This is a genomic window from Mycolicibacterium brisbanense, from assembly GCF_001570425.1.
Taxonomy (GTDB): domain Bacteria; phylum Actinomycetota; class Actinomycetes; order Mycobacteriales; family Mycobacteriaceae; genus Mycobacterium; species Mycobacterium brisbanense.
In genome coordinates this window covers 56282-171624 of the sequence record NZ_BCSX01000021.1, presented here as the reverse complement: position 1 = coordinate 171624, position 115343 = coordinate 56282, and the positions used below count along the sequence as shown (strand labels likewise).

Below are 115343 nucleotides of genomic sequence, written 5' to 3'. Positions count from 1 at the left end.
CCGTACCCCGCGGTGATCACACTGATTGTGCGGGACGGCCACACTTTCGTCCCGTTGCCCGATACGCGTATCGAGGTCGGCGACGAGCTCCTCATCGTCACGACCAGCAAAGTGCGGCCCGCCACCGAAGCGCGGCTGCGAGCGGTCAGCCGCCGCGGCAAGCTGGCCCACTGGTTCGACGAATACGGTCTGCTGGAGTGAATCAGGTGCGCACGTTGATATGCCGTGCGGCCCACTGTGCACCGAGCTGAATCAGCCCGGACTGTTGGTAGCGGACGTGCGCGTCGAAGTCCCGGCCGAGCGAACAGATGGGGTCGTTGGTGTTGCACAGGTCGGCGGTTCGTGCGCCGAAGTCCGGGCTCATGCGGGTCAGGGGCTGCCCGAGCCGCGCCGACGGGTTGCCGAAGACGACGATCGACGCGATCCGCGGGATGACGGACGCCGGTAGCGGCGCGTTGTAGCCGAGTCCGGCGACCGGTGAGGTGGCGACGACGTCGACGACGGCCGCGCCCTGCGAGTAGCCTCCGAGCACCATCTTCGTCTTCGGACACTGGGACGCCGTGGCCTGCGCATGCTTGCTCATGTCGGTCGCCCCGGCCGCGGCCTTGAGAAAATCCCACGACGCGGGGTACTGGACGGCGTAGGTGCTGACGGTCGAGCCCTTGACCATGGGACGCAGCGTGTCAACGAAGGCCTGGCCGACCGCGCCGATACCCGATGGCTCATCGGTGCCGCGCGCGAAGATCACCTCGACGTCCGAGCACTTTGGCGCGGCAGACGCGACCGCCGGGGCGACCGCGCAGGCAGAAGTGACCATCATGGCGGCGACGGCCAGGTGGGTGCTCGGGCGACACCGGCGACGTCGAGATGTCGTGCCAAAAGGCATGATTCTCCTCGACGTGTACCGGATCGGCCCCGTGCAGATCCTTTCCCAATAACCACTTTTACCACTCTGTCAACAGGCCGAGGTCAGCGTGGCGTCTTCTCGCCGGCTTCCACCGCGACGGTGAGCCGGTTCTCGGCGGGCGCCACGGGGCAGGTCGCGAAGTCGGTGAACGAGCACGGCAGGTTGGCCGCCCGGTTGAAGTCGAGAGTCACAGTCCCGTCGGCATCGGGAGCGCCGACGGCAAGGGATCGGGCGGCAGGGTAGGTGGTCACGCCGCTGGTGGCGTCGGTGAACAGCACTTGCAAGCCGCCCTCGCGGCCTGCGAAGGCGACGAGTCGATGGGCGCTGCCTGCCAACTCGAAGTCGAGGACACCGACGGCCGAGTGGTGGTGTTCGAGGCCTTCCACGACGGCGCCGGTCGTGACGGTGACATGTTCCGGATACGGCGTGAACGTGGCGGCGACGCGCCAGCGCTCGTTCGGTGGGTAGGCGGGGATGCCGTGGTAGCTCAGCAGATGGGGTGACTTGGGGTCGTGTACCCGAAGCGCAACCGACCCGGTCCGCCGGATCACCTCGATGCGCCTGTCCCCGTCGGCGACGAGTAGCCCCGGCGCGCCTTCGATCGGTTCGAGCCGCTCGGTGCCGTCGATCCCCTCGACATAGACCGCGGCCTCGTCCGCCCGCCAACGGCCCGGAAGGTCGGCGACGGTTTCGAATTCGTCGGTGAGCCAGTACAGCGCGGTCAGGCTGACCCAGCCCAGTGGATCGCCGTAGTAGCGTTCGCGCTCGCGGTGCCATTCGGTCCACTCGGCTTCGAATGTGGTCGCGGACGTGCTGGTCATGACGTCACCTCTTTCTGAAGGGGTTGTGCGGCAAGGGGTCTGCTGGGGATCAGGGCGCGTAGTGTCGGCGCCACGTCGCTTTGGAACAACTCGAGGCTGCGCCGCTTCTGCTCGGCTGACACGCCGTCGGCGTCGGCGCTGAGGTGGATCACCTCGTGCCCGAGCTGTTCGTGGTAGCGGCCGATTTTGTCGACCACCTGCTGGGGGCTGCCGACGAGGGCCGAGCTGCGGGCGACGAAATCCTCGATGGTCTCGAAAACCACTGGCAGCCCGGTACGACGGGCAAATGCCAGGCGGGTTTCGAAGATCGGCCGGTACTCGGCGATCGCCTGCTGGGTCGTCGGCGCGACCTGGAATCCGGCCGTGCCCGCGCCAACGAGCGCATCCTCGGGGCGGTGCCCATAGAACTCCCAGCGCTGCCGGTAGTACCGCACCAATTCGGCGTACGGCTCGATCGGATGGGTCACGTTGGCGGAGAAGAGCGGATCCCCGTGACGGGCGGCGAGATCCACCGAATCGCGACTTGTCGCGCTGCCGTGCCAGATTCGGATGCGCTCCTGCAGAGGACGGGGCAGCGCTTTGGCGTGGGACAGCGGCGGGCGAAACCTGCCCGACCACGTCACGTCCTCGCTGCCCCACAACAAGCGGAACAGTTCGTAGCCTTCGCGGTTGCGGTCCCATTGGTCGGCGGCGGTCACGTGGAACAACTCGGCCTGGGCGGCGCCGTTGCCTTTGCCGATGATCAGTTCGAGCCTGCCGTCGGACAGGTTGTCCAGCGTCGAGTAGTCCTCAAAAGCACGCACCGGGTCGAGCAGGCTCAAGGTGGTCACCGCGGTGAACAACCCGATGCGCGACGTACGGGCGGCGATGTTGCTCAGCACCACCGGCGGTGACGACGAGATGAACGGATCCTCGTGACGTTCCCCGACCGCGAACCCGTCGAACCCCAGCTCCTCGGCAAGCACCGCGGTGTCCACGACCTCGCGCAGCCGCGCGGCAGGACTCTTCTTCTCGCCCGTGACCGGGTCGGGTTGATGCGTGATGAGCGTGAGCAACAAGAATTTCATCGGGACCGGGCCACGAAATGACGGGCCATACCTCGCCTCCTCCATCGTTCGCCGGCAACAGCATGGTTGCGGCGCCGGTTCGATGCCAAGGTTTTCGGTCGCGCTGAGTCAGTTGCGACGATCTATACGAACCGATGTGTTCGCGGTTTCATTCCAGCCGGGTGGCCAGCAGTTCGGCGAGGTGCAATCCGCGGGTATGGGCCAGATCGTTGAGTTGCGTGCGACACGAATATCCGTCGGCCAGCACCACCGTGCCGGGTGCCGCCTCACGTACGGCGGGCAGCAACTGCTGTTCGGCGATTGCCGCGGACACTTCGTAGTGGCCCTTCTCCACTCCGAAATTGCCTGCCAGGCCACAACATCCACCCAATTTGCGGACGGTCGCGCCGGCGCGGCCCAGCAGCGCGGCGTCGGCATCCCACGTCATCACCGCGTGATGGTGACAGTGCGGTTGCGCCACCACTGCGGTTCCGTCGAGTTGCGGTGGCCGCCAGTCTCTTTCGGTGAGCAGCTCGGCGAGTGTGCGGGTGGCGGTCGCGACGGGTAGGGCCTTCTCGCCGAGCAGTTCGGCGGCGTCCGACCGCAGTACGGCCGTGCAGGACGGCTCGAGGCCGACGATGGGGACACCGGCGGTCGCGGTGTCGGTCAGCTCATCGACCGTGCGCCCCAGGATGCGTCTGGCGGCGTCGAGCTGCCCGGTGCTGATCCACGTCAACGCACAGCACTGCTGGCGCCCCGTCAACCGCACCCGCAGGCCCGCGGCCTCCAGGACGGCCACGGCGGCTCGGCCCACCTCCGGCGTGAAGTAGTTGGTGAACGTGTCGACGAACAGCAGCACCGGATCACCACTCACCGGCTGGGTGTGCGCGCGGTCGAACCAGTCCCGGAAGGTGTGACGGGCAAACGGCGGTATGGCGCGACGGTGGTCGATCCCTGCGCCGCGCAGTGCCAGCGGCTGCACGCCGGGCAGTTGCGCCGCGGCGTTGACCAGACCGGGAGTTCTACTGGCCAACCGTGCCCAGCGCGGCAGCCAGCCGAGCGAGTAGTGCGCGGGAGGGCGCAGTCGTCGTCGATAACTCTGGTGCAGCACTTCGGATTTGAACATCGGCATGTCCACCCCGGTCGGGCAGTCCGAGGTGCACCCCTTGCAGGACAAGCACAGATCGAGGGCCTCGTGCACCTCCGGCGCCCGCCATCCGCCGGTGACCGCGGTGCCGTTGATCATCTCCTGCAGCGCCCGGGCGCGGCCCCTGGTCGAATCCTTCTCATCGCGCGTCGCGAGATACGACGGGCACATCACCCCGCCGGACGTCCGGTTGTCGGCGCGGCACTTGCCCACCCCGGTGCAGCGGTGTACGGCCTGGCTGAAGTCTCCGCCGTCGTGCCGATAGGCGAAGGCGAGGTTGCGCCGCAGCGCGGGCGCCGCAGGGACCCGCAGGTCCGCGTCGAGCGGCCGCGGGTCGACGATCACCCCGGGGTTCAGCACATTGTCGGGGTCGAAGACGTGTTTGACCGCCGCGAAGGCCGAGAGCGCAGCGGGTGAGTACATCATGGCCAGCAGTTCGCTGCGGGCGCGGCCGTCGCCGTGTTCCCCGGACAGTGAGCCGTGGTAGCTGACGACGAGATGGGTTGCGGCCATGATGAATTCGCGGAATCCCGCGACACCGCCGGGGCGGTCGAGCGGCCAGTCGATCCGGATGTGCATGCAGCCGTCGCCGAAATGTCCGTACGGCAGGCCGGTGACACCGAAATCGCTCATCAGCGAGTCGAATTCGCGCAGATAAGAGCCCAGCTGCTGCGGCGGCACCGCAGCGTCCTCCCAGCCCGCATGGGCCGGTCTACCGGCCGGGCTCCGTGACGACAACCCCGCACCGTCGGCGCGGATGCGCCACAGCGCAGCCTTCTCTGCGGCGTCGGTGACGACGCGGGCCGCCACGGCACCACACCTCGCGGATACCTGTTCGGCACGGCCGAGCACCTCGTCGAGGTCGTCACCGGCGATCTCGACGAACAGCCACGCATTGCCGCGCGGCAGCGGCGGGACGGCGCCCGGTCCGCGCCGCTCGGTCACCACGTTCACGATCCGGGAGTCGATGCCCTCGCAGGCCGTGGGGGAGAAGGCCAGCACACCAGGTGCCGCGTCCCCGGCCGTGGCGATGTCGTCGTAGCCGAGCACCACGAGGACCGCGTGGACCGGATCGATCACCAGACCGACCGTGGCCTCGGTCAGGACCGCGAGGGTGCCCTCGGAGCCGGCAATCATTCGGGTGACGTCGAAACCGCGTTCGGGAGCGAGATGTTCGAGCGCGTAGCCGGATACCTGACGCCCGAACGTCCCCAGCTCGGTGCGGATGGTGCCCAGGTGTGCGGCGGTGACATCGCGCAGCGCCGCCATCGTCGGGCCCTCGCCGGTGACAGCGGTGTCCAGCCGGGCGCCGGAGCCCGTATAACCGCGGACCCGCAGCAGGTTGTCGGAAGTTCTGCCGTAACCCAGTGCGCGAGATCCGCAGGCGTTGTTGCCGATCATGCCGCCGATCGTGGCGCGCGTGAACGACGACGGGTCAGGGCCGTACCGCAGCCCGAGTGCGGCGGCGCGGCGTTGGAGGTCCACCTGGATGACCCCGGGCTGCACCACTGCGCTGCGCGACTCGGCGTCGATGTCGAGCACCCGGTGCATGTGCCGGCTGAAGTCGAGCACCACTCCGGTGCCGATGGCGTTGCCCGCGATCGAGGTTCCGCCGCCCCGCGAGGTCAGCGCAACTCCCTCGCCACGGCAGACGGTCAACACCGCCTCAACTTCGGCTTCGTCGTGCGGTCGCACCACGACAAGGGGAAGCACCCGGTACAGCGACGCGTCCGAGGTGTACAGCGCTCGGGTGGTGTTGTCGGCGGCGACATCGCGCACGCCGGCGCGGCCCAGCAGGGAGGCCAGGCCCGCCGCGTCGATCATGGTTCGCACGCTACCGAACTGCTTTCGGTAGCCCGAGCGGGCCCAGCGTGCGCTTGTCAGAACGGGATCATCGGCACGATCACGGTGCGCAGAATGATCACCGCGACGAACACGGCGGTGAACGCCAGGTCGAGGGACACGGATCCCAGCCGCACGGGCCTGAGTACCTGTCGCACCGGGCGGATCACGGGTTCGGTGATGCCGTGGGTGATCCGGCGTGCGGACTCCACACCGCTGCTGCGCGCCCCGACAGGCGACAGCACGCCCACCCAGTCGACAACGACGCGGGCAATGAGCACGAATTCGAAGAGTAGGAGGACTATTCCGAGCAAACCTGCGATCACCGCACGCTCCTTCCGTTCCTGTCGAGTGTTCGGCCCGCGCCTGAGGCGGGGCTGTGGGTAGCTGAAGATTTCGCCCTTGTGTCGAGTGCCACTTCCGGCCGCCGAGCCAGTGCGAATCCGGCCAGGTCGATGAGCACTTCGAGATATTCGTTCGTGGCGCCGATGAATGGACTTGTGCCACAACATTTCCGGTTAGCTCGGTGGACGGGTTTTCGAGACACCCATGCTGAACAGGATCGGTGTGTTTTGATCAGCGGATGAAGCGCCGGGGGCGGATTTCACGGATGGCACTGGCGGGCGTGCTTCTCGCGACGGTCGTGATCGTCTCGGCGCACCCCGCAACCGCCGACCCGTGCGCCGACGTCGACGTCGTTTTCGCGCGGGGGACCGGCGAACCACCCGGCATCGGCCGGGTGGGGCAGGCGTTCGTCGACGCGCTGGCACCGCAACTGGGCGGACGCACGGTGAGTACCTATGGCGTCGACTATCCGGCCGGCATCAACTTCCTCACCACAGCAGACGGCGCCAACGACGCGGCCGCGCACATCGCATGGATGACGGAGCAGTGCCCGGGCACCCAGTTGGTGCTGGGCGGGTTCTCTCAGGGCGCGGCGGTCGTGTCGATGCTGGCGGGTGTGCCGCCGCTGGGCCGCACCATCGGTACGTTCGGATCGGCGCCGCCGCTGCCCCAGCCGAGCGCCGACGCGATCCGCGCGGTGGCGGTGTTCGGCAATCCCGGTCAGCGTTTCGGTACCCCACTGTCGAGCACCGGGCTGTTCGCAGGCCGGGCCATCGACCAGTGCAGCCCTGGGGACCCGATCTGTGTCCAGGGCGGCCGGGACCGTGCGGCACACAGCAATTACGAGCTGCCGCCGTACAACCTGCAAGCAGCGAATTTCGTCGCAGGCCGTCTCTGACGTTTCGGGGAGCTAACGATCGGGTCCTAACTCGGACTCGGCCCTCCCACATCACGGTCGCTCGTGGTGTGGTGGACGGTGATGGTCCGTTCATTGTTGTCAGTGCGCCGGTTGCCACAGCTGGCAGCCGCCGGTGCGGTGTGTTCGGCGCTGCTGGCGGTGGCGCCCGTGCCCGCGTCCGCGGGGCCGGCCACCGACGCCCAAGGGTTCGTCGACTCCACCGCGCGGTGCGGAACCGTCGACGCGACGGTGCTCTACGGCAGCACCGACGCCTCGCGCGTCGCGATCTGCAAGACCGGCAACACGTTCGAATACCGCGGTGTGCGGGTGCGGGACGGCGCCAAACTGGTCGCGCCTGCCACCCCGTCCGGTGACGGCTTCCGCGCCGAGTCCAGCGGTTTCACCTATACGGTGACAGCGAAGTCCTTGGTGGTCAGTCAGGGAGCCACGACCATCCGCGAGGAAACCATGGTCGATTTCCACCGGCCGGGTGCCTCGGCGCCGCAAGGGACGGCCCAGGGCACTGCGGCGCCACAGAACGCGCCGACAGCGCAGAACGTTCCGCAACCGCTCGCGTCGGCGACACCGTCGACACCGCTGCCCCCGCCGTTGCCCGCCGAGGTTGGCGCCAAGCGGTAGCGGGTGCCCGCGGTCGGTACCCGTCACGCGGGCATAATCCAGCGCATGCCCGCCGGAACGCTGACCGCCGATGAACAGCAGATGGTCGAACTGGTGTCGGAGTTCGTCGATCAGCGCGTCCGGCCGCGGGTCCGCGATTACGAGCAGGACGACATCTACCCCGAAGAATTCATCGAGGAGATGAAGCAGCTCGGCTTCTTCGGGTTGCTGGTACCCGCCGAGTACGGCGGCGTCGACGTCAGCACCGCGTGTTTCGCCCGCGTCACCGAGGAACTCGCGCGCGGCTGGATGAGCCTGGCCGGTGCCATCGGTGGCCACTCGGTGATCAGCTATCTGATCAAGGCCTTCGGCTCCGACGCGCAGAAGCAGAAGTACCTGTCGCGGATGGCCGACGGGTCGACCCGGGCGACCATGGCGCTCACCGAACCCGGCGGCGGCAGCGACCTGCAGGCAATGCGGACCACGGCGACCGCCGACGGTGACGAGTGGATCATCAACGGCTCCAAGACCTGGATCTCCAATGCCGCGCACTCCGGACTGTTCGGTCTGTTGTGCATCACCGACCGCGACGCCACGCCGGCCCACCGGGGGATGAGCGTCATCCTCACCGAACCTGGTGCTGGACTTGCGGTTTCGAAGAAACTGCCCAAACTGGGCTATCGCGGTGTCGAGGCGTGCGAGGTGGTCTTCGACGGCCGCCGGGTCGGCAACGACGCGATCCTGGGCGAGGTGCCGAACCAGGGCTGGGCGCATATGATGCGCGGCCTGGAAGTCGGCCGAATCCAGGTGGCTGCGCGCGCCCTGGGCGTCGGCCAGGCCGCGCTCGACGACGCCGTCCGGTATGCGCAGGAACGGGAGTCGTTCGGCAAGCCCATCTGGAAGCACCAGGCGGTCGGAAACCTGTTGGCCGACATGGCAACCAAGCAGCGCGCGGCCCGGCTGCTGACTCTCGATGCCGCCGAGAAGCTCGATGTGGGCGAACGCGCGGACATGGAGGCAGGGATGGCCAAGCTGTTCGCATCGGAGACCGCCATGCAGATCGCGCTCGACGCGATCCGGGTGCACGGCGGCTACGGCTACTCCAAGGAGTACGACGTCGAGCGCTACTTCCGCGACGCCCCGCTGATGATCGTCGGGGAGGGCACCAACGAGATCCAGCGCAATGTGATCGCCGCGCAGCTCATCGCCCGCAACCCGATCTGAGTCGGCTCAGCCGTCGGAGGCCGCGTAGAGCTGCAGGTAGGCGGTCAGTGCACGGGCGCCCTCGGCCAGTACAGCGCGATCGCCGTCCGGCCCCGCCCGGTGGGCGACTTCGAGCAGACGGTTACCCATTTCCACCGCCACCGCAGTGACCAGGGGATCGGAGCCCGGGCGCAGCAGCCGCCACGCCAGTAGCGAGGTATGCAGCGCGTTGGCGAACTCTGCGCGGCGCAGTTGTGGATCGGCCAGCAGGCCCCGGGCCAGGCTGTTGTAGTGCAGCGTCACCAGTTGCGGGTGGCTGCGCATGTGTTCGTAGTGAAAATCGAAGAGGGCGTGGACGACCTCACCCAGACTTGTCGGGGTCAGTGCCCCCAGGACGGCTGCGCCGTCGGCATCGCGCCGGTCGAGATACTCCAGCAGGATCTCCGAGAGGATGGCATCCCGGTTCGGGAAAAACTGGTACACCGTCGCGACGGGTACGTCAGCACGTTCGGCAATGGCGCGGGTGGTCACCGCGTCAGCCCCGTCCGCCTCGAGCAGATCCATGGCCGCGGCCATGATGCGCTCGACGCGCCGCTTGCTGCGCTCCTGCACCGGTTGTCGGCGCCGTAACCCGTTTTGGGTGACCACCTAGGCATGGTCCCACACCAATAACGTGAATGAGATTCATGTTAGGGTTGATCGGCGGTCGGCCGACCAACCGGTTTCGAGGGGTTACCAGCTGTTCGGCCGCTATCCCAGCGTCTTGTGTAGTTCCAGGGTCGCGGTCACCGCGTCGGCAGCCTCGGCGCCCTTCTTCACGAAATGCTCGGTGAAGTACCGGACATGCTCGTCGTGCTCGTGGAAGTGGTGCGGTGTCAGCACTACCGAGAACACCGGGACATCGGTGTCGAGCTGCACTCGCATCAGTCCGTCGATGACAGCCGTCGCGACGAATTCGTGCCGATAGATACCGCCGTCGACCACCAGCGCCGCGGCCACCACCGCCCGGTACCGGCCGCTGCTCGCGAGCCGCTTTGCCGTCAGGGGGATCTCGAACGCGCCGGGAACCTCGAAGAACTCCAGGTTGTCATCGCTGAAGCCCGCGGTACGGATCCGATCGGTGAAGCCCTCGCGCGCCCGGTCGACGATGTTGCGGTGCCATGTGGCCTGCACAAATGCGATCTGGGTGGCTGAGTCAGTCATTACGGCTCCTCGTGCAAGGGCTTGTCGGTCATGCCGAGACGCTACCTCAGCCGCTATGCGCCACCGAGGTACGCGTCGGCCCAGGCGCCGATGATGCGTCCCGCGCGTTTGGCCTGGCCCGGACCCGTGAGCAGATGCTCCGAGCCCTCCAACGACACGAAGCTGCGGGGGTGCCGCGCGGTGCGGAAGATGTCGCTGGCGTTCTTGATGCCGACGGTGTTGTCGGTGGGCGAGTGCAGGATCAGCAGTGGCAGCTTGAGGGCTTTGATCTTGTCGTGCAGATGGGCGGCGCGGACGTCTTCGACGAATGCCCGTTTGAGCGTCAGTGTCTTGCCGCCGACCATCCATTGCGCGCTGCCTTCGGCGAAGACGCACTCCAGCACGGCGTCGTACTGGTGCTCCACATGGACCGGATCGATCGGCGCGCCGACGGTCACCACCGCGCGGATTCCCGGTGCCTGCCGGGCAGCGGCCAGCACAGCAGCGCCGCCGAACGAATGGCCGATGAGGATCTCGGCCGGGGTGCCGCGCGCGGACATGAACTTGCACGCCTCGACGATGTCGTCCACCTTGTGCGTGAACGAGCCGTCACCCCAGTCGCCCTCGGACCCGCCGAGACCCAGGGCGTCGTAGCGCAGCATGCCGATGCCGTCGCTCGCGAGCTGCTTACAGATTCGCGATGCGGCCGGCGAATCTTTGCCGAGCGTGAATCCATGCGAGAACACGCCCCAGCCGCGGATGGGTCCGTCGGGCAGATCGATAACACCCGCCAGCATCGGGCCCGTCGAGCTGGGGAAGGTCACGCGTTCAGCCATGCAGGAGGTCTATCACGCCGGGGCACCGTGTGCCCCGTCACTTTCAGACGTGCCGCGGTGACCGGCCCGTCACCGCGGCAGCGCCGATACGTAGTCTGGAGGTCATCGGCCGCTGCTGGTCAGAGCTGCCCGGCATGCTGCGACTGAACGCAATGAGATGTGGAGCAAGTTCGTGCCCCTGAACACCATCGCGCTGGAACTCGTCCCGCCGAACCTTGAACGCGGCGTGCACTACCCCGTAGAGGAAGCGCGGAAAGTGCTCGCCCTGGCGGCCGAGACGGGTATCGACGGCCGGATCGGCCACGTGATGATCCCGGGCATGATCGATGAGGACGACGACCGTCCGATCGAGATGAAGCCCCGGATGGATGTCCTGGACTACTGGAACATCCTGCGGCCCGAACTGCCCGGGATGCGTGGTCTGTGCACCCAGGTGACGTCGTTCCTGGACGAGGCGGCGCTGGGCCGGCGGCTGACGGATCTGAGCGGGGCCGGATTCGACGGCATCGCGTTCGTCGGTGTACCCCGGACCATGAAGGACGGCGAGGGTGAGGGCGTCGCGCCCACCGATGCCCTGTCGATCTACGAGAAGCTCGTCCCCAACCGAGGCGCCATCCTGATCCCGACCCGTGACGGCGAGCAGGGCCGGTTCAACTTCAAATGCGAGCGGGGCGCGACGTACGGCATGACGCAGTTGCTGTACTCCGACACCATCGTCGGATTCCTCAAAGAGTTCGCCAAGACCACCGACCACCGGCCCGAGATCCTGTTGTCGTTCGGTTTCGTGCCGAAGATGGAGACCAAGGTCGGTCTGATCAACTGGCTGATCCAGGATCCCGGCAACCAGGCAGTGGCCGCCGAACAGGAATTCGTCAGCCAGCTGGCCGAGCGCGACCCGGAAGACAAGCGCAAGCTGATGCTGGACCTGTACAAGAGGGTGATCGACGGGGTGGCCGACCTCGGGTTCCCGCTGAGCATCCACTTCGAGGCGGCCTACGGCGTGTCCAAGCCCGCGTTCACCACGTTCGCCGAGATGCTCGCCTACTGGTCGCCGGACCGCGTCAACCAGTAGCTCACGCGGCCCTGTTGCCTCATGCCAACAGGGCGGCCGTACATGTCGGTGGTCGAATGTATGTTCGAATCATGCAGGCGGATGCGGTCCAAGCGGCGGCGGGGTTGCGAGCCGCGTTCGACGCGTTCGCTGAGTGTGAATTCGGTTCGCTGTCTCGCGCCGAACTGATGGAGGTGCTCGACGAGTACGAGGCATTGAGCTGTCAGCTGCCTTCGGTGTGGCATCGACTGTTGGCCCAGCTGCAGGCCGACACCACAGCGCGGGAGTTGGGCGCCAAATCCTGGAACGAGGTGCTGCGGATCCGGTGGCGGCTGTCGAGTGCCGAAGCCGGCCGCCGGCTGGGGGAAGCCGCTGAGTTGGGGCCACGCCGCGCCCTGACCGGGGAGCCGCTGCCGCCGGTGCTTCCGGTGATGGCCGCCGCCCAGAGCGCCGGACTGATCAATCCCGACCACGTCAAGGTGCTGCGCGACGCGATCAAAGCGCTCCCCACCTTCGTCGACCAGGCCACCCGAGAGCAGTTCGAAGCCGACCTGGTCCGCGTCGCGGTCGGGGTCGGCCCCAAAGAACTCAAAGAGACCGCCGAGTTGCGGTTGTTCCTGCTCGATCAGGACGGCCCCGAACCCGACGACACCGAACGCGCCCGCAAACGCGGAGTCACCATGTCCAAACAGGGCCGTGATGCGATGACCGCACTCACCGCCAATCTCACTCCTGAAGCCGCCGCCGTGATGGAAGTGCTGTTCGCCAAGTTCGCCGCGCCGGGCATGTGCAACCCGGATGACGACGAACCGTGCACGTGCGGAACTCCCACCCAGGAGCAGATCGACAATGATCACCGCAGCTTGGCTCAACGCCAACACGATGCGCTACTGGTCATCGGACGCATCGCGCTGATGACGGATCTTGGTCAGCTCAACGGGTTGCCGGTGTCGATCATCATCCGCACCACCTTGCAAGACCTCGAACGCCGCGCAGGAATCGGGGTGAGCGGCGGCGGCATCAAACTGCCCATCAGCGACGTGATTCGCTTGGGCGGGCACGCGAATCATCACTTGGCGATCTTCGATGAGGCCACCGGAGCCGCCTTGAACTACTTTCGGGCCCGCCGGGTTGCCAGCCCGGCCCAGCGGATCATGCTGATCGCCCGCGATGGCGGCTGCACTAAACCGTGCTGCACCGTCGGCGCCTACGGCACCCAGGTGCATCACGCGGTGGCGGATTGGGCTGATGGTGGTAACACCAACATCGACGAGATGGCTCTGGCGTGCGGCCCCGACAACCGTCTCGTGAACACCGACGGTGGCTACACCACCAGCATCAATCTTCGCGGTGAGGTGGAATGGCAGCCCCCACCCGGACTTGACCACGGCCAAAACCGGATCAACTACCACCACCGCCCCGAACTTCTGCTCACCCCACCAGAACAAGACGACCCCGACGGGACACCGGGTGCGGCGCACGGGCCCAGACCCGCCGAGGACCTCACATGGGAATGGGAACAGCGAGCACACCCCAAGGTCAGGCGGGATCCGGAGCCGCACAACGAGTTCAAACTGGACCCCGAGTCACAAAAAGATCCTGAACCCGAGCTCAAGCAGAACCTCCAAGCAGAACATCCACCCGAAGCGAAGTCAGGCCTCGAGTCGCAGCCAGGCTGCTGCGCGCCCGCGGAAATCCCGGAGCCGGCTGCCGCAGCTCAGAACTGGGACCGCGAACCGGAACCGGACGAGGCTCACGCGCCCGAGTGGACACCGGAATGGGACCTGGAGCCCGACCCCGAATGGGACCTGACAGCCGACCTCGCCCAGGTGCTGGCCTGGGAGCAAGGGCCCGACTGGGCCGAAGAGTGGGACAACACCTTCGACCCATCCAATGTCGAATGCCTCTGGGACACAGCGGCATTCACCCCAGAGTCGTCGGACCGGTACCACCCACCCAACAACCACACCCCCAGCGGCAAAGCGGTGCGCGGCCCATAGCCGTCACCCACGGTGGCGCCACGGGCGCCGTTGAGGCGTGCGGCCCACGGCACCATGGCGTCACCGGTCCAGGCCTGAGCAGAGTCGGACAAGACGGCTGATCTCGGCTTCCGCCGAACCCTAACGAGGCGCGGCGAGAAGTACTCGCGACAGGAATCCGCGCACCAACGCGCGCATGCGCGCAGCCGAGTCGTCAGCGAGTTCTTTTGTCCGCGAACGTAAGTCGTCGTGGGTCAGGCCGACCGCGGCGGCTGCCGCTGCGCCCTCGTCTTCATCCATCCACACTTCAAGCAGCTCGGGCTCCAGCTCGGGGTGGAACTGCAGACCCAGCGTGCGGCCCAGCACGAAGGCCTGTGGCGCATTGGCGTTTCGGGCGATTTCGACGGCGCCGGGCGGCGTGGTCCAGCGATCGAAATGCCACTGGAACCATGGGCCGGGCGGGACAAGTTCCGGATCGTCGGTGCTGATGTCGTACCAGCCGACCTCGGGTGCGGTGGTTTTGCCGACGGACCCGCCGAAGGTCTGCGCGAGCAGCTGACCGCCGAAGCACACCCCCAGCAGACCCACACCGGCGTCTGCAGCTTCCCGCAAAGCGGCCATCTGAGCGCCGACCCAGGTGCCGCGCAGGGCGTCGTCGTACACCCCCCAGCGCCCACCCATGGTGACCACCACGTCGTAGTGGGTCAGGTCGGGGAAGACCACCTCGATGGCCGGGTTCTCCAGGTGTTCCCGAGGAACCACGGCGAAGGTCTCGACGTCGAACCCGTTCTCGGCGAACGCCTCACCCAGCGTCGTCCCGGGTTCGGCCGGGTCGTTGCGGACGATCAGTGCTTTCGATGCCACGCCTCATGCTATTTCCCGCCCCCATCACGATCGGGAACTGGGGCGGTGCCCACCGGCGGGCCGACAGTGAACGTGAATTCCGCGACGCCGGAAACTCCGCCGGACACCACATCACCGGGCTGCATGGGGCCGACTCCGGCCGGTGTGCCGCTGAAGATCAGATCACCGGCCGCGAGCTCCACCGCCGTCGATATCGCGCTGATGACCTCCGGCACCGACCAGATCAACTCTGTGAGATCACCACGCTGTTTGAGATCCCCGTTGACCCGCAGCCAGATCTCGCCGGCGTCCGGATGGCCGACTTCGGCCACCGGATGGATCGGGGTGCACGGAGCCGACGCGTCGAAGCCCTTGGACCAGTCCCACGGCCGGCTGAGCCGCTTGGCCTCGTCCTGCAGATCACGGCGGGTCAGGTCGACGCCGACGCCGTAGCCCCACACGAGGTTCAACGCGTCGGCTGCGGCGACGTCACGCCCGCCCGATCCCAACGCCACCACCAACTCGACCTCGTGGTGCAGCGCCGACGTCAACGACGGGTACGCGATGGTGCCTGCGGCATCGATGACGGCGTCGGCCGGCTTCATGAAGAAGAACGGCGGCTCACGGTCCGGATCCTTGCCCATCTCGCGGGCATGGGCGGCGTAGTTGCGACCGACGCAGAACACCCGCCGAATCGGAAACCGTGCGGGCCCGGTGCTCACCGGAAGCGACGCCTGACGTGGCGGAGGGATCACGTAGTCGGCCATGGACCCATCTTCGCGCAGCGCGCTCAGAATGCCGCGTTGTCCAGCTCCATGACGTCGCCGTCGATCGAGTCGATGACCTCGCGGACCGCCGTAAGCAGCGGCAACATGTTGTGCGCGAAGAACTTTGCGGCCGCGATCTTGCCCTCATAGAACGGCCGGTCGCGTTCGCCGGCCGTCGTCAGCGCCGCCGCAGCGATCTGCGCGCTGTGCAGCAGCCGCCATCCGATCAGCAGATCGCCGACGGCGAGCAGGAACCGCACGGAACCCAGCCCGACCTTGTACAGCTGCTCGGGCTGCTCCTGCGCGGACATCAGATAGCCGGTCAGGGTGGCGGCCATGGCCTGAACGTCGGTGAGCGCGGTGGCGAGCCGGGCGATTTCGGGTTGCAGTTCGGTGGTTTCAGCCTTGATCGTGGCCGAGATCTGCGCGGCGACGTGGGCCAGGGCGCTGCCCTGATCGCGCACGATCTTGCGGAAGAAGAAGTCGAGTGCCTGGATGGCCGTGGTGCCCTCGTAGAGCGAGTCGATCTTCGCGTCGCGGATGTACTGCTCGATCGGATAGTCCTGCAGGAAGCCCGAACCGCCGAGAGTCTGCAGGGATTCGGTGAGCACCTCGTAGGCGCGTTCGGAGCCGACCCCCTTCACGATCGGCAGCAGCAGATCGTTGACGCGATGCGCCAGCTCCGCGTCGGCACCCGAAACATGCAGTGCCACATCGGAATTCTGATGCGCAGCGGTGTACAGGTACACGGCCCGCAGACCCTCGGCATAGGCCTTCTGGGTCAGTAGGCTGCGCCGCACGTCGGGGTGCTCGATGATGGCCACGCGGGGCGCGGTCTTGTCCGCCATCGCGAGCATGTCCGAACCCTGCAGGCGTTCCCGTGCGTAGGCCAGCGCGTTGAGATAACCCGTCGACAGCGTGCCCGCCGACTTCACCCCGACCGTCATGCGGGCGTTCTCGATGACGCGGAACATCTGCGCGATGCCGTTGTGGACATCGCCGACGAGGTACCCGACCGCAGGCACGTCGCCGGTGCCGAAGGTGAGTTCACATGTGGGAGAAGACTTGATGCCCATCTTGTGTTCGACGCCCGTGACGTACACGCCGTTGCGCGCGCCCAGTTCCAGGGTCTCCGGGTCGAACAGATACTTCGGCACATAGAACAGGCTCAAACCCTTGGTGCCCGGCCCCGCGCCCTCCGGGCGGGCCAGGACGAGATGGAAGACGTTCTCCGCGGTGTCGCCGACATCGCCTCCGGAGATGAACCGCTTCACGCCTTCGATGTGCCACGTGCCGTCGGGCTGGGCGATCGCCTTGGTCCGGCCCGCGCCCACGTCCGAGCCGGCGTCCGGTTCGGTGAGCACCATGGTGCCGGCCCAACCGCGGTCCATGCTCATGCGCGCCCAGCGTTGCTGTTCCTCGGTGCCGACCTCGGCCAGGGTGTGGGCCATCGCCGGTCCCAGGCCGTAGAAGAACATGGCAGAGGGGTTGGCGCACATGATCATTTCCTGCACGGCCCAAACCAGTGCCGCGGGTGCGGGGACACCGCCGGCGTTCTCGGCGAGGCCGATGCGCCACCATTCGGCATCCTTGACCGCCTGCACCGTCTTGGCGAGCGGTCCGGGCACCGAGATCTCGTGGGTGGACGGGTCGAATTCCGGCGGGTTGCGGTCGGCTTCGGCGAAGGATTCCGCGACCGCGCCTTCGGCCAGCCGCGCGACTTCGTCGAGCATGGTGCGCACGGTGTCGCTGTCGAGATCTCCGTAGGCGCCCGAATCGAAGATCTCCCCGAGCGAAAGCACCTCGAACAGGTTGAACTCGATGTCGCGGACGTTGGCGATGTAATGACCCACGATCGGCAAGCGTCGCCGACGCCGGTTCGGGTACGCAAGCGTAGGTTGCGGCAACCTACGGCTACGGAACCGGAGGTTGCCAGCTCAGCAGACGCTATGACCTATATCACACTTGGGTATACACCTATCCTTGGTCGAGTGTCCCAACCGTCAGTCGCCGAGCTGCGTTCCCGTCTCGACGACCTGACCATCCGTGACGCCGCGCGGCTCGGCCGCCGGTTGAAGAATCTCCGGGGCGGCGATGTTCCCGCGAACCTCGTCGAACAGTTCGCCGCCGCCGAGGCTCTCGTGCTCACCCGGCAGGCAGCTGTCCCGACCATCACCTACCCGGATTTGCCGGTCACCTCGCGGCGCGACGAGATCGCCAAGGCCATCAGTGAGAACCAGGTGGTGATCGTCGCCGGCGCCACGGGGTCGGGCAAGACCACGCAGCTGCCCAAGATCTGTCTGGAGTTGGGCCGCGGTATCCGCGGCACCATCGGTCACACCCAGCCGCGCCGCCTGGCGGCGCGGACGGTCGCCCAGCGCGTCGCCGACGAACTCGGTACGCCGCTGGGTGAGGCGGTCGGATACACCGTGCGGTTCACCGACCAGGCCAGTGATTCGACCTTGGTCAAATTGATGACCGACGGCATCCTGCTCGCCGAGATCCAACGCGACCGGCGCCTGCTGCGCTACGACACGCTCATCCTCGACGAGGCCCACGAGCGCAGCCTCAACATCGACTTCCTGCTCGGGTATCTGCGCGAGCAGCTGCCGCGGCGCCCCGATCTGAAGGTGATCGTCACGTCGGCGACGATCGAGCCGGAGCGATTTTCGCGGCACTTCGGCGGAGCCGAACATGGATGTAGCGGCGGAGCCGAACATGGATGTAGCGGCGGAGCCCCTATCGTCGAGGTGTCGGGGCGGACCTATCCCGTCGAGATCCGCTACCGGCCACTGGAAGTGCCGGTGGTGTCCGACGACGACGATGATCCGGACGATCCCGATCACGAGATCGTGCGCACGGAGATCAGAGACCCTACCGAGGCGATCGTCGACGCTGTCCGCGAGCTGGAATCCGAACCACCTGGCGACGTGCTGGTGTTCCTGTCCGGTGAGCGTGAAATCCGGGACACTGCCGAGGCTTTGAAGGATCTGCGCAATACCGAGGTGTTGCCGCTGTACGCGCGGTTGCCCACCGCCGATCAGCAGAAGGTCTTCCAGCCCAGCCACACCGGACGACGAATCGTGCTGGCCACCAACGTCGCCGAGACCTCGCTGACCGTTCCGGGTATCCGCTATGTCGTCGACCCCGGAACCGCGCGCATCTCCCGCTACAGTCGCCGCACCAAGGTGCAGCGCTTGCCGATCGAACCCATCTCACAGGCGTCGGCGGCGCAGCGGGCCGGCCGGTCGGGCCGTACCGCACCCGGTATCTGCATCCGGTTGTATTCCGAAGAGGACTTCGAATCCCGGCCCCGCTACACCGATCCGGAGATCCTGCGTACCAACCTCGGCGCGGTCATCCTGCAGATGGCGGCGCTGGGGCTCGGTGACATCGAGAAGTTTCCTTTCCTCGATGCGCCCGACCAGCGCAGCATCCGCGACGGTGTGCAGCTGCTGCAGGAACTCGGCGCGTTCGACTCGGTGGGCGCCCTGACGGACGTCGGACGCCGCCTGGCCCGGCTGCCCCTCGACCCTCGGGTGGGCCGGATGATTCTGCAGGCCGATACCGAAGGCTGTGTGCGCGAGGTGCTGGTGCTGGCTGCCGCACTGTCGATTCCCGACCCGCGCGAGCGCCCGGCCGACAAAGAAGAGGCCGCCCGGCAGAAGCATGCCCGATTCGCCGACGAACACTCGGATTTCATCTCCTACCTCAACCTGTGGAACTATCTGCGTGAGCAGCGAAACCAGCTCTCCGGCAATGCGTTCCGACGGATGTGCCGCGAGGAGTTCCTGCACTACCTGCGGGTCAGGGAATGGCAGGACCTGGTGGGGCAGCTGCGCAGCATCGCGCGCGACATCGGGATCCGCGAAAGCGACGAGCCCGCCGAGCCGGCCGCCATCCACGCCGCGCTGACCGCGGGTCTGCTGTCGCATATCGGGCTGCGCGAGGGGGAGCCGCAGGCCCGCACGCGAGGACCGAATTGGGCGCAGTACGCGGGCGCGCGCAACTCGAAGTTCGTCCTGGCTCCTGGCTCGGTGCTGACCAAGAAGCCGCCACGCTGGATCGTGGTGGCAGACCTGGTGGAGACCAGCCAGCTGTTCGGCCGGATCGCGGCGCGTGCCGAACCGGAGGCCATCGAGCGCGTCGCGGGACATCTCGTGCACCGCAGTTACAGCGAGCCGCACTGGGAGGCCAGGCGGGGCGAGGTGATGGCCTTCGAACGGGTCACGCTCTACGGGCTGCCGCTGGTACCGCGCCGCAAGGTCGGATACTCCTCGATCGAACCCGACCTGGCCCGAGAGCTGTTCATTCGGCACGCGCTGGTGGAAGGGGACTGGCAGACCCGACACCACTTCTTCCGCGACAATGCCCGGCTGCGTGCGGAACTGGAGGAGATCGAGGAACGCGCACGTCGGCGCGACCTGCTGGTCGGCGACGACGACATCTACGCGCTGTACGACGCGCGAATCCCGGCCGACATCGTGTCGGCCCGCCATTTCGATGCGTGGTGGAAGAAACAGCGGCACCGCACTCCGGATCTGCTGACCTTCACCCGCGACGATCTGTTGCGGTCCGAGGACGGTGCGGACAATCCCGACACCTGGCAGGCAGGCGATCTGCGGCTACCGCTGACCTACCGGTTCGAGCCTGGTGCCGCCGACGACGGTGTCACCGTGCATGTACCGGTGGGAGTGCTGGCGCGGCTCGGCGGCGACGGCTTCGCCTGGCAGGTGCCCGCTTTGCGAGAAGAGCTGGTCACCGCGCTGATCAAGTCACTACCCAAGGATCTGCGCCGCAACTTCGTGCCTGCCCCGGACACCGCACGGGCCATCCTCGGCGACATCGATGCATCCGCGGCGTCGTTGCTGGACGAGGTGCAACGTGAACTGCGCAGGCGCAGTGGCATTTTGGTGCCGATCGACGCGTTCGACCTGAGCAAGGTGCCCGACCACCTGCGGATGACGTTCGCCGTGGAAACCGCTGACGGCAAAGAGGTGGCGCGCGGCAAGGACATCGATGCGCTGCGCGAGCAATTGGCCGTTCCGGTCGCCCAGGCGGTGGCCGACGCGGTCGGAGGCAACCTGGAGCGTACGGGTTTGCGGGCCTGGCCCGAGGATCTCGACGAACTGCCCCGCACTGTCGAGACGGCCTCGGCGGGCCACACCGTTCGCGGCTACCCGGCGTTCGTGGATACCGGTAAGGCGGTGGACATCCGGGTTTATGCGACCCAGGCCGAGCAGGCCGCCGCGATGGGTCCGGGCCTGCGCAGACTCTTGCGACTCACGGTGCCGTCGCCCGTCAAAGCGATCGAACGCGGGTTGAATCCGCGTGTGCGCCTTGCCCTCAACGCCAATCCCGACGGGACGCTGGCCGCGCTGCTCGAGGACTGCGCCGATGCGGCGGCCGATGTTCTGCTCAAGCGGGCAGTGTGGACCAGGGCCGAGTTCACTGCCCTGGCGCAGCAAGCCGCCAAGGAGCTCGGACCGACCACCACCGCTGTGGTGAACCGGGTCCAATCCGTGCTGACTGCGGCTCACGAGGTGCAGGTGGCGCTGCCCGACAAGCCGACTCCGCAGCAAGCCGACGCGGTCGCCGATATTCGCGCCCAACTGGACCGCTTGTTGCCCAAGGGTTTTGTGACTGCGGCGGGTGCGGCACGGCTGGCCGACCTGGCCCGGTATGTCACCGCGATCGCCCGCAGGCTCGACCGGCTGCCGCAGGGCATCGCGGCCGACCGTGAGCGGATGGCCAGGGTGCACGCGGTCGAGGATGCCTACGACGATGTGATCCAAGCACTTTCGGCGGCCCGCGCGGCCGATCCGAAGGTGGCGGAGATCGCCTGGCAGATCGAGGAATTCCGGGTGAGTCTGTGGGCTCAGCAACTCGGCACGCCGCGTCCGGTCAGCGAGCAGCGAATCTACAAGGCGATCAACGCGATCCAGAACTGATGATTACGACCCGTCTGCCTCTCCCGCGACCGCGGGTTGCAGATCGACATAGTGGCAGACCTGGTTGCCGCCGGCGTTTTTCGCCGCGTACATCGCCAGGTCGGCGGCGTCGATGACGTCGTCGAGGAACTGCGATGCGCGAGATGGGTCGGCAGCGTCGAGTGCAGCGCTGGCGCTACCGACACTGGCGGTGGTCGGGAAGGGGATTGCCGCAATCGCCCGGCAGATCCGCTCGGCGAGTTCGTTGGGTCGCGGTGTGCGGTGGATGTCGGCGACGACGAACTCCTCACCGCCTAGCCGTCCGATCACCGATGCCGCCGGGCAGTTCTCCCGCAGGGCGGCGCCGACCCGGGCCAGCGCCCGGTCCCCGCGTGCGTGTCCCCACGTGTCGTTGAGCAGTTTGAAGTTGTCCAGGTCGATCACGAGGACCACCAGATGTGCCCCGGCGGCGCGTTGCCGCACCAGGCCCTGGACGGAGCGGTAGAAGGCGCGTCGGGTGTGCAGACCGGTGAGTGGATCGTGGTCGGACACAGTGAGATCCGAACGCAGTGTGTGTACGAGCGACCGGATGCCGAACGGCACGCCGATGTTGAGCGCCGCGACCATCACCGTGGTGGCGACGGTCAGGGCGATATCGCCGGTGTCCTTGATGAGGCGTACCGCGAAGATGGTGGCGCATGCTGCGCACACCACAAAGTTGCCGATGACGTAACGCAGGGTGTGGAAGTAGGCGATGAATCCGCCGAGCACCGCGAAGATCACACACCCCACCAGCGCCGAGTACGGGTTGGACAAGGTAGCGCAACCGATGCCGGTCAGCGCGCTTGCCGCGAGCAGGAACAGCGACGACTGTCCCCGGGTCGGCCAGTGCACCAGCCAGACCATGGCACTGAGAAATCCGAGTGCAGCGATACCCGCGGCGATCGTCCTGGAAAGCGCGTGATCGGGACCATTCGGACTCCAGAGCATCAACAGCGGAAGCGTCGCGAGCACCGCGGTGTACAGGGCGGTCGCCCACTGCCAGCGGCGCCGCAGACCCCGATCCTCGATGTAGGTGCTGAGCCAGTCGAACTGGTGAAGCTGTTGCGGCACGCCGTTCACCCCACGGGCCATGATTCCTCACACCTCCGCATGTGCGGGAATGTACGACATTCACGTACGGTAGCTGGCCATACACGAGGTTCGCCAGCTACCGTCCGGCTGAACATTTCTCGAGGCTGAGTGGATCGACGGGCGCCGCTGGCTACGCCGGTGTCGCCGCTTGGCCGATGACGTGCTCGATCTGGCCGATGCCGTCGAGGCGCAGGGTGAGGACGTCGCCCTCACGTAACCAGTTCCCGGTCTCCATGCCGCTGCCGCCGGGGAGCGTGCCGGTTGCGAAGAGTTCGCCCGGCAGGAGTTGCTCGCTGCGTGACGCGTGGGCGAGCACTTCGCCGAGCGTGTGCTGCATCCCGGCGCTGCAGACCGTACTGACCACAGACCCGTTGATCGCCACGGAACCGGTGATCGCATCGACGCGCGGCAGGATCTCGTCGGCGGTGACGGCCGTGTCCGACATCGAACTGGCGAAGTGCTTGGACTTCTGCGGCCCGAGCCCGCTCGTCATCTCCGCCCGTTGCACGTCGCGGGCGCTGAAATCGTTGAGCACCACGAACGCTCCGATCGCAGCGGTGGCCTCGGCGCGGGTCGCATCCAACAGCGGAGCGGCCAGCACGAATCCGAGCTCCAGCTCGAAGTCCAGTGCGCGCGAATAGTTGGGCATGGGCATCGGCGTACCGGTCGGCACAAAGGTCTGTGCGTTGGACATGTAGTAGATCGGCTGCCGGTAGAACAGCGGTTTGGGTTTGAACTGCGGTACCGGGTGCCCGGTCACGCGCTCGTAGATCGCGGTGACGCGGTGCAGCCCCGGGTGAAACCGCTGGATCAGACCGCGGGCCGCGTCGATGTTGTGCTGCTCGTAGAGCATGAAGTCGCGAAACGACAGCGGTTGAAACGGGAGTAGATGCTCGCTGTTCCGCAGCTGCCGATCGGCGGCCGCCTGCTCCCAGGCGGCGTCGAACACCCTGCCGCCGAGCGCGGCACTGTCCGCCAGTGCGGTCCAATTGCCATCCGCATCAGAGCATTCGAGCTGCAACCCGGTCTCGGTGCGGATCCGTCGTAGTTTCATGGTGCTCCGTCGGTCTTGGATCAGGTCACTGCGCGCCCAACGCAGAGTAGATCAGGCCGGCGGGGTCGTAGTGCGAACGAATGGTGTTCAGCCGATCCAGGTTGTGCTCGAAGTAGCGGGCTGCCGGCATGCCGGCTTCGACATAGTTGACGTACCCGCCGACGGAGGCCGTCTGCACCGCCCGGTGCGTGTCGCGCAGCCAGCCTGCGGCCGACTCGACCGCGGTGGGTGACGGTGGTTCCGTGTACCACTGCACACACGCGGCCTGCCGCCGCCACGGAAACGCGGTGGCGTCGGGTGCGGTATCGGTGATCGCGCCGTCGAGGGATTCGATGACGGCGGTTGCGGCGCCGGCGTCTTTCGGCCACGCCGACATCGCGGCGACGATGGATTCCGCAGCGGGGTGGGTCATTTCCGCGATGATGTCGGACCCTGCGACGAAGGACCGAGGCCGGGTCGCGTCGCTGCCGCCTTCGAAATAATGGACGAAGTCCATGTGCCCGAGGGTCTGGGTGCGCGTGCTCACCGGTGCCGTGCCGATCGCGGCCGCGACGGCCGCGGCCGCTTGGTCGCCGGTGTGGGCGGGAGTCGCCAGCACGACGCTGCACTGCAGCTCGGGGCCTGGACCTGACGTCAGGTTGAGCATGCCCCACGTCTCCCGCTGTGCCGTGCCCAGCCAGTCGTGCCACCCGTAGATCACTTGTGCTGCAGCGGATTCCGGGAAAACCAGCGTGACGACGTCCCGGTCGGTAGTGGCGTAGGTGCGGAACGTGAAGGAGGTGACGACACCGCACCCGCCCCCGCCTCCGCGCAGTGCCCACAGCAGGTCGTCGTGCTCATCGGAAGACGCCGTGACCGTGTCTCCACCGGGCACGACAACGGTCGCCGACACCAGGCTGTCGCAGGTCAGTCCGTAGCGCCGGGCGTCGGCTCCGAGCCCGCCGCCCAACGTCAGGCCCGCGACCCCGACGCTCGGGCAGCTTCCGGTCGGGATGGAGCGGTTGTGTTCGGCGAGCGCGCTCTGCACTGTGTCGAGATCGACGGCGGCAGCGACCGTGACCAGGCCTGAGCCGTCGTCGAAGTCGATGGTGCGGGGGAGCCCGCGCAGGTCGATGACCATCGCTCCCGAGGTGGTCGAGGCGCCGATATAGGAGTGCCCGCCGCCACGGGGTGCAATCTTGATGGCGTGCGCTGCGGCGAAGGCGACCGCCTTCGAGACGTCGCTCTCCGAGCCGACGGTGACCACCGCCGCGGGAGTGGAATCGGCGAATCGGGTGTTGAAAACGCCTTTGGCAGAACCGAACTGCGGGTCGTCAGGCAGGATGACGTGACCGTCTAGCGAGCCGGCCAGCGCGCTCCAGTCCGGCGGCCCTGCTGGCGTGGTCGCTGTGCCGGATGCCCGCGGAGTACTGACGGGGCCGGCTGGGCCGCCGTCGCGGCACGATCCCAGCGTTGCGGCAGTGGCGAGTCCGAGCGCGCCGCGCAGGAAGGCGTGGCGCGAGATCTCGGTCATGCCCGGGCCGGCAGTCGATTACCGGGGATACGCCGCGGGTATCGGGGCGACCGCCGCCGGCACCTGCGCGGCCTGGGGCACTTGGGCCACCGCACCGGGCACCTGTGCAGCGCCGGGGACGGGCGCCACACCGGGGACGGGTGCCGCTCCGGGAACAGGCGCCGCACCTGGTACCTGCGCGGCGTCGGGGGCCGGAGCCGGGGCCGGCGGCGGGACGCCGACACCGAGCACCCGCAGCAGGTCGGGCTTCATCTGCTGCAACTGAGCGCCCCAGTAGCCCCAGCTGTGCGTCCCGTTGGGCGGGAAGTTGAAGATCGCGTTGTGGCCTCCGGCGGCCTGGTAGCGCTTCTGGAATTCCTTGTTGGAATCCACGGTGATGTTCTCCAGGAACTGGGCGCTGTACATCTGGCCGAAGCCGCCGCCGGCCGAGTCGAGGTCGGAGGAAATGCCGTTGCCGCAGTACACCCACACCGCGGTGTTGTTGGCTACCAGTTGCCCGACGTTGACCATCGGGTCGTTGCGCCGCCAAGCCGGATCGTTGGCGGGACCCCACATGTCGGTGGAGTTGTAGCCGCCGGCATCCTTCATCGCGAATCCGATCATGGTGGGCCACAACCCCTGCGACGGGTTCAGGAAGCCGGACAGTGCGCCGGCGAAGATGAACTGGGCCGGGTGCCAGATGGCCAGCGTCAGTGCCGCACCACCGGACATCGACAGCCCGACGACGGCGTTGGCGGTCGGACGGATGCTGCGGTTGGTGGCCAGCCACGCCGGGAGCTCTTGAGTGAGGAACGTTTCCCACTTGTAGGTGGTGGTGCCTGAGTTGCCCGCCGCGGGCCGGTACCAGTCGGTGTAGAAGCTGGACTGTCCGCCGACCGGCATCACGACGGCCAAGCCCGACTGGTAGAACCACTCGAACGCCGCGGTGTTGATGTCCCAGCCGCTCTCGTCGTCCTGGGCGCGCAGGCCGTCCAACAGATACAGGGCGGGCGTGCCGCCGGCACTGGCCGGACCGCCTCCGGGCTGGAACGAGACCTTGATGTTGCGCCCCATCGACGGCGACGGAACCTCGAGTTGTTCGACCGGCAAGCCCTTGCGTGAGTAGGCCGCCGCAGGTTGTGCCCCGGCCACACTCAGCAGTGCCGAGACCAGCAGCGTCGCGCTTGCGGCGGCAGCCAACCGCCATACCTTTCGGCCTAAAAACCTCCCCGTCACATCGGCAAGCTAACAATGCAGCCTGTGATACCGACGCGGCCGCGCCCGGCGTAACCCGGCTGTTATCAAGGCGTTTCGATGTCGATGCAGATCGGTGAGCTGGGGCGGTCTTACAGCCGCAGCATCTCGCGGTGCATCTCCGCGCGCTCCAGATAGCTGAAGCGCGACGGGTAACGACGCCGGAGGCCGGAGGCGCGTACTGGTGCCTTCCGGTGCAACAGTGCATGAATTGTGGTCATCGGGGGTCCCTCTCTTGCCGGGATTCACTTTGCAACGCTCTTTTCGAAGCGCAGATTCCGGACGACCGATGCGACTGTGAGCGACAGCTCCATACAGAATCTGAATGGTTGCTGTGAAGTTGCCAAAACTGCGCGTCCGTTGCGCGGGGGAGTTGACTGATCCGGCAATTCGGCGAGCCGGACAGTGCAATACTCGGTCACCTGGTGCGCCCGACAGGCGCACCGCGGAGTTTCGCCGACGTGTCAAGATGCGTCAGGCGAGCGGAAAACACATCGGCTGGGCGGAAGGTGATCACTGTGGCGCAAGGCGAACAGCTGACTACAGGAGTTGGATCGCCACACCTGTCCCGATCGCTCGGTATGTGGGCGATCGTCGGCCTGGGCCTCGGCTACATGACCCCGATGACGGTGTTCGACACGTTCGGCCTCGTCTCGGAGGCGACCAACTCGGTGGTCCCGCTCGCCTACCTGGTGGCGCTGGTCGCCATGGTGTTCACGGCCATCAGCTACGGCCGGATGACCCGGGTCTACCCGTCGGCCGGCTCGGCGTTCACCTACACCTCCGAAGTCATCCACCCGAACGCCGGATTCCTGGTCGGCTGGTCGTCGCTGCTCGACTATCTGCTGCTGCCCATGGTCAACGCGGTCATCGGCCGCATCTACTTCGAATCGTTCTTCCCGGACGCGCCGTCGTGGGTGTTCGTCGTGGTCTACGTCGGCGTGATCACCGCGTTCAACCTGTGGAGCATCAAGGGGACCTCGCGCGTCAACGGCATCCTCGTGGTGTTCCAAACCGTGCTGATCGGCGTGTTCATCGTGTTGGCCTGGTTGTCGCTACGTCACGGCATGGGCGCGGGCACGGCGCTGACCCTCGACCCGCTCTACCACGCGGGTGTCGACATGTCGGCTGTCATCACCGGCGCCACAGTGGTGTGCTTCTCGTTCATCGGATTCGACGCGATCACGATGTACAGCGAAGAGGCCAAAACCCCGAACACGGTGCCGAAGGCGATCGTCTTGGCCCTGTTGATCGGTGGTGCCATCTTCTTCGTGGCGGCCTGGTTCAGCCAGGCGGTCTTCCCGAACCTGGACGGCTTCGAGGTCACCGACGACACGCTGCCCGAGATGGCGCTGAAGGTGGGCGGCCAGTTCTTCAAGATCCTCTTCACGTCGGCCGCGCTGGCCGCCATGGTCGCATCGAGCCTGTCGTCGCACGCGAGCGTGTCGCGCATGGTCTACGTCATGGCGCGCAACGGCAAGGGCCGGATCGCGAAGTACCTGGCCTACATCCACCCGACCTTCCTCACCCCGGCCCACGCCGTCGTCATCGTCGGCGTCGTGTCGCTGCTGGCCATCAAGTTCACCCTCGAATTCGCCTCGGCGATGATCAATTTCGGTGCCCTCATCGCCTTCACGTTCGTCAACCTCACGGTGCTGGTCTACTTCGCGATCCGGCTCAAGCAGCGACGCACACCGAAAGAGATCCTCATCAACATCGTGCTGCCGGTGATCGGCATGTGCATGACCTTGGTGCTGTGGTCGAAGCTGCACGTCCAGGCGCTCGAATACGGCGCCATCTGGTTCACCATCGGTGTCATCCTGCTCGTGTACCTGACCCGTGGCTTCCGGCAACCGATGACGATGAAGATCGAAGAAGAGACGCTTGCCGAGGAGGGCACCCCGGTGCCGCACGTCAAGCACGGCGACGAGTGACGGGGCGCCGCGCTCAAATCCCTTGGTCTACCGCCGAATCGATCCGCGAGGCGACTTCACCGCACACCGCGACGAACTCCGCCATGGTGTCGACGGCCCCCAGAGGCTGCAGTACGGGCGTGCTGACCCCGGCGTCGAGGTACGGCTTGAGGCCCGTGGCGATATCCGTTGCCGTGCCGCCGACCCCGAACCCGTCGTCGGATGCCAGCCCCAAGGTGGCGGCCTTGTGAGCCAGCTGGTCAGCGGCAGCTTCACCCGGTGCGCACGCGATGAACTCCACGGTGTCGAACGGGTCGCTGCGGCCCGCGCGACCCGCGGCCACATGCGCGAGGGCGTCGCTCACCGATGTGCGGGTGTAGCTGCTGTCCAGGATTACGCCGTCGGCGATCTCGCCGGCCAGCCGCAGCGTCTTCACGCCCGTCCCGCCGATCAGCACCGGAAGTTGTTGTGGCGGTGCGTAATCCAGAGCAACTTCGGACAGCTGGACGTAACGCCCGGCCACAGTGACGGTTTCGCCGGCGAACAAGGCCCGCAACGCCATCACGTATTCGCGTAGCAGGGTCATCGGAGAGGCGACCGCAGCACCGGCCTGCCGCATCCAGTCCTGGACGCCGTGCCCGACGCCGATCCGGATGCGGCCCGGGAACATTGCTTCGAGGGTCGCGAACTCCATCGCCGTACTCACCACGTTGCGCAGCGGAGCGGGGATCAACCCCACGCCGACCACGAGGCGTTCCGACGCGGCCAGCGCGACGGCGGCCTGAGCGACGCCGCCCTGCTGGAAACAGTCCTCCCACAGCCACAATTCGTCGGTACCGGCCGCATCGGCCGCGGCGGCGACCGCACGCAGGCTCGCGGGCGGGAAATCGGGTCGGAATACGGCACCAGTGCGGATACTCATGGTCCCAACCCTACGGATAGCGTGACTGACATGAGCCGCAGACGGGTCGTCATCGCCGGGCTCGGCGACACCGGTGTTCTCACGGCGATCCGGCTCGCGCGTCAGGCCGACGTGGTCGGGATATCGGTCAAACCGGGGTTGGTCAGTGGTCAGGAACTCGGAGTGCGGCTGGCCCGGCCCGACGATTGGGCTCGCGACTACTGGATCGGCTTCGACCGGTTCCGCGGCCTGGACCGGGTGCGCACCGTGCACGGCACCCTGACCGGAATGGACCTCGCCGGCCGAACCGTCGAGGTGGCCCGGGCCGACGGCGCGCTGAGCACCGAACCCTACGACACGCTGGTCATCGCGACCGGTGTCAGCAACGGTTTCTGGCGTCGACCGACACTGCAGTCGACCGCTGAGGTCGGTGCCGAGTTGCGGGCCGTACACGAGCGGCTGGCCGGCTCTGGCTCGGTCGCCGTGGTCGGTGGCGGTGCCGCCGCGGTGAGCGCCGCGGCCAATGTCGCCCGCGCGTGGCCCGGCAAGCGTGTCGCGCTGTACTTCCCCGGCGAGCGCGCATTGCCAGGACACCACCGGCGGACCTGGGCGCGGGTGCAGCGTCGTCTCGCCGATGCCGGGGTAGCGCTGCACCCGGGCCACCGCGCCGTCGTGCCGCCGACATGCGACGAGATCACCACCGGCCCAGTCGCTTTCACCACCGGCCAGTCCGCCGTGTCCGCCGATGCAGTGCTCTGGGCCATCGGGGCGGTGCGGCCGAACACCGATTGGCTGCCCGCCGATTTGCTCGACGCGCACGGCTTCGTCCGCGTCACGCCGGATCTGCGGGTACCCGGGCATCGCGGGGTGTTCGCGATCGGCGACGTCGCCGCCACCGACCCGCTGCGATCATCGGCACGCAACCGCGCCGACGGCTTGTTGGCCCGAAATGTCCTCGCCGAGTTCGCCTCTCGCCCGTTGCGGGAGTACCGGCCGCCGACGGCGCGGTGGGGTTCGGTGCTCGGCGCTCAGCCCGAAGGGCTCGAGGTGTTCGCCCCGACCGGTGCCGCGTTCCGGTTCCCGGCTTGGTCGGTGCGGCATATCGTGCAGCCGTGGATCGTGCGACGCGGTATCTATCGCGGCGTGCGGGACTGATTCGAGGTCGAGATCCTCAGCCGAACACCGCCGGATCGGCCAACGGAATGACGATCTGCGACGGTGACTCGCCGCCTTGGCGGACCTGGTAGACCCCGCCGGTCAGAGCGCGGCGAGCCGGTCTGGTCGGCACCAGATGCGGAAAGTCGTAGGTGGTCAGGGTCAGCCGCAACCGATGACCGGGTTCGATCAGCGCAGCCGTCGGGAACACCTCGATGTCGTAGCGCGTCAATTGACCCGGCACCACCGGGAGGACGGCGGCCCGGGTGCTGAGGTGATGCGGCCGCAGCACCCTGCCGTCGGGCAGATACCACGTCTTGTCGGGATCGAGCGTGCGGTGCGAACCGAGCAGGGCGCCCTCGGTCAGTGGACGGCTGGCGCCGTCGGGGGACACGTCGTCCAGATACGCCACCCATAGCGTCTCCGACGTGCTGGCCCGCGCATGCACCGTCAGCCCTACCGGGCCCGCCACCAACTGCGGCGTCTCGAACGCGGCCGTCGTGTAGGTCAGTGCCTCCCGATGAGGTTTGCTGCTGTCCAGGTCGTACCGGATGCGCCCGCCGGTCTGCGACACCATGAAGCTGCCCATCCCGAGGCTCCACTGCTCCAGGCTGCGTCCCGAGATCGGCCCGCGTGCGGTGTACCGGAGCGTCGCCTCGGTCACGTCCGGGTCGGCGTCCGCCCGCAGCACGCCACCGTCGGCGAGGAAGAACGGCGTGGGGGTGGCTTCCGGGAACGGGTATTCGCTGGTGTGAAACCACTGGCGGCTGCCGATCGCCTGGAACCGCAGCGGTGCGCCGGCGACCGCCGCGTCCTCGGAGTCCTTGAGCCACCGGTCGAACCAGCGCAGCTGCAAGGCATGCAGATGCAAGCCGTCCAGGTCGGATACGTGGTACCAGGGACCCATCATGAGCTGGATGCGCTCGGAGGTCCGCTGTCCCGGCTCCATGGGCGCGTCGGCGGGCCGGCCCGCAAAGGTGTTCTGCAGCGCGGCGTAATTGAGCGGGGCGCCGCGCTGGAACGCGTCGTGCCATCCGCCGATCAGGAACACGGCCACGTCGTTCTCGACGATCTTCGGCAACACGCCACTGGCTCGCATGTTGTCCCAGAACGGGCCGTCGAACGCGGTGTCCCCGCCGGAAGCTGCGTCGGCGGTCATCGTCTTGAAGTACTGCCGCTGGTCGCGTCCGCGTTGGCGCACGCCGGCCAGCCCGCCGGCCCGCGGCCGCTCGTGCGGCCCGCGGTTGGCGAACTCGAGCGTCGAATTGACCACATTGAGCAGTGAATACACCGCGCCGTAGGCCCGCACCGTGCGCATGTGCGGCACACCGCCCATGGTGACCACGTCGCGATAGAAGTCGTTGGCGGCCATCACCGGGAAGATCGCCTTGAGCGGTGAGTCCCGGCCGACTGCTGCGGCAGTCAGCAGCTGGTTGATGGCCAGATAGGAGATGCCGAACATGCCGACGCGACCGTTGGAATTCGGCAGTTGCGCGGCCCAGTTGACCAAATCCACGCCGTCGGTGACCTGCTCGGCACCCAGCATCTCGAATGATCCGCCCGACACCCCGGTGCCGCGGACATCGGCCATCACCTCGATGTAGCCGCGCCGGATCAGATACGGGGTTGCGCCGCCGCCGATCTGCGCGGCCGGCGGCGGCGCCTTCTTGCCGTAGGGCGTGATGGACAGCAGAACGGGGAACGGGCCGGGCGCAGGCTCGCCGGTTTCCGGGATGGTCGGGTAGTGGACATCGACCCGCAGCACGGTGCCGTCGCGCACGGTGACCGCGACGTTGTGATGTACACCGATGCCGTAGCTCGCAGGTTTCGGCGTCCACGGTGGCTCGAGCGGCGATGGGCTGGTTTTGCGCGTGCGCGCTGCCGCCCAGCTGGCCATGGCCTTCTCCCGCACGGCCTGCAACCGGTTCGCCATTCGCGTCTCCCTTGACGTCGTGCCGACTAGATAGACGGTATGACAGCAAACTCGGGCTCGGCGCATCACCCCACGGTCTGGCGGACCGCCGATCGCACCAACGCACGCAGCCACTGGTGCCGCCGGTCGTCGTCGAAGGCCGGATGCCAGACCATGCGGTACGGCATCGTCGCGATCTCTTTCGGTGCATCCAGCACCACGAGCGCATCCGGCGTTGCGAACACGCCGGTGAGCTGTCTCGGCAGCGTGGCGACCAGATCGGTGCCGGGCAGGAACTGCGGGGCCGCGGCGTGGTAGGCAACCGTGACCGCAGCATTGCGGACCACACCCAGTTTCGCCAGCGGAAGGTCGACGTCGGGTTGTCCGCCGTCGTGCACGTCCACGATGACGTGGCGGGCATCCCGATAGTCGCGCAGTGTGATCCCGCCTGCATCGGCCAGCGGGTGGTCGGCAGCAACCACGCACACGAACCTCTCGACGAACACCTGCTCGCAGCGCATCTCGTCGGTCGTCTGGCCGCCGTAGAGGCCAAGATCGATCGTGGAGTTGCGGATCTGATCGGCCACCCCTTCGCGCCGCCAGCTGTGGAAGTGCACCGGGGCTTGTGGCGCCTGGCGCATCACCTCCCGGCAGATCGCAGAACCGAACGCTTGCACGGCATAGTCGGTGCCGGCGACGTTCACCGGTCGCGACGAGCTGGCGGGATCGAATTGCTCTGGAGCGAATAGGTTTTCGAGCGCAGGGAGCACCATGTCGAGTTGGGCCCGGATGGTCTCGGCGCGTGGGGTCAGTCGGTAGCCTGCGGCGTCGCGGATCAGCAGCGGATCGTCGAGCAGGCGCCGCAGCCGGTGCAGGGCGCGGCTCATGGCGGGCTGGCTCAAGCCGATACGCGTGGCCGCTCGGGACACCTGACGTTCCTCCAGCAGCGCTACCAGCGGGGGAATGAGGTTGAGATCCGCCCGCTCGATATGCGTCGTGTGCATATTGATCATCTTAAAGATGCATGTGACTTATCGCTGGTGTGCTGGAACGCTGGCAGTCGAGACAGGAAGGCAGGCACATGCAGATTTCCGGCAACACCATCTTCATCCCCGGCTCGACGAGCGGCATCGGCCTCGCGTTGGCATTGGCTTTGCAGGCCAAGGGAAACACCGTCATCGTCGGTGGCAGGCGCACCGAGCTGCTCGACGAGATCGCCACCGAGCACCCTGAACTCGACACCGTGCAGATCGACACGACCGATCCCGAGAGCATTCGCGCCGCTGCCGCCACCGTGATGGGCAAGCATCCGGAACTCAACGTCGTCATCGCCATGGCCGGCGTCATGGCCGTCGAGGACTGGCACGCGCCCGAATCGTTCCTGGCTTCAGCCGAACGGGTGATCACCACGAATGTGCTTGGGCCCATTCGGCTTATCGCCGCGTTCATCGAGCATCTGCAAGCGCAGCGGGACGCGACGATCGTGACGGTGTCCTCGGGCCTCGCGTTCGCTCCGCTGCGCGCCACGCCGAGCTACAACGCCTCCAAGGCGGCCGTGCACATCCTCACCGAATCGGTGCGGCTGCAATTGGCCGACACCAGCGTCAAACTCGTCGAACTCGTGCCGCCCTCGGTGGCCACCGACCTGCTTCCGGGCCAGCGTGAGAGCAGCTTCGCGATGCCGCTCGACGAATTCGTCAGCGAGGTCATCGGCCTACTGGAAAGCCAGCCCGATGCCAAGGAGATCCAGGTCGAGCGGGTGAAGTTCCTCCGGTACGGCGAGGCTCGCGGTGACTACGACCAGGTGGTGGCGACGCTCAACAGCGCTGACCCGCACGGACATTGAGCAGCGCGTCACGGTTTCTGCCGGAGGTCGGCCAATGAGTTGCGCAGGCCTCCGTCGAGCCGGATCTGTACCGCGGCCACGGCGATCATGATGGCCGCGGTGATCATGTGCACGACCGCGTCGGTGGTGTTGTTCGGGAAGCTGAACACGAAGGCCACCTGATTGGAGAAGAACGCCCAGATGCCCGGCAGCGCACCGGCGACCGCCGCGAGCAACAGGTACAGCACCGACCACGACTTCCGCAGGCAGAACACCAGGCCGGGGCCGAACAGGGCAAGCCCGGCGACGGCATGCCAGCCGTTGTAGTCCATCCCCATGATCTGCACGGTGGGGGCGCCGGGGCCGGTGGCGAAACTGGGCTCGGCGATGAATCCGACGACCGCCTGGACCACGTGGAACGTGGCGATCACCAATAGTCCCCACTGGGCAAAGCTCCATTGCTTCACTCTTCGGACGCTACGTCTACTACAGCGTGTAGTCAACGGTTACCAGGTGTCGACGAATCTCGTGGTGGCGGCGGGACGCGGGTGCTGGGCGGCCGCCGCCAACGTGGCCGCGATCAGCGTGCGGGTTTCCGCCGGGTCGATGACGTCGTCGATCTCGAACATCGACGCCGAGTTGAGCGCCCGCGCGTTTCGTTCGGCAGCCGCGGTCGCCGCCTGCACGGCCCGCTCCCGCTCATCGTCGTCGACGATGGCTTCCAGTTCCTTGCGCAGGCCGAGTCGGACGGCGCCCTCCAGCCCCATCGGGCCCAGATGCGCGCCCGGCCACGCCACGGTCAGCAGGGGCTCATGCAGGCTGCCGCCGCACATCGCTTGTGCGCCAAGGCCGTAACCCCGGCGCAGGATCACGGCCACCAGCGGCACCGTGAGTGCTGCCCCGGCCACCAACAACCGCGACCCGCGCCGCACCAGGGCTTCGGCCTCGGCGGCTGGGCCGACCATGTATCCCGGACAGTCCACGAGCGACACCACGGGCACGCCGAATGCGTTGCACAACTGCAGGAATCGCGCGGCCTTGTCCGATGCGGCGGCTGTGAGCGCACCCGCCTTCACCATGGTGTTGTTCGCGATGACGCCCACCGGTCTGCCGTCGATGCGGGCAAATGCCGTCACCATCTCCGGCGCGAACTTCTCCCTCAGGAAGGTGACTGAGCCACAATCGGCGAGTGTCTCGATGATCGGTCTGATCGGATAGGCCCGCCTGGCCCGCTCGGGAACCATTGTGCGCAAGCTGTTCTGGTCCGCTTCGGCGCCCGATGGGCCCGCGCCGGCGAAGTAGCCGAGCAGCGTGCGGGTGACGGTGACGGCGTGCGCCTCGTCGGGCACCACGACGTCGACGACGCCGTTGGGTGCCTGCACCGAGATCGGCCCCACTTCGTCGGGCGCGACGTCGCCGAGGCCACCGCCGGCAATCATCGCAGGGCCACCCATCCCGATCGAACTGTTCGCGGTGGCGACGATCAGATCGGCGGCCCCGGCGATCACCGCGTTGCCCGCGAAGCATCGGCCATTGACCACCGCGATCCGCGGCACCACACCGGACAGCGCGGCCCACAGCGCGAAGGCCCTGACCTCCAAGGACGACACCGTCGGATAGTCGGTGTCCCCCGGCCGGCCGCCGCCACCCTCGGCGAAGAACACCGTCGGCAGCTGCATCCGCTCGATGAGCTCGAAGAGCCGGTCCTTCTTGCGGTGTCCGAGGGCGCCCTGGGTTCCGGCGAGCACGGTGTAGTCGTAGGACAGCACCGCGCACGCAGCACCGTCGATACGCGCGGTACCGGCCACCAGACCGTCGGCCGGGGTGCGGGCGATCAGGTCGTCGAGATCGCGACGCTGACGCTGTGCGGCGATCGCGAAGCGGCCGTACTCGACGAACGACCCGGGGTCGACGAGGTCGTCGATGTTCTCCCGCGCCGTGCGCGCACCGCCGTCATGACGACGCGCCACGGCGTCGGGGCGCGCGGCGTCCTGGGTCAGAGCCCGGCGTCGCAGCACCTCGGCCAGGTCGTCGCGCAGCGGTTCGTCGGACATATCTCGTCTCCCCTGGAATATGGGCATCCGGTCACAGGTTGCCCATCGTTGTGACCGATTCTGCGTTCGATCCGCGTGATCTGTTGGCCGAGGCCCGGCTGGGTGTACTCGCCACCATTAAAGCCAACGGCATGCCGCAGCTGTCTCCGGTGACGCCGTATTACGACCGGGACGCGGACGTGATCTACGTGTCGATCAGGGCAGGGCTGGCCAAGACGGCCAACCTGCGTCGCGATCCCCGCGCCGCCATCGAGGTCACCCGCGACGACCGGTGGGCCTGGGCAACCGCCGAAGGCTCGGTGACCCTGACCGGCCCCGGTTCGGATCCGCACGGCCCCGAGGTGCAGGCGCTCGTCGACTACTACCGCGCGGCGGCCGGTGAACACCCGGATTGGGACGAATACCGTGCCGCCATGGTGTCGGATCAGCGCATTCTGATGGCGCTGTCCGTGGAGAAGGTGTACGGCCAGCGGCTGCGCTGACTCAGCGGATCTCGGCGGCGATGCGGTTGAGCACCGCCGGGTAGCGGTTGGCCTCGCGATGGCCGCCGGGCTTGCCGCTGCTGACGATCGCCGCGGACAGCGCACGTGCCGGGTCCGCCCACACCGCGATGTCGACCAGGCCGGTGTGGCCGAACGCCGACTCGGTGTCCTTCCCGAACGGCCCGAACCGCTTGCCGCCGAGCATGTAGCCGGTGCCCCAGCGCATCGGTTTGAGGCCGGTCGCCACGTCGGGTCGCATCCGCCGGGCCGGTTTGATTGCGGCACGCAGCGTTTCGGGCCGCATGATCCGTACCCCGTCCAGTTCGCCTCCGCGGCGCAAGATTTCGGCGAAGCGTGAGAGCTCGTCGGCGTTGGAGACAGTGCTGGACGACGGGACCACGCTGGTGAGAAACAGCGGCGTGTTGCTCAACGGAATGATCCGGTCCAGGGTCCCGCCGACAGCGGCCCGGAAAGCCGCGGCGATCGGAGGCGGGAGCGGCTTGCCGGTGGCATGGCTCGGCGCAACCAGCGAAACCTCGTCGGCTGCAACACCGTAATTGGTCCAGCGGAACCCGAGGGGTTCGAGGATGTCCTCGGCGAGAATGTCTCGGATGTTGCGGCCGGTGGCGGCCTGGACGATTTCGCGGACCAGCGGACCCCAGGTCAGTCCGTGATAGATGTGCACCAGGCCGGGCCGGTACACCGGTTTGAGGTTGCCGAGTTGCTCACGGGTGTACTCACTGTCGTTGACCCTCGTGACGTCCGGTCGCGGACCGGTGTGGATCGGCACGCCCGCACTATGGGTGATGACGTGCCGGATGGTGGTCCGGTCCTTGCCGTGGCTGGTGTAGCTCGGTAGATAGTCGCAGACCCGGTCGTCGAGCGAGAAGTATCCGCGTTCGACGAGCATGTGCACGACGGTCGTGCTGATGGCCTTGGCCGCCGAATACACGCAGAACGGCGTGTCAGTGCGGACAGGGATCTTCTCGGCATCGGGTAGGTCGTCGGGGCCGTTGCCCCAGCCGTGTCCGATCGCGCGGTTCAGGATGACTTTCCCGTTGCGCCGCAGGCACACCTGGATCGCGGGGTGCATGCCGGCGCGATACCAGTGCTGCACCGACTGCCAGATCCGCTCGACAACCTGCGGGTCGATCTCCGAGTGATCCTCGTCCGCGACGTCGGTGACAGCGTCGAGGTCCGTGGGCACTGCGATTCTGCCGTCTGGATTCATGCGCGATCCGCCTTCGTTACTCCCTGGACGCTCACTGGACCTTCTTCAACGTCGCCGACAGATGGTGCTGCAGCGGTTGGCCCACCGCACCCATACGCAGGGTGTAGGCGAGCTCGTCACCAGCTATCTTGATTGAACGTGACAGTGCCGTAACGCTTTTGGCGCTCGTGCTGAGACCGATGTTGGTCGCGGTCAACTCCATCTCGATGGTGTCACCGACGACTGCCAGCGAGCCTTCCTGGATTTCGGTGATGCCCGTGGGATGGGCGAGGATCCATTCCACCCGACCCGGTGCCGGCACCCGGAGGTAGCCGGTTTCGGCGTGCAGTGGACGACCGTCGGCACGCGACTTCGTGCGTTGGCCGTAGGCGAGGAAGGGCTTACCGACGTGGCCGAAGGTGATCTCTTCGGCGTAGTCGAACGACTCGATGGTCGGGTACTCGCCGGCACCTGGCCCCGACCAGATGCCCAGCAGCGGAGCCAAGACCGCGATGTCGGGATGAAGATCAACCACGGTCGCCAGCGTACGGATAACGTGCGTGGTCGGACTATCGGGCGGCGGAGACAAGCCCCTCCGGCCCTGGCGACCGACGGTCATCGATTCAGCTCCAACAACTTTGGTCAATGTGGCCTCACGGGTCACAGTGCGTGGGGTTTTGTCGGTGATTCGAACTAGTGTTCGAGTATGGAGTCGGAGTCGGAGGTTGCCGCCGCGCTCGCCGCGGTACGCGCGGCACTCGACGCGGTGCGCGGCCTGCCGTTCGGGTCCCTGTCACCCGCCGACCTGCTCGACGTGTGCTCCGGCATCCAAGAGCTGCGCAACCTGGCACCCACCGTCGAGCACGCCGCGATCACCGCCCTGGCCGATCAGAGCACCCCGGCGCGGATCGGGGCGAAATCCTGGCCCGAAGCCCTACGGATCCGGCTACGCATCTCCCACAAAGAAGCCCGCCGCCGCGTCCGCGACGCCATCACCCTCGGACCCCGCCACACCCTCACCGGCCAACCCGTACCGCCACGGCGGCCCGCCACCGCCGCCGCCCAGGCCGGCGGCTGGCTGACCCCAGACCACATCGAGGAGTTGGAGAAGTTCTTCACCGCCTGCCCCGCCTGGGTCGATACCCAACGCCGCCAGCACATGCAGGAGAAGCTGGTCGCCGTCGCCGCGAGCAACTGCCCCGATGTGCTGCACACCGCGATCACTGAAGCGTTGTATCTGCTCAACCAGGACGGCGAGGAACCCCCCGAAGACCTCGCCGCCCGCTCCCGCGGCATCACGCTGGGCCCCCAGGAACCCGACGGCACCCGCACCATCCGCGGCCGCCTCACCGCCGAACTGGGCGCCACCCTCGGCGCGGTGATGGAGAAATGGGCCGCACCGGGCATGTGCAACCCCGACGACGAACACCCCTGCACCGCCGGCACCCCCACCCAAGAACAGATCGACACCGACACCCGCACCAGTCGGCAACGCACCCACGACGCCCTGCTCACCCTGGGCCGCCACGCCTTGATGTCCGGCGAACTGGGGCAGCACAACGGACTACCGGTATCCATCGTGGTCACCACCACCCTGCACGAACTCGAAACCGGCGCCGGGGTGGCGGTCACCGCCACCGGGTCGAAACTGCCCATCGCCGAGCTGATCCGCCTGGCCGCGCACGCCCACCACTACCTGGCCGTGTTCGACCACCACACCAACGTGCCGCTCTACCTCGGCCGCACCAAACGCATCGCCACCCCCGGGCAACGGCTCATGCTCTTCGCCCGCGACCGCGGCTGCACCTGCCCGGGCTGCACCGCCAGCGGGCACCGCAGCCAAGCCCACCACGCCACCCGAGACTTCGCCAAAGGCGGGCTGACCGACATCACCGACCTCGCCCTGGGCTGCGGGCCCCATCAACGCCTCGTCGGCCCCGGCAAATGGACCACCCGCATCAACACCCACGGCCGCTGCGAATGGATCCCACCAGCGCTGCTCGACACCGGCCAATCCCGCATCAACACCTACCACCACCCCCAGCAATACTTCACCGACAACCAAGACGACGACGAAACAGACTGTCCAACATCGTGATTCACACTTCCGGGCGCGAGCGGCGTGCGGGTGGTTACGGTGGGGCATGCGCCCATTCCCCGCCGCGCTTGCCGCTGCGCTCGCCCTTGCCGGCTGTTCCAGTACCGCGGGCGCGGATAGCGCGGCCAGTCCCGAGGGCCGGACTTTCGTGTCGGTCGCGGTGGACGGCGAGCAGATCCCCGGCGGCGGTCCGTTGACGGTCGGATTCGACGGAGACCGCATCAGCACGTTCGCCGGCTGCAACCACGGCTCGGGCACTGCGGAACTCGCCGACGGCCGTATCGTCACACAGCTGGCGAGCACGATGATGGCCTGCCCGCCACCACTCGGGGACGCCGACGCCTGGGTCTCGAAATTCTTCCAAGCCGGTCCGTCGTGGTCGCTGGCCGACGACACTCTCACCCTGCAAAGCCCGACCGCGACCGTCACGCTGAAGGACAAGAAGGTGGTAGACCCCGACCAGCCGCTCACCGGCACCACGTGGCAGGTCCAGAGCCTGGTATCCCCCGACGCCGTCTCCACCTCAGCGGCGCTGGAGCAGAGCAGGCCGACATTGACCATCGCCACCGACGGCGCCGTGACGGGTTCAACGGGCTGCAATCGGTTCACCGGTCATGCCCAGATCAACGGCAGCACCATTGAATTCGGGCCGCTGGCGACCACCGAAATGGCGTGCGTCGGCGAGATCGGCGATGTGGAGCACGCGGTACTGCGTGTGCTCAGCAATACGGTCCGATCATCGATCGACGCCGACCAACTGCGGCTCACCCGCGATGACGGCTACGGCTTGATCTTGCGCGCCCAGTAGCGGGGTTACAGCGGTGACGCGCCGCGCAGATGCTCGAAGATCAGTGACGTTTGCGTGCCTGCCACATCCGCGTCGGCGTTGAGGTTCTCGACCACGAAAGCCCGCAGGTCATCGGTGTCGCGTGCGGCGACATGCAGGATGAAGTCGTCACCACCAGCCAAGAAGTAGACGTCCATCACCTGAGGGCGTTTACGAATCTGGGCGATGAAGCTGCGGATCTTCCCGCGGGCGTTCGACTGCAGACTGACCGAGATCATCGCCTGGAGGCCCAAACCCACCGCCGCCGGGTCGATATCCGTGTAGAAGCCCCGGATCACTCCGATCTCCTGGAGGCGACGCACCCGACCGTGGCAGGTCGAGGCAGCGATCCCGACGGCATCAGCCAACGCACTGTTGGAGATCCGGGCGTCGGCGTGCAGGGCCAGCAGAATCCGCCGATCCACGTCATCGAGGCCGGAGTGCCGAACATCCTTCGATGAGCGGGCTGCAGCCGGGGTCCCATTCGCCGATTCTTCAATCACTCCGCCACAGTAGCGAATCTTCATCAGACATATTGCTCATTCTCCGACGTTTCTTCACACTGATTTCAGCACACCAACTTTGAAGGAGCGATCATGCTCGTCGGTATCCCGACCGAGATCAAGAACAACGAGTTCCGCGTGGCCATCACCCCGGCCGGCGTTTCCGAACTGACCCGCCGTGGCCACGACGTGATCATCCAGGCCGGCGCCGGCGAGGGTTCGGCCATCTCGGACAACGACTTCAAGGCCGCCGGCGCCGAGATCGTCGCCACCGCCGACCAGGTGTGGGCCGACGCCGAACTGCTGCTCAAGGTCAAGGAGCCCATCGAGGCCGAATACGGCCGCATGCGCAAGGACCAGACGCTCTTCACCTACCTGCACCTGGCGGCCTCCCGGCCGTGCACCGACGCGCTGCTGGCCTCGGGCACCACCTCCATCGCCTACGAAACCGTGCAGACCGCCGACGGCGCGCTCCCTCTTCTCGCGCCGATGAGCGAGGTCGCCGGCCGCCTGTCGGCACAGGTTGGCGCCTACCACCTGATGCGCAGCCACGGCGGCCGCGGCGTGCTGATGGGCGGCGTCCCCGGTGTCGCACCGGCCGAGGTCGTCGTCATCGGCGGTGGCGTCGCGGGCTACAACGCCGCCCGGATCGCCAAGGGCATGGGCGCTCACGTCACCGTGTTCGACCTCAACATCAACACGCTCCGCAAGATCGACAACGAGACCAACGCCGGCATCGAAACCCGTTACTCGTCGAGCCTGGAGCTCGAGGAGGCCGTCAAGAAGGCCGACCTGGTGATCGGCGCGGTGCTGATCCCCGGCGCGAAGGCCCCCAAGCTGGTCACGAATGCGACTGTGGCTCACATGAAGTCGGGTGCGGTCCTGGTGGACATCGCCATCGACCAGGGCGGCTGCTTCGAGGACTCGCGCCCCACCACCCACGACGACCCCACCTTCGCTGTGCACGACACCGTGTTCTACTGCGTGGCCAACATGCCGGGTGCGGTGCCGCGCACCTCGACGTTCGCACTGACCAACGCCACCATGCCGTATGTGCTGAAGCTGGCCGACAAGGGCTGGAAGGCCGCCTGCGCGAGCGACGCGGCGCTGGCCAAGGGCCTGTCCACCCATGATGGTGCCCTGCTGTCCGAGCAGGTCGCCGCCGACCTCGGGCTGCCGTTCACCGATCCGGCAACCCTGCTGTAGGAACTCGCATCCCATCGCCCGGCCGGCAGCTCATGCCGGCCGGGCGATGACTTTTGACACCTGTCAAGTATGGTGGGCCGCATGCTGCTGCAGGAACTGTTGCCGAGTGTCCCGACGACCACCGACGAAGCTCTGCAGGTCTTCGACGCGGCCGAGGCGGTCGACCCCGCCTTCATGATCGGCACGTGGCATGGCGCCGAAGTCCCCACCGGGCACCCCATGGACGGCCTGCTTGCCGCCAGCGGTTGGTGGGGCAAGCGCTTCGTCGACGCCGAGACCGTTCACCCATTGCTGTTCCCGACGATGGACGGCAAGGGCCTGTGGGCGTTGAATCCGGCGTTGGCGTTCGGCGGCCTTGGCGTGACGGCGAAACTGCCCACGAAATTGGCCGCGCCGCGCGCCTTGCCGATCTCACGAGCGATCGCCGCGCTGCGTCCGGTGCTGCAAACCCGCGCAGCCAAGGCCCGGTTGCGCACCACGCGATACCGGGGCACCGACACCGCGACCATGATCTATGACCAGCTGCCCATCAACGACGTGTTCCGCAGACTGTCCGACGATGCGGTGATCGGCGCGATGGACCTGCGCGGATCGCGTCGGCCCTACTTCTTCGCGCTGTATCGCGACAATTCGCTGCCGCTCATGTGAGACTCCGCGGCGGCAGTTCGCGTATTCACGGTGTTCACCGCGCATTAGGCCGGAGGCCCCGCAGCGGTGCTTGGATCGGAAAAGGCAAGCGTCACAGTGCCTTTTCCCCGCGCTTTGCGGCCACCACCAGAATGCGAGGAGTTACCCGTGGTTAATCTGCCCGTCGCACACCAGCCCCGCCCCTTCCTGCCGGAGCTCTCGGAGTTCTTCGCCGGCATCACCCCGTTCGCCAGCCTGCGGCCGATCTTCGAACGCAACCTGATGCGCATCGAGGATGAGGTCACCGAAGAGCACTACGAGCTGCGGGCCGAAATCCCGGGCATCGACCCTTCCAGCGACGTCCACATCACCGTCTCCGACGGCCAGCTCACGGTCAAGGCCGAGCGCACCGAGCGGGTTGACGTCAACTCTCGCTCGGAATTCTCGTACGGTTCGTTCCTGCGCACCGTGACCCTGCCTGCCGGTGCCGACGAGGAGGCGATCACCGCAAGCTACGACCGCGGCATCCTGACCGTGCGGGTCCCGCTCTCACAGAACCCGTCGGGTGCCCGTCAGATCGCCATCCAGGATGTCGACGATCAGGTCGCCGAGATCGCTCCCGCCACAGAAGAATTCCACGGCTGACACCTCACAGCAATGACGGCACCACCAGTGCCGTCAGCTCGCCGATGAGCGGTCGCAGGTTGGCGGCCTTCGGGTCATCAGCCCGCGACCGCGTCATCACCGCGAGTAGCAGCCGCTGCCCGTCCGGCCCGTACGCGATGCCGACGTCGTTGGTGCTGCCGTAGTCCCCACTGCCGGTCTTGTCGGCACTGGTCCAGCCGGCGGGCAACCCGGCTCGCATACTCGACGTCTCGTTGCCCCGCATCCACTCCTCAAGCTGCTGACGCTGCGGCGGGCTCAGCACGTCTCCGGTCAGCATCGCGCGATAACCGGCGCCCAGGGCAGCCGGCGTCGAGGTGTCCCTCAGATCACCGGGGATGGCCGAGTTCAGTGCGGTTTCCCAACGATCCAGCCGGGTGCGGTTATCGCCGATGCTGCGGGCGAACGCGGTGATACCCGGCGGCCCGTCGATCAGTTTCAACAGCAGGTTGCCGGCGGTGTTGTCACTGTGTTGCAAGGCGGCCTGGCACAGCTCACCGATCGACATGTCGGCACCGGTCCGCTCCTCGGTCACCGGAGAGTTGGCGACGATGGCGCTCGGATCGATGAATATCCGGGTATCCAGCGCCAACTGCCCACGGTCGACCTGCTGCAGTACGCGACCGGCGGCGTAGCCCTTGAACGTCGAACACATCGCGAACGTCTCGTCGGCCCGATGAGCCACCGTCCGATTCGAATCCACATTGGCCGCGAACACGCCGATCGATGCGTTGTTGCGCTTCTCCAGCCCTGCGATCTGGTCGTCGAGCGGAGCTGCCGACGCCGTCGGCGCCCCTATTCCAGCAACCGCCACTGCCGCCAGCGATCCGATCAGTACATTGCGCCGCGAGAGTCCAGTCATCGACCCCAGATTACCTGTGCGGGAGGGTCAACCTGCGATGGCCTGAAGCCTTTGCGGCAGGGCCAGTTCCGACGGTCCGAGCACAGCGGCGCCGTACTCCCGCGTCAACAGCCGGCGTGCGACAGCGTTGACCTCGTCAAGCGTCACGGCGTCGATCTGAGCCAATGTGTGCTCCAGACTTCGGTGTTCGCCGTAGTTGAGTTCGCTACGCCCGATCCGGTGCATGCGTGACGCCGAATCCTCCAGCCCGAGCACCAGGCCGCCCCGCAACGACCCCTTGGCGATGCGACATTCGTCGGCCGTGATGCCGTCGCGCGCAACAGTTTCCAACACGTCGGTGGTCACCCGAACCACTTCGTCGAACCGCTCCGGCTGGCACCCGGCGTATACCGAGAATGCGCCGCTGTCGGAGAAGGTGTCCACCGTCGAGTACACCGAGTAGGCCAGCCCCCTGCTTTCGCGAATCTGTTGGAACAGACGGGAACTCAGGCCGCCACCGAGTGCGGTGTTGAGCACCGAAAGCGCCCACCGGTGTTCCCAGTGTCGCCCCGGGGTCCGCACTCCCATCGACAGATGAGTCTGCTCGCCGTCGCGTTCGATCAACTCCAGGGCCGGACGTCCGGTGACCCGACCCACGCCCTTGCGCGGCGGGACCGCGTCACGGCCGGAGACCAGTTTCGGGCCGAAATGCTCCTTGACCAGCGCCACCACCACGTCATGGTCGACGTTGCCCGCGACCGCCACCACCATCCGGTCCGGCGTGTAGCGCCGAATATGGAATGAATGCAGCTGCGCCCGAGTCATTTCCGTGATGGACTCGACGCTGCCGATCACCGGTCGACCCACCGGATGGTCGCCGAACATCGCCGTCAGGAACACGTCGCCCAGGGTGTCCTCGGGATCGTCGTCGCGCATGGCGATCTCCTCGAGCACCACGTCGCGCTCGACCTCGACATCGTCGGCAGCGCACCGCCCCCGCAATACCACGTCCGCGACGAGGTCGACAGCCAATTCCAGATCGGTGTCGAGCACATGCGCGTAGTAGCAGGTGTGCTCGCGTGCGGTGAATGCGTTCAGCTCACCGCCGACGGCGTCGACGGCCTGTGCGATCTGCACCGCACTCCGTGACGGCGTCGCCTTGAACAGCAGGTGCTCCAGGAAGTGGGCGGCACCCGCGACGCTACGACCCTCGTCGCGGGAACCGACACCCACCCACACCCCGACCGATGCGGAACGCACCGACGGGATGTACTCCGTGACCACCCGCAGTCCGCCGGGCAATATGGTCCGGCGGACCTGCGAGGTATCCAGTGTCGACGCCTTGCGATCAGGCTTCGGCGGGCGCGGCATCGGCAGGGGCGGCCGGGGTCGCTTCTGCTGCTGTTTCCTCTTCAGCCACCAGAACCAGCGAGATCTTGCCGCGGTTGTCGATATCGGCGATCTCCACCTGCAGCTTGTCGCCGACCTTCACCACATCCTCGACCTTGGCGATGCGCTTGCCGCGGCCCAGCTTCGAGATGTGCACCAGACCGTCGCGACCCGGCAGCAGCGAGACGAACGCACCGAAATCGGTGGTCTTGACCACGGTGCCGAGGAACCGCTCGCCGATCTTCGGCAGCTGCGGGTTGGCGATCGCGTTGATCTTGTCGATCGCAGCCTGCGCGGACGGGCCGTCCGCAGCACCGACGAAGACCGTGCCGTCGTCCTCGATGGAGATCTGCGCACCGGTCTCCTCGGTGATCGAGTTGATCATCTTGCCCTTGGGCCCGATGACCTCGCCGATCTTGTCCACGGGCACCTTGATGGTGGTGATCCGCGGCGCGTACGGGCTCATCTCGTCGGGACGGTCGATCGCCTCGGCCATCACCTCGAGGATGGTCAGCCGCGCGTCCTTGGCCTGGCTCAGCGCACCGGCCAGCACCTTCGACGGGATGCCGTCGAGCTTGGTGTCCAGCTGCAGCGCTGTGACGAAGTCCTTGGTTCCGGCGACCTTGAAGTCCATGTCACCGAAGGCGTCCTCGGCTCCGAGGATGTCGGTCAGCGCGACGAAGCGACGTTCCGTCTTGCCGTCGGTCTCGACGTCGTCGGACACCAGGCCCATGGCGATACCGGCCACCGGAGCCTTCAGCGGCACACCGGCGTTGAGCAGCGCCAGCGTCGATGCGCAGACCGAGCCCATCGAGGTGGAGCCGTTGGAGCCCAACGCCTCGGAGACCTGACGGATCGCGTAGGGGAACTCCTCGATGCTCGGCAGCACGGGCACCAGGGCCCGCTCGGCCAGTGCGCCGTGGCCGATCTCGCGGCGCTTGGGCGAACCGACGCGACCGGTCTCACCGGTCGAGTACGGCGGGAAGTTGTAGTGGTGCATGTAGCGCTTGGTGGTCTCCGGCCCGAGCGAGTCGATCTGCTGGGCCATCTTGATCATGTCCAGCGTGGTGACACCCATGATCTGGGTCTCGCCACGCTCGAACAGCGCGCTGCCGTGCGCCCGGGGCACCACGGCCACCTCGGCCGACAGGGCACGGATGTCGGTGATGCCACGGCCGTCGATACGGAAGTGGTCAGTCAGAATGCGCTGGCGCACAAGCTTTTTGGTCAGCGACCGGAACGCGGCGCCGATCTCTTTCTCGCGGCCCGCGTAGGTCTCGGCCAGGCGCTCCAGCACCTCGACCTTGATCTCGTCGGTGCGGTCGTTGCGTTCGTTCTTGCCTGCGATGGTCAGCGCCTCCGACAGCGCGTCGGTGGCCACCGACGCGACCGAGTAGTAGACGTCCTCGGCGTAGTCGGGGAAAACCGGGTAATCGCCGGTCTCCTTGCCTGCGGCCTCGGCCAGCTCCTGCTGGGCGGCGCACAGCACCTTGATGAACGGCTTGGCGGCCTCAAGGCCCTCGGCGACGACGGCCTCGGTGGGCGCCTGCGCGCCGCCGGCCACCAGCTCGATGACCTTCTCGGTGGCCTCGGCTTCGACCATCATGATCGCGACGTCACCGTCTTCGAGTACCCGCCCGGCGACGACCATGTCGAACACAGCCTTCTCGAGCTGCTCGACGGTCGGGAACGCGACCCACTGGCCGTCGATCAGGGCGACGCGGGTGCCACCGACCGGGCCGGAGAACGGCAGGCCGGCCAGCTGCGTGGACGCCGACGCGGCGTTGATTGCCAGTACGTCGTACAGATCCTTCGGATCCAGGCTCAGCACGGTGACCACGACCTGGATCTCGTTGCGCAGGCCGTCGACGAACGACGGGCGCAGCGGACGGTCGATCAGGCGGCAGGTCAGGATCGCGTCGGTGGACGGACGCCCCTCCCGGCGGAAGAACGAGCCGGGGATCCGGCCTGCGGCGTACATGCGCTCTTCGACGTCGACCGTCAGCGGGAAGAAGTCGAAGTGGTCCTTGGGGTTCTTGCTGGCGGTGGTGGCGCTCAGCAACATGGTCTCGTCATCGAGGTAGGCGACGGCCGAGCCGGCGGCCTGCTGGGCCAGCCGTCCGGTCTCGAAGCGGATGGTGCGGGTGCCGAAGGACCCGTTGTCGATGACGGCGGTGGATTCGAACACACCGTCTTCAAGTTCAACTGCAGACATTTAGTCCGGTGGCCTCTCTGATTCACTCAGTCGTTTGTTTCGCGTCGTCACGCCGGCGAACACCACAGACCCGGATACGGCTACGGCCGTCGATCGAAGCGGCCGGACACACCCCACCTCAAGGGGGACTCCCGGCGGCCACTACCGAAGACCGCCCGATCGAGCGGGTCCTCTGTGACTCGCAGGAACGGCGCCCGCCGATATGCGGGTGCCGCACCCATGTTCGAACAGCTGTCGAACGCACCCATGGTACACGGCAGCAACAGCCGGATTGCCATCGCGGCGCTGCTTACGCCACGTCCTCTACACACACGGTGAACTGGCGCTCCGGGTAGGGATACCCGATGCCGCTCCCGCATTGATCGACCGCGGAGACATCCTGCAGCACCTGGCTGACCCGCTGCCGGTGTGGCGCACCGGAATCCGCGCAATCCACGCGCACCGGGTCTGTTCTGTGTTCCGGGTCGATGCTCATGCAGCCACCGACCACCCAGTCGATGTCCATGCAGACTGTCTGGGATTCGTCACTGAATGCACTGTTCAAGGTGTAGGACGAGTCCACATCACTCGGGCAGCTGCCGCTGCCGGTCACCGTGGAAACCACCTTGTAGTTGGACTCCGGGCTGGCGCACACGGCCTCGCTGGCATCCGGATAGCGGGCGGTGCCCCCGATCTTGAGGCAATCCCCCGCTTGCATGTCGGCCGCTGACGCCCGCGAACAGCCGGGCAGGACAGCTACAGCCAGAACGGCGGCCGTCCCGAAGAAGACGGCCGCCGGTACTGATGGCATATAGAGCCGCGTCAGCGACGCAGCCCGAGGCGCTCGATCAGCGAACGGTAACGTTCGACGTCGACCTGCGCCACGTACTTGAGCAGCCGGCGACGACGGCCCACGAGCAGCAGCAGTCCGCGCCGCGAGTGGTGGTCGTGCTTGTGTGCCTTGAGGTGCTCAGTAAGATCCGAGATCCGCTTGGTCAGCAGCGCGACCTGGGCCTCCGGCGAACCGGTGTCGGTCTCGTGCAGGCCGTAGGAGCCCAGGATCTCTTTTTTCTGCTCGGCGGTAAGCGCCACGAAATAACTCCATCAAATCGGTCCGCGAACAAATTCTCGACACAGCCACCGCGGCCTGCAGCATGTGCCGGATCGGGGGGAAGTCTAGCAGTGGCCCGCGGCGGGCCGCGAATCCAGCTGGAGCGGCGGACCGCGAGTTCAGCTGGACTGTGCAGCCAGAATTGCCCGGGCGCGGTCGGTATCGGCCGTCATCGCCACCACCAGGTCGTCGACCGCATCGAACTTCTCCTGCCCGCGGATCCGGGCCACGAAGTCGACCGCAACGTGCTGGCCGTAGAGATCGGCGGTGTTGTCGAGGATGAATGCCTCGACCGTGCGCGTGCGCCCGGAGAACGTCGGATTGGTGCCGACGGACACGGCAGCCTGGTACCGCTCACCTGGCACCACCGTGCCGAGCACCGGCCCGTGGCCCAGCACGGTGAACCATGCCGCATATACGCCGTCGGCGGGGATCGCCGAGTACATCGGCGGGGCCACGTTGGCGGTCGGGAAGCCCAGCACCCGGCCCCGGCCGTCGCCGCGCACCACCACGCCTTCCACACGGTGTGGACGGCCCAGCGCCTCGGCAGCCGCGACGACGTCACCGGCATCGACACAGGACCGGATGTAGGTGGACGAGAACGTGACGCGCTCGTCGCGGTGCTGGGGGTCGAGACTCTCAGTGACCAGTGACATCGACTCGACCGCGAAGCCGAACCGCTCACCGGCGGCGCGCAGCATGTCGACGTTGCCTGCTGCCTTCTTGCCGAACGTGAAGTTCTCCCCCACGACGACCTCGACCACGTGCAGGTCCTCGACCAGCAGCTCGTGGATGTAGCGCTCGGGGGTGAGCTTCATGAAGTCCGACGTGAACGGCATCACGAGAAAGACGTCGACGCCGAGTTCTTCGACCAGTTCGGCCCGCCGGGTCAGCGTGGTGAGCTGAGCCGGGTGACTGCCCGGGAACACCACTTCCATCGGATGGGGGTCGAAGGTCATCATCACCACCGGTATCCCACGGGACCTACCCGCTTTCACCGCATGGCTGATCAGCTCAGCGTGTCCACGGTGCACACCGTCGAACACCCCGATGGTGACCACACACCTGCCCCAGTCCGTGGGGATCTCGTCCTGCCCACGCCAGCGCTGCACAGCCCTCAGCCTACGGCCCGCCCGCGCCACGGTCTGCTCTAGATCCCCAGATCAGGTGACGATTGCCTAAACTTCCTCACTGTGAGTCCAGACGGTAACCATCGCGACCTCTCGACGGTTGCCCAGGACTATCTGAAAGTCATCTGGACGGCCCAGGAATGGTCCCGCGAGCGGATCAGCACAAAACTGCTGGCCGAGCGCATGGGCGTATCGGCCTCCACCGCATCGGAATCGATCCGCAAGCTCGCCGACCAGGGCCTGGTCGACCACGAGAAGTACGGCGCGGTGACGCTGACAGAGGCGGGGCGCCGGGCCGCGCTGGCGATGGTGCGTCGGCATCGGCTGATGGAGACCTTCCTCGTCCAGGAGCTCGGCTACGGCTGGGACGAGGTGCACGACGAAGCCGAGATCCTCGAGCACGCGGTGAGCGATCGGATGCTGGACCGCATCGACGCCAAACTCGGTTTCCCGACCCGCGACCCGCACGGCGACCCGATCCCGGCCGCCGACGGGCAAGTGCCCACGCCGCCCGCTCGCCAGCTCTCGGTCTGCCAGGACGGCGACGCCGGCACGGTGGCGAGGATCTCCGATGCCGATCCGGAGATGCTGCGGTACTTCGACAGCGTGGGCATCAGCCTGGACTCCCGCTTGCGGGTGCTGGCCCGCCGCGACTTCGCGGGAATGATCTCGGTGGCGGTCGAGGCGCCGGGCGGCATGTCCAGCTCGGACGCCGAGGTCACGGTCGACCTGGGCAGTCCTGCGGCAGAAGCGATCTGGGTCGTCGCCAGCTGACCGGCGCTCGGCCCGGATTGTCGGGATCTCCACGATTTTTAGTCGTGCGCTACGGCCGATCCGGCAGCAAGATGTCCTGTTCGTGACTGTCTCTCTGCATTGGTTCCTGCCCACCTACGGCGACAGCCGCCACATCGTCGGCGGTGGCCACGGCATACCGGCCGGCGCCGCCCACAGCGACCGTGACGCCAGCATCGACTACCTGGCGTCGATCGTGCGGTCGGCCGAGACCTTTGGTTTCACCGGGGCGCTGATCCCGACGGGGGCCTGGTGCGAGGACGCGTTCATCACCGCCGCGCTGCTGGCGCGCGAGACGACGTCGCTGGCGTTCCTGGTGGCGTTTCGCCCCGGATTGGTCAGCCCGACGCTGTCGGCTCAGATGGCCGCCACCTTCGCCCGGCACGCACCGGGGCGGATCCTGCTCAACGTCGTCGTCGGCGGCGAGGCCCACGAGCAGCGGGCGTTCGGCGACCACCTGGACAAGGACGCCAGGTATCAGCGTTGCGATGAGTTTCTCGACGTGGTTCGGCGGCTGTGGGCCGGTGAGACCGTCACCCACAAGGGCGAGCACATCGACGTCGAGGGCGCCTCGCTGGCGCTGCCGCCGACCCCCGTGCCCCCGCTGTATTTCGGTGGTAGTTCTGCTGCGGCCGGTCCGGTTGCGGCGCGGCACGCCGATGTCTATCTGACGTGGGGTGAGCCGCCGGAGGCGGTGCGCGCCAAGATCGACTGGATCCGGTCGCTGGGTGAGGAACAGGGCCGCAAGCTGCGGTTCGGCATCCGGCTGCACACCATCTCCCGCGACACGTCCGAGGAAGCATGGGCTCAGGCGAGCCGGCTGATCGCCGCGCTCGACGAGGACACCGTGCGCACCGCGCAAGCCGGGCTGGCGCGAAGCCAGTCCGAGGGCCAGCGCCGCATGCTGGCTCTGCACGAAGCCAACCGCGCCAACGGCACCTGGACCGACGCGCACAGCCTGGAGATCGCGCCCAATCTGTGGGCTGGTGTCGGCCTGGTGCGCGGCGGGGCGGGTACCGCCCTGGTGGGCAGTCACACCGAGGTCGCCGACCGCATCGGCGAGTACGCCGCGATCGGGATCGACGAGTTCATCTTCTCCGGCTATCCGCATCTGGAGGAGCTGTACTGGTTCGGCGAGGGCGTGGTGCCGATCTTGCGCAAGCGCGGGTTGTTCGGTGCTGCAACAGATCTCGCGGCACCGGCGTCGATCCCGTTCGTGGGCGCGGCGCGGTGACCGATCTGGCCGGCGCGACACGTATCTCGTCGGCATGCACGGCGCTGGCCGCCGCGGCACAGCTGTCGAAGGAGTTCGCCGAGGGGGCCGAAGCCCGCGACGCGCACCGGATACTGCCGCACGAGCAGGTTCAGACGCTCAAGGAGTCCGGGCTGCTGGCCCTGTCGGTGCCCGCCGAGCACGGCGGGCTCGACGTGCCCTTCGTGGTGCTCGTCGAGGTGATGCGACTGCTGGCACACGGCGATCCGTCGATCGGGCAGATCCCGCACTCGCATTTCACCTTTCTGGAGGCATTGCGGCTGCAGGGCACCGAAGCCCAGCAGGCTTACTTCTACGGGTTGGTATCGGACGGGGCGTTGTTCGCCAATGCCCAGTCCGAGCGCGGGCCGCACCCCATCGACGTGGACACCACGACGCTCACCGCGACGGGCACCGGCTACGTCCTGCAGGGCCGCAAGTACTACTCCACCGGGGCCTTGTTCGCCGACTGGTTGATCGTGCGGGCTTCGCACTCCGATGGCTCGCAGCAGGTGCCCACGGCCACCACACCGAAGGCCATCGCATTCGTGCCGCGTGACGCCCGCGGGGTCGAGGTCATCGACGATTGGGACGGCATGGGTCAGCGCACCACGGCCTCGGGCACTGTCACGCTCGATGCCGTCGAGGTGCCGGCAACACACGTCGTCGAGTTCAGCCCGATCTTCGCGCAGCCCACGCTGTACGGGGCCAGGGCTCAGCTGCTGCATGCCGCCCTGGACGTGGGCATCGCGACAGCCGCACTCGATGAAGCAGTGCGTCAATCCGCCAAGGCCCGACCACATTTCGAGGCCTCGGTCACCAGCGCGGTCGAGGACCCGACCCTGGTTCAAGCGGCCGGCGAACTGGCCGTGACGGTGCGAGGTGCACAGGCGTTGCTCGCCGAGACCGCCCGGCAGGTAGATGCGGCCCGAGCCGATCTCACCGACGAGAGCACCGCGGCGGCCTCGATCGCCGTGGCGATCGCCAAGGTGGCCGCCGCGCGAGCCGCGGTGGAAGCGGGCAGCGCCTTGTTCGAATTCGGCGGGACACGCAGTGCGTCGGCGTCCGGCAACCTGTCACGGTACTGGCGCGACGCACGCACCCATACCTTGCACGACGCCACCCGGTGGAAGATCCGTCATATCGGCAACTACACCCTCTCGGGCACGAAACCGCCGCGCCACGGCCAACTCTGAGATTCCGATCTCACCATCGGTCGGCAAGGTCACTTCCTGGTGTCAGTCATGTCGTCCTCGTCGAGGTTCACGTGGGCCAATTTGGTGCGCAGCAGCTTGCCGGTCGCGTTGTGCGGCAACTCGTCGACGAACACCACGTCACGGGGCACCTTGTGCCGGGCCAGATTCGCTTTGACGTAGGCCCGGATCTCGTCGGCGTCACGGTGGCAAGATGGTGCGGGAACGATGAAGGCGCACAACCGCTTCCCGAATTCAGCGTCGTCGACACCGACGACTGCCGCCTGATGGACATCGGCACGCTCGGCCAACAGGTTCTCGACCTCCAGCGGAAATACGTTCTCCCCACCGGAGACGATCATGTCGTCGTCGCGCCCGTCGACGAACCACAAACCGTCGGCGTCGAAATGGCCGAGATCTCCGGTGGACAGCAGACCATCGACCATCTCTTTGTGTCCGCCGTCGGTATACCCGCTGAAGCTCAATCCGCTGGAGACGAAAATCGTTCCTGTGACGCCAGGTTCGGTGATCTGGCGCCGATCGCTGTCGTAGAGCCTGACCGCACAGCCGACCGGCGGCCGGCCCACTGTCCCTGGCGCAGCACGCAGTTCACGCGGCGTGGCCACCGCGGCGATGGACACCTCGGTCGAACCATAGAGGTTGTAGAGCACATCGCCGAAGATCGCTGCTGTGCGCTTGCAGAGATCCGGTGACAGCGAGGATCCCGCGGCGAAGACGATCTTGAGCGACGACGTGTCCCATGTGGCGCGCACGTCGGGACTCAGCTCCACGATGCGGTGCAGCATCGTGGGCACCAGCACCAGCGTGCTCACCCGATGCTCGGCGATGAGCCGCAGGGTTTGCTCGGGTTGGAATCGCCGCTGTAGCACGACTTTGTTGCCGAGGGCGAGAGCGAGCATGAAAATCGCCAACCCGGTGGCGTGAAACAGCGGCGCAGACACGCAGTACGTTCCGCGAGACGGCCACGGTATCCGATCAAGTAGCTGCGCGGACTGCAGTGGATCGATGCGATCGCGGGGAGCACCTTTGGGAGTTCCCGTGGTACCGCTGGTCAACAACACCATCGAACCAGGCTTCGGAGGTGCGGGTAGCCGGGCTGTGGAGCGGCCTCTCATCAGATCGTGAATTGTCGTGGCGCCGTTGGATTCTGTGGCGCCGGCGTCGTCAGTCCACGCAAGTACGCGCGGTATGGCGGCCGGTATCGCATCGAGCAGGTCGGCGAACTCACTGTCCGTCACGACGACGCTGACACCTTCGCGCGCTGCGACGTCGGCGAACTGCGGCTTGGCGAAGCCGGTGTTCATCAGGACGAGCCGGGCGCCGATCTTGTTGGCCGCGACGACCGTCAGCACCAGCCCCCGATGATCTCGGCACAATGCCGCGATCACATCACCTGCACCGATTCCCATGTCGTTGAGCCCGCGGGCCAGTGCATTGGACTGCTCGTCGAGCGCACGAAAGCTCAGTCCGCCCTGTTCGTCGAGGATCGCCGTCGAATCGCCATACCGCGCTGCGCCATGATGCACCACGCCCGCGAACGGCCCGTAGCGGCGGAAATTGACCAGTGAGCGCACCGCGTGATCGGGGCGCCCCGGCTGCATGAGCCCGCTGCGCAGCAAAACCCTGATGCTCTTGAAATAGTCCTGCAGCTTTGCGACGGTCATGTACGGCCCCCTATTCACCAGTGGACTCCCGGTGTTGCATCGATGAATACGGTCTGCGAGCCAGTCAGTTCGGCGGGTTCGGACTTCGCGGCGCCGGAATCACCGAACATCTTGAATCCGCGGTTGCGCACGGCATCCATGAGCTCCGGACTCAGCGAGTCCGCGAACGACGCGACCCGCCCGAACACCGGGCTGACCCGCCTGGGCCGTTCGATCATCGCCCGCGTGATCACCTGCGCGGCTTCCTGCGGCGTCAGTGCCGGGAACTTGTCGTAGAGCTTGGTGGGCGCGATCATCGGTGTGCGCACCAAGGACATGTGCACGGTGGTGAAGCGCACACCCTCATCGAGGGTCTCGGCCTGGAAGGCATCCGACACGGTGTCAAGCGCGGCTTTCGACGCGATGTACGCCCCGAAGCGAGGCGCTCGGGTTTGGACACCGGCCGACGAGACGTTGATCACCTGGCCGAACCTGTTCGCCCGCATCTGCGGCAGCAGACCGAGCATCAACCGCAGCGGCGCAAAGTAATTGAGCTGCATGGTGCGTTCGAAGTCATGGATTCGGCCGTAGGACAATGCGAGCGAACGACGGATCGACCGCCCGGCATTGTTGACCAGAATGTCGACCCGCCCGTGCTCGTCGAGTACTTGAGCCACGAGCCGGTCGACCGCATCGGGATCAGCAAGATCACACGGATAGGCAGCCGCGATACCTCCCGCTGCTGTGATCGCCTCAGCGATCGCGACCAGTTTGTCCGCGCTGCGCGCCACGAGCAGCACTGTGCCGCCGGCCCGTCCCACCGCCAGCGCGGTGGCCTCGCCGATACCCGACGACGCCCCGGTGATCATGACGACCCTGCCGCGCAACGCTTCCGACAGGCTCCCGCGGCGCTGGATCAGCTGCAGCAGCCCACGCGGCGTGGTCCGCGAGGTAGGGGTCGCCAACGCCTTGTTGATGGCTCCGGTGCGCGGGATCAGTGCCCCCGCGACACGGTGTAAGGGCTTCATTTCGCTTCCTGGTCTGGTGTTTTCATCCGGCCGACTCGGTGCGACCGTGGGCGCGACCCAGCAGCTCGGCGATGATCCTGGTGACCGCATCCGGGTTGTCCAGCTGCGGGCAATGTCCTGAGCGCGGCAGGATCACCAATTCACTGCCGGTGATCTGCTGGTGTAGAACCCGACTCGCGCGTGCCGGGATGATGAAGTCACGTCGGCCGTGCACGACCACGGTCGGACAGCTGACCTGCACGTCGCGGTGGGTGCCCAGCGCTTCATGCGCATACCGGAAGGCGTCGCGGCCCAGCTCTGCGATGCCTGGCGACCCTGAAACCACAGTGGACCAATAGGCCACGACCTCGGGATCGGCGGTGACCCCCGGCCCGTAGAGCACTTTCGGCACGGCGCGAACGGTGACCCAGCGCAACGCACCGGCCGGCACCGGCATCCGGGCAACCCATGCCCAGACGATCTCCGGGACAGCACGTCTACGAGCGAGGCGAGCGATCCAGTGCCGGGCGTTGAGCGGATCGTCGAGGGCGACAAGGGCATTCACCAGATCTGAGTTGTGGGCCGCTGCACGGACTGCTGTCGCCGCACCGAGCGAGTTTCCCACCAGGACAACAGGTCCCAACTCCTGGAGTAGTGCGTCGGCGAATGCGTCGAACTGCGGCAACAGCGGTCCGGGGGCGCGCAGCGCCGCCCGGCCGAAGCCGGGCAGATCGACCGCAACTGCCTTGTGCCCCAAGCACTCCAGCCGGGTGAGCACCGGCCGCCAGGTGTCTGCGCTGTCGGCGTAGCCGTGCAGCAGGACCACGGGAGTCCCACTGCCCGGCACCGACAGCACCCGAGTTTCCACGCCTGCGAACGTGGCCCGGCTCTCGGCGATCATCCCGCGAGCAACCCCTTCGCAATATGGGTCACCTGGACCTCGTTGCTGCCCGCGTAGATCATCAGTGACTTGGCATCTCGGGCAAGTTGTTCCACCCGGTACTCGGCCATGTAGCCGTTGCCGCCGAAGAGCTGGACGGCGTCCATGGCCACCTCGGTGGCGGCCTCTGACGAGTACAGCTTGATCGCCGATGCCTCCGACAACGTGGGCATCTTGCCCGCCTGCAACTTCTCCAACGTTTGGAACACCATGTTCTGCACGTTGATCCGCGCCACCTCCATCTTCGCCAGCTTGAGCTGGATCAGCTGGAACTGGCCGATGTTCTGGCCCCACAGCGTGCGGTTCTTGGCGTAATCGACGCAGCGCCGGTGACATTCGTTGATGATTCCCAGCGCCATCAGCGACACGCCCACCCGCTCGGCGGCGAAGTTCGCCCGGGCGCTCTCCCGCCCGTCGCCGCCACCGTGCTCCTCGGTCTCCCCCAGTAACCGGTCCGGGGTGATCCGCACATTGTCGAAGAACAGCTCACCGGTGGGCGAGGACATCATGCCCATCTTCTTGAACGCCTTGCCCTGCGTGAGACCAGGCATGCCGGAGTCGAGGACGAACGTCAGCACCGGTCGGTTGCGCTTGTCCACGCTGGGGTCGCCTTCATCGAGCTTGGCGTAGACGATCAGTACATCGGCGTCGGGGCCGTTGGTGATGAACGTCTTCTGGCCGTTGAGGATGTAATCGGCACCGTCGCGCTTGACATAGGTCTTCATGCCGCCGAACGCATCCGAGCCGGCATCGGGTTCGGTGATGGCCCAGGCCGCGATCTTCTCCAGGGTGACCAGCTCGGGCAGCCAGCGCTCCTTCTGCGCCAGCGTGCCGCGGCTCATGATCGTGGCCGCCCCCAGACCGATGCTGACGCCGATGGTGCTCAGCAGCCCGATGCTGACTCCGGCGAGTTCGGACACCAGCACCGCGGCCATCGACACCTGACCCGCGAGGTCGCCGAGGCCACCGGAGGATCCCTCGCGCTTCTCGGGCTTGGGCTCACCGGCCGCGATCGCGGCTGCCTTGGCGCGTTCCTTCTCCAGGATGGTCTTGATCGCCTCGGACGCCACCACGTCGAGACCGAACTCGCTGAACAGCGTGCGCGCGATCGGATAGGGCGAGCACTCACCGCTTTCCAGCCCGTCGCGGTGCGGCTCGATCTCCTTGTCGATGAACTCGCGGACGCTCTCCCGGATCAGTTCGTCGGACTCGGACCACTCGATCATGGCAGCCTCCCGGCAATGTCGTCGATGTCCCAGAGGCCGTCAGTTTCGATGGTCTTCACGTCGTGCCAGCCGGCCAGCTCCGAGATTGCACCACCCTGCACCGCGTACACCTTTCCGGTCAGCGGGCACTTCTCCGAGGCCAGGTAACCCACCAGCGGCGAGATGTTGGCCGGGCTGAACAGGTCGACCTCGCCCTCCTCCGGCTCCCCCATGAGTGCTCCCATGCCCGGCGTGGCCAAGGTGAGCCGGGTGCGGGCGATCGGTGCGATCGCATTGACCCGCACCCCGTACCGCTCCAGCTCTTCGGCAGCGACCAACGTCATCGCCGCGATGCCGGCCTTGGCCGCGCCGTAGTTCACCTGTCCTGCATTCGGCACAGTCAGGCCCGATCCCGACGCGGTGTTGATGACGGCGGCGTTGGGCTGGTTGCCGGCCTTGCTCTGCTCCTTCCAGTACGTCGCGGCATGCCGCAGTACCAAGAAGTGGCCTTTGAGATGCACGGCAATGACGCTGTCCCATTGGGATTCGTCCATGCCCGCGATGAAACCGTCCCGCAGGATGCCGGCGTTGTTGACGACCACGTCCAACCCACCGAACTCGCTGATGGCCTGCGCGACGAGGCGAGCCGCGCCATCCCAGGTGGCGATGTTGTCGGTGTTGGCGACGGCCCGGCCGCCTGCCGCGACGATTTCGTCGACGACCTCGTGCGCGGGCCCCTCGTCGGCGCCCTCTCCGGCGTTACTCCCACCGAGGTCGTTGACGACGATGCTCGCTCCCTCGCGGGCGAACAGCAGTGCGTGCTCGCGGCCGATGCCGCGGCCCGCTCCTGTGATGACGGCGGTCCGCCCTTCCAAAGCTCCCATGTGTGTACCCCTTTTCTTCAGTCAGCGAGGACGGCCAGGCCGTCGGTGATGGCGAATTCCTCGCCCGCTTCCCCGTTGCGGGCGGTTTCGAACGCGTACGTCGTCTCTCCGCCGCCACTGCCGGTCTGCCAGATCCGGGTTTCCAGATCGTCACCGGGCAGCACCATCTTGGAGAACCGCACCGCAAACCGCTTGAGTCGACTCACATCCGATCCACCGAACTCGGTGAGAACCGCCCACGAGGTGAATGCCATCGTGCACAGTCCGTGGGCGATGATGCCCGGCAGCCCGGCGTCGCGGGCGACCTCCTCCTCGAGGTGGATCGGCATCGGATCACCAGCGGCCGGTGCATAGCGGAATGTCTGGTCGGCGTCCACGTGCTGCACGACCTTGGCCAACGGTGCATCATCGCGCAGCGCTGGGTCGAACTTGTGGTTCGGAACCTGCTCTCCCACCGCATCGCCCGCGTTGATACCCCGGAAGAACCCGATCAGGTACTGCTCGTTGACCAGCTCACCGTCCTGCGCCCGACTCTCGACGTGAATCGATACCCGGGCGCCCGAATCCACTGTGTCGTAACCGATCACCCGGCCCCGCGAGGTCAGTTTGTCCCCCGGACGAATCGGGCGATGGAAGTGGAAATCCTGCTCGCCATGGACGATTCGGCCGAATATCTCGATCGGCACGACGTCGATGACGGGGCCCATCAGCGCATCGAAGGCAGGCACGATCGCGAACACCGGCGGTGCGACATCGCCGGTGCGGTGCGCTTCGATCGGATCGTTCGTCGCCGCAGCGTACTCGGCGATGCGTTCCCTGGTGACCTCGAAGGTCTCCGGGTCGGCCCACACGTTCAAGCCCGAGTTGTCGAATTCGGTTACCGGCTCGGTCATGTCAGACCGCCGCGGAAGCCAGCGCGTCGAGCTGCTCGAGGGTCTTGTCGAGTTGCTTCGCGCCGTCCTTCTCGACGGCCTTGGCCAGCGCACCCTTCACCAGGGCACCTTCGAAGTCGCCCGAGACCTTGAACTCCGAGCCGCTGCCCGACGGCGTCACCGTGAACTCGAACAGTGCCTTGACGCCCGCCATGCCGGTCCCGGACAGGACGAACGTCGTTGGGGCATCCATCTTCTCGATCTTCCATTCGATCTTGTTGGCCATGCCGAGCATGACGATCTTCGCCGTCAGCGCAGTGCCCGGGGTGACGGTCTCCGGCACGTCGCTCAGCCACTTCTCGTGGACGGTGAACCACTCGTCCCAGGTCTTCAGATCCGAGACGATCGCCCAGATGGCCTCCGGGCTGGCCGACAGCTGCTTGGTGGCTTCGATGTGTCCCATTTTCGTTTTCTCCTTGCGTGATTGGTTGTTGGAAGATGTCGTTTCAGCGCTCGGCACGCTGGTAAGCAGTCACCACTGCGGCTCCGCCCAGGCCGATGTTGTGCTGCAGTGCCGCAGTGACGCCCGCTACCTGACGCTTGTCGGCGGTGCCACGCAGCTGCCAGGTCAGCTCGGCGCATTGCGCCAGACCGGTGGCGCCGAGCGGATGCCCCTTGGAGATGAGTCCGCCCGACGGGTTGACCACCCACCGCCCGCCGTAGGTCGTGTCGCCGTTGTCGACCAGCTTTCCCGCCTCCCCCTCGCCGCACAGACCCAATGCTTCGTACAGCAGGAACTCGTTGGCGCTGAAGCAATCATGGAGCTCGATGACCTGAAAGTCGTCGGGGCCCAGGCCGGACTGGTCGTAGACCTGTCGGGCAGCAGCGACATTCATGTGGTGGCCGATGAGCGCCTTGCACGTGCCATCGAAGCTGTTCTCGAAATCCGTGGTCATCGCCTGGCCGACGATCTCGACAGCCTGGCCGGCCAGACCGTGCTCGTCGACGAACTTCTCGCTGGCGAGGATCGCCGCACCCGAACCGTCAGAGGTCGGCGAGCACTGCAGCTTGGTGAGCGGGTCGTAGATCATCCGTGCGCCCAGGATGTCTTCGAGGGTGTACTCCTCTTGGAACTGCGCGTACGGGTTGTTCACCGAATGCTTGTGGTTCTTGTAGCCGATTTTCGCGAAATGCTCAGCGGTGGAACCGTATTGCTTCATGTGTTCGCGCCCGGCAGCGCCGAACATCCACGGCGCCGGCGGGAACAGAACTTCCGAGATCTCGGCAAGCGCCAGAAAGTGCTTACCCATCGGCTGCTCACGGTCGTCGTACGTCGCGCCGAGCGAGCCCGGCTGCATCTTCTCGAACCCGAGCGCGAGCGCGCAGTCCGCGAGGCCGCTGCGGACAGCGCGGGTTGCGAGGTACAGCGCCGTCGACCCGGTCGAGCAGTTGTTGTTGACGTTGACCACCGGGATACCCGTCATGCCGAGTTCGTAGAGCGCGCGTTGGCCGGACGTCGACTCGCCGTAGACGTAGCCGACATAAGCCTCCTGAACCTCGCGGTAGTCGATTCCGGCGTCCGCCAGCGCCTTCGTCCCCGACTCGCGGGCCATGTCCGGGTAGTCCCACGCCGATCCGTCGTCGTTGACCCGGCTGCCGGGCTTCTCGAACTTCGTCATACCGACGCCGATCACATACACCTTGTTGGGCATGAAACCCTCTCTTTCTGTGCGATGTAAGAAACATACCAACTTGTTTGTATCTTGTGAAGAGGTAAAGCTGCGCCCCGCAGAGGGAAGAGAAGAAAACGGCTGGCGACAGCCTGATTCAGAAGGCTACGAAGGGGTTTCGAGACTCAGGGCCTCGCCGCCCAGAGCCTGCGAAACCATACCGCGCAGCTGCACGCAGACCCGGTCCCAGCGCTTCTTGGCCCGCTCCGCATTGCGGTCGGCAAAGCTGGACAGCAGGATGCCCCGCAACGCGTCCATGGCCGTGAAGGCAAGATCGCGTAAGTCCTTCTGCGTGGCCCGGTCCGGGATCATCTGCGCCAACGCACCGACCAATGCACCCGTCACGATTGGCTCAACTCGCTCGATCTGTTCGGCGAGCACCGGGTCCGTGCGGGCCGCCATCCAGAGTTCAAGTGTGGCAACGAAGATCGGCCCCTGATGGGATTCCCACAGGTAGTCCAGCATCATCGAGACCGGGTCGGCGTTGTTCGCCACGCGCCCGAGGTCAGCCACCGCGGCTTGCACCCGCTGCTGAGCCAGATGCTCGATCGCCGCGACCACGAGGTCTTCCTTGGAGCGGAAGTGATGAACCTGCGCCCCTCGCGTCACGCCGGCGATCTCGGCGACCCGTTGCGTCGTGGTTCCCGCATAACCGTAGGTGACCAGGCATTCCACGGTGGCATCCAGCAGCCGCGTACGCATCGCGGCACTGCGCTCCGCCTGCGTACGCCGCTTGGCCTGCCTGTCCACACCGGTGGTCACCCGATGCATCCTACGTGGTCGCATCCATACGCTCATAACAAACAATCCAATTGGTATGTAACTGATGACCTCACCGCGGCAGATGGGTCATCGCGCCGAGCGCCGCGCCCATCAGACGACCGTGCGTTTCTCTGGGTAACCCCAATCGACTGTCCGGTGAGGCCAGGCGTTGCACCGCAACGACTTGCGACTCGGTATAGCGCAGCATGCCCTCGACACCATGTCGACGTCCGCGCCCAGACGCTTTCCGTCCGCCTGACGGCGCCCCGTGGGAAGCGAACGCGGCGGCGTACGCATCGTTGATGTTGACTGCCCCGGTTTCGATCCGGGCCGCCAGCCTGGCACCTTGCTTGGTGTCCCGAGTCCACACGCTGGCCGAGAGCCCGTACGCGGTGTCGTTCGCAGCTTCGACCACCGCGTCTTCGGTTTCGAAGGCCTCGACCGCGACCACCGGTCCGAACACCTCTGCGGTGTGCAGGTCCGCGGTGGGGGTGACGCCCGACAAGATGGTGGGTTCGTAGAACAACGGCCCGAGATCTGGTCGGCAACGCCCGCCCGTGCGAACCAGCGCTCCGGTTGCTCTTGCCTGCTCGACGTACTCGGCCAGGCGCCTGAAGCCTGAAACCGTGGTCAGTGAACCCATGTCGCAGCTGAAATCGATTGCCGCGCCGAGCCGCATGGCCAGCGTCCTGGCGCACGCCAGATCGATGAATTCGTCGAATATCGATGCGTGCACGTACAGCCGCTCGGTGGTCAGACACACCTGGCCCGCGTTGGCGAAGCTCGCCCGGGGCACAGCCGACGCGGCACGGGCCAAGTCCGCGTCGGGCAGCACGATCATCGGGTTCTTACCGCCGAGCTCCAGGGAGCATCCGATCAGCCGTTCGCCTGCGCGGACCGCAATCTTTCGGCCCGTCGCGGTCGATCCGGTGAACGCCACGTAGTCGGCACCGTCGATCAATGCGTCACCGATCTCGGCCGGATCACCGAGGACGACTTGGAAGACATCGCCCGGAATGCCGGCCGAAAGCGCTGCGTTCCGCAGGAACACGGTCGACAGCGCAGTCTGGTTGTCCGGCTTGAGGATCACCGCGTTGCCGGCGAGCAGGGCGGGGATACTGTCACCGCCGCCGACTCCGATCGGTGCGTTCCATGGCGCTATGACGACGACGACACCGACTGGATGTCGGACTTCGGTGGTCGTGGTCAGGCCCGGGATCGCTCCCGAGTGCCTGTCGGGCCGCAACAATCGCTCGGCGTGGCGGGTGTACCGACTACCGCTGAGGATCGCCTCGCCGTAATCCGAGCAGGCATCGATGCGCGCCTTTCCACCTTCGAGTTGCAGGATGTCGAACAGTGCGGCGCGGTCCCGCCGGAGACGACCGAGGAGGCGCTCGATGAGATCCTGGCGCTCGGAAAGTGGCCGACACGCCCACTGCTTCTGCGCGGATCGCGCTCTGGCCAAAGCTGATTCCACATCGGCGACAGTGTGTTGCGGGATTATCGCCAACGACAAGCCAGTGAACGGTGCGGTCAGTTCGCGTGTGTCGCCAAGTGCCGTCGGGGCATTGACGGCGAGCTCTTCGACAACGCTCATGACGCATCGCGGATGGTGTTCGCCCGAGCGTGGTAGGCGTCGCGCGTGGCCTGGTCGACGTTGAGATACAGGCGTTCGGTGTGCAGCCAACGATGCAGCCTTCGGCGGGTCCGTTCCGGAATCAGGTTCGATGCGCGAAGTGCCAGCCCGAGCCGTTCTGGCGCGTACGTCAACGCCTTGTTGCGGCCGACGGCCCTGACCACGGCTCGGGCGATGTCGTCTGGCTCCACCGAGCCGAACTTCTCGATGATCGGCGAGAGCTGCAACCCCGCCGAAAGTTCGGTGTGCACGATGCCGGGCAGGACTGCCGATACCCGAACACCGCAGGGCTCCAACTCTTCTCGCAGTGCGAGGGTGAAGCCGACGACTCCGAACTTGGTGCCGCAGTATGTTGCCACCCCGGGAAAACCGGCGGCCCCGGCCATCGAGGCGATATTCACGATGTGTCCACTCCCCCGTCCGGCGAACTTTCTGGCCGCCAGTTGCGCGCCGATGATGACGCCGCCGAGGTTGATCTCGATCATTTTCGCCGCCGTCGCGCGTTTCTCATCGAGGAAGTCCCCGGTCAGCATCACCCCGGCGTTGTTCACCAGGACGTCGATCGGACCTAGTTCTGACTCGGCATGATCGAGGAATGCGGCGAACGAGCCTTCGTCGGTCACGTCCAGCGGCAGCGCGATCGCGGTACCTGGAACAGTTTCAGCAGCTTGCGTCGCCAGGTCTACGTCCAGGTCCCCGATCGCGACCCGGGCACCTTGGGCCGCAAACAATTTCGCGGTTGCGAGCCCGATTCCACGAGCAGCACCGGTGATGGCGACCACCTTGGGGGTCGAACTGCGGATCATCGTGACCTCTCTGCTGTGCTGGACATCTCCACCAACGTCGTCGCGACGTCGTCGAGCGCTCGGTCTGCCTGCTTGAGCAGGCCTGCACCGGAATGGAACCCGTGCGGCATACCGGCGTGCTCCCGGTATCGGACTGCAACGCCGACGTGCCGTGCCGCGTCGGCGAGTCGCCGTGACTGGTCCAGGAGCGTGTCGTAGCCCGCGGCATCGATCACGAGGGGACAGAGTCCGGTGAGATCGGCCAGCAGTGGCGACACCGCAGGGTAGGCCCGATCTTCGGCATCCAGATACGCGTCGCAGAAGCGCTGCAGCAGGCTGGATGTCAGTGTCGGTTCACGGCCGTCCGCCGGAACGCCCGCCAGCGCGCGAGGCGTCCAGTCGATCGCGGGACACAGCAGCCCGATCCCAGCCGGTAGCGGGAGGTCTCGACGCTTGGCCGCGACATCCAGCGCCAGGGCCAGTCCCCCGCCGGCCGAGTCGCCGGCGACGAATATCTGATGTCCGGCCCGGTCGGCTTGCAGCAGTGCGGTGTAGGCCGCGAGCGAGTCCTCGAACGCGGCCGGAAACCGGTGCTCCGGAGCCAGCCGGTAGTGGGGCACATATGTCACCGCCCGCAACCTGACAGCGAGCCCGGCGGCGAGCGCCCGATGGCTGCGAGGCGAGCCGACGGTGTAGCCACCGCCGTGCAGGTACAGCAACACCCGATCACCAGGGGTCTCGGGCGTCAAGACTTCAGTCGGCGCACCACCGAGAACCGTTCTGGTGAACGCGATTTCGCGCGGCGCACCCGGCCAGGAGAAGGCCTGGTCAAGTGCGCGTCGCTGGATACGCCAGGGCGATTGCGGCAGGAAGATCAGCCGGCCGAGCGAGCGAGCGGCTGCCCGCAGGATCGTCGGCGGGACATGGATCGGCATCAGCGTCGCACCCGCTCACCCGCGCCTGAGAAGGCGTAGTCGTCGAGCACGGGCCGTGCGCCGAGTCTGCTGCGGTAACGAGCCGGCGTCCATGGCCACAGTTCGGGCAGGCCATCGGTGCCGAGATACCAACTGGTGCAACCCGTTGTCCAGACGGTCCCCGGCATCGCTTCACGCATTTCGACGTAGAGTGCGTCGGTCGCATCCCAGGTCGGCGCCACGGACTCGAACTGCCCATTCCGCCAACGGTCGATCCACCCGAGAATGTGGTCGGCCTGAGCCTCCGCGACGGCGATCAGCGAGTAGTTGCCGACGGGACTGTGCGGGCCCATCAGCATGAAGAAGTTCGGGAACTCCGGAATCGCCACCCCCAGATGTGCCCGTGGGCCGTCGACCCACGCCTCCCCGAGCGTGACGCCGCCGAGTCCGGTCAAACACATCGGCCGCATGTAGGCGTGCGCGTCGAACCCGGTGGCGAGCGCGATCACGTCCGCCTCGTGCAGAACACCGTCGGCCGTGACGATTCCACGGGGTTCCACATGGTCGATGGCCTCGGTCACCAGATCCACATTGTCGCGTTGCATCGCCCGGTAGAAGCCACCCGAAAGGATCAGCCGCCGGCACATCGGTTCATAGTCGGGAGTCAGTTCGCGTCGCAGGTCAGGGTCACGGATCGTACGCAGATTGGCCCGGCACGCCCGGCTGAGCAGGCTGCGCTGCCACCCTGCCTGCACCGTTGCCCGCAACAGCAGCTCGTAGAGCGCCCGGTAGGTGTGGTAGGCCAGCCGATCCAATATCGGCAGCCGCCTTCGGACCGGTTCGTTCACCTTGGCGTAGGGCCGGTTGGGGAAGGGCACCACCCATTGCGCGCTGCGCTGGAACAGCTGCAGCTTCTGAACCGTCGGCGCGAGCCCGCATACGATCTGCACACCGGTCGACCCGGTGCCGATCACCGCGACCCGCTTGCCGGTTGTCTCCACGCGGTGGTCCCAGCGCGCCGAGTGCATCACGTGCCCACCGAAAGCGTCGAGCCCCTTGATATTCGGGTGCCTGGGTTCGCGTAGGAGACCGGTCGCCGAGATCAAGAAGTCGACAACCTGCTCGTCGCCTGCAGCTGTACGGATTCGCCAGGTGCCGTCGGAGAACGTGGCTTCGACGACGTCCGTGTCGAACCGAATGCGCTCACGCAGGCGGTAACCGTCGGCCACCTGGGAGAAGTAGGCCTGAATTTCCGCACCCGGCGAGAAGAAGTGGCTCCATTGGGGATTCGGGGCGAAGCTGTACTGGTAGAACCGGGATGCGACGTCACAGGTGAGTCCCGGATAGGTGTTGTCCCGCCACGTGCCGCCGACCTCGGACGCCTTCTCATACAGCGTGACATCGGTGATGCCGGCCTGGCGCAGCTTGATCGCCATGCACATACCGGACATGCCCGCCCCGACGATCGCGACCGACGGCTTCCGCCTGGCCGCCTGACGATCGCGCGTCACGCCCGCACCTCCGGCTTGTACGTGTCAGCACGATGAAGCACGTCGTCCAGCAAGCGATTTCGCGACATCAACCCGTCCCCCAGAGCCAGCAGGGAACGCAGGTCCAGTAGCAGCCGGACGTATGCGGGCGCGAACACCCGGTTCGCCCGGCGCGCGATACCGTCAACCAGCACCGCACCGGCGCGGCTGACCGGGGCGGGCTTGCCGAGGAAACCGGGGAGCTTGGCAAGGGCAGCAGCGAACCCCGTCGTCGACACCACGCCACGCACCATGCCGGTGTCGATCAGACCGAAGTAGGCGATGCCGACCCGCACGTTCTTGTCGGCGAGCTCGACGCGCAACGCTCGGCCGAAAGCCTCCACACCAGCCTTGGCCGCTGCGTAACCCGAGGCGGTAGGGCTGGGAATCAGCGCCATGATGGAGGAGACCATCACGACATAGCCACGCCGTTCGATGACGTACGGCAGCGCCGCATGCACGGTGCGGAATACCCCGAGCAGATTGACCGCGACGACATTCTCGAAATCGAGCGGATCGATATTCGACACCGTGGCTACCGGGCCGGAAATGCCCGCGTTGGCCACCACGGTATCGATTCCACCGAACAGCGCGGCCACAGCCTGCACAGTCGCAGCGACCGCGCCAGCATGTGTCACGTCGGCAACGAAACCGGCCGCTGTGTCACCCAATTCGTCCGCCAGTCGCATCACCGCAGCTGCATCCCGATCGAGCAACGCCACTCGCGCCCCGGCATCGGTCAGTTGGCGGGCGGTTTCTGCGCCAATGCCGTTGGCAGCACCCGTGATCAGTACGACTTGCCCGGCAAGTTCGCCTGCACGATGGACAAACTCTGGCTCCGTTGGCATACCTGTAACGCTAGGAGTCCTCCGCTCGCGGCGGAATGTGAGGACCGGTCAGCTATTTGACAGAACCGGACTGCCCGCGATTGAGCCGACTCGGTGGATGTCCCCGCCACCGGACGAAGGCGTGCGTGAACGCGGCGGTTTCCGAGTAGCCGAGCCGGCTCGCGACCTCCTCGACCCCGAGCCCGGCGCCGAGCAGCTCGACCGCGAGGGTCTCGCGAACCTCGTCCACCAAAGCGCGAAAACTGGTGTTCTCGGCGGCAAGCCGACGATGAAGCGTTCGTTCCGTCACCGCGAATTCGCGGGCAATTGCCGCCATCGACGGCATCTGAGCCGGATCATCGAGCAAGCGCGTGCGCAGCTGCGCCGAGAATCCGCCCCGATGACGGCGCCGATCGAGCAATTCCTCGCACTGCGCAATACACATCGCGGCGGTATCCGAATCCGCGGCGGGCATCGGTTGATCCAGGAGTTCGTTGGGGATCGTCAGGGCGGTACCGGGCGAGCTTTCATCGACCGTGAACTCCAGTCCCGTGGCTTCCAGCAATTCGAGCGGGATGGCGATCTCGCCCGTCGCGAACCGCAGCCGGGCGCCGGGGATGTTCGCACCGAGCAGCAGTGGCGCGATGTGGGCGATGGCCGTCAGGTCGCGTTGCACCAGGAATACCCGCACGTCGGACGGGATCTGACTGGTGTCAAGCTCCAGCACCAGCCCCTCCGCGGACTCGTGCATGGAGACGTCGAGAAATGTCGAACTCAACGCGGCAAATCGAACGCCGAGAGTGATGGCGTCACGAATGGTCGGGCTGGTGAGGAACGCATAGCCGAGGATCCCGGTGTTGGCCAAGCTGGCCCGTAGCCCGGTTTCCAGTCCGAGCCCGGTCGGATCGTCGACATGGCGGAGCAGATTGCGCGCAATCGTCAGTTCCTGTGCAGCCTGGATCTCGATCGAAGGATCGGCGAGTTGCGTGGCGGTCAGCCCGGTTCCGGCGAGCACCGTCGCCGCGTCGACACCGTGCGATTCGGCCGTTTCGAGCAGCTGCAGGCTGGCGACCGCCGAGCGCGGAAAGTCCCAGCTCGCACCGTTGCGAGAGGCAGAGGCAGCCATACGTCTGAAAGTATCAAATACCGGTCCGCTTCCCTCATTCCGACGGGCACGCCGAATTTCTAGCGTGAGCAACATGAGACTCGGACTTCCGCGCCTGCCGCATCGCCAGGACCTCACCGACAGGGTGGTTGTGATCACCGGTGCCGCAGCAGGTATCGGAGAGGCGACGGCCCGCCGCTTGGTCGCGCAAGGTGCACGGGTGGCACTGCTCGACCGCGACGAGAATGCGGTGCACAGCGTCGCGGAATCGTTGGGTCCTCGTGCGGCGGCGTTCGTCGCCGACGTCTCCGACGCAGCTGCCGTCGACCGTGCGATGGCACATGTGATCGACCGGTTCGGCGGAATCGACGTGATCGTGGCGAATGCCGGAATCGTCGGGCCGGTAGCGACATTCGCGTCGATGGGCACGGATGAGTTCGAGCGGGTGATCGACGTGAACGTCTTGGGTGTCGCGCGCAGCGTTCGTGCTGCGCTGCCGGCGATCATCGGACGTAACGGATATGTTCTCGTCGTCGCCTCCGCCGCCGCTGTCATCCCGACGCCGACCATCACGGCATATGGGGCGAGCAAGGCCGGCGTCGAAGCCCTTGGCCGATCACTCCGTATGGAGCTTGCCGAGACCGGCGCCACCGCCGGAGTCGCCTATTTCGGCTTGATCGACACCGCAATGGTGCGCAATGACCTGCTGGGCGGTACCGGGCTCGAGGAGGTCATGGCGCCGCTGCCCAAGTGGTTCTCCAGCCCTGCCCCGGTCGACGACGCTGCACAGTCCATCGTCGACGGCATCAGACGGCGATCACGGTGGGTGTACGCGCCTCGTTACCTGCCGCTGCTGCTTGCCGCGCGCACAACCATTGCGCTCGCTGAACCGCTGATAGCACGTAACGCTCGATTGCGCGCGGCAATCAGGCGAGCGGATATCGTTGAGCGACAAGGCGTTTAATTGTGCTACTCGCCCCGTTCGACCAGCGGACCGCCCGGAGCGTCGTGAGGATTCGGGGTGAATCGCACGTCCGGGAGCATCGTCGCGGGGTCGCGACCCCACGCCTGTTCCAGTGCCCGCAGCATGCCCGAGACTCCGGTGCCCGTCAGAACGGAATTGTCGATCGCGCTCAACGTGAGATCGATGGTCACCGAGGCATTCGCATAGTCGCCGCGGATGACCTTGTCGATATTGTCGATCGGAAACGGTGACGTGATCATGAGTTTGAGCGCCTGCACGAGATAGGGTGACGCCTTCGACAGCTGTTTGAGTGGACGTTGCAAGCTCACCAGGTTGGCATGCAAGTTGGCGTTGGAGCCGGTCAGCACGTCCTCCGAGGCCGTACTGAGCCGACCCAGCGCCGTCACCGCATCAGCGAAGAGGTCTCGCGTATCGGCGAAGTGCGCGATCAGTGGCGGAAACTCGGTCAACACGCGATCGAGGGTGTCGCCACGATCTGCTGCGATGGACAGGAGCCGATTGGTCGCATCGATCGCTCGATTCAAATCGTCACGCTGGCTGTTCAATTCAGCGGTGAACGTGTCCAGGCGGCCGAGGAATTCGCGAATCTGGTCGGCTCGTCCGGTCAGAATGTTGTGGACTTCCTTCTGGATCGTCTCGACGTTGCCGACGCCGCCACCGGTGAGGATCTCCGAGACGCCGGCCAATGTGCGCTCCACCGTGGGATATGCCGATGAGTTGCCGAGAGGGATGGTGTCACCGTTCTTCAACGGAGTCAGCGAAGGATCCGTCGGAATCTGAAGCTCGACATGTTGCGAGCCGAGCAGGCTGGTCTGGCCGATCTTGGCCAGGGCATTGGAGGGCAACTTGACGTCTGATTCGAGGTCCACCGTCAGGGTGGGGACCCAATCTTTCAGTTCGATCGCCCGCACTCTTCCCACGAACACGTCGGCAACCCGAACCTTGCTGTTGACGTTGAGCGCCAACGTTTCTGGCATCTGGACATAGATGGTCCAGTGACCGGCTTCGGTCCCGGGCCCACCCGGCACCGGGACGTTCGCCATGCCCCGCCATTGCCCGCACGACGTAAGGACGAGGGCCGCCGAAATCAACGCGGTAGCCCGCTGGGTCAGACGCGTGGGTGACTGCCTGTCACGTGGGCGCACGCCGCGCCGGCGCGACTGCCGGGATGCCATGCCGGAACGCTAAGGCCCTGCCACACCACTAATGAATGTTCGTAACGGACAGCTGCTTGATAGTTTCGGACAGTACTCGCGGCCGACCGCCTACCGGCACTAGCCGGAGTCGTCGCCCGCGTCCGCCTTGACGGGGCGACCGATCACCCGATTGGCTCGATCGTTGACCTTGGTGAGCACGCGTTTGACCTCCGCCCGAAACGATGAGCGGACCGGCGAACCACCCTGTCGGGCAACGGCTTTCCCGTCGGCGGTGGTTTTGCGAACAAACCGGCCTCGATCGATATACGGGCGGTCGTCGCCCGGCGATGCGCCGAATCGCAAAAACGGCGGACTACAGCGTTGCCGGGCGCAACACCACGACGTTCTTGGTGCGTGACGAGCCATCCTGCAAGAGTGCGATAACCCGCCCGTCGGGCGCGGTTGCGGCGTAGACGCCGTCGATCCCGACCGGTTTCAACGGCCGGCCGTGCCGGGTGTCCTCGGCCTCATCCGCGGTCAGGTCACGACGCGGGAAGCCGACCAGGCACGCCTCGTCGAGTGAGTAGCTCAGCCGCGCTTCCGTTGCCAGGTCGTCCAGGGTGCGGGCCTCGTCCAGGCCGTAGCGACCAACTTTGGTGCGCCGCAACGCCGTCAGGTGACCTCCGACACCGAGTGCGGACCCCACGTCGCGCGCCAGCGCCCGAATGTACGTGCCGGACGAGCAGTCGACTTCGACGTCGACATCGACGAAGTCGTCGATACGCCGCACCCCCAGCACGTCGAATCGGGCGATCCGCACCGGCCGCGCCGCCAGCTGCACGGCCTGCCCTTCCCGGGCGAGCTTGTAGGCCCGCTGCCCGTCGACCTTGATCGCGCTCACCGCTGACGGCACCTGTTCGATGTCGCCGCGGAGAGTCGCCACTGCGGACTCGATCTGCGCGTCGGTAACCGCCGCGGCCGAGACAGTTTGCAGCACTTCGCCTTCGGCGTCCTCGGTGCTTGTGGTCTGCCCCAGCCGGATGGTCGCGCTGTAGGACTTGTCGGTCGCGGTCAGCAGACCGAGGATCTTGGTGGCCCGCTCGATACCGACCACCAGTACCCCGGTGGCCATCGGGTCCAGCGTGCCGGCGTGGCCGACCTTGCGGGTGCCGAACAGCCTGCGACACCGACCCACCACGTCGTGACTCGTCATGCCCGCTGGTTTGTCGACGATGACCAAGCCCGGTTCTGGACTGCTCACAGCACGATCGCCGTCAGTGTCACGCCGTCGCGGACCGACCATCGGCCTTCCAAGGCTGTCAGCGGCGGACCATGCTCAGCGGCCGGATCGATGAGGATCTCCGAACGGAAACCTCCCGTCGTCCCGGAATCGTCCACTGCGAAGGTGATGTGTGCATCCTCGAATCCCAGCCAGCGGTGCGTCAGCGGAAACCACGCCTTGTAGGTTGCCTCCTTGGCGCAGAACAGGATTCGGTCCCAGTGCAGACCGTCGGGCAGCCCGCCGAGTTCGGTGCGTTCGGCGGGAATCGTGATCGCGTCGAGCACGCCGTTGGGCAGAACGTCGTGCGGCTCGGCGTCGATCCCGACCGACCGGACGTCGGCCGCGCGGCCGACCACCGCGCCACGAAACCCCTGGCAGTGCGTCAGGCTCCCCACCACACCGTCGGGCCAACACGGTTCGCCCTTGTCTCCCTTGAGAATCGGCACCGGCCCGATGCCCAACTCCCCCAGCGCCTGACGCGCGCAGTAGCGCACGGTGACGAATTCGTTGCGGCGCTTGGCGACCGAGCGTGCGATCAGGGGTTCCTCTTCGGGCAGGGGCGACAAACCCGGCGGGTCGTCGTACAGCTCGGCAGAGGCCACGACGTCAGGCAGCACCTCCGGCAGAAGCGCACTCATCCGCGCCTCGCCTGGATCCGGTCCTGCATCTGCTTGGCATGAGCCCGCATCTCCGCGGTGATCTCGAAGTGGCCGCCGAACTCGTTGAGATAGCCAGGCGCATACCGGGGCTCGGGCAGGATCTGCCGCAGCCACCGGTACGGCTTGCGGCGGCGCCACTCCCGTGGGTAGCCGACCGACACCTCTTCGAAGCGCACCTCGTCGTACCAGGTGGTGCGCGGGATGTGCAGATGCCCATAGACCGAGCACACCGCGTTGTAGCGGGTATGCCAGTCCTTGGTCGCGGTGGTGCCGCACCACAGCGAGAACTCGGGATAGAACATCGCGTCGCAAGGTTCACGAACCAGCGGGAAGTGGTTGACCAGCACGGTCGGCGTCACCCAGTCGAGGTCTTCGAGCTTCTCCCGGGTTTGCTTGACCCGGTCGCGGCACCACGCGTCGCGGGTGGCGTAGGGCTCACACGAGAGAAGGAACTCGTCGGTGCCGACGACGTTGCGTTCCCGCGCCACCGCCAGGCCTTCGGCCTTCGTCGTCGTGCCCGCGGGCAGAAACGTGTAGTCGTACAGCAGGAACATCGGCACGATGGTCGCCGGGCCCCCCTGCTCGGTCCACACCGGATACGGATGTTCGGGGGTGACGATGCCCATCTGGTCGCACATGTCGACCAGGTAGTCGTAGCGGGCCCGGCCGAAGATCTGCATCGGGTCTTTGTTGGTGGTCCACAACTCGTGGTTGCCCGGCACCCAGATGACCTTCGCAAAGCGTTTTCGCAGCAGATCCAGGGCCCAGCGGATCTCGTCGGTGCGCTCCCCGACGTCGCCTGCCACGATCAGCCAGTCGTCCGGCGTGGACGGGTACAGCGACTCCGTGACGGGCTTGTTCCCGGTGTGACCGGTGTGTAGGTCACTGATCGCCCACAGAATCGGCTGCCGATCTCTCGACTCATGGTCCATCACCACGGTTGCATCACCACAACGGACCAGCCTAACCGCGCGGCGGACCCCACCCGGCCCGCCGGACTAGAACAGGTTCTCGTTTATGGTCGAGTCCGCGGTCGCTGACCGCTACACTCCCGGCAAGCCGGGGATGATTCTGACCAATTCTGCGAGGGGGTTCGATGGCCGCCAGGGTGCGCCTGCTGTCAGCACTGTGTGCGCTGGTAGCGGCGGTGGTCGTGGTGCTGCAGACCGGAACGTCAGCGGGGTCGGGTACCGGCACGCCGCAGCTGAACGTGACCGATCTGCCGATGACCAACGTGTCCACGACGATCAAATGGCCGGTCATCGCAACAACCGACCCCTCGCCGTTCGATCCGTGCAACGACATCCCGCTCGACGTGATCCAGCGGATCGGGCTGGCCTACACACCCCCGGCCCCCGAGGACAGCCTGCGCTGCCATTACGACGCGGGCGATTACCAGATGGCGGTCGAGGCGTTCGTCTGGCGGACCTATGAGCAGACCATTCCGCCGGACGCCGTGGAGCTCGACATCGACGGGCACCGCGCCGCGCAGTACTGGATCATGAAGCCCACCGACTGGAACGACCGCTGGTGGGTGACCTGCATGGTCGCATTCAAGACCAGCTACGGGCTCATCCAGCAGTCCCTGTTCTACTCACCGATCAAGTCCCCCGACCGCCCGGACTGCCTACAGGTCAACATGCAACGGGCCCACGAGCTGGCGCCGTACTACAAATTCTGATTTGTAGCCTGGTGCGGTGACGCGTATCCGCCGGCATGCGGGCAAGGCGGTAAGCCGCCTGCTCGGGCTGCCACCCCACGAAACGTCCTTTACCGTGCGGCACGGACTGCGGGTGCCGATGCGCGACGGCGTCGAGCTGGTCGCCGACCACTACTCGCCGGACACCGCGACACCGGCGGGCACGCTGCTGGTGCGTGGACCGTACGGCCGTAGGTTCCCGTTCTCCGCGGTGTTCGCCCAGGTGTATGCCGCCCGCGGCTACCACGTGGTGCTGCAGAGTGTGCGCGGGACGTTCGGTTCGGGCGGCGAGTTCACACCGATGGTCCACGAAATCGCCGACGGGACCGACACCGTGGCCTGGCTGCGCGAGCAAACCTGGTTCACCGGCTCGTTCGCCACGGTCGGGTTGTCGTATCTCGGTTTCACCCAATGGGCCCTGCTGACCGATCCGCCGCCGGAGATGAAAGCGGCCGTGATCACCGTCGGCCCCCACGATTTCAGCGAGTCGGCCTGGGGCACCGGATCGTTCACGCTCAACGACTTCCTCGGGTGGAGCGCGATGGTGGCGCGGCAGGAGGAACCCGGTTTGGTGCAGGCCCTGGCCCGCCAGGTCCGGGGGCCCGCCGAGCTGGCCCGGGCCACCGCTGGATTGCCGATGGGCGCGGCCGGCCGCAAGCTGCTCGGCAGCGGCGCCCCGTGGTTCGAATCGTGGCTGGAGCACCCCGACCGCGAAGATCCGTTCTGGGACGCTCTGCGGTTCACCGAGGCACTCGACCGCGTCGAGGTACCCGTTCTGTTGCTCAGCGGCTGGCAGGACCTGTTCCTGGACCAGACCCTGCAGCAGTACCGGCAACTGCGTCGGCGTGAGGTACCGGTGGCCCTGACGATCGGACCATGGACCCACACCCAGCTGCTGACCAAAGGCCTGCCGACGGTCATCGGCGAATCGCTGGCCTGGCTGGACACTCACCTCGCCGGACGTCGCGAGACCCGCCGGGCCACGGTCCGTGCCTACATCAACGGGTTCGACTGGGTTGACCTGCCCGACTGGCCGCCGGCGATGCCCGAGCATGAGCTGTTCCTGCAGCCCACGGGCCGGTTGTCGGACCGGCCGCCTGCGCCGAGTACGCCGTCGTCATCATTCGTATTCCACCCGGCCAATCCGACCCCGACAATCGGTGGTCGGCTGCTGGCGCGTGAGGCCGGGTACCGCGACGACACGCGACTGGGCCGTCGGGCCGACGTGCTCGCCTACACCGGTGACCCGCTGCCCGCGGACCTGTACCTCGTCGGCACCGCGGTCGCCGAACTCGAGCACAGCTGCGACAACCCCAACAACGACGTGTTCGTCAGGATCAGCGAGGTCGACAACCGGGGCCGCTCACGCAACGTGACCGACGCGTTCGTCCGGCGCACCGAGCAGTCCGGTCGGCTGCGCATCGAATTCGACGCTGTCGCACACCGGTTCGCCGCGGGTTCCCGGATCCGCCTGCTGGTGGCCGGCGGATCGCATCCGCGGTTCGCCCGCAACCTCGGTACCGGCGAGCCACCGATCTCCGGTTCCCGGCTTGTCCGCGCCACCCACACTGTGCGACACGGCGACGGCGGCATATCGCGATTGGTTCTGCCCGCCGGCCCGCGGCCGCCGTCAGCCGACTGAGGCCCGCACCCGCTCGGCGACGCGCCGCAGCGTCGCGTCGTCGTGCACGGCGTCGGCCGGTCCGCCGTCAACGGCAATTTCGACCCAGCTTTTGCAACCGGCGAACTCGGGAGTCCGGATCACCCCGACGGGCGCGATCAGTGGCCTGGCCTGAACCACCAACACGGTCAGCCGGTGTTTGGGGCGGAAATCCAACCGGTCAGCCTGCACCGACTCGGCGGTCCAGATGTGCAGGTCGGCGATCTCGCCGATCGCCTCGGGACGGTTGACCTCAACGGCGGCAATCACTTTCGCCGCGGCCCGGATGGTGACAGCGGTTTCGGTGCTGTCGGCCGCGGCCTCGTCGAGCAGATCGTGATGTTCTGGGCGTACCCGCTCGCGATGGCTGTGCGCGACAGTCGGGAACAACAGGAACTCGGGTGCGGCGACCGCGAACCGCTTCTCACCGATGCCGCCCTTGCGCAACAGAACGGTCTGCCGGCCGTCGAGCAGCGCATGGACCGCCGCGCTCCACTCCTTGAGCGCCGGCGACGTCACCGAGCCGCCAGGCGAGCCTGAACCTCGGGACGACGCAACGGCGGAACCGTTTTGGGCGGCTGACGCCGTGGCGCCAACCCCTCCAGTAGCCGCGTCGTGGTCGCGGCGACCTCGGCAACCGCAGCCTCGAACGCCTCGGCGTTGACTCCGGCAGGCCTGGTGATACCGCTGACCTTTCGGACGTACTGGCGCGCAGCGGCCTCGATCTCCTCGGCTGTGGCGGCGGGTTGCAGGCCACGCAGTTCCGTGATGTTCCGGCACATGAGACCCACGATAGATTGATCGCATGAATGACGCCGACGAGCGCTTGCGCGAGGAGCCGACCAACACCGTCTTGCTGATCGACACCACTGACCGGGTCCGCACGCTCACCCTGAACCGACCGCAGTCGCGCAACGCATTGTCATCACACCTGCGCACCGCGTTCTACCAGGCGTTACGCGATGCCCAGGCCGATGACGGCGTCGACGTCGTGATCCTCACCGGGGCCGATCCGGTGTTTTGTGCCGGGCTTGACCTCAAAGAGCTGGGCGACACCACGGAGCTGCCCGACATCTCGCCCAAGTGGCCGGCGATGAGCAAGCCGGTGATCGGAGCGATCAACGGCGCGGCCGTCACGGGTGGGCTGGAACTGGCGCTGTACTGCGACATCCTGATCGCATCCGAGAATGCCCGGTTCGCCGATACCCACGCTAGGGTCGGCCTGCTGCCCACGTGGGGACTGAGTGTCCGGCTTCCGCAGAAGGTCGGTGTCGGCCTGGCCAGGCGGATGAGCCTCACCGGCGACTACCTGTCGGCCGCCGACGCGCTGCGAGCCGGGCTCGTCACCGAAGTCGTCCCCCACGCCGAGCTGCTGCCTGCCGCGCGCCGGGTGGCTGCCTCGATCGTCGGCAACAATCAGGCCGCCGTTCGCGCCCTGCTGTCCTCGTACCACCGCATCGACGCCGCCCAGACCGACGCCGGGCTGTGGATCGAGGCGACCTCGGCACGACAGTGGATGGACTCGGCGACGGGTGACGACATCGCCGCGAACCGGGATGCGGTGCTGCAGCGGGTCGCGCACAGGTGCACTGACCGTCAGTCGGTGACGAGCCATCCGTTTCCGGTCTGGTCGGCGGCGAGCTCCTCGACGCTCATTCCGTCGACCAGCAGGTCGAGGACACCTATCATCGCCGCGCAATCACGAGCGGGGTGATCGGCCGGGCAACGCAGTGCGTGCGTCAAAAACTGTTGCGCCCCTTGGGCTTGAGCGATCACCCGGTCCAGTTCGGCGATCTGCGCGCGGACAGTGGCCCGCCACTGGTCACCCGGCGCGTCCAGCACGGCCGCGGCGGTATCGAGCGGAAGTCCCAGCCGGTGAATGATCTTGAGCAATGCGAGCCGCCGAAGCTCTTCGGGCCCGTACATGCGTTTGCCGGCTTGACGCAGCCGCGGGCGCACCAATCCGCGCTCGTCGTAGTACCGCAAGGCAGAGGGACTCATCTGCAGCCGTGCGGCCGCCTCGCCGATCGAGATCACGTCCATGCCGTCATTTGACTTCAACCTGTGTTGAACCGGCAAGGTCTACGTCATGAGCTCCGCACGGGCGATCAACCACCACGCCGACCATCCCGGCTTCTCCGGCCTGGGCGGAGTGCTGTGCGGGTTGCTCTTCCTCGTGGTGGGCCGGGCCAAAGCCAGGCTGGCCACCGACATCGCCCAGGTCTCCCCCACAGACCACGTCGTGGACGTCGGTTGCGGACCTGGTACCGCCGCTCGAGTGGCGGCCCGCCGCGGGGCGCGCGTGACGGGCGTCGATCCGTCGACGGCCATGCTTCGCGTCGCGTCCGTGATCACGCCGAGACGTTCGGCCATCACCTGGCGTGAGGGCACCGCCGAGGCGTTACCTGTTGCTGATGGCGCGGCCACCGTGGTGTGGGCGCTGGCCACCGTGCATCACTGGCAGGACGTCGACGCGGCGGTCGCCGAGGCGCGTCGCGCGCTGGTGGCGGGCGGGCGGTTGATCGCGATCGAACGGCAGGTGTCCGCCGACGCGACCGGGCTGGCCAGCCACGGCTGGACCGAGCAGCAGGCCGAGGCGTTCGCTGCGCTGTGCCGTGACAGCGGATTCACCGATGTGTGTGTCGAGGGACGAGGTGCCGCTAAGAAGGCGGTCTGGGTGGTCCGTGGGACGCGACGGTGACGCTGGCGTGCGCGCGAGCGTGCGCAAACTGCCGGCCGGACACGGCGTGTCGGGCAGCAGACCCGCACGCTCGCGGTGTGAGTCCTAAACAGTGCCGGCCACCAGCCAGCGGCCTGAGAAGGCCCGCCAGCCGACGAACACCAGGCGCAGCACCATGAAAGTGCTCAACCCGGCCCAGATGCCGAGCAGGCCCCAGTGGAAGATCAGCGACAGCCAGACCAGTGGCAGGAAGCCGACCAGCGCGCTGGCCAGCGTGGCATTGCGCATGAACTTGGCGTCGCCCGCGCCGAGCAGCACCCCGTCGAGCGCGAAAACGATTCCGGCGACGGGCAACTGGCCCACCAGGAACCACCATGGCACGCCGATCTCGTCGAGCACCGAGCGATCGTCGGTGAACAGGGCGGGCAACGCATGAGCCCCGATCGCGAACACCGCCGCCAGCACCGCAGCGGCCGCCGTGGAGAACACGGTCACTCTCCAGGCCACCACCTTCGCGTGGCTGAGCTGACCCGCGCCCAGGGCAGCGCCCACCAGAGACTGGGCGGCGATCGCCAGTGAATCGAGCACCAGCGCAAGGAAACTCCACAGCTGCAGCACCACTTGGTGAGCGGCGACGGCGGCCGCGCCGAACCGGGCCGCGACGGCCCCCGCCGACACGAAGCACGCCTGAAATGCCATGGTGCGCAACAACAAGTCCCGGCCCATCACCACCTGGGCGCGAAGCACCGACGGATGCAACCCGAGCGGCACTTTCTCCGACAGCAACGCCCAGATGAACAGCGTCGCCGCGACCCACTGCCCCACCAGATTCGCGACCGCCGAGCCGGCCAATTCCAACCGCGGCATGCCCAGCCAGCCATAGACCAGCAGCGGACACAACACCGCCGACACCGCGAACCCCGCGATCACGTAGCGCAGCGGCCGAACAGTGTCCTGCACGCCGCGCATCCAGCCGTTTCCCGCCATCGAGATCAAGATGGCGGGCGCACCGAGGACGGCGATCCGTAGCCACGGCTGGGCGGCTTGTGCGATCTCGCCGCGACCGGCGATCAACGTCAACAGCGGGCCCGCGACGACCTGCACGACGGCGCAGAGCACCACCCCGATCGCGACCGCGAGCCACGTGGCCTGCACGCCCTCGCCGACCGCGGCGGCCCGGTCGCCGGCTCCGAAGAACCGGGCCGAGCGCGACGTGGTGCCGTAGGACAGGAAGGTCAGGTTCGATCCGACCAGGTTGAGCACCAGACCGCCAATGGCCAAGCCGGCGAGGCTGACCGCGCCCAATCGCCCGACGATCGCGGTGTCGAACAACAGATAGAGCGGTTCGGCCGCCAGCACGCCGAGCGCCGGGAAAGCCAGTGCGGCAATGCGTCTGCCGTTGACCGTGGCGGAATCATCACCGGAGGTCATGGGCGACCATCCGCGAGAGCGAACCCACAGAACGGGCAGAAACTCAGGTGCAGTCCACTGCTGCCGCCGTCAGGCACCATCACCACCCAGTGCCCCGACGTCGGCCACCACTCGAACCGGAGGTCGTGAACGCACGCTGCCGTGCGCCGATCGAAGGCGTCGCAGCAGGGTTGATACGTCCGGGGAACGCGGCGCACACCGTCCAGGCACTCGGTGCCGTCCGCATGGAGCCTCGGCGACTCAGCCAAGAGCAACCCGGAGCGCCCGGACGACGTCGTCGACAGGGCCGGTCGCCGAATACCCTGCCGCATGGGGATGCCCGCCGCCGCCGAACGAGCTGGCGATCTCGGCCAGGTTGACCGACTTGGCCCGCATCGATACCGACCAGTGCTGCGGCTCGATCTCCTTGAACACCGCGGCGACCTCGGCCTGCTGCGTGGTGCGCACGATGTCGACGATGCTCTCGACCTCCTCCGGCCGCGCGCCGGACCACTCGGAGTGGGAGACGACGACATACACGAGGCCGCGACCGTCGACGGCGTCCGGGCAGAGCTCCGCCGAGGACAGCACCCGCGACAGCATCGGCAACCAGGCGAACGGATGGGTGTCGAGCAGGCTGCGGCTGATCGACGCGTTGTCGACACCCAGTTCGACGAGCCGGGCCGCCAGCCGATGCGCGCGCGCCGTGGCCCAGCGGAACGATCCGGTGTCGGTGGTCAGGCCCGCGTACAGGCAATGGGCGACCTGCCGGTCGATCGGCTTGCCCCATGCATCGAGGATCTCGGCGACCAGCATGGTCGTCGAGTCCGCAGTCGGATCGACGTAGTTGGCGGTGCCGAACAGCCGGTTGGAGGCGTGATGGTCGATGACCAGCACCTCTCGGCCGTCCTCGGCGAGACCGCTCAACGCGCCGAGCCGGTTGACGCTCGGGATATCCACGGTGACAACCAGATCGGCGTCCTCACGGATACCTTCCGGGGCCACCAGCAGGTGGCCCCCGGGCAGCGTCTGCAGGGACTCGGGCAGCGTGTCCGGTGCCGCGAACGCGACCTGGACGTGTTTACCGGCCGCATCGAGAACCTGGGCCAGGGCCAGGCCTGCACCGATGGTGTCCGCGTCGGGATAGACGTGGCACACCACGCTGACACTCGATGCGACCGACAACAACTCGACAGCCCCGTGCGCGTCGACGCGCACACCGGGAGCAGCGATGTCAGTCGCCATATGTCCGGTCTTGGAATCCGTTACTGTCACCGGCGTCCTCTGTGTCTGCCCCGTCAGCAGGCCCGTTCACGTCCTCCGCCCCGCTCACACGGTACGGGTCAGCATCTCCGGCATGCTTGGCGCCCTGCCGAACTCTTGCCAAATCCTCATCAGCGGCCCGCGCGGCGGCCAGAAGCTCCTCCATGCGGTGGGCCGCGTCGGGCACGGTGTCGCGGACGAACGCCAGGGTCGGGGTGAACCGCACCCCGGTCCCGGCGCCCACCTTGGTGCGCAACACACCCTTGGCCTTCTCCAACGCGGCCGCCGCGCCGGCGTAATCCGGCGCGTCGTCCAGCGTTTGACCCATCACCGTGTAGTACAGCGTGGCGTCGTGCAGATCGCCCGACACCTTCGCATCGGTGATGGTCACCCCCGCCAGTCGCGGATCCTTGATCTCGTACTCGATGGCCGAGGCGACGATCGTGGAGATCCGCTTGGCGAGTCTCTTCGCGCGTGCAGGATCAGCCATCTCTTACGTACGCGCCTTCTCGACCAGCTCGTACGTCTCGATGACGTCGCCTTCCTTGATGTCGGAGTAGGTCAGCGTCAAACCGCACTCGTAGCCCTCGCGCACCTCGGTGGCGTCGTCCTTCTCACGCTTGAGCGACGAAACCGTGAGATTGTCGGCGACCACGACATTGTCGCGGAGCAACCGGGCCTTGGCGTTGCGGCGCATGATCCCGGATTGCACGAGGCAACCTGCGATGTTGCCGACCCGCGACGACCGGAAGATCGCCCGGATCTCGGCGCGACCGAGTTCCTTCTCCTCGTAGACCGGCTTGAGCATGCCCTTGAGCGCGCTCTCGATGTCGTCGATGGCCTGGTAGATCACCGAGTAGTAGCGGATCTCCACACCCTCGCGGTTGGCGAGTTCGGTCGCCTTGCCCTCTGCGCGGACGTTGAACCCGATGATGATCGCGTCCGAAGCCGACGCCAGGTTGACGTTGGTCTCGGTGACACCACCGACACCGCGGTCGATGACCCGCAGCTCCACCTCGTCGTCGATCTGGATGCCCATCAGGGCCTCCTCGAGGGCCTCGACGGTACCCGAGTTGTCGCCCTTGAGGATCAGGTTCAGCTGGCTGGTTTCCTTCAGCGCCGAATCGAGATCTTCGAGGCTGATGCGCTTGCGCGAGCGTGCGGCCAGCGCGTTGCGCTTGCGCGCGTTGCGCCGATCGGCGATCTGGCGAGCAATGCGGTCCTCGTCGACGACGAGCAGGTTGTCACCTGCGCCGGGCACCGACGTGAAGCCGACCACCTGCACCGGCCGGGACGGCAGTGCCTCTTCGATGTCGTCGCCGTGCTCGTCGACCATCCGGCGCACGCGGCCGTAGGCGTCGCCCGCGACGATCGAGTCGCCGACCCGCAGCGTTCCGCGCTGGATGAGCACGGTGGCCACGGGACCACGGCCACGGTCCAGATGCGCCTCGATGGCCACACCCTGGGCCTCCATGTCGGGGTTGGCCCGCAGGTCCAGCGCAGCGTCTGCGGTCAGCAGCACCGCTTCGAGCAGCTGGTCGATGTTGGTGCCCTGACGTGCCGAGATGTCGACGAACATGGTGTCGCCGCCGTAATCCTCAGCCACCAGGTTGTACTCGGTGAGCTGGGCCCGGATCTTCTGCGGGTCAGCGCCTTCCTTGTCGATCTTGTTGACCGCGACCACGATCGGCACATCGGCGGCCTGCGCGTGGTTGATGGCCTCCACCGTCTGCGGCATGACACCGTCGTCGGCGGCGACCACCAGGATCGCGATGTCGGTGGCCTTCGCACCACGGGCACGCATGGCGGTGAACGCCTCGTGACCCGGGGTGTCGATGAAGGTGATCAACCGCTCGGAGCCATCGTGTTCGACGCCCACCTGGTAGGCACCGATGTGCTGGGTGATGCCACCGGCCTCGCCCTCGCGGACGTTGGCCTTACGGATGGTGTCGAGCAGTCGGGTCTTGCCGTGGTCGACGTGACCCATGACGGTGACGACGGGCGGACGGACCTGCAGGTCCTCTTCGCCGCCTTCGTCCTCGCCGTAGGTGAGGTCGAACGACTCGAGCAGTTCGCGGTCCTCGTCCTCCGGGGACACGACCTGCACGACGTAGTTCATCTCGCTGCCGAGCAGCTCGAGGGTCTCGTCGCCGACCGACTGGGTCGCGGTGACCATCTCACCGAGGTTGAACAGCGCCTGCACCAGCGATGCCGGGTTGGCGTTGATCTTGTCGGCGAAGTCGCTCAGCGACGCGCCGCGGGCCAACCGGATGGTCTCGCCGTTGCCGTGCGGCAACCGCACGCCACCGACGACCGGCGCCTGCATCGAGTCGTATTCCTGGCGCTTCTGCCGCTTGCTCTTGCGACCACGCTTGGGCGCGCCGCCCGGGCGACCGAAGGCACCCGCGGCACCGCCGCGCTGGCCCGGACGGCCACCGCCGCCACCGCCACCGCCGGGACGGCCCCGGAAGCCTCCGGCAGCTGCACCGCCGCCACCGGCGCCACCACCGGCGCCGCCGCCGCGGTAGTTACCGCCGCCACCACCGGGACGACCGCCCTGACCTGCGCCGGGACGGGGACCGCCGCCGGGACGCGGCCCGGGACGAGGTCCGCCACGGCCGGGCGCGCCTGCCGCGGGACGCGGAGGCATGTTGCCCGGCGTGGGCCGGGGGCCACCACCGGGACGCGGGGCGCCCGGGCGGGGCTGCGGCCGCGGGATGGGCCGCTCCACCGGCTGCTGCGACGAGAACGGGTTGTTGCCGACGCGCGGTGTGCGCGGAGCGGGCTTGGGTGCGTTGGACGGTCCGGGACGCGGGCCGGGCGTGGCTCCAGGAGTGGGACGCGGGGCCGGTGTAGGCGCCGGAGCGCTGGGCGCAGCCGCTGCGGGCTGACTTGGCGCGGCCGGCGGCTGGGGGGCTGCAGGCTTGGGTGCCGAGGGCCGGGCGGGAGCTGCAGGGGTCGGGGCCGCTGCCGCGGGAGCGGCCGGAGCCGCCGGAGCCGGCGCCGCTGCCGCAGGACGCGCGGGGGTCGGGCGAGCCGCCGTCGCCGGCGAGGGAGCCGGTGCGCCGGGGGTGGCTGCCGGACGGGCCGGGCCGGGGGTGGGTGCGCCGTTGCCCTGGCCACGAGGCCTGTCACCGGGCTTGGCGCTGGTACGCGCCTCAGGCTTGGACTCGGTCTTCGAACCGAACGATTCGCGCAGCCGACGCGCAACCGGCGCCTCCACTGTGGAGGACGCCGACTTGACGAACTCTCCCTGCTCTTTGAGCTTGGCTAAGAGTTCCTTACTTGTGACACCGAGTTCCTTCGCCAACTCGTGTACACGGGCCTTACCTGCCACTACTTCTCCTCATCTAGAGGCGACAGCGGTGGTAGGCGCCGCGCCTCGGGTTAGCTATGACGCATGGTCATCGGGACTTCACGGTGTGCTCATGTTCTTCGCTACCTGTTCTTCTGAGCGGGCGGTCGAGGCTGACAACTCTTCGACAAACTCGACCACCGCGGAGGTGTCCGGTGAACCGGCGATGCGCAACGCTCGTACGAATGCCCGCCGCTGGATTGCCACCTGTACGCACTGTCGGTCGGGATGCAACCAAGCACCACGCCCGGGCAGGCTGGCCGTTGTGTCAACGGTAATGGCACACTGCCCATTCCCGTCGGTCACCGCGACTACACGAAACAATTCGTTGGCCAACTCTCGTTTCCGGCACCCGATGCATGTCCGCACCGGTCCGACAGAACTGCCGGGGATGCGTTGACGCGTGGAGGCCGGAGACTCGCGCTGGATCACGGCTGAGTCTACCGCCCCGCGGGCTGTGCTCCGAACCGACTGCCGGTCCTAGCGCTCGGGCACCGCGCGGGGCGCAGGGTCGGAGTCAGGTTGCGGGGCGGCGTCGCTGCGGATGTCGATGCGCCATCCCGTCAATCGGGCCGCCAGCCTCGCATTTTGCCCTTCCTTGCCGATGGCCAGAGACAGCTGGAAATCTGGCACGACGACCCGCGCGGCGCGGGCTGCTTCGTCGATGACCGACACCGACACGACCTTGGCCGGTGAGAGGGCGTTGGCGACGAATCGCGCGGGGTCGTCGTCGAAGTCGATGATGTCGATCTTCTCGCCGGACAGCTCGCTCATGACGTTGCGGACACGCTGGCCCATCGGCCCGATGCAGGCGCCCTTGGCATTGAGGCCCGGCACCCGCGACGTGACAGCGATCTTGGACCGATGGCCGGCCTCCCGGGCGACGGCGACGATCTCCACCGACCCGTCGGCGATCTCGGGCACCTCGAGCGAGAACAGCTTGCGGACCAGGTTCGGATGGGTCCGCGACAGTGTGATCAGCGGTTCCCGGGCGCCGCGGGTGACGCCGACGACGTAGCAGCGGAGTCGGTCGCCGTGTTCGTAGCGCTCCCCCGGCACCTGCTCGGCCGCGGGGATCACGCCTTCGGAGCCCTTGGTCTCGCTGCCGATCCGCACCACCACCAGCCCGCGGGCGTTGGCCCGTGCGTCGCGCTGGATGACGCCTGCCACGATGTCGCCCTCGTGGGCCGAGAATTCGCCGTAGGTCTTCTCGTTCTCCGCGTCGCGCAGCCGCTGCAGGATCACCTGACGCGCGGTGGTGGCCGCAATCCGGCCGAACCCCTCGGGCGTGTCGTCCCACTCGTGGATGACATTGCCGTCCGCGTCGGTCTGGCGGGCCATGACCTTGACCGCACCGGTTTTGCGGTCGATGTCGATGTAGGCGTCGGGCTCGTGACCGTCGGTGTGCCGGTAGGCGGTCAGCAGGGCCGATTTGATGGTCTCCACGACCACGTCGACCGTGATGCCCTTGTCGGCTTCGATGGCATGCAGTGCCGCCATGTCTATGTTCATGCTCAGGCCCCCTTCCCCGTTTCTCCGGCCAACTCCAACTCGCGCGGGCTTGGCGGTGAAAACTCCACTTGGACAACCGCTTTGACAACGTCGGCCAGCTCGATGCGGCGCACGGCGAAATCTCGTCCGTCCCTGACGACGATCTCGACCGACTCGGTATCGCTCTGCCCGACCCGGCCGGTCAGCTCAGTGCCGTCGGCCAGCGTCAATTCCACCTTGCGACCGCGGGCCCGACGGAAGTGTTTGTGCTCGGTCAGCGGCCGGTCCACGCCGGGCGACGTGACCTCAAGCACATACGGCGTGTCGCCGGTCCGGTCGAACTGATCCAGCAACTCCGAGGCCGTCTTGGACAGCTGGGCGACAGAATCGAGGTCGAGGCCATCGTCGCCGTCGGCCACGATCGTGATGCGGGGCGGGCGCGCGGCAGCATCGACGACGACCTGGTCGATCTCGTATCCGGCGCGCGCGAATTCGCCGTCCAGTAGCTCGATCACCTGCTTCTGCGACGGCAAATCCGCAGACCGCAACTTCGGATCCGGTGCCACGGCGAGCTCCTCATCTTGAGTTGTCCGGACACGATCCCGGGACGAAGCCCTGGCAGGCCCCCCGGAATCGACTTTCCACGATACGCCAGGGCCACGGCGGCAACGGGCGAACCAAGGTCGGTGCACAGCGAATGTCCCGTCCGGAACCACACGCCTCGGCGCTGTGCTGCGGCCACGCGAGGCAATGGCAGGATGTTGCTCGTGCCGAGCGCCCTACCGAAAATCAGCCGGCGGCGGGCCTTGGTCTCGGCCGCCGCCGTGGCCGTGCTGGGCGTCACCGCCGCCGGCTGTGCAGATCCTCCGCCATCGCCCGACCTTGCGGATCTGGCCGCTCAACTGGACCGGGCTCGCTCCGACAGCAAGCTGGCCTCCGACGCCGCGGCTGCCCAACCACCGCAGTCCGCACAGGCCCGGGCGTTGACGACCGTGGCATCCGAACGCTCGAAGCATGCCCAGGCGCTGACCGACGAACTGGTCAGGATGGCCGGGACGAAGGCACCGACCGCGCAGCCGTCGGCATCGTCCACCACGACGCCCACCTCGGGCGCTCCGGCACCCGCGCCGACGGTCGCCGATGTGATCGGTGCGCTCAAGCAGTCCGGGCAGGAGGCCACGACGCTGGCCGCGCGGCTCTCCGGGTACCGGGCAGGGCTGGTCGGGTCCATCGCCGCGGCATGCGTGGCCGCCTACACCGTCGCGCTGGGTGGTGCGCAATGACGACGACCGAACCGCCGCCTTCCGGGCCTGCGCGCCCGTCCGATCCGGCCGACCGTGCCCTTTTCGACGCCGTGGCCTCCGAGCACGGCATCATCTACGGCTACGGCCTGGTCTCCGCGCACTCCACACCCGACGACAACGCGCTGGTGGCGGCCGCCATGGCCGAGCATCGGGACCGTCGCGAAGCCGCGATCGCCATGCTGGGGGCCAGGAAGGTGCCTCCCCCACTGCCTGCGGCCGGATATCAGGTGCCGATACCAGTCGCCAACCCCGCCGACGCGGCGAACCTCGCCGTCCGCATGGAACAGGACGCCGCGGTGGCCTGGCGCGCGGTGCTCGAGCAGGCCACCACCAACGATGACCGCGCCTTCGCGGTGACCGCACTGACGCAGTCGGCAGTGACCGCGGCGAAATGGCGCGCCCAGCTCAATGCCTGGCCGGTGACCGTCGCCTTCCCGGGCGGCACCGAATAACCGCCGAGCAGACGCGAAATCGCCCAATTTCGCGGGAAAAAGGGCGATTTCGCGTCTGCTCGCGAGAGGAACGTCAGCCGGCCAGCGCTGCGGAGATCTCCGTGACGGCGTCGTCCACGGCGATTTCGCGATTCTCGCCCGTCAATCGGTTACGCAGTTCCACGGTGCCGTCGGCCCAGCCGCGGCCGACCACGACGATCCACGGCATGCCGAGCAACTCGGCGTCCTTGAACTTGACCCCGGGCGATGCCTTGCGGTCGTCGAAGAGCACCTCGTGGCCGAGCCGGTCCAGGCCCGCGACCAGCTCCGTGGCACCCGCTCGGGCCGCGTCGTCCTTGTTGGCCACCACGACGTGCACGTCGAACGGGGCCACCGACGCGGGCCAGCGCAGCCCCAGCTCGTCGTGTTGTTGTTCGGCGATGACGGCGACCATCCGGGACACGCCGATGCCGTAGGAGCCCATGGTCAACCGGACCGGCTTGCCGTCCTCGCCGAGCACGTCGGCGGTGAAGGCGTCGGCGTACTTGCGGCCCAACTGGAAGATGTGCCCGATCTCGATGCCCCGCGCCGACGTCAGCACGCCTGCGCCGTCGGGCGACGGGTCGCCATCGCGGACCTCGGCGGCTTCGATGGTGCCGTCCGGGGTGAAGTCGCGGCCGACGACCATGCCGACGACGTGCTTGTTGGGCGCGTCGGCACCGGTGATCCAGGCCGTGCCCTCCACGATCCTGGGGTCGACGAGGTAGCGAACCCCATTCTCCAGCAAGGCTTTCGGGCCGACGTATCCCTTCACCAGGAACGGGTTCTTGGCGAAGTCGGCCTCTTCGAGCAGCGCGAACTCGGCCGGCTCGAGCGCGGCTCCCAGACGCTTCTCGTCGATGTCGCGGTCACCGGGCACGCCTACCGCGAGCAATTCCCAGTCACCGCCGGGCTCGCGGGTCTTGAGCAAAAGGTTCTTCAAGGTGTCGGCCGCGGTCACCTCTCGGCCCGAGAACTGTTCCAGGCCAGCCGAATTGGCCCAGTCGACCAGGGTCGCGATGGTCGGCGTGTCGGGGGTGTCGTACACCACGGCCGGGGGTTGTCCCTCGATCGGCAGCGGTGCGGGAGCCCGGGTCACGACGGCTTCGACGTTCGCGGCGTATCCGGATTCCAGGCAGCGCACGAAGGTGTCCTCGCCGACTTCGCTTTCGGCCAGGAACTCCTCGGAGGCGCTGCCGCCCATCGCGCCCGACATCGCCGACACGATCACGTAGCGCACGCCCAGCCGCTCGAAGATCTTCTGGTAGGCCTCGCGGTGGGCGTGGTAGGCGTTCTTGAGCCCGTCGTCGTCCACGTCGAACGAATACGAGTCCTTCATCACGAACTCACGGCCGCGCAGAATGCCCGCGCGCGGTCGGGCCTCGTCGCGGTACTTGGTCTGGATTTGGTACAGCAGGACGGGGAAGTCCTTGTATGAGGAGTACTCCCCCTTGACCGTCAGCGTGAAGATCTCCTCGTGGGTGGGCCCGAGCAGATAGTCGTTGCCCCGCCGGTCCTGCAGCCGGAACAGGGTGTCGCCGTACTCCGTCCACCGGTTGGTGGTTTCGTACGGGCTCCGCGGCAGCAGGGCGGGCAAGAGGATCTCCTGGCCACCGATGGCGTTCATCTCTTCGCGGACGATCTTCTCGATCCGGCGCAGAACCCGAAGTCCCAGCGGCAGCCAGCTGTAGATGCCGGGGCCGACCGGGCGTACGTATCCGGCCCGGATCAGCAGCTTGTGGCTGGGCACCTCGGCATCGGCGGGGTCGTCGCGCAGGGTGCGCAGAAACAGCTCTGACATACGGGTGATCACAGCCGACAACCTTAAAGCGTGGTGCTCAGTCCCTACCCTGCCAGGTACAGATGCACGCCTCGTTGCCCTCGGCGTCGGCCAGTACCCAGAAGCGCGGCGCCTGACGGTCGCTGAGCAGCGTGCCGCCCGCGGCCAGTGCCGCATCGACCCGGGCCTGCGCCACGTCATGCGGGACATCGATGTCGAGGTGGATCCGATTGCGTTGGGGCCGCGGCGCATCCATCTGTTGAAACCAGATCGCCGGGCCACGGCCGAACGGGTCGACCAGCCCCGCGTTGAGGTCCGACGAGTCCAGCTCGTCCTCATACCCCGTGACGGCTTTCCAGAAGGGTCGGACCGCAGCGATGTCCAGCGCGTCGATGGCGATCTCCAACGCCTGCACGGCCCCGCCGGTGGTCATCTCGAACCCCCGGGCGGCCAGTGCCTGCGTCACCGCGGCGGCCAGCTCGATGTCGCGCTCGGTGACCCAGCGGGTTTCGGCGCACTGCAGTCGCAGCACAGCCCGGTCGGCGCGGATATCGACGCTGAGATGGTTCGACGCGTCGGAGCCGGCGGCTTCGACCGCGTGGGCCGCGGCGGTCACCGCATCGCCCATCGACGGCGTCAGCACCTCGGTGTAGACCGCCCCGAGAACCAGGCGCCACCCGAATGCTCCGACGGCGTCGGAGATCTGTTGACGGGTCGGCAGGCTCACGGCGTCATTCGACGTCGAGCTCGCCGGCGTCCATGGCGTCCTTGACGTCCTGCGCGTGGGCCACCTGCTCAGCGGTGTACCCGATGAACAGGGCCGCTCCGCCGACCAGGACCGCGACCGCAGCCACCCACAGCAAGCCGTAGGTGTAGCCGGCGTCCAGCGCGGCCAGTTGCGCGTGGTTCATGTTCTTGACGGGACCGGTGGTGCCGCCGAGGTAGAGCGTGCGCGAGGTGATGACGGCCTGGATCACCGACAACACCAGCGGGCCACCCAGGTTCTGCAGCATCAGCGCGATGGCCGACGCCGGACCGATCCGGTCGAAGCCCACTCCGGCGATGGCGGCCAGCGTCAGCGGCACCACGATCATGCCGATGCCGATGCCGCCGATGGTGATCGGAACCACCAGGTTCGGGAAGTACGGGATGCCCGCGTGCAGCGTCGAGCCGTACAGCATCGCCCCCAGCACCAGGATTCCGCCGGCGATGACCAGGACCCGCGGCGAGAAGAACCGCACGGCCTGTGAGGCCACGCCGAGGCCGATGCCCATGCCGACCACGAACGGGATGAACCCGATACCGGCGTGCAGGGCGCTGTAGCCGAGAATGTCCTGCACGTACAGGCCGATCAGCACGGTCAGGGTGAACAGCACGCCGCCGGCCAGGAAGATCGCGGCGAAGGTGGCGATGCGGTTGCGCTCGTGGAACAGGTCGAACGGGACGACGGGGTTCTCCGCGGTGCGTTCGGCGATGAGGAAGGCGAGACCGAAGACCGCCGCGGCCGCACCCGAACCCAGCGTGACGGGTGAGAGCCAGCCGCGCTCAGGGCCCTGGGTGAACGCGAACACCGCCGCGGTGCAGGCCAGGGTGGCCAGCAGCGCACCGGCCGCGTCCAGCTTCATGCGCTCGCGGTTGGTCTCGCGCAGCGCGGTGCGGGCCAGGTAGAGCATCACCAGACCGATCGGCACGTTGACCATGAAGGCCCAACGCCAGGACACCTCGGTGAGCGCCCCGCCGACCACCAGGCCCATCACCGAGCCGATCGCGGTCATCGCGCCGAACACCGCGGTGGCCAGGTTGCGGGCCGGGCCCTTGGGGAACGTGGTGGCGACCAGTGCCAGGCCGGTGGGCGACGCGATGGCCGCGCCGATGCCCTGCAGCAGCCGCGCGGTCACCATGGTGGCCTCGTTCCACGCGCTGCCGCACAGGATGGAGGCGATGGTGAACAGCGCGACGCCGACGATGAAGGTGCGCTTGCGGCCGATGGTGTCGCCGAGGCGTCCGCCGAGCAGCATCAAACCGCCGAAGGTCAGCACATAGGCCGTGATGACCCAGCTGCGGCCGGCGTCGGACAGGCCGAGTTCGTCCTGGATGCGCGGGAGCGCGACGATCGCGACGGTGCTGTCCATGGTGGCGAGCAGCTGCATGCCTGCGATGGCGATGACCGCCGACAGAAAACCCCACGACGGGAACCATGCCGGGAGCCGTGAAGCGATCCCGTCACGCTGGTCACCGTCGTTGCCTGCAGCCTGGTACATCGGCAAAACCCGATCCTCCCCGGCTTCGCGGTTCATTGCTGCGCGCTCTGCGTCATTGAGAGCCGTCATAGCCGGTTACCTTACAGTAATCTTAAGAATCCTTTAACCGGCGAACGCCGCCACGGCCCCGATCACGATGATCGCGGGAGGTCGGATGCCGTCTTCCCGGATCTTCTCCGGCGCGTCACCGAGAGTGGCCCGCAACGTCCGCTGTGCCACCGTACTTCCATGCTGCACCACCAGAACAGGTGTATCCGCAGGTCGACCCCCGTCGAGAAGGGCTTTGGCAAACAACTCGATGCGCTCGACGGCCATCAGCAGCACGATGGTGCCGGTCATCTGCGCCAGCGCATTCCAATTCACTAACGATTCGGGATGCCCCGGCGCAACATGCCCGCTGACCACCACAAATTCGTGCGTGAGGCCCCGATGGGTGACGGGAACACCGGCCAGCGCGGGAACTGCTATGGCACTTGTCACACCCGGCACGACAGTGACCGGAATGCCGGCATCGGCACAGGCGATCACCTCTTCATAGCCCCGCGCGAAGACGAACGGGTCGCCGCCCTTGAGTCGCACCACGAACTTTCCGGCCCGGGCCCGGTCGACGAGAACCTGGTTGATGGCGTCCTGCGCCATCGCGCGCCCGTACGGGATCTTCGCCGCGTCGATCACCTCGACGTGCGGCCCCAGTTCGGCAAGCAGATCCTGTGGCGCCAGCCGGTCGGCGACGACGACGTCGGCGCGGGCCAGCAACCGCCGGCCGCGCACCGTGATCAGTTCGGGATCGCCCGGCCCGCCGCCCACCAGCGCCACGCCGCTCGGTGCCTCGCCGGTTGTCTCGGCGGTAATCACGCCGCGCTGCAGCGCCTCATGAATGGCCGAGCGGATGGCGGCCGAACGACGGTGCTCGCCGCCGGCCAGCACGCCGACCGACAGTCCGTCGTAATCGAAGGTGGCCGGCGTCACCGCCGACCCCTCGCGGGCAATGTCGGCGCGCACACAGAAGATGCGGCGCTGCTGAGCCTCGTCGGAGATGGCGGTGTTGACGGCGTGATCGTCGGTGGCCGCGATGACATACCAGGCGCCGTCGAGATCGCCGGGCTGGTAATCGCGCAGGGCGAGGGTGACGCCGGGGTCCGCCTGCGCCAGGGCCTCGACCGCCGGGGTGGCGGCGCGGGCGATGACGTGCACATCGGCGCCGTTGGCGATCAGCAACGGCAGTCGACGCTGGGCGACGGTGCCGCCGCCGACAACGACGACCTTTCTGCCCGCCAGGCGCAGGCCGACGAGGTAGGCGTTCTCGGTCATTGCAGCTCCTCGCGTGGGCGACGTCATTTCGACTCCTCGCGCCCGCGCTCGCCCGTCACAACTGCTCCTCGCGTCCGCATCACCCGCCGAGCTTAGAGCGTGCCGCCGCAGCCACGAACCGGGTGATGGCCTGCGGGTGAGCGGCTGGGTGGGTGTGCAGGTAGCCCGCATGTACCCCGCCTCGCACCGCACCATCGGTGACGCGACGGCGCTGCGCGTCGGTGAAGGCCCACGCCGGATCCTGCTTGTCGGCGAAAGTGACTGCGGTGCGGTGGAATTCATGTCCGGTGACCCTGGCGCCCGCGGTGTGCAGTGACGAGTCGACCACCGCGACGGCGTCGCGGTAACCGAGGGTCAGTCGTTCGGTGAACCGCGCCGAGCCGGCCAGCACCCCGCACATCGGCGCTCCGTCGAGATCGTCGAGCAGATAGGTCAGGCCCGCGCATTCGGCATGCACCGGTGCACCACGGCGTGCCAGACCGCGGATCTGCTCGCGCACAACGTCGTTGGCGGACAATTCGGCGGTGAACTGCTCGGGGAAACCGCCCGGCAGCACGAGCGCGTCGGTGCCCGGCGGCAACGGATCGGTCAGCGGGTCGAACTCCGCGACCACCGCACCCGCTGCGCGCAGCAGTTCGCCGTGCTCGGTGTAACCGAAGCTGAACGCCTTGCCCGCCGCCAGCGCGACCGTGATCTCGGCCACCGGACTGCCGCCGTCGGCGGACCACGGTTGGGCCGCCACATGGGCGGCCGCGGCCGCCTGCACCGCCGCCAGGTCGACGTGCCGGGCCACGAGAGCCGTCATCGCGGCCACCGCGGCGGCCGCCCGTCGGCCGTGTTCGACCGCGGTGACGAGGCCCAAATGTCTTGACGGAACAGCTAGTTCGTCGTCACGCGGGATCGCCCCGAACACCGCGACGCCGGCGTGCTCGCAGGCCTGCCGCAGCACCTCCTCATGCCGGGGCGAGCCGACCCGGTTGAGGATGACCCCCGCGACGTGCACATCCGGGTCGAACGTCGCAAAGCCGTGCAAGAGGGCCGCGACGCTGTGACTCTGCCCACGCGCGTCGACCACCAGCACCACGGGGGCGCCGAGCAGACCGGCGACCTGTGCCGTGGAGCCCCGTGGCGTGCCGTGCATCCGGTCGTCGATACGCCCGTCGAACAGGCCCATCACGCCCTCGACGACAGCGATGTCAGCGCCGGAGCTGCCGTGCCGGTACAGCGGGCCGATCAACTCGTCGCCGACCAGCACCGGATCGAGGTTGCGTCCCGGCCTGCCCGCCGCCAGTGCGTGGTAGCCGGGGTCGATGAAATCCGGGCCGACCTTGAACGGCGCCACCGTGTTCCCGGCGCGGCGCAGTGCACCGATCAGACCCGTTGCCACCGTGGTCTTCCCGCTGCCCGATGCGGGCGCGGCGATCACCACCGCCGGGGTCGTCGTCGTCGCCGCCGTACTCACCCCAGCACCGCGAGCGTGCGTGTCTGTCGCCCAACACGCCGTGTCATACCGGCATTGCGCGCACGCTCGGCAGCGGCGAGTGTGCGCCGTCCTGCTACCACTCGATGCCCTTCTGGCCCTTGCGGCCGACATCCATCGGGTGCTTGATCTTGGTCATCTCGGTCACCAGGTCGGCGGCGTCGATCAGGTCCTGCGGCGCGTCGCGACCGGTGATGACCACATGCTGCGTACCGGGGCGCGCGGTGAGGGTGGCGACGACGTCGGCGACGTCCACCCAGCCCCATTTCAGCGGGTAGGTGAACTCGTCGAGCACATAGAAGTCGTGCTGCTCGGCGGCGAGCCGGCGGGTGATCTCCGCCCATCCGTCGGCGGCCGCTGCGGCGTGGTCGACGTCAGAACCGTGCTTGCGGGTCCACGACCAGCCCGAGCCCATCTTGTGCCATTCCACCGGCCCACCTGTGCCGTGCTCGTCGTGCAGTCGGCCGAGCTCACGAAACACGGCCTCCTCCCCCACCTTCCACTTCGCGCTCTTGACGAACTGGAACACCGCAACCCGGAAACCCTGATTCCAGGCCCGCAGGGCCATGCCGAACGCGGCGGTGGATTTGCCCTTGCCCGGCCCCGTGTGCACGGCCAGCAGCGGCGCGTTGCGACGGGCTTTGGTGGTCAGCCCGTCGTCGGGAACGGTGAGCGGCTGGCCCTGTGGCATGACTGGTCCTCTCTTTCGCGCTATGCGGCGTCGGCCCGCGCCGTCACCAGCCGGGTCAGACTGTCGGCGCGCAGGTGCTCCAAACGCACAGCCGGGGCACCGAGCTGTTGGGCCAGTTGCTCCGCCAAACCCAGCCGCACAAAAGACGTTTCACAATCGACCACAACGGCCGCGGCTCCTTCGGCGACCAGCAGGCCCGCAGCCGCCCGCGTACGGCCCAGCGGGTCGGGGCCGCCGGTGGCCCGCCCGTCGGTGAGCAGCACGACCAGCGGACGACGCGCCCTATCACGGGCCCGCTCACGCACCACCACATCGCGGGCAGCCAACAAGCCTTGCGCCAGTGGGGTTTTCCCGCCCGTGTCGAACCTTGCCAACCGCCGGCTGGCGATGTGCACCGACGACGTCGGAGGCAGCAGCACCCGCGCGTCCTGCTGACGGAACGTGATCACCGCGACCTTGTCTCGGCGCTGATAGGCATCGCGCAGCAGCGACAGCGTGGCGCCGCCGACCGCCGACATGCGGTCACGCGCAGCCATCGACCCGGATGCGTCGACGACGAAGATCACCAGATTGCCTTCCCGGCCTTCGCGAATCGCGCGCCGGACATCGTCGGGAGCAGGGCGCGGCCGGCCCGCCTGGGCCTGGCGCCCTGCGGTGGCCAGCAGCGTGCCGAACACGTGCAGACCGTGTCCCGCGCCCGGCTCGGCGGTGGCCGCGATGGGCGTGCCGGTGCGGTTGCGTGCCCGCGAACGCCGGCCCGGCGCGCCCTCACCGACACCCGGCACCACCAGCGCCTTGGTACGAAACACCGCCGCGGGTGGTGCGCTGGGGCGGTTAGGCTTCGAATTGCCTTGGGAACTTTGACTTTCCGGCGAGGAGACGGATTCACCGCCACCGCCGGGCGGATCGGGGTCGAACTCGGGATCGTCACCCGCGTTCGGCTCGGCGGCGGCCTCGGCCGCCTGGTCCATGGCCTCGTCCAGGCGCTCGGGATCCAGCCCGGGATCGTCGAACGGATCGCGGCGCCGTCGGTGCGGCAACGCCAGTTCGGCGGCCACCCGGATGTCTTCTTCCTCGACGGTGATTGTTGTCGTTTCGTCCACCCCGACGATGGCGGCCGCACGCCACGCGGCGTGCGCGACCGCGGTACGCGCCACCACCAGATCGGCGCGCATGCCGTCGACGTCGAAGGCTGCACACAGGGCGGCGATACGCCGTAACTCGTTGTCGGGCAACACGACTGATCCGATCGCGGTCCGCGCCTGAGCGATCCGCCGGGCCACCTCGGCATCAGCGTTGGCGTAGCGGTGCACGAAACCCTCGGGGTCGGCCTCGAATGCCATCCTGGCCCGGATCACCTCGACCCGGACATCGACCTCACGTGATGCCGCGACATCGACGGTCAGCCCGAACCGGTCCAGCAGCTGCGGCCGCAGCTCCCCCTCCTCGGGGTTCATGGTGCCGATCAGTACGAAACGGGCCTCGTGCGAGTGCGAGATGCCGTCGCGCTCGACGTGCACCCGACCCATCGCGGCGGCGTCGAGCAGCACGTCGACCAGATGGTCGTGCAGCAGGTTGACCTCGTCGACGTAGAGCACCCCGCCGTGCGCGCGGGCCAGCAGGCCGGGCGAAAACGCATGCTCGCCGTCACGCAGCACCTTCTGCAGATCCAGCGATCCGACCACGCGGTCCTCGGTCGCCCCGATCGGCAGCTCGACCAGCCGAGCATCGTCGTCGACCGCGGACAACACCGCCGCCAACGCCCGCACCGCAGTCGACTTGGCTGTACCTTTCTCGCCGCGGATCAACACGCCGCCGATCTCGGGCCGCACGGCGCACAGCACCAGCGCGAGCCGCAACCGGTCCTGCCCGACGATCGCGCTGAACGGGTAGGCCCAGGTCATTTCGGCTCCTCGCGCAAGCGCTCGTCGGTCATCTCGGCTCCTCGCGCAAGCGCTCGTCGGTCCGCGCTCCGGGGCGCAACATCGGCACATGCGGAATGCCGTCGTCGAGATACTCCTCACCGTCGCGCACGAATCCGTGCCGGGAGTACATGTCCTCCAGGTAGGTCTGGGCGTCGATGTGACACGGGTAGTCGCCGACCTCGGCCAACGCAGCCTGCATCAGCCGGGTGGTATGCCCCTGGCCGCGCGCGTCCCGTTTGGTGCACACGCGGCCGATGCGAAAAGCCTTCTCCCCGCCGGGATGTTCCTCCATGAGCCGCAGCGTGGAGATCACCTCACCGTCGGGGCCTTCGAGCCAGAAGTGCCGGGTCTCGGCCAGCAGATCACGGCCGTCGAGCTCCGGGTACGGGCAGGCCTGCTCGACCACGAACACCTCGATGCGCAGCTTGAGCAACTTGTAAAGCGTTGCGGCGTCGAGATCTTTGGCCCAACTACGACGCGGGGCGACCGTCATATGCCCACCGCCGTCACACGCCGGCCGGGGCGTCGAGCTTCAATGCCCGGGTGCCCCATGCCCACACCTCCTCATAGAGCTTGGGTTCGTTGGACAGCTTGGTGCCCAGCGAGGGGACCATCTCCTTGAGCTTGGGTGTCCAGCCCGCGTACCGGTCGGCGAAGCACCGCTCGAGCACGTCGAGCATGGCAGGCACCGCGGTGGACGCCCCGGGCGACGCGCCCAGCAACCCGGCGATGCTGCCGTCGGCCGCCGAGAGCACAGTGGTGCCGAACTCCAGCACACCGCCTGCGCCCTTGCGCCGGATAACCTGCACACGCTGCCCCGCGATGTCCAGCTCCCAATCGGAATCGACTGCGCTGGGCGCGAATTCACGCAACGTGTCGACACGGTCGGCCTCGCTGAGCAACAGCTGGCCGACGAGGTAGTTGACCAGACTCATCTCGGTGAGCCCGACGCCGAGCATCGACATGATGTTGTCGGGCTTGACCGAGAACGGCAGATCGGTGACCTTGCCCTGCTTGAGGAACTTCGGCGACCACCCGGCGAACGGGCCGAACAGCAGCCACTGCTTGCCCTTGATCACGCGGGTGTCCAGGTGGGGCACCGACATCGGCGGCGCACCCAGCGGCGGCAACCCGTACACCTTGGCCCGATGTCCGGCGGTGAGCTCCTGGTTGTCGGTCCGCAGGAATGCCCCACCGACAGGGAAGCCGCCGAAGCCCTTGGCCTCCGGGATGCCGGCCTTCTGCAGCAACGGCAGCGCCCCGCCGCCCGCGCCGACGAACACGAACTTGGCGTTGATCTTGCGCTTGAGGCCGGTGCGGCGATTGGTCACCTTGAGCGTCCAGGTGCCGTCGGATTCCTTGCGCAGGTTCTCGACCTCGTGGCCGAACAGCGTGTCCATGCCGCGCTGCGCGGTGAAACCGATGAGCTGACGCGACAGCGAGCCGAAGTCGACGTCGGTGCCTGCCTCCGTCCAGTTGAGCGCAACCGGATCGGAGAAGTCGCGACCCTTGGCCATGAACGGCAGCCGCCGGGCGAACTCGTCCTTGTCGTCGATGAACTCCATCGAGGCGAACAGCGGATTGCCGACCAAGGCGTCGTAACGGCGCTTGAGGTAGCCGACATTCTCGGCCCCGTGCACGAAGCTGACGTGCGGAACCGGGTTGAGGAAGCTGCGGACGTCGGTCAGCACGCCGTTCTCGGCGGCGTAGGCCCAGAACTGCCGCGAGACCTGGAACTGCTCGTTGACGTTGACGGCCTTGCTGATGTCGATGGTGCCGCCGGTGCTCTCCGGGGTGTAGTTCAGCTCACACAGAGCCGAATGCCCCGTGCCCGCGTTGTTCCACGGGTCGCTGCTCTCGGCGGCGGCGGCGTCCAGGCGCTCGACGAGGGTGATGGACCAATCCGGTTCCAGCAGGCGGATCAGCGCCCCCAGCGTGGCGCTCATGATCCCCGCACCCACCAGGACGACGTCGGTTTTATCGGTCCCAGCTACCTTTGCGTCAGACACCTGAATCGCACGTCCTTCGTTCGCAGCGCCCGTCATCGTCGACGGCTGTTCTTCTGCCAAGATTATCGCGGCCTCCTCAGCCGGTGAGCGGGCGTACCAGTGCTGTTGGTCACCCGGGTGACCGCAACCGCCGGTTAGGGTGAACCCGTGACGTCACGGGAACCCGCCTGGGTGCCGGATGTGCTACCCGGCTTCTGGCAACAGACCATCACGCTCGGCCCGGATCCTGACGGTGAGGGTGATCTGGTCGCCACTCTGGTGCGCCGCGGCGACGGCGGTCCTGCCGAGCACGCGGTTCTGGCCTTACACGGCTACACCGACTACTTCTTCCACACCGAACTCGCCGACCGCTTCGCTCAGCGCGGGTTCGCGTTCTACGCCATTGATCTGCACAAGTGCGGCCGGTCCCGCCGCGAAGGTCAGACGCCCCACTTCACCACGGACCTGGCCAACTACGACACCGAACTGGTCCGCGCGCTGGAGATCGTCGCCGCCGACACGAATGGGGCCCGGATCTGTCTGTCCGGCCATTCGGCAGGCGGCCTGATCGTCACGCTGTTCGCCGACCGGCTGCGCCAACGCGGCCGGCTGACCACACACAACGTGGGTGGCCTCATCCTCAACAGCCCGTTCCTCGACCTGCACGGCCCGGCGATCCTTCGGACCGCCCCCACGTCGGCCGCACTGATCGCGCTGGCGCGGCTGCGCAAACTGAGTGTGGTCCGCAAACCCACCGAGGGCGGCTACGGCACCAGCCTGCACCGCGACTACGGCGGGGAGTTCGACTACAACCTCGATTGGAAGCCGTTGGGCGGCTTCCCCATCACGTTCGGGTGGATCAACGCGATCCGGCGCGGGCAGGCCCGGTTGCACCGCGGGCTGGACGTCGGCGTACCCAACCTGATCCTGCGTTCGGACCACAGCGTCGCCGAAACCCCCGACCCCGCCGCCATCCAGCGCGGCGATGCGGTACTCGACGTCGGCCAGATCGCGCGCTGGGCCGGCTGCGTGGGCAATCGCAGCACCATCGTCCCGATCGTCGATGCCAAACACGACGTCTTCCTGTCGCTGGCCGAACCGCGCGCGGCGGCCTACCGCGAACTCGACCGGTGGTTGGACGGCTACCTGAGTTCGCAATCGACCTCCAGCACAACATCTTCCGGATAGAGGCTCACGTGGACCACTACGACCTGACGATCATCGGCACCGGATCGGGCAACAGCGTTCTCGACGAGCGCTATGCCGACAAGAAGGTCGCGATCTGCGAGCAGGGCACCTTCGGCGGCACGTGTCTCAACGTGGGCTGCATCCCCACCAAGATGTTCGTCTACGCCGCCGAGGTCGCCCACACGATCCGCGACAGCGCGAAGTACGGCATCGACTCCCACATCGACAAGGTGCGCTGGCCCGATGTCGTGTCGCGGGTGTTCGGCCGCATCGATCCCATCGCGGCCGGTGGCGAGCAGTATCGCCGCTCCGCCGAGAACGTCACGGTGTACGCGAGCCACACACGGTTCGGCGCGAAGCTGCCCGACGGCCGCTACACGCTGCGCACCGAGGACGGCGAAGAGTTCAGCAGCGATCAGGTGGTGATCGCCGCCGGTTCACGCACCTTCATCCCGCCGGCCATCGCGCAGTGCGGCGTCACGTACTACACCAGCGACGACATCATGCGGATTCCGGCGCTGCCCGAGCATCTGGTGATCGTCGGCGGCGGGTTCGTTGCCGCTGAATTCGCGCACATCTTCTCGGCGCTGGGTGTGCGGATCACCATCGTGGTGCGCGGCGCCGGGCTGCTGACCCACACCGACGAGACCATCTGCCACCGATTCAGCGAGCTGGCCGCAGCGAAGTGGGATGTGCGCACGCACGAGAACGTGATCGGCTCCCATCAGGATGGCGAGACGATCGTTCTGGAATTCGACGACGGCGAAACCCTGCCCGCCGACATGCTCCTGGTCGCCACCGGCCGGGTGCCCAATGGGGACCGGCTCGGCTGCGAGCTCGCCGGGGTCGAGATCGACGATGACGGCCGAGTCGTGGTCGACGAGTATCAACGCACCACGGCGCACGGCATCTACGCGCTCGGCGACGTGTCGTCGGATTACCAGCTCAAGCACGTCGCCAATCACGAGGCCCGGGTGGTCAAGGAGAACCTGCTGCGCGACTGGGACGACACCGCCACGCTGATGGCTTCCGACCACCGGTTCGTCCCGTCGGCGGTGTTCACCGAACCGCAGATCGCGACGGTCGGCCTGACCGAGGCCGAGGCCCGGGAAGCCGGCCACGACATCGTGATCAAGGTGCAGAACTACGGCGACACCGCCTACGGCTGGGCGATGGAGGACACCACCGGCATCGCGAAGCTGATCGGCGAACGCGGCACCGGTCGAATCCTGGGGGCACACATCATGGGCTACCAGGCGTCGTCGATCATCCAGCCGCTGATCCAGGCGATGAGCTTCGGCCAGACCGCCGGCGACGTGGCCCGCGGGCAGTACTGGATCCACCCGGCGCTGCCCGAGGTGATCGAGAACGCGCTGCTGGGACTCGCCGGTTAGGTCTGGGTACTCCAGCGTTCCTCGATGCGGCCGAACCGCCAGATGGCAAGGGCGGCAATCCAGCTCACCACGAAGATGCCGACGATGGCGAAGCCCGCGAATTCCAGGTCGGCTGAGCCGATCACGGCGAGCGGACCCGAGGTGATGCCGAGGCGATCCACCAGCAGACCGGCCAGCACGATGACGCCGATGACCAGCGCGACGATCACCGAGAGCACCGTGACGGTGAGGTTGTAGTACACCTTGCGGACCGGCTGCAGAAACGCCCATCCGTAGGCCCGCGTCATGAAGATTCCGTCAAGGGTGTCGAACAGGCTCATGCCCGCGGCGAACAGCACCGGCAGCACCAGCACCGCGTACCACGGCAGGGTGAACGCCGCCGTGCCGGCCGCCAGCACCAACAACGCCACCTGGCTGGCCGTGTCGAAACCGAGTCCCATCAGGAAGCCGACGAGGTACAGATGCCACGGCTTGTTCACCCGTCCCATCACGCGGCCGAGCAGGCGGGCCAGGAAACCGCGGCGGTTGAGCTGCCGCTCGAGCTCCTCCTCGTCGAGTTCACCGGTCCGCATCGCCCGGAACACCTTGGCGATCCCCACTGCGGCAACGAGATTCGTCAGGCCGATCAGGATGAGGAACGTTCCGGCGACCAGCGAGCCGATCAGGCCGAGGGTCTGCAGCATCGGTGAGCCCTCGTCCTGCACCGGGCCGACCAGTGCCCGCACCCCCAGCGCCAGCAACAACGCCAGGCCGAACACCACACTCGAATGTCCCAGGGAGAACCAGAAACCCGCGGACAGCGACCGGGTGCCCTCCCCAACCAGTTTGCGAGTGGTGTTGTCGATGACGGCGATGTGGTCGGCATCGAAGGCGTGCCGGACGCCGAGCAGATAGGCCGTGACGCCGAGACCGACACCGAACACCCCGGCCGAGCCGAGGGTGATGTGTTGCGGCGCCACACCGATCACGAGCACACCCCAGCCGAGAATGTGCAGCAGGGCCACGAATCCGCCTGTGGCGGCGATCGACATCCAGTCGGCACGGTCGAATCGAGTGGTGGTAGTGCTCTCGGTCAGCGTGCCGATGCTCATCGCCCGAGCGTAGAACTCACCTTTTCATCTGTCTAGATAAACAGATAATTCATCCGTGCCGGGCGCCGAGCCAGTGCAGCAGATCGTGGACCACCTCGTCCTCCAGCCGGTAGCTGACCATCCGTCCCACCCGGACAGAACTCACCCAGCCCTGATCGCGGAGCACCCGAAGGGCCTGCGAGACAGCGTTTTCCGAGCGGCCCAGCGCGGCGGCCAGATCACCGACGCAGATGCCGGGCGCCCGGTGCAGGCACAACAGGATCTCCAGCCGGTGCGGATCCGACAGGAGGTCGAAACGACGCGCCCAGCCCGCGGTGTCGACGTCGGCCAGCGCCGAGGCCGCCCGCTCGACCTGCACCTGGGTTTCGAGCTGGTCCACGATTTGAATGTAGCCCAGGAATGAGCCGACAGCGCTCACCCGTAGACGAGCCTCATCACGCCCGCACGAAGGTGCGCATAATGCCGCCGTTTTGCGGTGTGTCGGGCAACAGACACGCACGGTCGCGGTGCTGGGGTGGTGCGGTGCTGGGTGGTGCGGTGCTGGGGTGGTTGGGGCCCGACGTCAGTCCAAGAAACCGTGGAGCAATGCGGCCGATCCGGCGACGTGGGCCAGCATGGCATCCGCGGCGCCGTCGGCGTCGCCGGCCAGGATCGCGATGACGATGGCTTCGTGCTGTTCGTCGGAGTGGGCGATGTTGAGCGCCAGCAATGGAATCTGGTCGAGCAGGGCGTTGAGCCGCATCCGGTTCTCCGCGACCAGCGGCACCAGCGACGGCGAGCCCGCCGCCTCGGCGATCGCCAGGTGCAATCGGGAGTCCAGCCTCCGATAGTCGTCGGGCGCTGCATCGCGGACATCGGCGAGTCTCGAGAACAAGCCGTCGCGTTCGGCTGCACTGAGCGTGCGCCCGGCTGCCATCCGGGCCGCGCCCACCTCGAGGATCTCGCGTAGCCGCAGCGCGTCGTCGATCTCTTCCCGGCTGGGCCGCGCGGCCTCGGTCGTGTGCCTCGGCAGCTGTTCGGACAGGAACGTGCCGCCGTAGCGGCCCCGCCGGGACACCAGGTAACCGGCATCGGCCAGCGATTTGATGGCCTCCCGCACGGTGTCGCGGCTGACCCCCAGCCGCGCGGCGAGCTCACGTTCCGGCGGCAGCGACTCGCCGGGAGCCAGCACCCCGAGGCGGATGGTCTCCAGGAGCCGGCCCACGGTGTCCTCGAACGCGTTGCCGAGCCGGACCGGCCGCAGCAGGGCGTCGGCCGTCTCCACGGTGGGGGCGGTCGACTGCTGCGGGTCCGGGTCGGCTGTCATGACGAGCTATCAGGGTGTCACAGCGGTGTCACGTAGGCCGAGCTGATGCCACCGTCGACGAGGAATGTCGAGCCCGTGATGAACGACGCGTCGTCACTGGCCAGGAACGCCACCGCGGCCGCCAGCTCCTCCGGTTCGGCGAACCGGCCCAACGGGATGTGCACCAGGCGCCGCGCCGCGCGCTCAGGATCTTTGGCGAACAGCTCCTGCAGCAGCGGGGTGTTCACCGGGCCGGGGCACAGGGCGTTGACCCGGATGCCGCTGCGTGCGTACTGCACGCCGAGCTCCCGCGACATCGCCAGCACTCCGCCCTTGGACGCGGTGTAGGAGATCTGCGAGGTGGCCGAGCCCATCACCGCCACGAACGACGCGGTGTTGATGATCGACCCTTTGCCCGCGGGCACCATGTGCCGCAGCGCCGCGCGGCACGACAGGTACACGCTCTTGAGGTTGACGTCCTGCACGCGCTGCCACGCCGGCAGCTCGGTGCTCTCGATGAGATCGTCGTCGGGCGGCGAGATGCCGGCGTTGTTGAACGCGATGTCGACGCTGCCGAAGGTCGACGCGGCCGTGTCGAACAGGTTGTCCACCGCGGCCTGGTCGGCGACGTCGACCGCGACGAAGAGGCCCTCGAGTTCGTCGGCGGCGGCCTTGCCCGTGGCGGGGTCGATGTCGCCGACCACGATCGTGGCGCCCTCGGCGCGCAGCCGCTTGCCGGTGGCCAGACCGATACCGCTGGCACCGCCGGTGATGACGGCGACCTTGCCGGCCAGTCGCTGAGTCAGATCCATCTAGAGCTCCTCTGCTCGATCTTCTACTGCGAAAAAGACGTTCTTCGTCTCGGTGAAAGACAGTGGTGCGTCGGGTCCGAGCTCACGGCCGAGACCGGACTGCTTGAAGCCCCCGAAGGGCGTGTTGTAGCGCACCGACGAATGCGAGTTGACGCTGAGATTGCCGGCTTCGACCGCGCGGGACACGCGCACGGCGCGCGAGAGATTGTCGGTCCAGATCGAACCCGACAATCCGTAGGGGGTGTCGTTGGCGAGCTCGACCGCGGCTGCCTCGTCGTCGAACGGCAACACCGTGACCACGGGACCGAAGATCTCCTCGGTGACGGTCCGGTCGGTGCGCTGGGGAGTCAACACCGTCGGCGGGAACCAGAATCCGGGGCCATCGGGAGCAGAACCCCGGAACGCAACGGGGGCGTCGTCGGGCACGTAGGAGGCCACCGACTCCCAGTGCGGACGCGACACCAGCGGCCCCATCTCGGTGGCACGCTCCGCCGGGTCACCGACCACCACACCCTTGACCGCAGGTTCCAGCAGTTCCATGAAACGGTCATAGACGTTGCGCTGCACCAAGATCCGGCTACGGGCACAGCAGTCCTGACCGGCGTTGTCGAACACCCCGTACGGCGCCGTGGCGGCCGCGCGCTCGATGTCGCAGTCGTCGAAGACGATGTTCGCACTCTTGCCGCCCAGTTCCAGCGTGACTCGTTTAACCTGTGCCGCGGCGCCTGCCATCACCCGCGTGCCGACCTCGGTGGAACCGGTGAACACGACCTTGCGCACGCCGGGGTGGGTGACGAAGCGCTCCCCCACCACAGACCCCTTCCCGGGCAACACCTGGAACAGATCCGGATCCAGACCGGATTCGGCGGCCAACTCACCGATCCGGATCGAGGTCAGCGGGGTCCATTCGGCGGGTTTGAGCAGCACGGCGTTGCCCGCCGCGAGTGCCGGGGCGAAGCCCCATACCGCGATGGGCATCGGGAAATTCCACGGCGTGATGACCCCGACGACGCCGAGCGGCTCGTGGAACGTCACGTCCAAGCCACCGGCCACGGGAATCTGCTTGCCGCTCAACCGTTCCGGGGTCGCCGAGTAGAACTGCAGGACATCGCGGACGTGGCCGGCCTCCCATTCGGCCTGTCCGACCGGATGCCCGGAATTGGCCACCTCAAGCGCGGCGAGTTCGTCGACATGGGCGTCGACGACCGCCGCGAAGGCCCGCAAGGCACCGGCCCGCTCCGCAGGCGCCAACCGCGCCCAACGCCGTTGTGCGGCCCCGGCGCGGGCCACCGCGTCGTCGACCGCCGCCTCGTCGAGCAGGTCGACCGCACGCAGCACCTCCTCGGTGGCCGGGTTGATGACGTGCGCAGTGCTCATGAAACCCTCTCTGTAGCATACGATTTGGCGGCCTCTACCAGGCCGCTGAACAGCCGGACGTCGTCGAGACGTTCCTCGGGATGCCATTGCACCGCCAGCACGAACGCGTCACCCGGGAGCGCCGGATCCCTCTCGACGGCTTCGATGACGCCCTCGGTGGTGTCGCGAGCACTGACCACGAGACCGTCACCGAGCTGGTCGATGGCCTGGTGGTGGTAGCACTGCGCGTCGGAGTGCTCCCCGATCAGCGCGGCGAGCCGGGTTCCCGGCACCGTCCGCACCGACGATGTACTGAACACCGCATTGCCCTGCTGATGGCGGGTATGGCCGAGCACGTCGGGCAGATGCTGGTGCAGCGTGCCACCGAGCGCGACGTTGAGCACCTGTGCGCCGCGGCAGATTCCGAGCAGCGGTAGCCCGCGCCGCAGCGCCGCGCGCACCAGGGCGAAATCCCATTCGTCGCGGTAGCCCACGGGTTCGTCGGTCGAAGGGTGGCGAGGCTGACCGTACGACGCGGGGTCGACATCCCGCCCGCCGCTGATCACCAGCCCGTCGAGTCCGTCGAGCACGCGGTCGGCCACCGCCGCGCCGTCGGGCTGCGGCGGCAGCAGCACCACGGTGCCGCCGCCCCGGTTCACGCCTTCGATGTAGCTGGCCGGCAGGAAACTGGCAGTGACGTCCCACACCCCGGTCCGCGCCTGCTGCAGGTAGGTGCTCACGCCGATCACGGGGCGAGCCTGCGGGTGCGCGTCAGAGCCGCTCAAAACCGCGCACCCTTTCCCAGTCCGTCACCGCGGCATTGAATGCCGACAACTCCACCCGGGCGTTGTTGAGGTAGTGCTCGACGACGTCGTCGCCGAACGCCTCGCGGGCGATCTCGGACTTCTCGAACAACGCGGCCGCTTCGGCCAGCGTGGTCGGGAGCCGCTCGGCACCGCTGACATAGGCGTTGCCCGCCAAGGCCTCCGGCAATTCGAGTTCGCGCTCGATGCCGTAGAGGCCGCCCGCGATGAGTGCCGCGACCGCCAGATACTGGTTGACGTCGCCGCCCGGCGCCCGGTTCTCCATGCGCATGCCGTGGCCGTGACCCACCACCCGCAATGCACACGTGCGGTTGTCCAGCCCCCAGGCGATGGCGGTCGGCGCGAAGCTGCCGTCGGCAAACCGCTTGTAGGAATTGATGTTCGGGGCGTAGAACAGGGTCAGCTCACGCATGGTCGCGAGCTGTCCGGCGATGAAGCTGCGGAACATCGGCGACATGCCGAGCGGGTCGGCACTGTCGGCGAACACGGCGCTGCCGTCATCCCCGCGCAGCGAGATGTGGATGTGGCAGCTGTTGCCTTCGCGTTCGTCGAACTTCGCCATGAACGTCAGGCTCTTGCCGTGCTGGTCGGCGATCTCCTTGGCGCCGTTGCGGTAGATCGTGTGGTTGTCGCACGTGATCCTGGCGTGGTCGTAGCGGAACGCGATCTCCTGCTGGCCCAGGTTGCACTCCCCCTTGACGCCTTCGCAGTACATGCCTGCACCCTCCATGCCGAGGCGGATGTCGCGCAGCAGCGGCTCCATCCGGGTCGACGCGAGCATGGCGTAGTCGATGTTGTAGTCGCTGGCCGGCGTCAGGCCTCGATAACCCGCCGCCCAGGCTTCGCGAAAGCTGTTGTCGAACACCATGAATTCGAGCTCGGTACCGGCATAGGGCACCAGTCCACGCTCGCTGAGCCGATCGATCTGGCGGTCGAGGATGGCACGTGGCGCCGCAGCGACCGGGCGCCCGTCGAGCCAGAACAGATCCGCCATCACCAGCGCGGTGCCCGGCAGCCAGGGAATCAACCGCAAGGTGGCGAAGTCGGGCCGCATCACCATGTCGCCGTAGCCGGTCTCCCAACTGGAGGTGGCGTAGCCGGACACCGTGTTCATCTCGACGTCGACGGCCATCAGGTAGTTGCAACACTCGGCGCCGTGGGCGGCGACGTCCTCGACGAACAGCCGCGCCGACACCCGCTTTCCGGTCAGCCGTCCCTGCATGTCGCAGAACGCCAGGATCACGGTGTCGATCTCGCCGTCGGCGACCATTTGCTCCAGATCGCCTTGTGCCAGCATGCCGCGGTTCGGGCTCATTGCGCACCTTCCTGCCCATCGGTTACGTGACGGCAAGTCGACCATTGCGATCACGACGGACGGGCGATCGCCTCCTTAATATGCACGATTTTCCAGTCGAAAGGTAGGACAACAGACCAATAAGGCTCTATTGTCCTGGAATACCGCCCACCGCCCTGCCATGAGGAGGCGCCATGCCCGAGGGGCACGAAGAACTCACAGAAGAGCTCACCGACGACGAAAAACATCTCGCGAAGCTCGGTTACGTCCAGGAACTCCATCGGTCCTGGTCGGGTTTCTCCAACTTCGCCATCTCGTTCTCGATCATCTCGATCCTGGCGGGGTGTTTCACGTCGTTCGGACTCGGCTGGAACAACGGCGGCCCGGCCGCCATCGCGTGGGGCTGGCCGATCGTCTCGGCCTTCATCCTCGTCATCGGGTTGTGTATGTCCGAACTGGTTTCGGCATATCCCACGTCCGGTGGAATCTATTGGTGGGCCTCGAAACTCGGTGGCCCGAAAGCCGGGTTCTACACCGGCTGGCTCAATCTCATCGGACTGATCGCCATCCTGGCGTCGGTTGCCTATGGCAGCGCGACCTTCCTGGATCTCACCCTCGGGACGTTCAGCGAAAGCTGGCTCGCCGGTTACAGCCTGACCCGGGTGTTCATCATGTTCCTGATCATCCTGGTGGTCTCGGCGGTGATCAACATCTTCTCGTCGCACCTACTGGCGGTCATCAACAACATCTCGGTGTGGTGGCACGTCGCGGGTGCGGCCGCGGTCATCGCGATCCTGTGGCTCCTGCCCGCGCATCACGCCCCCATTTCCGATGTCTTCGCCAAGACCATCAACAACTCCGGCATCTTCTCGGGAGCCACGTCCGGGTGGGGCTGGCTGCTGTTCGTGCTGCCGATCAGCGCGATCCTGACCCAGTACACGATCACCGGTTACGACGCGTCCGCACACCTGTCCGAGGAGACCAAGAGCGCCGCGAACGCCGCGGCCAAGGGCATTTGGCAGTCCATCTTCTACTCGGCCATCGGCGGCTGGATCCTGTTGCTGTCCTTCCTGTTTGCCGTGCAGAACGCCGATGAGGTGTCGGCCAACGGCGGCGCGGTCGCGACGATCTTCACCCAGGCGCTGGGCTCCAAGTGGGCCGGTGCGGTGTTGCTCATCTCGACGGCCGGGCAGTTGTTCTGCACCACGGCCTGCCAGACCAGTGCCTCGCGCATGCTGTTCGCGTTCAGCCGGGACCGGGCTGTGCCCGGGCACCAGTTGTGGTCGAAGGTCAATGCCACCAAGGTGCCCGCGAACGCCGTCATGATCACGGCCGCCATCGCGGCGATCATCACGCTGCCCGCGATCGTGCCGGTGAAGATTCCCGTGAACGGCGTCGACGTGCCGTCCCCGGTCGCCTTCTTCGCGGTGGTCTCGATCGGCGTGGTCGGCCTGTACCTGTGCTTCGCCGTGCCGATCTACTACCGGTGGAAGGCAGGCGACTCCTTCGAGCAGGGTCGGTGGAACCTGGGCAGCAACTACAAGTGGATGGCTCCGGTTGCCATTGCCGAGATCATCGTCACCGCGATCATCGCGATGTTCCCGACTTCGCTGGGCGGCATGCCGTGGGACCCGAGCTTCGAGTGGAAGTTCGTCAACTACACCCCGCTGCTCGTCGGCGGTGTGCTGGTGCTGTTGTTCGTGTACTGGCACGTGTCGGTCAAGCACTGGTTCACCGGACCCATCAAGCAGCTGGAGACTCCGAAAGTCTGACGGGCCTCGGGTACGCATCCGCCCCGGCCGCGCCGGTGCGTACCCGATACGCACGTCTCTGACCTGCGGAGACGCGCCACGACACGCCGCAAGTGAGACACCGGCGCGTAATGCTTGTAGGGTCGAACTGATGTGTGGAGCCACCGGAGAGGTGCGTCTCGATGGCCGGACACCGGATGTTTCAGCGGTGTCGGCCATGGCAGAGGCGATGGCGCTCAGGGGTCCCGACGCGGCCGGTGTCTGGTCGCAAGGTCGGGTCGCCCTGGGCCACCGCAGACTGAAAATCATTGATCTGACCGAAGCAGGCGCCCAGCCGATGGTCGACCCCGAACTGGGGTTGGCCCTTAGCTGGAACGGCTGCATCTACAACTATCGGGACTTGCGGCGCGAGTTGTCCGGGCACGGGTACCGGTTCTTCTCGCACAGCGACACCGAGGTGCTGCTGAAGGCCTACCACCACTGGGGTGACCGGTTCGTCGAACACCTCAAGGGCATGTTCGCGTTCGCGATCGCCGAACGTGACACCGGCCGGGTGCTGCTGGGCCGCGACCGGCTGGGTATCAAGCCGCTGTACCTCACGCAGGACGCGCACCGGATCCGGTTCGCCTCGACCCTGCCGGCACTGCTGGCGGGCGGAGGCGTCGACACCCGGATCGACTCGGTCGCGCTGCACCACTACCTGACGTTCCATTCGGTGGTGCCGCAGCCGCGCACCATCCTGCGCGGCGTCAGCAAGGTGCCGCCCGCGTCGGTGGTCGCCATCGAACCCGACGGCGCGGTCCGCACCACCACCTACTGGTCCCCGGACTTCAGCCGTCGCGCCGACCGCGCCGACTGGTCCGAACGCGACTGGGAAGACGCGGTGCTGGAATCGCTGCGGAAGGCGGTCGAGCGCCGGCTGGTCGCCGACGTCCCGGTGGGCTGCCTGCTGTCCGGCGGCGTCGACTCCAGCCTCATCGTCGGGCTGCTCGCCGAAGCCGGCCAACACGGATTGGCCACCTTCTCAATCGGTTTCGAGTCCGTCGGCGGTGTCGCGGGCGACGAGTTCAAGTACTCCGACATCATCGCCGACCGGTTCGGTACCGCGCATCATCAGATCCGCATCGACACCGACCGCATGCTGCCCGCCCTCGGCGACGCGATCGATGCGATGAGCGAGCCGATGGTCAGCCACGACTGCGTGGCGTTCTATCTGCTGAGCCAGGAGGTCGCCAAGCACGTCAAGGTGGTGCAGTCCGGACAGGGCGCCGACGAGGTGTTCGCCGGCTACCACTGGTATCCCCCGATGGCAGAGCCCGGTGCGGCGACGCTGGAGGGAGCAGTGGCGAGCTACCGGGGCGCGTTCTTCGACAGGGACACCATCGGCGTGAACGCGTTGATCAGCGAGGCGTACCGGGCCGCGACCGCGGACCCCAGCGGCGCGTTCGTCACCGAGCACTTCGCCGCGCCCGGCGCGCAGACCGGGGTGGATCGGGCCCTGCGCCTGGACACCACGGTGATGCTGGTCGACGATCCGGTCAAACGCGTCGACAACATGACGATGGCGTGGGGGCTGGAGGGCCGGGTGCCATTCCTCGACCACGAGCTGGTGGAGCTGGCGGCGACCTGCCCGCCCGAGCTCAAGACCGCGCATGGCGGCAAGGGCGTGCTCAAACAGGCTGCGCGGCGGGTGATCCCGGCCGAGGTCATCGACCGGCCCAAGGGTTACTTCCCGGTGCCTGCCCTGACCCACCTGGAAGGTCTCTACCTCGACATGGTCCGCGACGCGCTCTACGCACCGGAAGCCAAGGAACGCGGGCTGTTCCGGCCGGAGGCCGTCGACCGGCTGCTGGCCGATCCGAACGGCAGGCTCACACCGCTGCGCGGTAACGAACTGTGGCAGATCGCTCTGCTGGAACTCTGGCTGCAGCGGCACGGCATCACGGGGGCGGCCGCATGACCAGCGTGGACCCCGACGCAGGCAACCGCGCGGCCGTACCCGCCGACGACGAACACACCGAGGCCATCACACTCGGCCTGCACGACGCGTCGCCACAGCATCTGGTCGACGCCATGGCCGACGACGTGGTCCTCGAACTCGGCTGGGGCCGGCTGATTTTCGGGCAGACCTTCGCCGATCCCGAGACGCTCGCCGAAGTGCTGGGCCATGAGGGCCCTGGCCGGCGCGACATCTGCATATACGCTCGCGAGTCGCACGTGCTGGTCGCCCGCTCGCCTGCCGAGCTGTTCATCGATCCGAGCCACACCTACCGGCTGCGGTTCACCGACGATTTCACCGCACCCGAGCCCATCGGGTTCACCATCCGCACGCTGCGAGTCCGCGACGACGCCGACGAGATGAATCGGGTCTATGTCCGGTGCGGCATGGTGCCCGCACCGGTCGAGGTCATCTGGGACAACCACATTCGCAGTTCGGCGGTGTACCTGGTGGCGGTGCGCGACGACGACGGTTCCATCATCGGCACGGTGACCGGCGTGGATCACCACAAGTTGTTCAGCGATCCGGAGAACGGATCGAGCCTGTGGTCGCTCGCGGTCGATCCGACCGCCGGGCTGCCCGGCGTGGGCGAGGCATTGACCCGCACCTTGGCCGGCATCTTCCGCGACCGGGGCCGGTCCTACATCGACCTGTCGGTGGCCCACGACAACACCGCGGCCATCGCGCTGTACGAGAAGCTCGGGTTCCAGCGGGTGCCGGTGCTGGCCGTCAAACGCAAGAACGCCATCAACGAGCCACTGTTCACCCATCCCCCGGAGACCGTCGACGACCTGAACCCGTACGCGCGCATCATCGCCGACGAGGCGATGCGTCGCGGCATCTGGGTCGAGGTGCTCGACGCCGGCGCGGGCGAGATGCGCCTGTCGCACGGCGGGCGCAGCGTCATCACGCGGGAGTCGTTGTCGGAGTTCACCTCTGCGGTGGCCATGGCGCGCTGTGACGACAAACGCCAGACCCGGCGCATCGTGTCCGAGGCAGGCATCACCGTCGCCAAGGGCCGGCTGGCCACATTCGACGAGGGCGATCACGAGTTCCTCGCCGAGGTCGGCGATGTCGTGGTGAAACCCACGCGTGGCGAGCAGGGCAAGGGCATCACCGTCGGCGTCGACGGCGACGCCGAACTCGACGCCGCCCTGGAGCGGGCGCGCGAGCAGCACCCCGAGGTGCTCATCGAGCAGCGTGCGCCCGGCGACGACCTTCGGCTGGTCGTGATCGACGGCAAGGTGGTGGCGGCCGCGATCCGCCGCCCCGCCGAGATCACCGGAACCGGCGCGCACACCATCCGCGAGCTCATCGAGGCGCAGAGCCGCCGTCGCGCGGCGGCGACAGGTGGCGAGTCACATATCCCGATGGACGACGTCACCGCAGGCACGGTCGCCGAGGCCGGGTGGTCGCTCGACGACGTGCTGCCCGAAGGTGAGCGGCTGCGGGTGCGCCGCACGGCGAACCTGCATCAGGGCGGCACCATCCACGACGTCACCGCCGAGGTGAACCCCGAACTGTGCCGGGTGGCGGTGACGGCGGCCCAGGCGATCGGTATCCCGGTCACGGGTATCGACCTGCTGGTGCCCGATGTGGCGGGCCGCGACTATGTGTTCGTGGAAGCCAACGAGCGCCCCGGGCTGGCCAATCACGAACCACAGCCCACGGCAGCGGCTTTCATCGACTACCTGTTCCCCGGACAGCCGGGTCTGCCGCAGGCGTGGACCCCGTCACCGACAGCGTGAGCACCGAGCGCCGGGCTACCAAGTGCTCGTGCGCATGACGATCTCGGCGGCCAGCTGCGCGGTGGACTCCTGCGCGTTGCGCCTGCCGAGCATCTCCACCAGGCGGAAGTCACCGTAGACGTAGCGCTGGCTGGCCTTGGCCACCGCGCGCGCCGCCGGTGTACTGACCAGGGCGGTGGTGTTCATCTCCACGGCAGGGCAGTGCTCGTCGCGGACCACCCCGGTGAGGTCGGCGACGCGCGGGTGCCCACGGTCCACGACCACCAGGCTGGTGAACCGGTCCAG

General features: G+C 67.2%; 106 protein-coding genes and 2 pseudogenes (2 of these 108 running past the window's edge). 31 read left to right on the top strand and 77 right to left on the bottom strand.

Going from position 1 to position 115343, the window contains the following annotated elements; all coding sequences use genetic code 11:
- Positions 1-201, top strand: the 3' end of a protein-coding gene (locus RMCB_RS10745) for a potassium/proton antiporter (RefSeq protein WP_029370359.1). Its footprint begins 1296 nt before the window's first position; the window shows 201 of its 1497 coding nt (coding positions 1297-1497); the start codon falls outside the window, past its left edge; the stop codon is at positions 199-201.
- 1 nt (position 202) lies between these two features.
- Here the strand turns inward: RMCB_RS10745 and RMCB_RS10740 are convergent, their stop codons facing one another.
- The 5 genes from RMCB_RS10740 to RMCB_RS36260 form a co-directional block, all read right to left on the bottom strand.
- Entirely contained in the window at positions 203-886 is a 684-nt protein-coding gene (locus tag RMCB_RS10740) for a cutinase family protein (RefSeq protein ID WP_062828766.1), read from the bottom strand.
- A gap of 83 nt (positions 887-969) precedes the next feature.
- Positions 970-1728 carry a DUF1684 domain-containing protein gene (locus tag RMCB_RS10735; protein WP_062828765.1) on the bottom strand — a complete coding sequence of 253 codons (759 nt, stop codon included), beginning with the start codon at positions 1726-1728 and terminating at the stop codon, positions 970-972.
- Positions 1725-2795 carry an LLM class flavin-dependent oxidoreductase gene (locus RMCB_RS10730; RefSeq protein WP_062828764.1) on the bottom strand — a complete coding sequence of 357 codons (1071 nt, stop codon included), beginning with the start codon at positions 2793-2795 and terminating at the stop codon, positions 1725-1727. Before RMCB_RS10730 ends, RMCB_RS10735 begins: the two co-directional genes overlap by 4 nt.
- Before the next feature lie 148 nt (positions 2796-2943).
- Positions 2944-5745: an FAD-binding and (Fe-S)-binding domain-containing protein gene (locus RMCB_RS10725; protein ID WP_062828763.1), complete on the bottom strand. Its 2802-nt coding sequence runs from the start codon at positions 5743-5745 to the stop codon at positions 2944-2946.
- Positions 5746-5801: 56 nt separating this feature from the next.
- Positions 5802-6089 carry a YggT family protein gene (locus tag RMCB_RS36260; protein WP_029370364.1) on the bottom strand — a complete coding sequence of 96 codons (288 nt, stop codon included), beginning with the start codon at positions 6087-6089 and terminating at the stop codon, positions 5802-5804.
- Positions 6090-6373: 284 nt separating this feature from the next.
- Here RMCB_RS36260 and RMCB_RS10715 point away from each other — a divergent pair, with 284 nt between their 5' ends.
- The 3 genes from RMCB_RS10715 (at position 6374) to RMCB_RS10705 (ending at position 8848) form a co-directional block, all read left to right on the top strand.
- The gene (locus tag RMCB_RS10715) at positions 6374-7006 is read left to right on the top strand and encodes a cutinase family protein (RefSeq protein ID WP_062828762.1); all 633 of its coding nucleotides are present in this window, start codon (positions 6374-6376) and stop codon (positions 7004-7006) included.
- Positions 7007-7087: 81 nt separating this feature from the next.
- Positions 7088-7645, top strand: a complete 558-nt coding sequence (locus tag RMCB_RS10710; RefSeq protein ID WP_051243888.1) for a hypothetical protein — start codon at positions 7088-7090, stop codon at positions 7643-7645.
- A 45-nt stretch (positions 7646-7690) separates the two neighbouring features.
- The gene (locus RMCB_RS10705; RefSeq protein ID WP_036424352.1) at positions 7691-8848 is read left to right on the top strand and encodes an acyl-CoA dehydrogenase family protein; all 1158 of its coding nucleotides are present in this window, start codon (positions 7691-7693) and stop codon (positions 8846-8848) included.
- Positions 8849-8854: 6 nt separating this feature from the next.
- On the opposite strand, the gene RMCB_RS10700 is transcribed toward RMCB_RS10705, so the two are convergent.
- The 3 genes from RMCB_RS10700 to RMCB_RS10690 all read right to left on the bottom strand — a co-directional run bounded on the left by RMCB_RS10700 (position 8855) and on the right by RMCB_RS10690 (position 10845).
- Complete coding sequence (locus RMCB_RS10700) at positions 8855-9475, bottom strand: TetR/AcrR family transcriptional regulator (RefSeq protein WP_029370368.1); 621 nt, start codon at positions 9473-9475, stop codon at positions 8855-8857.
- A gap of 102 nt (positions 9476-9577) precedes the next feature.
- Positions 9578-10030, bottom strand: a complete 453-nt coding sequence (locus RMCB_RS10695; RefSeq protein ID WP_029370369.1) for a 6,7-dimethyl-8-ribityllumazine synthase — start codon at positions 10028-10030, stop codon at positions 9578-9580.
- A gap of 53 nt (positions 10031-10083) precedes the next feature.
- Positions 10084-10845 (bottom strand): alpha/beta hydrolase family protein, encoded by a 762-nt coding sequence (locus RMCB_RS10690; protein ID WP_062828761.1) that lies wholly within the window; start codon positions 10843-10845, stop codon positions 10084-10086.
- A 157-nt stretch (positions 10846-11002) separates the two neighbouring features.
- Here RMCB_RS10690 and RMCB_RS10685 point away from each other — a divergent pair, with 157 nt between their 5' ends.
- Together RMCB_RS10685 and RMCB_RS10680 are read left to right on the top strand one after the other, a co-directional pair.
- Positions 11003-11917, top strand: a complete 915-nt coding sequence (locus RMCB_RS10685) for a mycobacterial-type methylenetetrahydrofolate reductase (RefSeq protein WP_109784236.1) — start codon at positions 11003-11005, stop codon at positions 11915-11917.
- 56 nt (positions 11918-11973) lie between these two features.
- The gene (locus RMCB_RS10680) at positions 11974-13896 is read left to right on the top strand and encodes an HNH endonuclease signature motif containing protein (protein WP_084388415.1); all 1923 of its coding nucleotides are present in this window, start codon (positions 11974-11976) and stop codon (positions 13894-13896) included.
- Between the two features lie 120 nt (positions 13897-14016).
- On the opposite strand, the gene RMCB_RS10675 is transcribed toward RMCB_RS10680, so the two are convergent.
- From RMCB_RS10675 to RMCB_RS10665, 3 genes are read right to left on the bottom strand one after another with little or no spacing between them, the layout of a single operon-like run.
- Complete coding sequence (locus RMCB_RS10675) at positions 14017-14739, bottom strand: type 1 glutamine amidotransferase (RefSeq protein ID WP_062828760.1); 723 nt, start codon at positions 14737-14739, stop codon at positions 14017-14019.
- Positions 14740-14747: 8 nt separating this feature from the next.
- The gene (locus tag RMCB_RS10670) at positions 14748-15485 is read right to left on the bottom strand and encodes a fumarylacetoacetate hydrolase family protein (RefSeq protein WP_062828759.1); all 738 of its coding nucleotides are present in this window, start codon (positions 15483-15485) and stop codon (positions 14748-14750) included.
- Between the two features lie 23 nt (positions 15486-15508).
- Positions 15509-17338, bottom strand: a complete 1830-nt coding sequence (locus RMCB_RS10665) for an acyl-CoA dehydrogenase (RefSeq protein WP_062828920.1) — start codon at positions 17336-17338, stop codon at positions 15509-15511.
- Between the two features lie 138 nt (positions 17339-17476).
- Here RMCB_RS10665 and hrpA point away from each other — a divergent pair, with 138 nt between their 5' ends.
- Positions 17477-21436, top strand: coding sequence for an ATP-dependent RNA helicase HrpA (hrpA, locus tag RMCB_RS10660; RefSeq protein WP_062828758.1), 3960 nt, complete (start codon positions 17477-17479; stop codon positions 21434-21436).
- A gap of 3 nt (positions 21437-21439) precedes the next feature.
- On the opposite strand, the gene RMCB_RS10655 is transcribed toward hrpA, so the two are convergent.
- The 5 genes from RMCB_RS10655 to RMCB_RS36815 all read right to left on the bottom strand — a co-directional run bounded on the left by RMCB_RS10655 (position 21440) and on the right by RMCB_RS36815 (position 26570).
- Positions 21440-22549 carry a GGDEF domain-containing protein gene (locus RMCB_RS10655; RefSeq protein ID WP_062828757.1) on the bottom strand — a complete coding sequence of 370 codons (1110 nt, stop codon included), beginning with the start codon at positions 22547-22549 and terminating at the stop codon, positions 21440-21442.
- A gap of 130 nt (positions 22550-22679) precedes the next feature.
- Positions 22680-23603 (bottom strand): fumarylacetoacetate hydrolase family protein, encoded by a 924-nt coding sequence (locus RMCB_RS10650; protein ID WP_062828756.1) that lies wholly within the window; start codon positions 23601-23603, stop codon positions 22680-22682.
- Between the two features lie 25 nt (positions 23604-23628).
- Positions 23629-25116, bottom strand: coding sequence for an FAD-binding oxidoreductase (locus RMCB_RS10645; protein ID WP_062828755.1), 1488 nt, complete (start codon positions 25114-25116; stop codon positions 23629-23631).
- A gap of 18 nt (positions 25117-25134) precedes the next feature.
- Positions 25135-26331, bottom strand: coding sequence for an esterase family protein (locus RMCB_RS10640; RefSeq protein WP_029370380.1), 1197 nt, complete (start codon positions 26329-26331; stop codon positions 25135-25137).
- A 110-nt stretch (positions 26332-26441) separates the two neighbouring features.
- Positions 26442-26570: a hypothetical protein gene (locus RMCB_RS36815; protein WP_264028876.1), complete on the bottom strand. Its 129-nt coding sequence runs from the start codon at positions 26568-26570 to the stop codon at positions 26442-26444.
- 297 nt (positions 26571-26867) lie between these two features.
- Here RMCB_RS36815 and RMCB_RS10635 point away from each other — a divergent pair, with 297 nt between their 5' ends.
- Positions 26868-28283, top strand: a complete 1416-nt coding sequence (locus RMCB_RS10635; protein ID WP_201028267.1) for an APC family permease — start codon at positions 26868-26870, stop codon at positions 28281-28283.
- A 13-nt stretch (positions 28284-28296) separates the two neighbouring features.
- Here the strand turns inward: RMCB_RS10635 and RMCB_RS10630 are convergent, their stop codons facing one another.
- Positions 28297-29184, bottom strand: coding sequence for an LLM class flavin-dependent oxidoreductase (locus RMCB_RS10630; protein WP_062828753.1), 888 nt, complete (start codon positions 29182-29184; stop codon positions 28297-28299).
- Between the two features lie 30 nt (positions 29185-29214).
- On the opposite strand from RMCB_RS10630, the gene RMCB_RS10625 reads away from it, so the two are divergent.
- Positions 29215-30318, top strand: a complete 1104-nt coding sequence (locus RMCB_RS10625) for an FAD-dependent oxidoreductase (protein WP_062828752.1) — start codon at positions 29215-29217, stop codon at positions 30316-30318.
- A gap of 16 nt (positions 30319-30334) precedes the next feature.
- On the opposite strand, the gene RMCB_RS10620 is transcribed toward RMCB_RS10625, so the two are convergent.
- Together RMCB_RS10620 and RMCB_RS10615 are read right to left on the bottom strand one after the other, a co-directional pair.
- Positions 30335-32128 (bottom strand): CocE/NonD family hydrolase, encoded by a 1794-nt coding sequence (locus tag RMCB_RS10620; RefSeq protein WP_062828919.1) that lies wholly within the window; start codon positions 32126-32128, stop codon positions 30335-30337.
- 188 nt (positions 32129-32316) lie between these two features.
- Entirely contained in the window at positions 32317-33234 is a 918-nt protein-coding gene (locus RMCB_RS10615; protein WP_063979602.1) for a LysR substrate-binding domain-containing protein, read from the bottom strand.
- A gap of 77 nt (positions 33235-33311) precedes the next feature.
- Between RMCB_RS10615 and RMCB_RS10610 the strand changes: the two genes are divergently transcribed.
- Positions 33312-34076 (top strand): SDR family oxidoreductase, encoded by a 765-nt coding sequence (locus RMCB_RS10610; RefSeq protein ID WP_062828918.1) that lies wholly within the window; start codon positions 33312-33314, stop codon positions 34074-34076.
- A gap of 8 nt (positions 34077-34084) precedes the next feature.
- On the opposite strand, the gene RMCB_RS10605 is transcribed toward RMCB_RS10610, so the two are convergent.
- Together RMCB_RS10605 and RMCB_RS10600 are read right to left on the bottom strand one after the other, a co-directional pair.
- Positions 34085-34522 carry a DUF4383 domain-containing protein gene (locus RMCB_RS10605; RefSeq protein WP_062828750.1) on the bottom strand — a complete coding sequence of 146 codons (438 nt, stop codon included), beginning with the start codon at positions 34520-34522 and terminating at the stop codon, positions 34085-34087.
- A gap of 39 nt (positions 34523-34561) precedes the next feature.
- Complete coding sequence (locus tag RMCB_RS10600) at positions 34562-36109, bottom strand: acyl-CoA carboxylase subunit beta (RefSeq protein WP_062828749.1); 1548 nt, start codon at positions 36107-36109, stop codon at positions 34562-34564.
- A 50-nt stretch (positions 36110-36159) separates the two neighbouring features.
- On the opposite strand from RMCB_RS10600, the gene RMCB_RS10595 reads away from it, so the two are divergent.
- Positions 36160-36591 (top strand): PPOX class F420-dependent oxidoreductase, encoded by a 432-nt coding sequence (locus RMCB_RS10595; RefSeq protein ID WP_109784234.1) that lies wholly within the window; start codon positions 36160-36162, stop codon positions 36589-36591.
- A 1-nt stretch (position 36592) separates the two neighbouring features.
- Here the strand turns inward: RMCB_RS10595 and lipE are convergent, their stop codons facing one another.
- Positions 36593-37822: a lipase LipE gene (gene lipE, locus RMCB_RS10590; protein ID WP_062828747.1), complete on the bottom strand. Its 1230-nt coding sequence runs from the start codon at positions 37820-37822 to the stop codon at positions 36593-36595.
- Between the two features lie 31 nt (positions 37823-37853).
- Positions 37854-38336 (bottom strand): peroxynitrite isomerase, encoded by a 483-nt coding sequence (locus RMCB_RS10585; RefSeq protein ID WP_062828746.1) that lies wholly within the window; start codon positions 38334-38336, stop codon positions 37854-37856.
- A gap of 171 nt (positions 38337-38507) precedes the next feature.
- Between RMCB_RS10585 and RMCB_RS10580 the strand changes: the two genes are divergently transcribed.
- Both RMCB_RS10580 and RMCB_RS10575 read left to right on the top strand, forming a co-directional pair.
- Positions 38508-39899, top strand: coding sequence for an HNH endonuclease signature motif containing protein (locus tag RMCB_RS10580; protein ID WP_062828745.1), 1392 nt, complete (start codon positions 38508-38510; stop codon positions 39897-39899).
- Positions 39900-39945: 46 nt separating this feature from the next.
- Positions 39946-40707: an META domain-containing protein gene (locus RMCB_RS10575; protein WP_062828744.1), complete on the top strand. Its 762-nt coding sequence runs from the start codon at positions 39946-39948 to the stop codon at positions 40705-40707.
- A 5-nt stretch (positions 40708-40712) separates the two neighbouring features.
- On the opposite strand, the gene RMCB_RS10570 is transcribed toward RMCB_RS10575, so the two are convergent.
- Positions 40713-41252: an HTH-type transcriptional regulator AldR gene (locus RMCB_RS10570; protein WP_109784233.1), complete on the bottom strand. Its 540-nt coding sequence runs from the start codon at positions 41250-41252 to the stop codon at positions 40713-40715.
- Positions 41253-41321: 69 nt separating this feature from the next.
- Here RMCB_RS10570 and ald point away from each other — a divergent pair, with 69 nt between their 5' ends.
- From ald to RMCB_RS10555, 3 genes are all read left to right on the top strand, one after another.
- Positions 41322-42434 (top strand): alanine dehydrogenase, encoded by a 1113-nt coding sequence (gene ald, locus RMCB_RS10565; protein WP_062828743.1) that lies wholly within the window; start codon positions 41322-41324, stop codon positions 42432-42434.
- A gap of 81 nt (positions 42435-42515) precedes the next feature.
- Positions 42516-43082 (top strand): DUF4334 domain-containing protein, encoded by a 567-nt coding sequence (locus RMCB_RS10560; protein WP_062828916.1) that lies wholly within the window; start codon positions 42516-42518, stop codon positions 43080-43082.
- Positions 43083-43229: 147 nt separating this feature from the next.
- Positions 43230-43706, top strand: coding sequence for an Hsp20/alpha crystallin family protein (locus RMCB_RS10555; protein ID WP_062828742.1), 477 nt, complete (start codon positions 43230-43232; stop codon positions 43704-43706).
- Between the two features lie 4 nt (positions 43707-43710).
- Here the strand turns inward: RMCB_RS10555 and bla are convergent, their stop codons facing one another.
- The 6 genes from bla to RMCB_RS10525 form a co-directional block, all read right to left on the bottom strand.
- Positions 43711-44586 carry a class A beta-lactamase gene (gene bla, locus RMCB_RS10550; protein ID WP_062828741.1) on the bottom strand — a complete coding sequence of 292 codons (876 nt, stop codon included), beginning with the start codon at positions 44584-44586 and terminating at the stop codon, positions 43711-43713.
- A gap of 27 nt (positions 44587-44613) precedes the next feature.
- Positions 44614-45936: a M16 family metallopeptidase gene (locus tag RMCB_RS10545; RefSeq protein WP_062828740.1), complete on the bottom strand. Its 1323-nt coding sequence runs from the start codon at positions 45934-45936 to the stop codon at positions 44614-44616.
- The gene (locus tag RMCB_RS10540) at positions 45914-48169 is read right to left on the bottom strand and encodes a polyribonucleotide nucleotidyltransferase (protein ID WP_062828739.1); all 2256 of its coding nucleotides are present in this window, start codon (positions 48167-48169) and stop codon (positions 45914-45916) included. Before RMCB_RS10540 ends, RMCB_RS10545 begins: the two co-directional genes overlap by 23 nt.
- Before the next feature lie 289 nt (positions 48170-48458).
- A complete protein-coding gene (gene lppU / locus RMCB_RS10535; RefSeq protein WP_165606273.1) occupies positions 48459-48959 on the bottom strand; it encodes an LppU family putative lipoprotein in 501 nt (166 codons plus the stop codon).
- An 11-nt stretch (positions 48960-48970) separates the two neighbouring features.
- On the bottom strand, positions 48971-49240 hold the full coding sequence (gene rpsO, locus RMCB_RS10530) for a 30S ribosomal protein S15 (RefSeq protein ID WP_019969736.1): 270 nt from the start codon (positions 49238-49240) through the stop codon (positions 48971-48973).
- A 138-nt stretch (positions 49241-49378) separates the two neighbouring features.
- Positions 49379-50371 (bottom strand): bifunctional riboflavin kinase/FAD synthetase, encoded by a 993-nt coding sequence (locus RMCB_RS10525; protein ID WP_062828737.1) that lies wholly within the window; start codon positions 50369-50371, stop codon positions 49379-49381.
- Between the two features lie 81 nt (positions 50372-50452).
- Between RMCB_RS10525 and mntR the strand changes: the two genes are divergently transcribed.
- From mntR to RMCB_RS10510, 3 genes are all read left to right on the top strand, one after another.
- Positions 50453-51163, top strand: coding sequence for a manganese-binding transcriptional regulator MntR (mntR, locus tag RMCB_RS10520; RefSeq protein WP_062828736.1), 711 nt, complete (start codon positions 50453-50455; stop codon positions 51161-51163).
- A gap of 82 nt (positions 51164-51245) precedes the next feature.
- Positions 51246-52415: an LLM class flavin-dependent oxidoreductase gene (locus RMCB_RS10515; RefSeq protein WP_062828735.1), complete on the top strand. Its 1170-nt coding sequence runs from the start codon at positions 51246-51248 to the stop codon at positions 52413-52415.
- Positions 52412-53629 carry an SfnB family sulfur acquisition oxidoreductase gene (locus RMCB_RS10510; RefSeq protein ID WP_084388414.1) on the top strand — a complete coding sequence of 406 codons (1218 nt, stop codon included), beginning with the start codon at positions 52412-52414 and terminating at the stop codon, positions 53627-53629. Before RMCB_RS10515 ends, RMCB_RS10510 begins: the two co-directional genes overlap by 4 nt.
- Before the next feature lie 29 nt (positions 53630-53658).
- Here the strand turns inward: RMCB_RS10510 and RMCB_RS10505 are convergent, their stop codons facing one another.
- The 15 genes from RMCB_RS10505 to RMCB_RS10435 form a co-directional block, all read right to left on the bottom strand.
- On the bottom strand, positions 53659-55311 hold the full coding sequence (locus RMCB_RS10505; protein WP_062828734.1) for an acyl-CoA synthetase: 1653 nt from the start codon (positions 55309-55311) through the stop codon (positions 53659-53661).
- Between the two features lie 14 nt (positions 55312-55325).
- Positions 55326-56318, bottom strand: coding sequence for an SDR family NAD(P)-dependent oxidoreductase (locus RMCB_RS10500; RefSeq protein ID WP_062828733.1), 993 nt, complete (start codon positions 56316-56318; stop codon positions 55326-55328).
- A 22-nt stretch (positions 56319-56340) separates the two neighbouring features.
- Complete coding sequence (locus RMCB_RS10495; RefSeq protein ID WP_062828732.1) at positions 56341-57198, bottom strand: alpha/beta fold hydrolase; 858 nt, start codon at positions 57196-57198, stop codon at positions 56341-56343.
- On the bottom strand, positions 57195-58463 hold the full coding sequence (locus tag RMCB_RS10490; RefSeq protein WP_062828731.1) for an acyl-CoA dehydrogenase family protein: 1269 nt from the start codon (positions 58461-58463) through the stop codon (positions 57195-57197). Before RMCB_RS10490 ends, RMCB_RS10495 begins: the two co-directional genes overlap by 4 nt.
- Positions 58460-59326: an SDR family oxidoreductase gene (locus tag RMCB_RS10485; RefSeq protein ID WP_062828730.1), complete on the bottom strand. Its 867-nt coding sequence runs from the start codon at positions 59324-59326 to the stop codon at positions 58460-58462. The genes RMCB_RS10490 and RMCB_RS10485 overlap by 4 nt, the downstream gene beginning before the upstream one ends.
- 17 nt (positions 59327-59343) lie before the next feature.
- Entirely contained in the window at positions 59344-60219 is an 876-nt protein-coding gene (locus RMCB_RS10480; protein WP_062828729.1) for a MaoC/PaaZ C-terminal domain-containing protein, read from the bottom strand.
- 1 nt (position 60220) lies between these two features.
- Positions 60221-60661: a type II toxin-antitoxin system Rv0910 family toxin gene (locus RMCB_RS10475; RefSeq protein ID WP_062828728.1), complete on the bottom strand. Its 441-nt coding sequence runs from the start codon at positions 60659-60661 to the stop codon at positions 60221-60223.
- Between the two features lie 43 nt (positions 60662-60704).
- Complete coding sequence (locus RMCB_RS10470; protein WP_062828727.1) at positions 60705-61910, bottom strand: lipid-transfer protein; 1206 nt, start codon at positions 61908-61910, stop codon at positions 60705-60707.
- Between the two features lie 123 nt (positions 61911-62033).
- On the bottom strand, positions 62034-62699 hold the full coding sequence (locus RMCB_RS10465) for a TetR/AcrR family transcriptional regulator (RefSeq protein ID WP_062828726.1): 666 nt from the start codon (positions 62697-62699) through the stop codon (positions 62034-62036).
- 61 nt (positions 62700-62760) lie between these two features.
- Positions 62761-64287, bottom strand: a complete 1527-nt coding sequence (locus tag RMCB_RS10460; protein ID WP_062828725.1) for a succinic semialdehyde dehydrogenase — start codon at positions 64285-64287, stop codon at positions 62761-62763.
- Complete coding sequence (locus tag RMCB_RS10455; RefSeq protein WP_062828724.1) at positions 64284-65132, bottom strand: SDR family oxidoreductase; 849 nt, start codon at positions 65130-65132, stop codon at positions 64284-64286. Before RMCB_RS10455 ends, RMCB_RS10460 begins: the two co-directional genes overlap by 4 nt.
- On the bottom strand, positions 65129-66046 hold the full coding sequence (locus tag RMCB_RS10450; protein WP_062828723.1) for an alpha/beta hydrolase: 918 nt from the start codon (positions 66044-66046) through the stop codon (positions 65129-65131). The genes RMCB_RS10455 and RMCB_RS10450 overlap by 4 nt, the downstream gene beginning before the upstream one ends.
- A complete protein-coding gene (locus RMCB_RS10445; RefSeq protein ID WP_062828914.1) occupies positions 66046-67476 on the bottom strand; it encodes a flavin-containing monooxygenase in 1431 nt (476 codons plus the stop codon). Before RMCB_RS10445 ends, RMCB_RS10450 begins: the two co-directional genes overlap by 1 nt.
- Before the next feature lie 56 nt (positions 67477-67532).
- Positions 67533-68402, bottom strand: coding sequence for a short-chain dehydrogenase/reductase (locus RMCB_RS10440; protein ID WP_062828722.1), 870 nt, complete (start codon positions 68400-68402; stop codon positions 67533-67535).
- A 52-nt stretch (positions 68403-68454) separates the two neighbouring features.
- A complete protein-coding gene (locus RMCB_RS10435; RefSeq protein ID WP_062828721.1) occupies positions 68455-69507 on the bottom strand; it encodes an AraC family transcriptional regulator in 1053 nt (350 codons plus the stop codon).
- Between the two features lie 73 nt (positions 69508-69580).
- Between RMCB_RS10435 and RMCB_RS10430 the strand changes: the two genes are divergently transcribed.
- A complete protein-coding gene (locus RMCB_RS10430; RefSeq protein ID WP_062828720.1) occupies positions 69581-70450 on the top strand; it encodes a short-chain dehydrogenase/reductase in 870 nt (289 codons plus the stop codon).
- A gap of 5 nt (positions 70451-70455) precedes the next feature.
- On the opposite strand, the gene RMCB_RS10425 is transcribed toward RMCB_RS10430, so the two are convergent.
- The 4 genes from RMCB_RS10425 to RMCB_RS10405 all read right to left on the bottom strand — a co-directional run bounded on the left by RMCB_RS10425 (position 70456) and on the right by RMCB_RS10405 (position 74480).
- Complete coding sequence (locus RMCB_RS10425; RefSeq protein ID WP_062828719.1) at positions 70456-71646, bottom strand: virulence factor Mce family protein; 1191 nt, start codon at positions 71644-71646, stop codon at positions 70456-70458.
- A 334-nt stretch (positions 71647-71980) separates the two neighbouring features.
- Positions 71981-72910, bottom strand: a complete 930-nt coding sequence (truB, locus tag RMCB_RS10415; RefSeq protein ID WP_062828717.1) for a tRNA pseudouridine(55) synthase TruB — start codon at positions 72908-72910, stop codon at positions 71981-71983.
- Positions 72865-73527: a 4'-phosphopantetheinyl transferase PptT gene (gene pptT, locus RMCB_RS10410; protein WP_029373817.1), complete on the bottom strand. Its 663-nt coding sequence runs from the start codon at positions 73525-73527 to the stop codon at positions 72865-72867. The genes truB and pptT overlap by 46 nt, the downstream gene beginning before the upstream one ends.
- Positions 73524-74480, bottom strand: a complete 957-nt coding sequence (locus RMCB_RS10405; protein WP_062828716.1) for an ACP phosphodiesterase PptH — start codon at positions 74478-74480, stop codon at positions 73524-73526. Before RMCB_RS10405 ends, pptT begins: the two co-directional genes overlap by 4 nt.
- Positions 74481-74644: 164 nt before the next feature.
- Between RMCB_RS10405 and RMCB_RS10400 the strand changes: the two genes are divergently transcribed.
- Both RMCB_RS10400 and RMCB_RS10395 read left to right on the top strand, forming a co-directional pair.
- The gene (locus tag RMCB_RS10400; RefSeq protein ID WP_029373815.1) at positions 74645-75229 is read left to right on the top strand and encodes a DUF3558 domain-containing protein; all 585 of its coding nucleotides are present in this window, start codon (positions 74645-74647) and stop codon (positions 75227-75229) included.
- A gap of 16 nt (positions 75230-75245) precedes the next feature.
- Entirely contained in the window at positions 75246-76889 is a 1644-nt protein-coding gene (locus RMCB_RS10395) for a CocE/NonD family hydrolase (RefSeq protein WP_062828715.1), read from the top strand.
- Here the strand turns inward: RMCB_RS10395 and RMCB_RS10390 are convergent.
- Together RMCB_RS10390 and RMCB_RS10385 are read right to left on the bottom strand one after the other, a co-directional pair.
- The gene (locus RMCB_RS10390; RefSeq protein ID WP_062828714.1) at positions 76878-77426 is read right to left on the bottom strand and encodes a DUF1802 family protein; all 549 of its coding nucleotides are present in this window, start codon (positions 77424-77426) and stop codon (positions 76878-76880) included. The genes RMCB_RS10395 and RMCB_RS10390 overlap by 12 nt on opposite strands.
- Positions 77423-77689, bottom strand: coding sequence for a DUF2277 family protein (locus RMCB_RS10385; RefSeq protein WP_029373812.1), 267 nt, complete (start codon positions 77687-77689; stop codon positions 77423-77425). The genes RMCB_RS10390 and RMCB_RS10385 overlap by 4 nt, the downstream gene beginning before the upstream one ends.
- Positions 77690-77712: 23 nt before the next feature.
- Between RMCB_RS10385 and RMCB_RS10380 the strand changes: the two are divergent.
- Positions 77713-78500: pseudogene (locus RMCB_RS10380) on the top strand (enoyl-CoA hydratase).
- 3 nt (positions 78501-78503) lie between these two features.
- On the opposite strand, the gene RMCB_RS10375 reads toward RMCB_RS10380, so the two are convergent.
- Complete coding sequence (locus RMCB_RS10375; RefSeq protein ID WP_029373810.1) at positions 78504-78950, bottom strand: MerR family transcriptional regulator; 447 nt, start codon at positions 78948-78950, stop codon at positions 78504-78506.
- Between the two features lie 46 nt (positions 78951-78996).
- Between RMCB_RS10375 and RMCB_RS10370 the strand changes: the two genes are divergently transcribed.
- Positions 78997-79608: a class I SAM-dependent methyltransferase gene (locus tag RMCB_RS10370; protein ID WP_062828713.1), complete on the top strand. Its 612-nt coding sequence runs from the start codon at positions 78997-78999 to the stop codon at positions 79606-79608.
- 84 nt (positions 79609-79692) lie between these two features.
- On the opposite strand, the gene RMCB_RS10365 is transcribed toward RMCB_RS10370, so the two are convergent.
- The 8 genes and pseudogenes from RMCB_RS10365 to rimP all read right to left on the bottom strand — a co-directional run bounded on the left by RMCB_RS10365 (position 79693) and on the right by rimP (position 87672).
- The gene (locus RMCB_RS10365) at positions 79693-81018 is read right to left on the bottom strand and encodes an MATE family efflux transporter (protein ID WP_062828712.1); all 1326 of its coding nucleotides are present in this window, start codon (positions 81016-81018) and stop codon (positions 79693-79695) included.
- Between the two features lie 240 nt (positions 81019-81258).
- Positions 81259-82242 carry a DHH family phosphoesterase gene (locus RMCB_RS10360; protein WP_062828711.1) on the bottom strand — a complete coding sequence of 328 codons (984 nt, stop codon included), beginning with the start codon at positions 82240-82242 and terminating at the stop codon, positions 81259-81261.
- Complete coding sequence (rbfA, locus tag RMCB_RS10355) at positions 82232-82750, bottom strand: 30S ribosome-binding factor RbfA (protein ID WP_029373805.1); 519 nt, start codon at positions 82748-82750, stop codon at positions 82232-82234. Before rbfA ends, RMCB_RS10360 begins: the two co-directional genes overlap by 11 nt.
- Before the next feature lie 3 nt (positions 82751-82753).
- Positions 82754-85597: a translation initiation factor IF-2 gene (infB, locus tag RMCB_RS10350; protein ID WP_072278445.1), complete on the bottom strand. Its 2844-nt coding sequence runs from the start codon at positions 85595-85597 to the stop codon at positions 82754-82756.
- A 78-nt stretch (positions 85598-85675) separates the two neighbouring features.
- On the bottom strand, positions 85676-85822 hold the full coding sequence (locus RMCB_RS36500) for a hypothetical protein (protein WP_232005972.1): 147 nt from the start codon (positions 85820-85822) through the stop codon (positions 85676-85678).
- Positions 85823-85828: 6 nt separating this feature from the next.
- A pseudogene (locus RMCB_RS36495) lies at positions 85829-85921 on the bottom strand (DUF448 domain-containing protein); the annotation flags it as partial.
- Positions 85922-86095: 174 nt separating this feature from the next.
- The gene (nusA, locus tag RMCB_RS10340; RefSeq protein ID WP_062828709.1) at positions 86096-87127 is read right to left on the bottom strand and encodes a transcription termination factor NusA; all 1032 of its coding nucleotides are present in this window, start codon (positions 87125-87127) and stop codon (positions 86096-86098) included.
- A gap of 2 nt (positions 87128-87129) precedes the next feature.
- Positions 87130-87672: a ribosome maturation factor RimP gene (gene rimP / locus RMCB_RS10335; protein WP_036426160.1), complete on the bottom strand. Its 543-nt coding sequence runs from the start codon at positions 87670-87672 to the stop codon at positions 87130-87132.
- Between the two features lie 192 nt (positions 87673-87864).
- On the opposite strand from rimP, the gene RMCB_RS10330 reads away from it, so the two are divergent.
- Both RMCB_RS10330 and RMCB_RS10325 read left to right on the top strand, forming a co-directional pair.
- Positions 87865-88389 carry a hypothetical protein gene (locus RMCB_RS10330; RefSeq protein WP_109784230.1) on the top strand — a complete coding sequence of 175 codons (525 nt, stop codon included), beginning with the start codon at positions 87865-87867 and terminating at the stop codon, positions 88387-88389.
- A complete protein-coding gene (locus RMCB_RS10325; protein ID WP_062828708.1) occupies positions 88386-88862 on the top strand; it encodes a ferritin-like domain-containing protein in 477 nt (158 codons plus the stop codon). The genes RMCB_RS10330 and RMCB_RS10325 overlap by 4 nt, the downstream gene beginning before the upstream one ends.
- 73 nt (positions 88863-88935) lie before the next feature.
- On the opposite strand, the gene RMCB_RS10320 is transcribed toward RMCB_RS10325, so the two are convergent.
- The 9 genes from RMCB_RS10320 to mqo form a co-directional block, all read right to left on the bottom strand.
- Complete coding sequence (locus RMCB_RS10320; protein WP_029374245.1) at positions 88936-90693, bottom strand: proline--tRNA ligase; 1758 nt, start codon at positions 90691-90693, stop codon at positions 88936-88938.
- Between the two features lie 25 nt (positions 90694-90718).
- Positions 90719-91381 (bottom strand): VOC family protein, encoded by a 663-nt coding sequence (locus RMCB_RS10315; RefSeq protein WP_276063949.1) that lies wholly within the window; start codon positions 91379-91381, stop codon positions 90719-90721.
- A 10-nt stretch (positions 91382-91391) separates the two neighbouring features.
- Positions 91392-92921 carry an MFS transporter gene (locus RMCB_RS10310; RefSeq protein ID WP_109784249.1) on the bottom strand — a complete coding sequence of 510 codons (1530 nt, stop codon included), beginning with the start codon at positions 92919-92921 and terminating at the stop codon, positions 91392-91394.
- Between the two features lie 102 nt (positions 92922-93023).
- Positions 93024-94232 (bottom strand): uroporphyrinogen-III C-methyltransferase, encoded by a 1209-nt coding sequence (gene cobA / locus RMCB_RS10305; RefSeq protein WP_062828705.1) that lies wholly within the window; start codon positions 94230-94232, stop codon positions 93024-93026.
- Between the two features lie 79 nt (positions 94233-94311).
- Entirely contained in the window at positions 94312-95694 is a 1383-nt protein-coding gene (locus RMCB_RS10300; RefSeq protein WP_062828704.1) for a cobyrinic acid a,c-diamide synthase CobB, read from the bottom strand.
- Positions 95695-95788: 94 nt separating this feature from the next.
- Positions 95789-96403, bottom strand: a complete 615-nt coding sequence (gene cobO / locus RMCB_RS10295) for a cob(I)yrinic acid a,c-diamide adenosyltransferase (protein ID WP_062828703.1) — start codon at positions 96401-96403, stop codon at positions 95789-95791.
- 20 nt (positions 96404-96423) lie between these two features.
- A complete protein-coding gene (locus RMCB_RS10290) occupies positions 96424-98307 on the bottom strand; it encodes a magnesium chelatase subunit D family protein (RefSeq protein WP_062828702.1) in 1884 nt (627 codons plus the stop codon).
- A 28-nt stretch (positions 98308-98335) separates the two neighbouring features.
- Complete coding sequence (locus tag RMCB_RS10285; RefSeq protein ID WP_062828701.1) at positions 98336-98821, bottom strand: GNAT family N-acetyltransferase; 486 nt, start codon at positions 98819-98821, stop codon at positions 98336-98338.
- A gap of 13 nt (positions 98822-98834) precedes the next feature.
- Positions 98835-100337, bottom strand: coding sequence for a malate dehydrogenase (quinone) (mqo, locus tag RMCB_RS10280; protein ID WP_062828912.1), 1503 nt, complete (start codon positions 100335-100337; stop codon positions 98835-98837).
- Positions 100338-100508: 171 nt separating this feature from the next.
- Between mqo and RMCB_RS10275 the strand changes: the two genes are divergently transcribed.
- On the top strand, positions 100509-101504 hold the full coding sequence (locus RMCB_RS10275; protein WP_029373339.1) for an alpha/beta hydrolase: 996 nt from the start codon (positions 100509-100511) through the stop codon (positions 101502-101504).
- A gap of 8 nt (positions 101505-101512) precedes the next feature.
- A complete protein-coding gene (mtr, locus tag RMCB_RS10270) occupies positions 101513-102898 on the top strand; it encodes a mycothione reductase (RefSeq protein ID WP_062828700.1) in 1386 nt (461 codons plus the stop codon).
- Here the strand turns inward: mtr and nicT are convergent.
- The 7 genes from nicT to RMCB_RS10235 form a co-directional block, all read right to left on the bottom strand.
- On the bottom strand, positions 102895-103989 hold the full coding sequence (nicT, locus tag RMCB_RS10265) for a Nickel transporter NicT (protein WP_029373337.1): 1095 nt from the start codon (positions 103987-103989) through the stop codon (positions 102895-102897). The genes mtr and nicT overlap by 4 nt on opposite strands.
- Positions 103990-104038: 49 nt before the next feature.
- On the bottom strand, positions 104039-104368 hold the full coding sequence (locus RMCB_RS10260; protein ID WP_029373336.1) for an ArsR/SmtB family transcription factor: 330 nt from the start codon (positions 104366-104368) through the stop codon (positions 104039-104041).
- Between the two features lie 183 nt (positions 104369-104551).
- Positions 104552-105295, bottom strand: coding sequence for a FadR/GntR family transcriptional regulator (locus RMCB_RS10255; RefSeq protein ID WP_029373335.1), 744 nt, complete (start codon positions 105293-105295; stop codon positions 104552-104554).
- Positions 105296-105312: 17 nt separating this feature from the next.
- Positions 105313-106086: a 3-oxoacyl-ACP reductase gene (locus RMCB_RS10250; protein WP_029373334.1), complete on the bottom strand. Its 774-nt coding sequence runs from the start codon at positions 106084-106086 to the stop codon at positions 105313-105315.
- Positions 106087-107463, bottom strand: coding sequence for an aldehyde dehydrogenase family protein (locus tag RMCB_RS10245; RefSeq protein WP_029373333.1), 1377 nt, complete (start codon positions 107461-107463; stop codon positions 106087-106089).
- Positions 107460-108227, bottom strand: coding sequence for a gamma-glutamyl-gamma-aminobutyrate hydrolase family protein (locus tag RMCB_RS10240; protein WP_062828699.1), 768 nt, complete (start codon positions 108225-108227; stop codon positions 107460-107462). Before RMCB_RS10240 ends, RMCB_RS10245 begins: the two co-directional genes overlap by 4 nt.
- Positions 108214-109581, bottom strand: coding sequence for a glutamine synthetase family protein (locus RMCB_RS10235; RefSeq protein WP_062828698.1), 1368 nt, complete (start codon positions 109579-109581; stop codon positions 108214-108216). Before RMCB_RS10235 ends, RMCB_RS10240 begins: the two co-directional genes overlap by 14 nt.
- A 173-nt stretch (positions 109582-109754) precedes the next feature.
- Here RMCB_RS10235 and RMCB_RS10230 point away from each other — a divergent pair, with 173 nt between their 5' ends.
- The 3 genes from RMCB_RS10230 (at position 109755) to ngg (ending at position 115058) form a co-directional block, all read left to right on the top strand.
- Positions 109755-111332 carry an amino acid permease gene (locus tag RMCB_RS10230; RefSeq protein ID WP_062828697.1) on the top strand — a complete coding sequence of 526 codons (1578 nt, stop codon included), beginning with the start codon at positions 109755-109757 and terminating at the stop codon, positions 111330-111332.
- Between the two features lie 130 nt (positions 111333-111462).
- Positions 111463-113271, top strand: a complete 1809-nt coding sequence (locus tag RMCB_RS10225) for an N-acetylglutaminylglutamine amidotransferase (protein ID WP_062828696.1) — start codon at positions 111463-111465, stop codon at positions 113269-113271.
- Positions 113268-115058, top strand: coding sequence for an N-acetylglutaminylglutamine synthetase (gene ngg, locus RMCB_RS10220; protein ID WP_062828695.1), 1791 nt, complete (start codon positions 113268-113270; stop codon positions 115056-115058). The genes RMCB_RS10225 and ngg overlap by 4 nt, the downstream gene beginning before the upstream one ends.
- 15 nt (positions 115059-115073) lie before the next feature.
- On the opposite strand, the gene RMCB_RS10215 is transcribed toward ngg, so the two are convergent.
- Positions 115074-115343, bottom strand: partial view of an alpha/beta fold hydrolase gene (locus RMCB_RS10215; RefSeq protein WP_029373327.1) — the 3' portion only. It continues 294 nt past the right edge of the window; only the last 270 of its 564 coding nucleotides appear in the window; its start codon lies beyond the right edge, outside the window; it ends in the stop codon at positions 115074-115076.

What these genes read in the sequence shown, in the direction of transcription:
- ald (WP_062828743.1), top strand. Translation starts at nt 41,322, where the DNA reads ATGCTCGTCGGTATCCCGACCGAGATCAAGAACAACGAGTTCCGCGTG.
- RMCB_RS10430 (WP_062828720.1), top strand. Translation starts at nt 69,581, where the DNA reads ATGAGACTCGGACTTCCGCGCCTGCCGCATCGCCAGGACCTCACCGAC.
- RMCB_RS10445 (WP_062828914.1), bottom strand. Translation starts at nt 67,476, where the DNA reads ATGTCCGGTATGTGCATGGCGATCAAGCTGCGCCAGGCCGGCATCACC.
- RMCB_RS10725 (WP_062828763.1), bottom strand. Translation starts at nt 5,745, where the DNA reads ATGATCGACGCGGCGGGCCTGGCCTCCCTGCTGGGCCGCGCCGGCGTG.
- RMCB_RS10235 (WP_062828698.1), bottom strand. Translation starts at nt 109,581, where the DNA reads ATGAGCCCGAACCGCGGCATGCTGGCACAAGGCGATCTGGAGCAAATG.
- RMCB_RS10705 (WP_036424352.1), top strand. Translation starts at nt 7,691, where the DNA reads ATGCCCGCCGGAACGCTGACCGCCGATGAACAGCAGATGGTCGAACTG.
- RMCB_RS10290 (WP_062828702.1), bottom strand. Translation starts at nt 98,307, where the DNA reads ATGACCTGGGCCTACCCGTTCAGCGCGATCGTCGGGCAGGACCGGTTG.
- rbfA (WP_029373805.1), bottom strand. Translation starts at nt 82,750, where the DNA reads ATGGCTGATCCTGCACGCGCGAAGAGACTCGCCAAGCGGATCTCCACG.
- RMCB_RS10670 (WP_062828759.1), bottom strand. Translation starts at nt 15,485, where the DNA reads ATGGCCGACTACGTGATCCCTCCGCCACGTCAGGCGTCGCTTCCGGTG.
- RMCB_RS10735 (WP_062828765.1), bottom strand. Translation starts at nt 1,728, where the DNA reads ATGACCAGCACGTCCGCGACCACATTCGAAGCCGAGTGGACCGAATGG.
- nicT (WP_029373337.1), bottom strand. Translation starts at nt 103,989, where the DNA reads ATGAGCATCGGCACGCTGACCGAGAGCACTACCACCACTCGATTCGAC.
- RMCB_RS10230 (WP_062828697.1), top strand. Translation starts at nt 109,755, where the DNA reads ATGCCCGAGGGGCACGAAGAACTCACAGAAGAGCTCACCGACGACGAA.
- RMCB_RS10375 (WP_029373810.1), bottom strand. Translation starts at nt 78,950, where the DNA reads ATGGACGTGATCTCGATCGGCGAGGCGGCCGCACGGCTGCAGATGAGT.
- ngg (WP_062828695.1), top strand. Translation starts at nt 113,268, where the DNA reads ATGACCAGCGTGGACCCCGACGCAGGCAACCGCGCGGCCGTACCCGCC.
- RMCB_RS10365 (WP_062828712.1), bottom strand. Translation starts at nt 81,018, where the DNA reads ATGACCTCCGGTGATGATTCCGCCACGGTCAACGGCAGACGCATTGCC.
- RMCB_RS10500 (WP_062828733.1), bottom strand. Translation starts at nt 56,318, where the DNA reads ATGAAGCCCTTACACCGTGTCGCGGGGGCACTGATCCCGCGCACCGGA.
- RMCB_RS10575 (WP_062828744.1), top strand. Translation starts at nt 39,946, where the DNA reads ATGCGCCCATTCCCCGCCGCGCTTGCCGCTGCGCTCGCCCTTGCCGGC.
- truB (WP_062828717.1), bottom strand. Translation starts at nt 72,910, where the DNA reads ATGGTCGGTCCGCGACGGCGTGACACTGACGGCGATCGTGCTGTGAGC.
- RMCB_RS10540 (WP_062828739.1), bottom strand. Translation starts at nt 48,169, where the DNA reads ATGTCTGCAGTTGAACTTGAAGACGGTGTGTTCGAATCCACCGCCGTC.
- RMCB_RS10450 (WP_062828723.1), bottom strand. Translation starts at nt 66,046, where the DNA reads ATGCCGATCCATGTCCCGCCGACGATCCTGCGGGCAGCCGCTCGCTCG.
- RMCB_RS10470 (WP_062828727.1), bottom strand. Translation starts at nt 61,910, where the DNA reads ATGCCCAACAAGGTGTATGTGATCGGCGTCGGTATGACGAAGTTCGAG.
- bla (WP_062828741.1), bottom strand. Translation starts at nt 44,586, where the DNA reads ATGACTGGACTCTCGCGGCGCAATGTACTGATCGGATCGCTGGCGGCA.
- RMCB_RS10460 (WP_062828725.1), bottom strand. Translation starts at nt 64,287, where the DNA reads ATGAGCGTTGTCGAAGAGCTCGCCGTCAATGCCCCGACGGCACTTGGC.
- RMCB_RS10740 (WP_062828766.1), bottom strand. Translation starts at nt 886, where the DNA reads ATGCCTTTTGGCACGACATCTCGACGTCGCCGGTGTCGCCCGAGCACC.
- RMCB_RS10385 (WP_029373812.1), bottom strand. Translation starts at nt 77,689, where the DNA reads ATGTGCCGGAACATCACGGAACTGCGTGGCCTGCAACCCGCCGCCACA.
- RMCB_RS10710 (WP_051243888.1), top strand. Translation starts at nt 7,088, where the DNA reads ATGGTCCGTTCATTGTTGTCAGTGCGCCGGTTGCCACAGCTGGCAGCC.
- RMCB_RS10695 (WP_029370369.1), bottom strand. Translation starts at nt 10,030, where the DNA reads ATGACTGACTCAGCCACCCAGATCGCATTTGTGCAGGCCACATGGCAC.
- RMCB_RS10250 (WP_029373334.1), bottom strand. Translation starts at nt 106,086, where the DNA reads ATGGATCTGACTCAGCGACTGGCCGGCAAGGTCGCCGTCATCACCGGC.
- lppU (WP_165606273.1), bottom strand. Translation starts at nt 48,959, where the DNA reads ATGCCATCAGTACCGGCGGCCGTCTTCTTCGGGACGGCCGCCGTTCTG.
- RMCB_RS10245 (WP_029373333.1), bottom strand. Translation starts at nt 107,463, where the DNA reads ATGAGCACTGCGCACGTCATCAACCCGGCCACCGAGGAGGTGCTGCGT.
- RMCB_RS10680 (WP_084388415.1), top strand. Translation starts at nt 11,974, where the DNA reads ATGTATGTTCGAATCATGCAGGCGGATGCGGTCCAAGCGGCGGCGGGG.
- RMCB_RS10610 (WP_062828918.1), top strand. Translation starts at nt 33,312, where the DNA reads ATGCAGATTTCCGGCAACACCATCTTCATCCCCGGCTCGACGAGCGGC.
- RMCB_RS10495 (WP_062828732.1), bottom strand. Translation starts at nt 57,198, where the DNA reads ATGATCGCCGAGAGCCGGGCCACGTTCGCAGGCGTGGAAACTCGGGTG.
- RMCB_RS10310 (WP_109784249.1), bottom strand. Translation starts at nt 92,921, where the DNA reads ATGTACCAGGCTGCAGGCAACGACGGTGACCAGCGTGACGGGATCGCT.
- RMCB_RS10570 (WP_109784233.1), bottom strand. Translation starts at nt 41,252, where the DNA reads ATGAAGATTCGCTACTGTGGCGGAGTGATTGAAGAATCGGCGAATGGG.
- RMCB_RS10285 (WP_062828701.1), bottom strand. Translation starts at nt 98,821, where the DNA reads ATGACGGTCGCCCCGCGTCGTAGTTGGGCCAAAGATCTCGACGCCGCA.
- cobO (WP_062828703.1), bottom strand. Translation starts at nt 96,403, where the DNA reads ATGCCACAGGGCCAGCCGCTCACCGTTCCCGACGACGGGCTGACCACC.
- RMCB_RS10465 (WP_062828726.1), bottom strand. Translation starts at nt 62,699, where the DNA reads ATGCATCGGGTGACCACCGGTGTGGACAGGCAGGCCAAGCGGCGTACG.
- RMCB_RS10330 (WP_109784230.1), top strand. Translation starts at nt 87,865, where the DNA reads ATGTTGCTCGTGCCGAGCGCCCTACCGAAAATCAGCCGGCGGCGGGCC.
- nusA (WP_062828709.1), bottom strand. Translation starts at nt 87,127, where the DNA reads ATGAACATAGACATGGCGGCACTGCATGCCATCGAAGCCGACAAGGGC.
- RMCB_RS10455 (WP_062828724.1), bottom strand. Translation starts at nt 65,132, where the DNA reads ATGATCCGCAGTTCGACCCCCAAGGTGGTCGCCATCACCGGTGCTGCT.
- RMCB_RS10425 (WP_062828719.1), bottom strand. Translation starts at nt 71,646, where the DNA reads ATGGCATCCCGGCAGTCGCGCCGGCGCGGCGTGCGCCCACGTGACAGG.
- RMCB_RS10645 (WP_062828755.1), bottom strand. Translation starts at nt 25,116, where the DNA reads ATGACCGAGATCTCGCGCCACGCCTTCCTGCGCGGCGCGCTCGGACTC.
- lipE (WP_062828747.1), bottom strand. Translation starts at nt 37,822, where the DNA reads ATGAATCCAGACGGCAGAATCGCAGTGCCCACGGACCTCGACGCTGTC.
- RMCB_RS10615 (WP_063979602.1), bottom strand. Translation starts at nt 33,234, where the DNA reads ATGCACACGACGCATATCGAGCGGGCGGATCTCAACCTCATTCCCCCG.
- RMCB_RS10685 (WP_109784236.1), top strand. Translation starts at nt 11,003, where the DNA reads ATGTGGAGCAAGTTCGTGCCCCTGAACACCATCGCGCTGGAACTCGTC.
- RMCB_RS10630 (WP_062828753.1), bottom strand. Translation starts at nt 29,184, where the DNA reads ATGAGTATCCGCACTGGTGCCGTATTCCGACCCGATTTCCCGCCCGCG.
- RMCB_RS10360 (WP_062828711.1), bottom strand. Translation starts at nt 82,242, where the DNA reads ATGGCGACTGACATCGCTGCTCCCGGTGTGCGCGTCGACGCGCACGGG.
- RMCB_RS10480 (WP_062828729.1), bottom strand. Translation starts at nt 60,219, where the DNA reads ATGACCGAGCCGGTAACCGAATTCGACAACTCGGGCTTGAACGTGTGG.
- RMCB_RS10655 (WP_062828757.1), bottom strand. Translation starts at nt 22,549, where the DNA reads ATGGCCCGTGGGGTGAACGGCGTGCCGCAACAGCTTCACCAGTTCGAC.
- RMCB_RS10400 (WP_029373815.1), top strand. Translation starts at nt 74,645, where the DNA reads ATGGCCGCCAGGGTGCGCCTGCTGTCAGCACTGTGTGCGCTGGTAGCG.
- RMCB_RS10440 (WP_062828722.1), bottom strand. Translation starts at nt 68,402, where the DNA reads ATGCCAACGGAGCCAGAGTTTGTCCATCGTGCAGGCGAACTTGCCGGG.
- RMCB_RS10560 (WP_062828916.1), top strand. Translation starts at nt 42,516, where the DNA reads ATGCTGCTGCAGGAACTGTTGCCGAGTGTCCCGACGACCACCGACGAA.
- RMCB_RS10625 (WP_062828752.1), top strand. Translation starts at nt 29,215, where the DNA reads ATGAGCCGCAGACGGGTCGTCATCGCCGGGCTCGGCGACACCGGTGTT.
- RMCB_RS10650 (WP_062828756.1), bottom strand. Translation starts at nt 23,603, where the DNA reads ATGAAACTACGACGGATCCGCACCGAGACCGGGTTGCAGCTCGAATGC.
- RMCB_RS10600 (WP_062828749.1), bottom strand. Translation starts at nt 36,109, where the DNA reads ATGTCCGACGAACCGCTGCGCGACGACCTGGCCGAGGTGCTGCGACGC.
- RMCB_RS36815 (WP_264028876.1), bottom strand. Translation starts at nt 26,570, where the DNA reads ATGACCACAATTCATGCACTGTTGCACCGGAAGGCACCAGTACGCGCC.
- RMCB_RS10490 (WP_062828731.1), bottom strand. Translation starts at nt 58,463, where the DNA reads ATGATCGAGTGGTCCGAGTCCGACGAACTGATCCGGGAGAGCGTCCGC.
- RMCB_RS10405 (WP_062828716.1), bottom strand. Translation starts at nt 74,480, where the DNA reads ATGGACCATGAGTCGAGAGATCGGCAGCCGATTCTGTGGGCGATCAGT.
- RMCB_RS10505 (WP_062828734.1), bottom strand. Translation starts at nt 55,311, where the DNA reads ATGACCGTCGCAAAGCTGCAGGACTATTTCAAGAGCATCAGGGTTTTG.
- RMCB_RS10225 (WP_062828696.1), top strand. Translation starts at nt 111,463, where the DNA reads ATGTGTGGAGCCACCGGAGAGGTGCGTCTCGATGGCCGGACACCGGAT.
- RMCB_RS10370 (WP_062828713.1), top strand. Translation starts at nt 78,997, where the DNA reads ATGAGCTCCGCACGGGCGATCAACCACCACGCCGACCATCCCGGCTTC.
- RMCB_RS10580 (WP_062828745.1), top strand. Translation starts at nt 38,508, where the DNA reads ATGGAGTCGGAGTCGGAGGTTGCCGCCGCGCTCGCCGCGGTACGCGCG.
- RMCB_RS10730 (WP_062828764.1), bottom strand. Translation starts at nt 2,795, where the DNA reads ATGAAATTCTTGTTGCTCACGCTCATCACGCATCAACCCGACCCGGTC.
- RMCB_RS10545 (WP_062828740.1), bottom strand. Translation starts at nt 45,936, where the DNA reads ATGCCGCGCCCGCCGAAGCCTGATCGCAAGGCGTCGACACTGGATACC.
- RMCB_RS10715 (WP_062828762.1), top strand. Translation starts at nt 6,374, where the DNA reads ATGGCACTGGCGGGCGTGCTTCTCGCGACGGTCGTGATCGTCTCGGCG.
- RMCB_RS10485 (WP_062828730.1), bottom strand. Translation starts at nt 59,326, where the DNA reads ATGGGAGCTTTGGAAGGGCGGACCGCCGTCATCACAGGAGCGGGCCGC.
- pptT (WP_029373817.1), bottom strand. Translation starts at nt 73,527, where the DNA reads ATGAGTGCGCTTCTGCCGGAGGTGCTGCCTGACGTCGTGGCCTCTGCC.
- cobA (WP_062828705.1), bottom strand. Translation starts at nt 94,232, where the DNA reads ATGACCGAGAACGCCTACCTCGTCGGCCTGCGCCTGGCGGGCAGAAAG.
- RMCB_RS10690 (WP_062828761.1), bottom strand. Translation starts at nt 10,845, where the DNA reads ATGGCTGAACGCGTGACCTTCCCCAGCTCGACGGGCCCGATGCTGGCG.
- RMCB_RS10325 (WP_062828708.1), top strand. Translation starts at nt 88,386, where the DNA reads ATGACGACGACCGAACCGCCGCCTTCCGGGCCTGCGCGCCCGTCCGAT.
- RMCB_RS10255 (WP_029373335.1), bottom strand. Translation starts at nt 105,295, where the DNA reads ATGACAGCCGACCCGGACCCGCAGCAGTCGACCGCCCCCACCGTGGAG.
- RMCB_RS10435 (WP_062828721.1), bottom strand. Translation starts at nt 69,507, where the DNA reads ATGGCTGCCTCTGCCTCTCGCAACGGTGCGAGCTGGGACTTTCCGCGC.
- RMCB_RS10475 (WP_062828728.1), bottom strand. Translation starts at nt 60,661, where the DNA reads ATGGGACACATCGAAGCCACCAAGCAGCTGTCGGCCAGCCCGGAGGCC.